Annotated in this window: 105 protein-coding genes, 1 tRNA gene and 2 pseudogenes (1 of these 108 only partly in view); 66 read left to right on the top strand and 42 right to left on the bottom strand. The window is 64.6% G+C overall.

Translation table 11 applies throughout. The features are described from left to right. A protein-coding gene (locus AADX97_RS07235; protein ID WP_374233132.1) for a hypothetical protein crosses the window boundary here: on the top strand, positions 1-226 show its final stretch. It extends 1007 nt beyond the left edge of the window; only the last 226 of its 1233 coding nucleotides appear in the window; its start codon lies beyond the left edge, outside the window; the stop codon is at positions 224-226. Between the two features lie 156 nt (positions 227-382). Continuing rightward, a complete protein-coding gene (locus tag AADX97_RS07230) occupies positions 383-1447 on the top strand; it encodes a DUF2333 family protein (protein WP_374233133.1) in 1065 nt (354 codons plus the stop codon). 227 nt (positions 1448-1674) lie between these two features. Here AADX97_RS07230 and cysC read toward each other — a convergent pair whose 3' ends face one another. From cysC to AADX97_RS07200, 6 genes are all read right to left on the bottom strand, one after another. Continuing rightward, the gene (cysC, locus tag AADX97_RS07225) at positions 1675-2334 is read right to left on the bottom strand and encodes an adenylyl-sulfate kinase (protein ID WP_374233134.1); all 660 of its coding nucleotides are present in this window, start codon (positions 2332-2334) and stop codon (positions 1675-1677) included. 227 nt (positions 2335-2561) lie between these two features. Continuing rightward, positions 2562-2957, bottom strand: a complete 396-nt coding sequence (locus tag AADX97_RS07220) for a hypothetical protein (protein WP_374233136.1) — start codon at positions 2955-2957, stop codon at positions 2562-2564. A gap of 17 nt (positions 2958-2974) precedes the next feature. Continuing rightward, on the bottom strand, positions 2975-3289 hold the full coding sequence (locus AADX97_RS07215) for a hypothetical protein (protein ID WP_374233137.1): 315 nt from the start codon (positions 3287-3289) through the stop codon (positions 2975-2977). A 293-nt stretch (positions 3290-3582) separates the two neighbouring features. Continuing rightward, the gene (locus tag AADX97_RS07210) at positions 3583-4689 is read right to left on the bottom strand and encodes an ABC transporter ATP-binding protein (RefSeq protein ID WP_374233138.1); all 1107 of its coding nucleotides are present in this window, start codon (positions 4687-4689) and stop codon (positions 3583-3585) included. Beyond that, positions 4673-6319 (bottom strand): ABC transporter permease, encoded by a 1647-nt coding sequence (locus tag AADX97_RS07205; protein WP_374233139.1) that lies wholly within the window; start codon positions 6317-6319, stop codon positions 4673-4675. Before AADX97_RS07205 ends, AADX97_RS07210 begins: the two co-directional genes overlap by 17 nt. Before the next feature lie 90 nt (positions 6320-6409). Beyond that, entirely contained in the window at positions 6410-7438 is a 1029-nt protein-coding gene (locus AADX97_RS07200; RefSeq protein WP_374233275.1) for a Fe(3+) ABC transporter substrate-binding protein, read from the bottom strand. A 345-nt stretch (positions 7439-7783) separates the two neighbouring features. Between AADX97_RS07200 and sufB the strand changes: the two genes are divergently transcribed. The 4 genes from sufB (at position 7784) to AADX97_RS07180 (ending at position 12141) form a co-directional block, all read left to right on the top strand. Continuing rightward, the gene (sufB, locus tag AADX97_RS07195) at positions 7784-9229 is read left to right on the top strand and encodes a Fe-S cluster assembly protein SufB (RefSeq protein ID WP_374233140.1); all 1446 of its coding nucleotides are present in this window, start codon (positions 7784-7786) and stop codon (positions 9227-9229) included. 214 nt (positions 9230-9443) lie between these two features. Next, the gene (gene sufC / locus AADX97_RS07190; protein ID WP_374233276.1) at positions 9444-10199 is read left to right on the top strand and encodes a Fe-S cluster assembly ATPase SufC; all 756 of its coding nucleotides are present in this window, start codon (positions 9444-9446) and stop codon (positions 10197-10199) included. Then, entirely contained in the window at positions 10196-11521 is a 1326-nt protein-coding gene (gene sufD, locus AADX97_RS07185) for a Fe-S cluster assembly protein SufD (RefSeq protein ID WP_374233142.1), read from the top strand. The genes sufC and sufD overlap by 4 nt, the downstream gene beginning before the upstream one ends. Before the next feature lie 215 nt (positions 11522-11736). After that, a complete protein-coding gene (locus tag AADX97_RS07180) occupies positions 11737-12141 on the top strand; it encodes an SUF system Fe-S cluster assembly protein (protein ID WP_374233143.1) in 405 nt (134 codons plus the stop codon). Between the two features lie 204 nt (positions 12142-12345). On the opposite strand, the gene AADX97_RS07175 is transcribed toward AADX97_RS07180, so the two are convergent. The 4 genes from AADX97_RS07175 to AADX97_RS07160 all read right to left on the bottom strand — a co-directional run bounded on the left by AADX97_RS07175 (position 12346) and on the right by AADX97_RS07160 (position 16131). Further along, entirely contained in the window at positions 12346-13548 is a 1203-nt protein-coding gene (locus AADX97_RS07175; RefSeq protein WP_374233145.1) for an alkaline phosphatase family protein, read from the bottom strand. 166 nt (positions 13549-13714) lie between these two features. Beyond that, the gene (locus tag AADX97_RS07170; RefSeq protein WP_374233146.1) at positions 13715-14347 is read right to left on the bottom strand and encodes a DedA family protein; all 633 of its coding nucleotides are present in this window, start codon (positions 14345-14347) and stop codon (positions 13715-13717) included. Positions 14348-14353: 6 nt separating this feature from the next. Further along, positions 14354-15166, bottom strand: coding sequence for an undecaprenyl-diphosphate phosphatase (locus tag AADX97_RS07165; RefSeq protein ID WP_374233147.1), 813 nt, complete (start codon positions 15164-15166; stop codon positions 14354-14356). A gap of 233 nt (positions 15167-15399) precedes the next feature. After that, positions 15400-16131: a 4'-phosphopantetheinyl transferase superfamily protein gene (locus AADX97_RS07160; RefSeq protein ID WP_374233149.1), complete on the bottom strand. Its 732-nt coding sequence runs from the start codon at positions 16129-16131 to the stop codon at positions 15400-15402. Between the two features lie 139 nt (positions 16132-16270). Between AADX97_RS07160 and AADX97_RS07155 the strand changes: the two genes are divergently transcribed. The 3 genes from AADX97_RS07155 to AADX97_RS07145 all read left to right on the top strand — a co-directional run bounded on the left by AADX97_RS07155 (position 16271) and on the right by AADX97_RS07145 (position 19340). Beyond that, the gene (locus AADX97_RS07155; protein WP_374233151.1) at positions 16271-16486 is read left to right on the top strand and encodes a hypothetical protein; all 216 of its coding nucleotides are present in this window, start codon (positions 16271-16273) and stop codon (positions 16484-16486) included. 78 nt (positions 16487-16564) lie between these two features. After that, positions 16565-18946: a Tex family protein gene (locus AADX97_RS07150; RefSeq protein WP_374233153.1), complete on the top strand. Its 2382-nt coding sequence runs from the start codon at positions 16565-16567 to the stop codon at positions 18944-18946. A 31-nt stretch (positions 18947-18977) separates the two neighbouring features. Then, positions 18978-19340 carry an SET domain-containing protein gene (locus tag AADX97_RS07145; protein ID WP_374233155.1) on the top strand — a complete coding sequence of 121 codons (363 nt, stop codon included), beginning with the start codon at positions 18978-18980 and terminating at the stop codon, positions 19338-19340. A gap of 33 nt (positions 19341-19373) precedes the next feature. Here the strand turns inward: AADX97_RS07145 and AADX97_RS07140 are convergent, their stop codons facing one another. After that, complete coding sequence (locus tag AADX97_RS07140) at positions 19374-24854, bottom strand: diguanylate cyclase (RefSeq protein WP_374233157.1); 5481 nt, start codon at positions 24852-24854, stop codon at positions 19374-19376. Positions 24855-25225: 371 nt separating this feature from the next. Here AADX97_RS07140 and AADX97_RS07135 point away from each other — a divergent pair, with 371 nt between their 5' ends. Both AADX97_RS07135 and AADX97_RS07130 read left to right on the top strand, forming a co-directional pair. Continuing rightward, positions 25226-26458: an efflux RND transporter periplasmic adaptor subunit gene (locus AADX97_RS07135; protein WP_374233159.1), complete on the top strand. Its 1233-nt coding sequence runs from the start codon at positions 25226-25228 to the stop codon at positions 26456-26458. Beyond that, complete coding sequence (locus tag AADX97_RS07130) at positions 26455-29604, top strand: efflux RND transporter permease subunit (RefSeq protein WP_374233161.1); 3150 nt, start codon at positions 26455-26457, stop codon at positions 29602-29604. The genes AADX97_RS07135 and AADX97_RS07130 overlap by 4 nt, the downstream gene beginning before the upstream one ends. A gap of 103 nt (positions 29605-29707) precedes the next feature. On the opposite strand, the gene AADX97_RS07125 is transcribed toward AADX97_RS07130, so the two are convergent. Beyond that, on the bottom strand, positions 29708-30553 hold the full coding sequence (locus tag AADX97_RS07125; RefSeq protein WP_374233163.1) for a PA4780 family RIO1-like protein kinase: 846 nt from the start codon (positions 30551-30553) through the stop codon (positions 29708-29710). Positions 30554-31399: 846 nt separating this feature from the next. On the opposite strand from AADX97_RS07125, the gene AADX97_RS07120 reads away from it, so the two are divergent. The 7 genes from AADX97_RS07120 (at position 31400) to AADX97_RS07090 (ending at position 36179) form a co-directional block, all read left to right on the top strand. Beyond that, positions 31400-33742: an esterase-like activity of phytase family protein gene (locus AADX97_RS07120; RefSeq protein WP_374233165.1), complete on the top strand. Its 2343-nt coding sequence runs from the start codon at positions 31400-31402 to the stop codon at positions 33740-33742. 181 nt (positions 33743-33923) lie between these two features. Beyond that, complete coding sequence (locus AADX97_RS07115) at positions 33924-34208, top strand: hypothetical protein (RefSeq protein ID WP_374233166.1); 285 nt, start codon at positions 33924-33926, stop codon at positions 34206-34208. A gap of 493 nt (positions 34209-34701) precedes the next feature. After that, a complete protein-coding gene (locus AADX97_RS07110) occupies positions 34702-34929 on the top strand; it encodes a hypothetical protein (protein ID WP_374233168.1) in 228 nt (75 codons plus the stop codon). Beyond that, positions 34926-35120: a hypothetical protein gene (locus AADX97_RS07105; RefSeq protein ID WP_374233170.1), complete on the top strand. Its 195-nt coding sequence runs from the start codon at positions 34926-34928 to the stop codon at positions 35118-35120. The genes AADX97_RS07110 and AADX97_RS07105 overlap by 4 nt, the downstream gene beginning before the upstream one ends. Positions 35121-35123: 3 nt before the next feature. Continuing rightward, on the top strand, positions 35124-35519 hold the full coding sequence (locus AADX97_RS07100) for a Rieske (2Fe-2S) protein (protein ID WP_374233172.1): 396 nt from the start codon (positions 35124-35126) through the stop codon (positions 35517-35519). 82 nt (positions 35520-35601) lie between these two features. Continuing rightward, positions 35602-35916, top strand: a complete 315-nt coding sequence (grxD, locus tag AADX97_RS07095) for a Grx4 family monothiol glutaredoxin (protein ID WP_374233174.1) — start codon at positions 35602-35604, stop codon at positions 35914-35916. A 20-nt stretch (positions 35917-35936) separates the two neighbouring features. Next, the gene (locus AADX97_RS07090; protein WP_374233176.1) at positions 35937-36179 is read left to right on the top strand and encodes a BolA/IbaG family iron-sulfur metabolism protein; all 243 of its coding nucleotides are present in this window, start codon (positions 35937-35939) and stop codon (positions 36177-36179) included. A gap of 43 nt (positions 36180-36222) precedes the next feature. On the opposite strand, the gene AADX97_RS07085 is transcribed toward AADX97_RS07090, so the two are convergent. Both AADX97_RS07085 and AADX97_RS07080 read right to left on the bottom strand, forming a co-directional pair. Beyond that, positions 36223-36759, bottom strand: a complete 537-nt coding sequence (locus tag AADX97_RS07085; RefSeq protein WP_374233178.1) for a GNAT family N-acetyltransferase — start codon at positions 36757-36759, stop codon at positions 36223-36225. Next, the gene (locus AADX97_RS07080) at positions 36756-37040 is read right to left on the bottom strand and encodes a DUF1778 domain-containing protein (protein ID WP_374233179.1); all 285 of its coding nucleotides are present in this window, start codon (positions 37038-37040) and stop codon (positions 36756-36758) included. Before AADX97_RS07080 ends, AADX97_RS07085 begins: the two co-directional genes overlap by 4 nt. 368 nt (positions 37041-37408) lie before the next feature. Between AADX97_RS07080 and AADX97_RS07075 the strand changes: the two genes are divergently transcribed. Together AADX97_RS07075 and AADX97_RS07070 are read left to right on the top strand one after the other, a co-directional pair. Continuing rightward, the gene (locus AADX97_RS07075; RefSeq protein ID WP_374233180.1) at positions 37409-37594 is read left to right on the top strand and encodes a hypothetical protein; all 186 of its coding nucleotides are present in this window, start codon (positions 37409-37411) and stop codon (positions 37592-37594) included. 152 nt (positions 37595-37746) lie between these two features. Then, the gene (locus tag AADX97_RS07070) at positions 37747-38166 is read left to right on the top strand and encodes an aminoacyl-tRNA deacylase (protein ID WP_374238594.1); all 420 of its coding nucleotides are present in this window, start codon (positions 37747-37749) and stop codon (positions 38164-38166) included. Positions 38167-38534: 368 nt separating this feature from the next. Here AADX97_RS07070 and AADX97_RS07065 read toward each other — a convergent pair whose 3' ends face one another. From AADX97_RS07065 to AADX97_RS07030, 8 genes are all read right to left on the bottom strand, one after another. Further along, a complete protein-coding gene (locus tag AADX97_RS07065; protein WP_374233181.1) occupies positions 38535-39890 on the bottom strand; it encodes an ATP-binding protein in 1356 nt (451 codons plus the stop codon). Further along, on the bottom strand, positions 39887-40603 hold the full coding sequence (locus AADX97_RS07060; protein WP_374233182.1) for a response regulator: 717 nt from the start codon (positions 40601-40603) through the stop codon (positions 39887-39889). The genes AADX97_RS07065 and AADX97_RS07060 overlap by 4 nt, the downstream gene beginning before the upstream one ends. 19 nt (positions 40604-40622) lie before the next feature. Continuing rightward, the gene (locus tag AADX97_RS07055) at positions 40623-40970 is read right to left on the bottom strand and encodes a sterol desaturase family protein (RefSeq protein WP_374233278.1); all 348 of its coding nucleotides are present in this window, start codon (positions 40968-40970) and stop codon (positions 40623-40625) included. Positions 40971-41217: 247 nt separating this feature from the next. After that, on the bottom strand, positions 41218-42036 hold the full coding sequence (locus AADX97_RS07050) for a hypothetical protein (protein ID WP_374233183.1): 819 nt from the start codon (positions 42034-42036) through the stop codon (positions 41218-41220). Positions 42037-42135: 99 nt separating this feature from the next. Then, the gene (locus tag AADX97_RS07045) at positions 42136-42876 is read right to left on the bottom strand and encodes an ATP-binding cassette domain-containing protein (RefSeq protein WP_374233185.1); all 741 of its coding nucleotides are present in this window, start codon (positions 42874-42876) and stop codon (positions 42136-42138) included. Between the two features lie 7 nt (positions 42877-42883). Continuing rightward, positions 42884-44059, bottom strand: coding sequence for an FtsX-like permease family protein (locus tag AADX97_RS07040; protein WP_374233186.1), 1176 nt, complete (start codon positions 44057-44059; stop codon positions 42884-42886). Further along, positions 44056-45312 carry an efflux RND transporter periplasmic adaptor subunit gene (locus AADX97_RS07035; protein WP_374233187.1) on the bottom strand — a complete coding sequence of 419 codons (1257 nt, stop codon included), beginning with the start codon at positions 45310-45312 and terminating at the stop codon, positions 44056-44058. The genes AADX97_RS07040 and AADX97_RS07035 overlap by 4 nt, the downstream gene beginning before the upstream one ends. 73 nt (positions 45313-45385) lie before the next feature. Then, on the bottom strand, positions 45386-45799 hold the full coding sequence (locus tag AADX97_RS07030) for a hypothetical protein (protein WP_374233189.1): 414 nt from the start codon (positions 45797-45799) through the stop codon (positions 45386-45388). A gap of 362 nt (positions 45800-46161) precedes the next feature. Here AADX97_RS07030 and AADX97_RS07025 point away from each other — a divergent pair, with 362 nt between their 5' ends. After that, complete coding sequence (locus tag AADX97_RS07025) at positions 46162-46443, top strand: hypothetical protein (protein ID WP_374233190.1); 282 nt, start codon at positions 46162-46164, stop codon at positions 46441-46443. Here the strand turns inward: AADX97_RS07025 and AADX97_RS07020 are convergent. Both AADX97_RS07020 and AADX97_RS07015 read right to left on the bottom strand, forming a co-directional pair. After that, on the bottom strand, positions 46404-48869 hold the full coding sequence (locus AADX97_RS07020) for a heavy metal translocating P-type ATPase (protein ID WP_374233191.1): 2466 nt from the start codon (positions 48867-48869) through the stop codon (positions 46404-46406). The two genes, AADX97_RS07025 and AADX97_RS07020, sit on opposite strands and share 40 nt — an antisense overlap. Next, positions 48866-49414 carry a hypothetical protein gene (locus tag AADX97_RS07015; protein WP_374233192.1) on the bottom strand — a complete coding sequence of 183 codons (549 nt, stop codon included), beginning with the start codon at positions 49412-49414 and terminating at the stop codon, positions 48866-48868. Before AADX97_RS07015 ends, AADX97_RS07020 begins: the two co-directional genes overlap by 4 nt. A gap of 294 nt (positions 49415-49708) precedes the next feature. Here AADX97_RS07015 and AADX97_RS07010 point away from each other — a divergent pair, with 294 nt between their 5' ends. Then, entirely contained in the window at positions 49709-55639 is a 5931-nt protein-coding gene (locus tag AADX97_RS07010) for a DUF3320 domain-containing protein (RefSeq protein ID WP_374233193.1), read from the top strand. Positions 55640-55708: 69 nt separating this feature from the next. Here the strand turns inward: AADX97_RS07010 and AADX97_RS07005 are convergent, their stop codons facing one another. Further along, complete coding sequence (locus tag AADX97_RS07005; protein WP_374233195.1) at positions 55709-57187, bottom strand: LTA synthase family protein; 1479 nt, start codon at positions 57185-57187, stop codon at positions 55709-55711. Positions 57188-57190: 3 nt separating this feature from the next. Next, positions 57191-57361, bottom strand: a complete 171-nt coding sequence (locus AADX97_RS07000) for a hypothetical protein (RefSeq protein ID WP_374233197.1) — start codon at positions 57359-57361, stop codon at positions 57191-57193. A gap of 333 nt (positions 57362-57694) precedes the next feature. Here AADX97_RS07000 and AADX97_RS06995 point away from each other — a divergent pair, with 333 nt between their 5' ends. The 14 genes from AADX97_RS06995 to AADX97_RS06930 all read left to right on the top strand — a co-directional run bounded on the left by AADX97_RS06995 (position 57695) and on the right by AADX97_RS06930 (position 69659). Continuing rightward, the gene (locus tag AADX97_RS06995; RefSeq protein ID WP_374233198.1) at positions 57695-58219 is read left to right on the top strand and encodes a Na+/H+ antiporter subunit E; all 525 of its coding nucleotides are present in this window, start codon (positions 57695-57697) and stop codon (positions 58217-58219) included. Continuing rightward, a complete protein-coding gene (locus AADX97_RS06990) occupies positions 58216-58482 on the top strand; it encodes a monovalent cation/H+ antiporter complex subunit F (RefSeq protein WP_374233201.1) in 267 nt (88 codons plus the stop codon). The genes AADX97_RS06995 and AADX97_RS06990 overlap by 4 nt, the downstream gene beginning before the upstream one ends. Next, complete coding sequence (gene mnhG / locus AADX97_RS06985) at positions 58479-58814, top strand: monovalent cation/H(+) antiporter subunit G (protein WP_374233203.1); 336 nt, start codon at positions 58479-58481, stop codon at positions 58812-58814. The genes AADX97_RS06990 and mnhG overlap by 4 nt, the downstream gene beginning before the upstream one ends. Next, positions 58811-59083 (top strand): hydrogenase subunit MbhD domain-containing protein, encoded by a 273-nt coding sequence (locus AADX97_RS06980; protein ID WP_374233204.1) that lies wholly within the window; start codon positions 58811-58813, stop codon positions 59081-59083. The genes mnhG and AADX97_RS06980 overlap by 4 nt, the downstream gene beginning before the upstream one ends. Further along, complete coding sequence (gene mbhE, locus AADX97_RS06975) at positions 59076-59765, top strand: hydrogen gas-evolving membrane-bound hydrogenase subunit E (RefSeq protein ID WP_374233205.1); 690 nt, start codon at positions 59076-59078, stop codon at positions 59763-59765. The genes AADX97_RS06980 and mbhE overlap by 8 nt, the downstream gene beginning before the upstream one ends. After that, positions 59762-60289, top strand: a complete 528-nt coding sequence (locus AADX97_RS06970) for a sodium:proton antiporter (RefSeq protein ID WP_374233207.1) — start codon at positions 59762-59764, stop codon at positions 60287-60289. Before mbhE ends, AADX97_RS06970 begins: the two co-directional genes overlap by 4 nt. A gap of 8 nt (positions 60290-60297) precedes the next feature. Continuing rightward, positions 60298-61818, top strand: coding sequence for a complex I subunit 5 family protein (locus AADX97_RS06965; RefSeq protein WP_374239281.1), 1521 nt, complete (start codon positions 60298-60300; stop codon positions 61816-61818). A gap of 2 nt (positions 61819-61820) precedes the next feature. Further along, positions 61821-63701: a proton-conducting transporter membrane subunit gene (locus tag AADX97_RS06960; protein WP_374233210.1), complete on the top strand. Its 1881-nt coding sequence runs from the start codon at positions 61821-61823 to the stop codon at positions 63699-63701. Next, entirely contained in the window at positions 63701-64600 is a 900-nt protein-coding gene (locus tag AADX97_RS06955) for a respiratory chain complex I subunit 1 family protein (RefSeq protein ID WP_374233212.1), read from the top strand. Before AADX97_RS06960 ends, AADX97_RS06955 begins: the two co-directional genes overlap by 1 nt. A gap of 169 nt (positions 64601-64769) precedes the next feature. Then, complete coding sequence (locus AADX97_RS06950; RefSeq protein WP_374233214.1) at positions 64770-65504, top strand: NADH-quinone oxidoreductase subunit B; 735 nt, start codon at positions 64770-64772, stop codon at positions 65502-65504. Positions 65505-65604: 100 nt separating this feature from the next. Beyond that, complete coding sequence (locus AADX97_RS06945; RefSeq protein WP_374233216.1) at positions 65605-66183, top strand: NADH-quinone oxidoreductase subunit C; 579 nt, start codon at positions 65605-65607, stop codon at positions 66181-66183. Next, positions 66173-67315 (top strand): NADH-quinone oxidoreductase subunit D, encoded by a 1143-nt coding sequence (locus AADX97_RS06940; protein WP_374233218.1) that lies wholly within the window; start codon positions 66173-66175, stop codon positions 67313-67315. Before AADX97_RS06945 ends, AADX97_RS06940 begins: the two co-directional genes overlap by 11 nt. Beyond that, a complete protein-coding gene (locus AADX97_RS06935; RefSeq protein ID WP_374233220.1) occupies positions 67315-69159 on the top strand; it encodes an FAD-dependent oxidoreductase in 1845 nt (614 codons plus the stop codon). The genes AADX97_RS06940 and AADX97_RS06935 overlap by 1 nt, the downstream gene beginning before the upstream one ends. Continuing rightward, complete coding sequence (locus AADX97_RS06930) at positions 69156-69659, top strand: ferritin family protein (RefSeq protein ID WP_374233223.1); 504 nt, start codon at positions 69156-69158, stop codon at positions 69657-69659. Before AADX97_RS06935 ends, AADX97_RS06930 begins: the two co-directional genes overlap by 4 nt. Before the next feature lie 133 nt (positions 69660-69792). Here AADX97_RS06930 and AADX97_RS06925 read toward each other — a convergent pair whose 3' ends face one another. The 4 genes from AADX97_RS06925 to AADX97_RS06910 all read right to left on the bottom strand — a co-directional run bounded on the left by AADX97_RS06925 (position 69793) and on the right by AADX97_RS06910 (position 74047). After that, the gene (locus tag AADX97_RS06925) at positions 69793-70383 is read right to left on the bottom strand and encodes a DUF2934 domain-containing protein (protein WP_374233224.1); all 591 of its coding nucleotides are present in this window, start codon (positions 70381-70383) and stop codon (positions 69793-69795) included. Between the two features lie 168 nt (positions 70384-70551). Then, positions 70552-73074 (bottom strand): FtsX-like permease family protein, encoded by a 2523-nt coding sequence (locus AADX97_RS06920; protein WP_374233227.1) that lies wholly within the window; start codon positions 73072-73074, stop codon positions 70552-70554. Then, the gene (locus AADX97_RS06915) at positions 73071-73805 is read right to left on the bottom strand and encodes an ABC transporter ATP-binding protein (RefSeq protein WP_374233228.1); all 735 of its coding nucleotides are present in this window, start codon (positions 73803-73805) and stop codon (positions 73071-73073) included. The genes AADX97_RS06920 and AADX97_RS06915 overlap by 4 nt, the downstream gene beginning before the upstream one ends. Next, positions 73802-74047: a hypothetical protein gene (locus AADX97_RS06910; RefSeq protein ID WP_374233230.1), complete on the bottom strand. Its 246-nt coding sequence runs from the start codon at positions 74045-74047 to the stop codon at positions 73802-73804. The genes AADX97_RS06915 and AADX97_RS06910 overlap by 4 nt, the downstream gene beginning before the upstream one ends. A gap of 400 nt (positions 74048-74447) precedes the next feature. Here AADX97_RS06910 and AADX97_RS06905 point away from each other — a divergent pair, with 400 nt between their 5' ends. The 4 genes from AADX97_RS06905 to AADX97_RS06890 all read left to right on the top strand — a co-directional run bounded on the left by AADX97_RS06905 (position 74448) and on the right by AADX97_RS06890 (position 78288). Beyond that, complete coding sequence (locus tag AADX97_RS06905) at positions 74448-75800, top strand: glycoside hydrolase family 57 (RefSeq protein ID WP_374233232.1); 1353 nt, start codon at positions 74448-74450, stop codon at positions 75798-75800. 45 nt (positions 75801-75845) lie between these two features. After that, the gene (locus AADX97_RS06900; protein WP_374233234.1) at positions 75846-77312 is read left to right on the top strand and encodes a glycosyl hydrolase family 57; all 1467 of its coding nucleotides are present in this window, start codon (positions 75846-75848) and stop codon (positions 77310-77312) included. Between the two features lie 29 nt (positions 77313-77341). After that, positions 77342-77737, top strand: coding sequence for a DUF2750 domain-containing protein (locus AADX97_RS06895; protein ID WP_374233236.1), 396 nt, complete (start codon positions 77342-77344; stop codon positions 77735-77737). Positions 77738-77841: 104 nt separating this feature from the next. Next, the gene (locus AADX97_RS06890; protein ID WP_374233237.1) at positions 77842-78288 is read left to right on the top strand and encodes a hypothetical protein; all 447 of its coding nucleotides are present in this window, start codon (positions 77842-77844) and stop codon (positions 78286-78288) included. Here the strand turns inward: AADX97_RS06890 and AADX97_RS06885 are convergent. Next, complete coding sequence (locus AADX97_RS06885; RefSeq protein ID WP_374233238.1) at positions 78285-79754, bottom strand: 2Fe-2S iron-sulfur cluster-binding protein; 1470 nt, start codon at positions 79752-79754, stop codon at positions 78285-78287. The two genes, AADX97_RS06890 and AADX97_RS06885, sit on opposite strands and share 4 nt — an antisense overlap. Positions 79755-79929: 175 nt before the next feature. On the opposite strand from AADX97_RS06885, the gene AADX97_RS06880 reads away from it, so the two are divergent. Next, a complete protein-coding gene (locus tag AADX97_RS06880; protein ID WP_374233239.1) occupies positions 79930-80256 on the top strand; it encodes a DUF1244 domain-containing protein in 327 nt (108 codons plus the stop codon). A gap of 355 nt (positions 80257-80611) precedes the next feature. Here AADX97_RS06880 and AADX97_RS06875 read toward each other — a convergent pair whose 3' ends face one another. Beyond that, complete coding sequence (locus tag AADX97_RS06875; RefSeq protein WP_374233240.1) at positions 80612-81106, bottom strand: DUF302 domain-containing protein; 495 nt, start codon at positions 81104-81106, stop codon at positions 80612-80614. A 121-nt stretch (positions 81107-81227) separates the two neighbouring features. Further along, positions 81228-81509 carry a cupin domain-containing protein gene (locus tag AADX97_RS06870; RefSeq protein WP_374233241.1) on the bottom strand — a complete coding sequence of 94 codons (282 nt, stop codon included), beginning with the start codon at positions 81507-81509 and terminating at the stop codon, positions 81228-81230. A 134-nt stretch (positions 81510-81643) separates the two neighbouring features. Here AADX97_RS06870 and AADX97_RS06865 point away from each other — a divergent pair, with 134 nt between their 5' ends. The 8 genes from AADX97_RS06865 to AADX97_RS06830 all read left to right on the top strand — a co-directional run bounded on the left by AADX97_RS06865 (position 81644) and on the right by AADX97_RS06830 (position 89133). Continuing rightward, positions 81644-82153, top strand: coding sequence for a CinA family protein (locus AADX97_RS06865; protein WP_374233242.1), 510 nt, complete (start codon positions 81644-81646; stop codon positions 82151-82153). Continuing rightward, the gene (thpR, locus tag AADX97_RS06860) at positions 82146-82658 is read left to right on the top strand and encodes an RNA 2',3'-cyclic phosphodiesterase (RefSeq protein WP_374233243.1); all 513 of its coding nucleotides are present in this window, start codon (positions 82146-82148) and stop codon (positions 82656-82658) included. The genes AADX97_RS06865 and thpR overlap by 8 nt, the downstream gene beginning before the upstream one ends. A gap of 252 nt (positions 82659-82910) precedes the next feature. After that, the gene (recA, locus tag AADX97_RS06855) at positions 82911-83975 is read left to right on the top strand and encodes a recombinase RecA (RefSeq protein WP_374233244.1); all 1065 of its coding nucleotides are present in this window, start codon (positions 82911-82913) and stop codon (positions 83973-83975) included. Positions 83976-83996: 21 nt separating this feature from the next. After that, positions 83997-84452, top strand: a complete 456-nt coding sequence (locus AADX97_RS06850) for a regulatory protein RecX (RefSeq protein ID WP_374233245.1) — start codon at positions 83997-83999, stop codon at positions 84450-84452. Positions 84453-84504: 52 nt separating this feature from the next. Further along, positions 84505-87141, top strand: a complete 2637-nt coding sequence (gene alaS / locus AADX97_RS06845; protein ID WP_374233279.1) for an alanine--tRNA ligase — start codon at positions 84505-84507, stop codon at positions 87139-87141. Between the two features lie 141 nt (positions 87142-87282). After that, positions 87283-88512, top strand: a complete 1230-nt coding sequence (locus AADX97_RS06840) for an aspartate kinase (protein WP_374233246.1) — start codon at positions 87283-87285, stop codon at positions 88510-88512. A gap of 266 nt (positions 88513-88778) precedes the next feature. Further along, positions 88779-88997 (top strand): carbon storage regulator CsrA, encoded by a 219-nt coding sequence (gene csrA / locus AADX97_RS06835; RefSeq protein WP_007192647.1) that lies wholly within the window; start codon positions 88779-88781, stop codon positions 88995-88997. A gap of 45 nt (positions 88998-89042) precedes the next feature. Further along, positions 89043-89133 (top strand) — tRNA-Ser (locus tag AADX97_RS06830). Positions 89134-90341: 1208 nt separating this feature from the next. Here AADX97_RS06830 and AADX97_RS06825 read toward each other — a convergent pair. The 3 genes from AADX97_RS06825 to AADX97_RS06815 all read right to left on the bottom strand — a co-directional run bounded on the left by AADX97_RS06825 (position 90342) and on the right by AADX97_RS06815 (position 91735). Then, a complete protein-coding gene (locus AADX97_RS06825; RefSeq protein WP_374233247.1) occupies positions 90342-90662 on the bottom strand; it encodes a helix-turn-helix transcriptional regulator in 321 nt (106 codons plus the stop codon). A 120-nt stretch (positions 90663-90782) separates the two neighbouring features. Further along, complete coding sequence (locus AADX97_RS06820) at positions 90783-91382, bottom strand: FlhC family transcriptional regulator (RefSeq protein ID WP_374233248.1); 600 nt, start codon at positions 91380-91382, stop codon at positions 90783-90785. Beyond that, on the bottom strand, positions 91379-91735 hold the full coding sequence (locus AADX97_RS06815) for a flagellar transcriptional regulator FlhD (RefSeq protein WP_374233249.1): 357 nt from the start codon (positions 91733-91735) through the stop codon (positions 91379-91381). The genes AADX97_RS06820 and AADX97_RS06815 overlap by 4 nt, the downstream gene beginning before the upstream one ends. 141 nt (positions 91736-91876) lie before the next feature. Between AADX97_RS06815 and AADX97_RS06810 the strand changes: the two genes are divergently transcribed. The 8 genes and pseudogenes from AADX97_RS06810 to AADX97_RS06775 all read left to right on the top strand — a co-directional run bounded on the left by AADX97_RS06810 (position 91877) and on the right by AADX97_RS06775 (position 96764). Next, positions 91877-92341: a helix-turn-helix domain-containing protein gene (locus tag AADX97_RS06810; RefSeq protein WP_374233250.1), complete on the top strand. Its 465-nt coding sequence runs from the start codon at positions 91877-91879 to the stop codon at positions 92339-92341. 151 nt (positions 92342-92492) lie between these two features. Continuing rightward, positions 92493-92894: a hypothetical protein gene (locus AADX97_RS06805; RefSeq protein ID WP_374233251.1), complete on the top strand. Its 402-nt coding sequence runs from the start codon at positions 92493-92495 to the stop codon at positions 92892-92894. 514 nt (positions 92895-93408) lie between these two features. Beyond that, entirely contained in the window at positions 93409-93633 is a 225-nt protein-coding gene (locus AADX97_RS06800) for a helix-turn-helix domain-containing protein (protein ID WP_374233252.1), read from the top strand. Continuing rightward, complete coding sequence (locus AADX97_RS06795; protein ID WP_374233253.1) at positions 93630-94367, top strand: DnaT-like ssDNA-binding domain-containing protein; 738 nt, start codon at positions 93630-93632, stop codon at positions 94365-94367. The genes AADX97_RS06800 and AADX97_RS06795 overlap by 4 nt, the downstream gene beginning before the upstream one ends. Beyond that, positions 94357-95031 carry an ATP-binding protein gene (locus tag AADX97_RS06790; RefSeq protein ID WP_374233254.1) on the top strand — a complete coding sequence of 225 codons (675 nt, stop codon included), beginning with the start codon at positions 94357-94359 and terminating at the stop codon, positions 95029-95031. The genes AADX97_RS06795 and AADX97_RS06790 overlap by 11 nt, the downstream gene beginning before the upstream one ends. Before the next feature lie 205 nt (positions 95032-95236). Continuing rightward, a pseudogene (locus AADX97_RS06785) lies at positions 95237-95383 on the top strand (DUF2274 domain-containing protein); the annotation flags it as partial. A 136-nt stretch (positions 95384-95519) separates the two neighbouring features. Beyond that, a complete protein-coding gene (locus tag AADX97_RS06780) occupies positions 95520-96257 on the top strand; it encodes a type IV toxin-antitoxin system AbiEi family antitoxin domain-containing protein (protein WP_374233255.1) in 738 nt (245 codons plus the stop codon). Between the two features lie 60 nt (positions 96258-96317). Continuing rightward, positions 96318-96764, top strand: coding sequence for a hypothetical protein (locus AADX97_RS06775; RefSeq protein WP_374233256.1), 447 nt, complete (start codon positions 96318-96320; stop codon positions 96762-96764). 353 nt (positions 96765-97117) lie between these two features. Here the strand turns inward: AADX97_RS06775 and AADX97_RS06770 are convergent, their stop codons facing one another. Further along, the gene (locus tag AADX97_RS06770; RefSeq protein WP_374233257.1) at positions 97118-97819 is read right to left on the bottom strand and encodes a LysR family transcriptional regulator; all 702 of its coding nucleotides are present in this window, start codon (positions 97817-97819) and stop codon (positions 97118-97120) included. A gap of 185 nt (positions 97820-98004) precedes the next feature. Between AADX97_RS06770 and AADX97_RS06765 the strand changes: the two genes are divergently transcribed. The 7 genes and pseudogenes from AADX97_RS06765 to eutC all read left to right on the top strand — a co-directional run bounded on the left by AADX97_RS06765 (position 98005) and on the right by eutC (position 105698). Next, positions 98005-98703 carry a pirin family protein gene (locus AADX97_RS06765; protein ID WP_374233259.1) on the top strand — a complete coding sequence of 233 codons (699 nt, stop codon included), beginning with the start codon at positions 98005-98007 and terminating at the stop codon, positions 98701-98703. 56 nt (positions 98704-98759) lie between these two features. Further along, a complete protein-coding gene (locus AADX97_RS06760) occupies positions 98760-100313 on the top strand; it encodes a glutamate synthase-related protein (protein ID WP_374233260.1) in 1554 nt (517 codons plus the stop codon). A 74-nt stretch (positions 100314-100387) separates the two neighbouring features. Further along, positions 100388-100552: pseudogene (locus tag AADX97_RS06755) on the top strand (CDGSH iron-sulfur domain-containing protein); the annotation flags it as partial. Continuing rightward, on the top strand, positions 100549-101202 hold the full coding sequence (locus AADX97_RS06750) for a thiamine pyrophosphate-binding protein (RefSeq protein ID WP_374233261.1): 654 nt from the start codon (positions 100549-100551) through the stop codon (positions 101200-101202). The pseudogene AADX97_RS06755 and the gene AADX97_RS06750, both read left to right, overlap by 4 nt. 802 nt (positions 101203-102004) lie before the next feature. Next, positions 102005-103459 carry an ethanolamine permease gene (eat, locus tag AADX97_RS06745; protein ID WP_374233263.1) on the top strand — a complete coding sequence of 485 codons (1455 nt, stop codon included), beginning with the start codon at positions 102005-102007 and terminating at the stop codon, positions 103457-103459. Between the two features lie 17 nt (positions 103460-103476). Beyond that, positions 103477-104880, top strand: coding sequence for an ethanolamine ammonia-lyase subunit EutB (locus AADX97_RS06740; protein ID WP_374233264.1), 1404 nt, complete (start codon positions 103477-103479; stop codon positions 104878-104880). Then, positions 104877-105698, top strand: coding sequence for an ethanolamine ammonia-lyase subunit EutC (gene eutC / locus AADX97_RS06735; RefSeq protein ID WP_374233265.1), 822 nt, complete (start codon positions 104877-104879; stop codon positions 105696-105698). The genes AADX97_RS06740 and eutC overlap by 4 nt, the downstream gene beginning before the upstream one ends. Before the next feature lie 318 nt (positions 105699-106016). Here the strand turns inward: eutC and AADX97_RS06730 are convergent, their stop codons facing one another. Both AADX97_RS06730 and AADX97_RS06725 read right to left on the bottom strand, forming a co-directional pair. Next, entirely contained in the window at positions 106017-106541 is a 525-nt protein-coding gene (locus AADX97_RS06730) for a nucleoside deaminase (RefSeq protein WP_374233266.1), read from the bottom strand. 1 nt (position 106542) lies between these two features. Next, positions 106543-106737, bottom strand: coding sequence for a hypothetical protein (locus tag AADX97_RS06725; RefSeq protein WP_374233267.1), 195 nt, complete (start codon positions 106735-106737; stop codon positions 106543-106545). Positions 106738-107337: 600 nt separating this feature from the next. Here AADX97_RS06725 and AADX97_RS06720 point away from each other — a divergent pair. After that, positions 107338-110319: a TrlF family AAA-like ATPase gene (locus AADX97_RS06720; RefSeq protein ID WP_374233268.1), complete on the top strand. Its 2982-nt coding sequence runs from the start codon at positions 107338-107340 to the stop codon at positions 110317-110319. Positions 110320-110971: 652 nt separating this feature from the next. After that, a complete protein-coding gene (locus AADX97_RS06715) occupies positions 110972-111433 on the top strand; it encodes a hypothetical protein (protein WP_374238592.1) in 462 nt (153 codons plus the stop codon). 90 nt (positions 111434-111523) lie between these two features. On the opposite strand, the gene AADX97_RS06710 is transcribed toward AADX97_RS06715, so the two are convergent. The 3 genes from AADX97_RS06710 to AADX97_RS06700 all read right to left on the bottom strand — a co-directional run. Continuing rightward, positions 111524-112207, bottom strand: coding sequence for a cytochrome P450 (locus tag AADX97_RS06710; protein WP_374233280.1), 684 nt, complete (start codon positions 112205-112207; stop codon positions 111524-111526). A 278-nt stretch (positions 112208-112485) separates the two neighbouring features. Further along, entirely contained in the window at positions 112486-112797 is a 312-nt protein-coding gene (locus AADX97_RS06705) for a hypothetical protein (protein WP_374233270.1), read from the bottom strand. Positions 112798-112809: 12 nt separating this feature from the next. Then, positions 112810-114477 (bottom strand): IS4 family transposase (locus tag AADX97_RS06700; RefSeq protein WP_374233271.1); only part of this gene is annotated, 1668 nt, incomplete at its 5' end.

The following is a 114477-nucleotide window of genomic DNA, read 5'->3' as shown; positions in this document are numbered from 1 at the left end:
GGAGGCACCTGCTCCGGTAGCGGCACCTGCTCCGGCAGAGGCACCTGCTCCGGCAGAGGCACCCGTCGCGGCAGAGGCACCCGTCGCGGCAGAGGCACCGGCTCCGACCCCGGCACCGGCCGCTATCGTGCCGGCTGTGCCTGCTCCGGTCACGGAGGTGGCTCCAACATCGCCTGTTGTCCAACCCATACCGCGTTGGATGAATCCCTTCACTCCCATGCGTTAGGTCGAGGTTTCCGCATCGGCCCAGCTCGATGGGCCGATGCGGGCCTTCGGCGACAGGCAAGCATCGGCGCGGCCCCAAGGCCGAAATCGATTCGCGGTTCCCGAGCGTCATCGCAGGCCCGCGAATGCATAAGCTCGAGACAACACGGAGAATGTAATGGAGAAGCCGCACCTGCCGAAGTCGGTGACCGAAGTCGTCAAGCTGTACGATCCGCGGACCTGGCGCGAGAAGGGACTCTGGTGGACAGCAGGGCTGTTCGTTGTCACCTACCTTTTGGTGATCACAATCCTCGCGATCTTCTGGTCTCGCTCGCCGGCGACCTTCGATATCCGGGAAAAGGCAGCGAGCTTGGCTGGCGGCAACGGGAGCGATTCGGCGCGACTCGTGACCGGCAGCTACACAACCGCCGCTGCCATCGGTATCGCGGAAACGCTCCTGGATAAACCCGGCGGCTATCTGAGCAACGATATGACCCCTCCGGGCGTCTTCCTCGACAATATTCCGAATTGGGAGTTCGGTGCCCTTACCGAGCTGCGGGACCTTTCGCGAGCGATGCGCAACGAGTTCTCCCGCTCCCAGACCCAATCGGTTGAGGACAAGGATCTTCAGGTGGCCGAGCCACAGTTCAGCTACGATTCCGAGTCATGGATCCTTCCGTCGACGGAGTCCGAATATCGCACCGGCATTGCTGCCATGTACCGATATTTCGAACGCCTTAGGGACGACAACGCCTCTGACGGGCAGTTTTTCGCGCGATCCGACAATCTGAGATCCTATCTTGCCGTGGCGGAAAAACGTCTGGGCAGCCTGGCGCAACGCCTCTCCTACGCCGTCGGGCAGGCCCATTTGGATACGTCACTTGCGGGTGACCCAAGCGCGCGGCAGGCAAACCCGGCCGTCGGCGAGCGCGAAAACAGGACGCCGTGGATGGAGATCGACGACGTTTTCTTCGAGGCGCGCGGCTACACCTGGGCCTTGCTTCACAGCCTTGAAGCCCTGTCGATCGACTTCGAGAAGGTGCTGGACGATAAGAATGCGCTGGTCTCTCTCCGGCAGATCATCCGAGAGCTTGAGAATACCCAAAATTCGATCTGGAGCCCGGTTATCCTGAACGGCACCGGATTCGGTCCAATGGGGAATCATTCCCTCGTGATGGCGTCCTATATCTCGCGTGCGAACGCGGCGATCATCGATCTCCGGAGCCTGCTGGAGAAGGGTTGATCACTGAGGCACCCTAAAAGGTAGGATGGGTAGAGCGCAGCGAAACCCATCCTCCAAGCTGCAACGCCTCCCTTGGCCAAGCGGCGCAGCGACATCCATGTCACGACATGACGTGCTTCCTGCGAGCGACATCGGCGCGGGGAGGATGGGTTTCGCTGCGCTCTACCCATCCTACGATTATGGCGTTGTTCGATGTCTCGAATCGGTTTGCATTGCGGCCCGCGGCGTTAGGATCTCGGCAGGATGATCCCGCTCGAGCGCAGGTAGGCGATCACCTCGTCGGCCAGGACATCAGGCGGGTTCTGGCCGGCATGAAGCTGCAGCTCCGCTGCGGTCGGTTCTTCATAGGGATCGTCGATCCCGGTGAAGCCTTTGATCTCCCCGGCACGTGCCTTTTTGTAAAGCCCCTTGGGGTCGCGTGTCTCGCAGATCTCGATGGGCGTGTCGACGAAGACCTCGATGAAGTCGCCTTCCGGCATGGCGCGCCGGACCCGTTCACGGTCCGCACGATAGGGGCTGATGAAGGCGGTCAGGGCGATGACCCCGGCTTGTGCAAAGAGGTGTGCGACCGCACCGATTCGGCGAATGTTCTCCTCACGATCCATTGCGGAGAATCCAAGGCCGAAACGCTGAGCGAAATCCTCGCCGTGAATCTCGCGGAGCATCCCGGGACCGGCGTTGAGGGCATGGCGAACATTATCGCCGTCCAACACAGCACTGTGGATGCCCTGCTGGTGGAGCCGATGGTCCAGCGTATTGGCGATCGTGCTCTTACCCGAGCCGCTGAGCCCGGTGAACCAGAGCACGCAGCCCTTGTGACCCTTCATCGCTTCGCGATCTTCGCGAGAGACCTGATGCTCATGCCAGGTCACATTGGTGTCGTTCATTGTCTATCCTCAAGGCTGATTTAGGGGTAACGAGAAAAAGAAAGCAAAAATCATGCTGTATACGCGATTCCCTCGAACGCGGTGGACTCGACAGGGATCGGTGCGAAACAGTGATCCGGGCGCCCGATGGGGTCGACCTGGAGGGGATCTCCAAGCAGACGGCTCGCTGACACACGCGGGCCGCAGCATCGCGTCCGCCGTCTCGAAGCGGATCCGATCGCCTGCGATCAGGTCCCCGGCGCGCGGGGCATCGAGAACCGTGTCTCGATGGTGCCGCCGCAACCGACGATGCATTCCTCGTATTGAATCGCGCAGATCGTCATCTCCGCAGCCGGGCAGGTGTCGGGCTTGATGCAGAGCGCCCCCGGGGTGGCGAGACAGGTCTCGTGATCCGCCGACAGTCGCTCGTAGTGCATCCGACACTCGTCTTCGCGCACCCGCTGGCGCTGCTCGCACTGGCTTCGGCTCAGGTCGCAGCTCGCCACGCAAGCCTGTGCTTGCGGATCGGTGGGCGGAATGACATTTCTTTCCTGCAGGTGATTGGTGCATGCGGCCGTGGCAACTATCGCCAAGACGCCGATCAAAAGGCGCGGAGCGCGCGCGAAAAAGATCCAGGGTGCCATCGATGGTCTCGAGTTGATCAGGAAGGGCATTGTCGTCTGCGCAAGCGGCGACCGAGTAGATAGAGTAGCGCACCGTTGATGCCGACGCCGATTGCAAGCAAGGCAAGGTTGAGTGCGGCGGAGTCGATTCCCAGCAGGCCGCTGACCTGGCTTACGAACAGGCTCCATGGTAGCGCAAAGAGGACGAGAAATATTCCGGACGATGGATCGCCGCCGAACAACAGCAGGGCGATCGCACCGACCGATACGGCCAGATAACCGGCGATGAGATTGCGCATCGCCGTCGGGATCTCGGTAAGCGGGGCACTGGCCTTACGGGGGGCTTGTGGCATGATAACCTCCTGCCGATTCGAGGATTGAACGCCGACGATCATCGGGCAGAGCCGGGCCGGTACAGGGCCCATCCGACCAAACCATTCGATCGACCCGACCGATCAACCGATCGATCGACGACGGGCCGTGGAGAGACACAGATGAGCAAAGGCGAAGACAAAAAGAAGGAAGCCAAGAAGCAGCCGCTGAAGAACATGAAGGAGAAGCGGGCCGAGAAGAAGGCCAAGAAGACCGGCCGAAGCGGCTGAGCACAAGGGTTCCCGCATCGCCGGGATCCGGCCCCATCTGCGGATTAGCTGCACGCCGGAAGCCCGCTGCCGATTGCAGCGTCTTCCGGCGCAACCGGCTCGGCGCAGGCGCAGGGAAAGACCACGAGATGATCCGCTTCGAGTCGGATCCCGATGTCATCCCCGACGGCATGTTGATGGTGGCTCGGGACCAAGCAGAGCACCACCGTTCCGCTCGCCAACCTGAGCTGATAGAGATACTCGGCACCGCGAAACGCGCGTTCGACCACGACCGCGCGTCTCGGGCTGGTCTCGTCGTAGAGCATGTCGTCGGGTCGGATCAGCACCTCCGCCGCCGTTCCAGGTTCCAGACCGTGCGGCTTGCTTCCGGCGACGCGCCCGAGCTCCGTCTTCACGCGTGTCTCGTCCACCACGACGGCCGGAAGCAACACGCCTTGGCCGATGAAATCGGCGACAAAGCGGTCCGCCGGCTCATGGTAGAGCCCGAATCCGGTTCCCCATTGTCGAATGCTCCCGTTCGCGATGACCCCGATTTGATCGGCCATGGCGAAGGCCTCGAGTTGGTCATGCGTGACCAGGATCGCCGTCACGCCCTCGCGTCTGAGTAGATCCCGCACCTCGCGTGCAAGCTGCTCGCGCAGCTCCGCGTCCATGCTGGAAAAGGGTTCGTCGAGCAAGAGGATGTCGGGGCGCGGCGCCATGGCGCGGGCGAGGGCGACCCGCTGCTGCATCCCTCCGGAGAGCTCGTGCGGATATTGGGATGCCGCTTGGCGCAGGTCCACCAGATCGAGAAGCTCGGCAACCCGATGCGCGCGCTCGGCACGTTTGAGTCCGCGCAGCCCGAACGCAACGTTGCGTGCAACCGTAAGGTGCGGGAACAGGGCGAAGTCCTGAAAGACCATGCCGACCCGCCGTTGCTCCGGGGGAAGGGTGTCGCCGGGCACCGAGACGCGACGCCCGTGCAACAGGACCTCGCCGCGGCTGACGGGCTCGAACCCGGCGATGGCACGCAGCAGGGTCGTCTTGCCGCAGCCGCTCGGCCCGAGCAGACACCCGATGATGCCTTGCTCGAGGACGAAGGATACATCGCGCACGATCGTGGTATCGCCATAGGCGACGCTGACGTCTCTGACCTCAAGCTGTGTCGGCATTGCGGGACTTGGTGATGGAACGGCTCAGCAGGATAACCGGAACCAAGCCTGCAAGCACGATGGTCAGTGCGGCAGGCGCGGTGTCAGCCAGGCGCTCGTCGGAGGCCAGCTCGTAGGCACGCACCGCGAGAGTGTTGAAATTGAAGGGTCGCAGGATCAGGGTCGCCGGTAGCTCTTTGAGCACATCGACGAAGACCAAGAGCACCGCGGTGAGCAGGCTGCCCCTGAGCATCGGGATGTGGATATGCCGCAACACCTGCCCCGGCCGATAGCCCATGGCGCGACCGGCCTCGTCCATCGACGGTCGGATGCGCCCGAGCCCGGCCTCGACCGTCTGCAGCGCGACGGCCAGAAAGCGTGTCAGGTAGGCGAAGACCAGGGCAGCCAGGGTCCCGCTCAACAACAGACCGGTCGAGACATCGAAGGTTTGGCGCATCCAGGCGTCCAGGGTGTTGTCGAACCAGGCGAAGGGGATGATCACGCCGATGGCGATGACGGTGCCGGGCACGGCATAACCCAGACCGGCGACCTTGACGGCTCCGGTCACCACACGCGTCGGATGCAGACGTTTGCCGTAGCCCAGCACCAGGGCCAGCAGCAAGGCGATCAGTGCGGCGATTGCCGCGAGCTCGAGGCTGTTGCGCACCAGCCGCCAGAAGGCTGCGTCGTAAGCGCCCTCGGCGATCGTCAGTGCCCAGGCGGCGAGCTGCCCGGCGGGGATCAGGAACCCGAGCATCAGCGGAATCAGGCAAAAGACGGCGGCCGCGACGGCGCGCCAGCCGGTCAGGTGGTAGCGGCGGATCGATTGATGCCGCCGGCTGGTGTCGTGATAACGGGCCTGGCTGCGCGAGATCCGCTCCAGCGTGATCAGGACCAGAACGAAGCCGAGCAGCATCGCCGAGAGTTGGGCGGCTGCCGCGGCGTTGTTCAGGCCGAACCAGGTGCGGAAGATCCCGGTCGTGAAGGTTTGGACGCCGAAATACTGGACCGTGCCGTAATCGGCCAGGGTCTCCATCAGGGCCAGGGTCAGTCCGGCGACGATGGCCGGCCGTGCCAGGGGCAAGGCGACCGCAAAGAAGGTGCGCCAAGGGCCGTTGCCGAGCGTGCGGCTGACGTCAAGCACGCACAGCGACTGGCTGAGAAAGGCGGCTCGGCTGAGCAAATAGACGTATGGATAAAGGACCAGCGCCAGCATCAAGGCGGCCCCTTCGAGCGAGCGGATCTCGGGAAACCAGTAGTCTCCGAAACCCCAACCGGTCCAGTCCCTGAGCGTGGTCTGAACCGGTCCGGCGAAATCCAGCATGCCGGTGTAGGTGTAGGCGATGATGTAGGCAGGCATCGCCATGGGCAGGATCAGCGCCCATTCAAACAGGCCGCGTCCCGGGAAGCGGCACATGCTGGTCAGCCAGGCCGTGCCGACGCCGCCGATCAGGGTTCCGACGGCGACTCCGAGCATCAACAGCAGCGTGTTGAGCACATAATCGGCGAGGACCGTGTCGACGAGATGCTGCCAGACATCGCCGGCGGGAACCAGGACAAAACCGACAATGACCAGCACCGGCAGGCCGGTCAAGAGTGCGATCGCGACGATGCTTGCCGACCACAACCCTCGGCGCTCATGCGTGCTCACGATCGTCTCATGAAAGGGACTGCCCCTGCGCGGAGGGCCGCCGAGAGGGCCCTTTCAGGCCCCATTATCGCTTCTCGAGTGGCCGCCCGTCTATTTCCAGCCTGCACGGTCCATCAGGCGCACCGCATCCGGCCCAAGCTCGCCGAGCTTCGAGAGCTGAAGGTCGTCGGCCTTGAACTCGCCCCAGGATTGCAGGAGCTCGCTGACTTCAGCGCTCGGTAGCACGGGGTACTCTCCGTTGACGTCCGCATACCAGGCTTGGGATTCGGGGCTGACGAGGAACTCGGCGAGCTTGGTAGCCGCCTCCTTGTTCTTCGCGGAATGGGTCATGGCGATCCCGCTCACGTTGACGTGGGCGCCGCGCCCGTCCTGGTTCGGCCAGAAGACCCGCATGACCTGCGCGGCGTCCACCTGACTTTGATCGCCAGAGGTCAGCATGCCGGCTAGGTAATAGGTGTTGGCGATGGCGAGGTCGCATTGCCCGGCCGCAGCCGCCGCGATCTGATCGCGATCGCCGCCTTTGGGGGGACGTGCCATGTTGGCGACGAGACCCGTCGCCCAGGTCTCAGTGGCTTCGACGCCGTCGGCCGCGATCATGGAGGCGACCATGGATTGGTTGTAGATATTGTCCGAGGAGCGGATGCAGATGCGACCCTTCCAGGCGGGGTCGGCCAGGGCCTCGTAGGTCGAGAGGTTGGTCGGATCGACCTTGCCCTCGACATAGAGGATCGGACGCGCACGCAAGGACAGACCGAACCAATGTCCTTCCGGATCACGGTAAACTTCCGGGATCGCCTCGATCAGCACCTGGCTCTCGATCGGCTGAGTGACCCCGGCCTCCTTGGCGCGATAGAGGTTGCCGGCATCGACCGTTACCAGCAGATCGGCGGGGGAGTTGATCCCCTCGCTCTCCAGGCGCTTGAGCAAGGTCTCGGCCTTGTCCGTAACCATGTTGACCTTGATGCCGGTCTGCTCCGTGAAACGGTCCAGCAAGGGTTTGATTAGCTCTTCCTTGCGCGCGGAGTAGAGGTTGACCTCCTCGTCGGCCGCGACAACGCTCGGCGGGACGGCGAAGAGGAGCGCCGCGGCGATCCCGCCGGTGATCCCGCGGGTAATCAAGGAGATGATGTAGCGCGATGGTTTCATGTGCTTGGGGCTCCTGATGGCCGAATGTGGGTTCTCGTCTTGGCGGTTTTCCGCCTGGCGCCAAGAATAATGGGAACGGTTCGCATTAACAAGCCGACGCTGAGTGCGTTGCGAAAATTCGAATATAATCGTGTCATTATCTGAGCGGCCGCGCAGAACCCCTTGAAACCGGGGTGCGGCGCTCGGACATGAGTCTCGTCAGGATCCGATCCCAACTGATCCGATGTCATCCGGACGTCCCGCGGGATGTTGAAACCCGCCGATAAGGGCGTATAGTAAATACCCAGTAAAACGCTCAAGAAAACGGAGCCAGGAGAGATGACCTCAACCCAAGCTGTCGACGATATCGTCCGATCCGAGTACGAGCATGGTTTCGTGACCGAGATCGAGTCCGACACCCTGCCGCCCGGTCTGGACGAAGGGGTGGTGCGCGCCATCTCCGCCCGTAAGGGCGAGCCCGAATTCATGACCGAGTTGCGGCTCAAGGCCTACCGGCACTGGCTGACCATGAAGACGCCGCACTGGGCCTCCGTGCACTACCCGCCGATTGATTTTCAGTCGATCTCCTACTTCTCGGCCCCGAAGCGCCCGGAAGACATGCCCAAGAGTCTCGACGAGATCGATCCGGCCTTGCTCGAAACCTACGAGAAGCTCGGCATTCCAATCGAGGAGCAAAAGGCGCTCGCCGGAATCGCCGTGGATGCCGTGTTCGACAGCGTCTCGGTCGCGACGACCTTTCGAGCTGTGTTGGCCGAAGCAGGCGTCATCTTCTGTTCCATCTCAGAGGCCGTCCACGAGCACCCCGACCTGATCAAACAGTACCTGGGTTCGGTGGTTCCGCACACCGACAACTACTACGCGGGACTCAACGCCGCGGTTTTCAGCGACGGCACCTTCGTCTATGTCCCCAAGGGCGTGCGTTGCCCGATGGAGCTGAGCACCTATTTCCGGATCAACGCGCGCAATACCGGCCAGTTCGAGCGAACCCTGATCATCGCCGAAGCGGGCAGCTACGTCAGCTATCTCGAGGGCTGCACAGCGCCCCAGCGCGACGAGAACCAGCTCCACGCCGCGGTCGTCGAGCTGATCGCCATGGACGACGCCGAGATCAAATACTCGACGGTGCAGAATTGGTACCCGGGCGACGCCCAAGGCCGTGGGGGTATCTACAACTTCGTGACCAAGCGCGGCGACTGCCGCGGTGCGCGCTCCAAGATCTCCTGGACCCAGGTCGAGACGGGTTCAGCGATCACCTGGAAATACCCCAGCTGCATCCTGCGCGGCGACGACTCGATCGGCGAGTTCTACTCCGTTGCCGTCACCAAGGGCCGTCAGCAGGCCGATACCGGCACCAAGATGATCCACCTCGGGCGCAATACGCGCTCGACCATTGTTTCCAAGGGGATTTCCGCCGGCGAGGGTCAACAAACCTATCGCGGCCTGGTGCGGATCAGTCAGCGGGCCGAGGGTGCGCGCAACCACACCCAGTGCGACTCCCTGCTGATCGGCGACCGTTGCAGCGCCAATACCTTTCCGTACATCGAGGTCAAGCACCCGAGTGCGAATCTCGAGCACGAGGCGACCACCTCGAAGATTAGCGACGACCAGTTGTTCTACTGCCGCTCGCGTGGACTCACCGAGGAAGATGCGGTCTCGATGATCGTCAACGGCTTCTGCAAAGAGGTCTTCAACGAGCTGCCGATGGAGTTCGCAGTGGAGGCCCAGAAGCTCTTGAGTATTAGTTTGGAAGGCGCGGTCGGTTGAACCGCATTGAACCGCGTTTGGAGGTTCATGCGAGATCGGCACATGGCCTCGGTGTCGCGACAATCAACGCCGTCCACGCGACGCGGTTCAAGTTTTTAAAACGAAATTAATCATACCGATCGCGTCAGCTCAGACGTTGATCGGCCGGCTTTCAGGTTGATCCAAACACAGGATCGAGCGGGTTACGCCGGACGCGATCGATCAGGAGAGAATGATGTTGTCTGTCAAGGGCCTGCGGGCCAAAGTGGGTGAAAACGAGATCCTGACGGGCCTGGATCTGGAGGTCGGTCCCGGTGAGATCCACGCCATCATGGGTCCGAACGGCTCGGGCAAGAGCACCTTCTCGCATGTCCTGTCCGGACGCGAGGGTTACGAGGTCACGTCCGGCTCCGTCACCTTCGAAGGGCAGGATCTGCTCGCGCTCGAGCCCGAGGAGCGCGCGCACCTGGGCGTCTTCCTGGCGTTCCAGTATCCGGTTGAGCTGCCGGGCGTCAACAACACCTATTTCCTGAAGGCGGCGCTGAACAGCATCCGCAAGGCCCGCGGCGAGAGCGAGTTGGACGCGGTCTCGTTTCTGCGCTTGATCAAGGAGAAGCTCAAGATCCTGCATCTGAACGACTCTCTCTTGAAGCGCGCGGTCAACGCGGGATTCTCGGGCGGCGAGAAGAAGCGCAACGAGATCTTCCAGATGGCGCTGCTCGAACCCAAGCTCGCGATCCTCGACGAGACCGATTCCGGGCTCGACATCGACGCCTTGCGCGTCGTCGCAGACGGCGTGAATGCGTTGCGCAGTTCGGAGCGTTCCATGATCGTGGTCACCCACTATCAGCGTCTGCTCGACTACATCGAGCCCGATCATGTCCATGTTCTGGCAAAAGGCCGGATCATCCGCTCGGGCGGTAAGGAGCTTGCGCTGGAGCTCGAAGAGAAGGGATACGGCTGGATCCTCGAGCAGGAGCAGGCGGCATGAACGGCGCTGCGCCCACCAGCTTCGACACCTGGCTCTCCGCGCGCGCGGACGGCGAGGCCGGCGCCGGGCTTGATTGGCTCGAGGCGCAGCGGCGCAGCGCCCTGGACCAAGTGCGTAAGCAAGGCGTGCCGGGCACCAAGCAGGAAGCGTGGCGCTACACCAGTCTGAAGCGACTGATCGAGCAGGGGTTCGCTCGGGTCGAGGACGAGGTCACCGCGCTGCAGCTGGACGACATCGAGGAGCTGTTGATCCCCGAGTTGGACAGCCATCGCGCGGTCATGGTGAACGGACGTTACACGCCTTCGCTGTCGGCTCTCGGCGATCTGCCGCGCGGCGTTCGCGTAACCGGTCTGCGGGCCCTGTTGGCCAGCGATCCCGATGCCCTGCGCGAGCGCCTCAACGGCGTAGCAGGCGAGAGCCAGCCCTTGTTCGCGGCTTTGAACACGGCGGGTTTGGACGACGGCCTGGTCGTCTTGCTCGACCGCGGTGCGATCCTCGAGCGGCCGATCGAGCTGATCCATCTCTCCGTCGGTATGGACGAGCCGGGCGTCGCACAACCCCGTCATCTGGTGTCGCTCGCGGACGGTGCACAGGCGACCCTGATCGAGCGGTATGTGAGTCTCGGCGAGTCGCTCTATTGCACCAACTCGGTGCTGGAGCTGTCGCTCGGTCGAGACGCCGTGCTGAAGCACGACCGCATTCAAGTCGAGAGTCCAAACGCCTTCCACATCACGGGCCTTTACCTGAGTCAGGACGCCAACAGCCGTTATGTCGGCGTCAACATCGGTCTGGGTGCGGCTTGGGCGCGTACCGATCTGGTGACCCGCTTCAGCGGCGAGCACGCCGAATGCGATCTGCAGGGGCTCTATCTCGCGGGCGATCGGCAGTTGATGGACTACCACATCGACGTGGATCACGCGGTCCCTGCGTGCTCGAGCCGCGAGACCTTCAAGGGCATCCTCTACGGCAAGGGTCGGGCGGTCTTCGACGGCCGGGTCGTGGTGGCAAAGGACGCACAGAAGACCGACGCGGCCATGTCCAACAAGAATCTCATGTTGTCCGAGAACGCGGAGATCGATACCAAGCCGCAGCTCGAGATCAACGCCGACGACGTGAAGTGTAGTCACGGCACGACGGTCGGCCAGATCGAGCCAGAGAAGCTCTTTTATCTGCGCTCGCGCGGCATCTCCGCACAGCTCGCGCGTCGCATGCTCTGCTTGGGATTCGCCGAGGAGATCATCGATGCCTTGCACTCGGTCGCGCTGCGCGAGGCGGTCTCGGAGGAGGTCGGGCGTCGACTCGAAACCGCTCCGCTGACCTAAGGGGCGTCAGGAGCGGTTGACGAGGGATGATCCGAAGAGTGCCCCATTGCGGACTCCGCGGGATGTCGAGTCGGCGCGGTTAAGAGGTTAAGGATTCACTTACTTGAACCGCGTCCACTCCGGGGACATTGGCTCGACAAGGGCCGAGCCGATCGGAGGGATCGCATGTCGCGACGGACGCGGTTCAACCGGAAATTGCAGTCGAGAGGTCGAGCATGAACAGACTGGCCCGCTTCGTCGGATTCGGGAAGCATGACGAGGAGAGTGGGGATACCGCCGTTCTTACGGAGGAGGTCGCGGTCGAGCAGATGGACGCCGAGGAGCTGCGCGAGCCGATTATCGAAGCGCTGCGCAGCGTGCAGGATCCCGAGATCCCCATCAACATCTATGATCTCGGTCTGATCTACCGGGTCGACATCACCCCGGTCGGCGACGTCTCGATCGACATGACGCTGACCGCGCCGGCCTGTCCGGTCGCGGGCATGATGCCGATCATGGTGAAGGATGCCGTCTCGAAGGTCGAGGGTGTCGGCCTGATCCAGGTCGACCTGGTGTGGGATCCGCCTTGGAGTCAGGCGAACATGAGCGACGAGGCACGTCTCCAGCTCGGTTTGATGTGACGGCACTCGGCATATTAAACCGCGTCCAGAGCGAATTGCTCGTTTCAGAGTGAGCTCGACGTTCGGTGCATCCACAATCCGTAGTGGGGACGCGGTTTAAAATTTTATATTTTTTAATAATTTAAACCGCACCAGCTCCAACGGTCGTCAAGTCTGCCGGGGCCGATCCCATCCACGATTATCGCATACCGCTCCGGGCGCGGTTTAAGTACGCAGCAGACACAAGGGGACGCGAAGCTCGGCGTCGCTGATTCCGCCGTGGACCCCGATCTGTCGGTGTGGTTGCTCGAAAGGCAGCCACTGTCGGACGACGCCGTTGCCCTTCGGGAGCAAACAGACGTCCCCGACACGCTCCATGAACCGCGGGTGCATCCTCCCCGCACCGAAGAACCCATCCTCCACGAGCTGCTCGCTCGGCACCAGGTCGACGCGGTCCGCCAAGACATCGCTGCAGTAGTCGCCGAATGCGGCCGCACGGCCGGACCTCAGATAGCAGAAGGCCGCTCGGGGCTCGCCGCACAGCGGAAGCAAGAGATGGTTTTCGAGCTCCGGATGAGCGGCAAGGTCGATCGTATCCGAGGGCTGCGTATCCACCTGGCCGTGATCCGCGCAGACCAGCAGCAGACTGTCCGTATCCGCGATCTCATGCATGAAGGATGCGATCTCCCGCTCGATCTCGCGAAGATGGGCTAGTGAGGCCGGGCTCTCCATTCCCTGCTCATGACCGATCGCGTCCAATCTCGGCCAGTAAAGATAAAGATACTTGGGTTCGCGTCGACGCCGCCCCCAGCCGTGGAGAACCCCGGCGGTTCGCACGAACATGTCGCGCAATCCCTTGAAGGTCACCAGCTCGCCGCGTCCCAGATGTGCGCGGTTGAAGTCCGATCGGGCGATGTTTTCCGGCGAGACCAGGATGCTGCGGGTGGCGATCCGGTTGGTGATCGGTGTGGTCCCGAAGAGCTTGACCGGATCGATCCCGGCCTTCCGATAGGGCACGCCGCCGAAGCGCGGTGTGCCCGGCAGCACCGTCATCACGCATCCAAGCTCGCCGAGATAGGTATGCCAACCGGTTAGCCCGTGTGCCAACGGCGCTTCCCCGGTGAGGAAGGTCGGGATCGCGGCCGCCGTCGTCGAGGGGAAGACCGAGGTGAGGGTTGCGCGCCGGGTTCGGCTCAGGATCCCGTCCGGCGATTGCCTGTCGAGCCAATCGGCGCCGAGGCCGTCGATGACCAGGAGGATCAGATTGGTGGCTTGCGCCAGCTCATCCGTCGGCAGATCGCGCAGTCTCGGGGCGTCGGATCGCCCGCCGCGGGCCTGGATGATGCTGCTCATCAGATTGAGGATGCCGCCGCCGTCGTAGTCCGGCCGTGTCATCGTATGCTCGGCCAGCGCCCGGGGTTTAACCATGATGACGCTCCCGTTGCTTAGGCGATTTCCGCAAAATTCCATGCCGTAGGTTGTGCTGACGGCAGGAAGCACAACATCCGCCGACGGTTGGTTGTGCCTCGCACGGCTCGGCACAACCCACACGCAGGCGCGCGCAGCACATGCGTAAGGCCCTTGCGAACGCGACTCAGGCGTGCTGGCCGGCCGATTTGCGGCGCAACAAGAACCAGATAAACGCCAGGATCAAGACCGCCGAGAAGGCAAGCACATAGGGTCTGAGCGGCTCGATGAAGTCTGTGATGCGTTGGAAATCCTCCTTCAAGGTGTAGGCCCCGAACCCGAAGGCCCCGACCCAAAGACTGGTTCCGAGGATGGTTCCCGTGAGGAAGCGCCACCAGGGCATCTGCAGTGCCCCGGCCGCGATATTGCTGGTCTGACGCAGCCCGTCGAGAAAGCGAGCGACGATGAGCAACCCGATCCCCCAACGCGCGAAGGCCGCCTCGGCTTTGTCCAGACGCTCGCGATGCTTGGATGTGCGTTTGAGCAGCCCCTTCAGCCCGTAGCGTCCGATCAGATAGCCGATGATGTCGCCGAGCTGGGTCGCCGTCCACGCCACGATCAGGACGGTTGCGATGTCCATCTTGCCGCTTGCGGCGAGCAGCGCGCAGGCGATCAAGAGGGTTTGGCCCGGCAGCGGGATCCCGAATCCTTCGGCCATGCAGGCGACAAACAGCGCCCAGAGTCCGTAACGGTCCAGGATCGGCTGCAGGCTGGCGATCCCGGAGGTCAAGGTCGTTGCGATTTCGGCTTCCAGACTCATCGAGTGTCACCACACCAGCATCAGAATCACGGCGCCCAGCAGGACTCGGTAGATCACGAAGGGGAGCATGCTGATACGCTCGATGAACTTCAGGAAGTAATGAATCGTCAAGTAGGCGAAGACGAACGAAAGGGCCGCTCCGAGCAACAGCGACATCCAGTCGACCGGCTCGCCGGCCTGCAGCAGATCGAGCGTTTCGAGACCGCCCGCCATGATGATGGTCGGGATCGCGAGCAGGAAGGAGAAGCGCGAAGCCGCCTTGCGGGTCAGTCCGAGCATGAGCGCTGCGGTCATGGTGATGCCCGAGCGTGAGGTCCCCGGAATGATCGCGATCGCCTGCATGACACCGACGAACACGGCCGCCTTCCAGCCGAGGCTGTATTCGTCGCGCGCGCGCTTTCCGCTGAAGTCCGCCCACCACAGCAGCAACCCGAAGCCGATGCTGGTGGCCGCAACCACCAGGGCAACCAGGGTCGGGTCTTCGCGCAGAACCTCAAGCACGGACTTCAGCGGCAGGCCCAGCACGATCACCGGCAGGGTGGCGAGGATGATCATCCAGCCGAGGCGGGCATCGGGTGCGTCGAATCGGCGTGTGCGCAACGACTGCAGCACAGCGATCGTCATGGTCACGATTTCGCGCCTGAAATAGAGCATCACCGCGGCAAGCGTGCCCAGATGCAACGCGACATCGAAGGCGAGGCTCTGCAGCTCGTAGCCGAACAGGAGCGGTGTCAGGATCAAATGTCCCGAGCTCGAGATCGGCAAGAACTCGGTAATGCCCTGAACGAACGCAAGTAAGACGATCTGAATAGTTTCCAACGAACGGCGCTCCTCGGGATTGAAGGCTCAGATTATACGCGGCGTACCGGCCGTGTTCGCGCGATCGATGCTTCCGGTGCCCTATCGAGTGATCGACGACGGTCTTAAGCAGGATGGCGACGCTCTTCATTCTCACGCGCTTTTCATGCCTAAACCGCGCCGGCTCCAACACTTGTCGGAGCCGGCGCGGCCAAGCCAATCCAACAAACGACGCCTATCGCTCCGGGCGCGGTTTAGAGCAGATCGAATGTCGACCAGTCCGACACCGGCGGCAGGGTCTCGCGCGCGACCGCGGCGATATAACCCTTCTCCGGAATGCAATGCAGAACGGCCGGCGGCCGTGCGCCGGCGGGTCGGGGCCGGAAGAGTCCTCGGCCGTCGGCCTTGGCATCCGCCTCGAGCGCGGTCCAGGCACGGTAGAAGCGGGCGAGGTGCTCGTCTTGCGGAGCCGATGCGAGTGTCCGAACCATCTCGGGTGCGAACATCCGTTCAGCAACGGCATCGATGTTGTGCCGCGGTCGGATCCACTCGCAGTCCACACCGACATCGGTGCTCGGCCCGAGCCCGGTGCCGACGGCCACCAAGGCCAGATCGCCGGTCGTCGTCAAATTAAAGGAGAGCGGCAACGCTGCGCCGGCAAGCGCGGGCTTGCCGGCCGGTCCATAATCGAAGCGGAGCGACCCCGGCGGTGCATCGAGATAGCGCGAGAGGATCTCGCGCAGTCCGGCATGGGCGCGCACGTAGCGCTCGCGATAGGGCTGATGACGCATCCCTAACGCGCGCGCGCGCTGGCGCTCCCTGAGCAGGCGCAGCCCGTGCGCGAGGTCGAGCCCGCTTTCATCGGTGCGGATTCGCCACAGATGCAGCGCACCCGATCGGATCCCGCAACGTATCGGCCCGGCGGTCCAGTGGAGTGTCGGGGTGGCCGGCATCGCGCCTGCTTCATTCCCTCTTTGCGTCGACATGCGTTGTGACCTCCGTCGTCATCTTCCTATAATCGACAAACTCCCGGCAAACAGGGTGCGTCGATCTCGTTCGGGAAGATGCCGATCGAGACGCAGCGCGCATGTCGGACCATCTCGCTCACCGCTGGAGGCCAGGGTCTTGCAGACTCTCGAACAATGTCGTGTGGATGCGCGCATCGAGGCGGTGTGCAGCAAGGGTTGTAGGCAGGTCAGGCAAGATATCGCCGCCTTGGAGGCCGGGGCACATCTGCCCGAGACACGTGATCTGAGCGCGGAGGAGCGCGGTACCCTGCTGCGCGAGCTCAAGCAGATCATGGCCGTCTACGGCGATGCCTGCCGGCTGCCGCCGCCCTGAGATCCTACGCCCTGCCCGTCGGGGGTGTATGCTGCCGACGCCATCCACCTTGATCCGCCGTATCGGAACCCATCGCGCATGACCGACATCACCCGGACCCTCAGCCAGGAGCTTGCCGCTCGACCCGAGCAGGTCGAGGCCGCCATCCGACTGCTCGACGAGGGCGCGACCGTGCCCTTCATCGCGCGCTATCGCAAAGAGGCCACCGGGGGGCTGGACGACATCCAGTTGCGCTTGCTCGAAGAGCGCCTCGTTTATCTGCGCGATCTGAACGAGCGTCGCGCCACCGTGCTCAAGAGCATTGAGGAGCAGGGCAAGCTGACCCCCGAGCTCCAAGCGGAGATCGTCGGCGCCGAGACCAAGCAGCGTCTCGAAGACCTCTATCTGCCCTTCAAACCCAAGCGACGCACCAAGGCCCAGATCGCGCGCGAGGCGGGGCTCGAACCCTTGGCCGATGCTCTGCTCGCGGATCCAAGCCCGTTGCCCGAATCGCACGCGGCATCCTATGTGGATTCGACCAAGGGTGTGGATGACATCGCGGCGGCCCTGGAAGGCGCGCGTCAGATCCTGATGGAGCGTTTCGCCGAGGATCCGGAGCTGACCGGGCGTCTGCGCGATCATCTCTGGGAGAAAGGCATTCTGGTCGCCAAGGTCATGCCGGGCAAGGAAGACGAGGGCAATAAGTTCTCGGATTATTTCGACTATCGCGAGCCGCTTGCGCGCATTCCGTCGCACCGTGCGTTGGCCTTGTTCCGCGGGCGCAACCAAGGCGTCCTGCACCTGGAGCTGCTGGCCGGGGAGGGCGATGACCCGGACGCCGTCTGTCGCGGTCTGATCGCGTCGCGCTTCGGGGTTCGGCAGGCCGGGCGCCCCGCAGACGACTGGCTGATCGAGACGGTGCGCAAGACCTGGCGGATCAAGCTGCTGACCCGGCTCGACTTGGAGCTCAAAGGTCGGATGCTGGAGGCGGCCGAGGAGGAGGCGATTCGCGTCTTCGGGCTCAACCTCAAGGCGCTCTTGTTGGCCGCCCCGGCGGGTCGGCTTGCGACACTCGGGCTGGACCCCGGACTGCGTACCGGGGTGAAGGTTGCCATCGTGGACGGCACCGGGCGTGTGGCGGCGACCGACACCATCTATCCCCATGTGCCGAAGAACCAATGGGATGCCTCGATTGCGCGTCTCGCCCTGTTGGCGAAGGAGCATGGGGTGAAGCTCGTGAGCATCGGCAACGGGACCGGCTCGCGCGAGACCGACCGGCTGGTGCGCGAGCTGATCCAGAAACATCCGGAGCTCGGTCTGCGCTCCCTCGTCGTGAGCGAGGCGGGCGCCTCGGTCTATTCGGCCTCCGAATTCGCCTCCAAGGAGCTGCCCGAGCTGGATGTCTCGCTGCGCGGTGCGGTCTCGATCGCACGTCGTTTGCAGGATCCGCTCGCCGAGCTGGTGAAGATCGAGCCCAAGGCGATCGGTGTGGGCCAGTACCAGCACGACGTGAATCAGCCCAGACTTGCGCGCGCACTGGACACCGTGGTGGAGGACTGCGTGAACGCCGTCGGGGTGGATCTGAACACCGCCTCCGTGCCGCTCTTGACCCAGGTCTCCGGGCTCAACCGCACCCTCGCCGAGAACATCGTGCAGTTTCGCGAGACCAACGGGGCCTTTTCCAACCGCAAGCGCCTGATGGCGGTCCCGCGCTTCGGCGAGAAGGCGTTCCAGCAGAGTGCGGGATTCCTGCGCGTGCGCGACGGCGACGAGCCTCTGGACGCCTCGGCCGTTCACCCGGAGGCCTATCCGCTGGTGCGCAACATCCTTGTGGAAACCGGCAAACCCATTACCGCCCTGATCGGCGACAGCGCGACCTTGCGCCGCCTGGATCCCGCCCGCTTCACCGACGACCGATTCGGTCTGCCGACCGTCAAGGACATCCTCGCCGAGCTGGAGAAGCCTGGCCGTGACCCGCGCCCCGAGTTCAAGACCGCGCAGCTCAAGGATGGGGTGGAGACACTCAAGGATCTCAAGCCCGACATGATCCTGGAGGGGACTGTCACCAACGTAACCAACTTCGGCGCCTTCGTGGACGTGGGGGTCCATCAGGACGGTCTGGTCCACATCTCCGCCTTGGCCGACCGCTTCGTCAAGGACCCGCATGGCGTGGTCAAGTCCGGGGATCTCGTGAAGGTCAAGGTGATGGAAGTGGATCTCGTGCGCAAGCGGATCGCGCTGAGCATGCGCCTGGGCGATGTCGCGCCCGAGCGCGCGGCCGGCGATGTATCCGACACCCGCTCGCAGGGTCGCGAACAGCGCCCGAGGGTACAGGCCTCGCCAGGTCGGCCCGGCCGCCCGGCCGACGCTCGCCCGGCGTCCGACGGGCGAGGTGCGACACGGTCCAAGGCCCCGGCTGCGGCCGAGGTCCCGGGCGGCGGCACCATGGCGGATGCCTTCGCCAAGGCCAAGCGCCGCTGAGTCAGCGCATTGCCACAAGGCGACGGCCGCGATGGGGCGCTCCTCCTCCTCCTCCTCCTCCTCCGCCGACCTGCTGCGCACGCGTGTCTACCGCGCGGCCTCCCCGATTCACGGCCAAGGTTGCTTTGCCAAGATCGCGTTTCGCAGCGGCGACTTCATCGGCACCTTCGAAGGCCCCGAGGTGGATCGCGACGGCACCTACGTGCTCTGGACCTACGACGCCGAGGGCAACGTCCTCACCGGTCGCCAAGGACGCAACCTCCTGCGTTGGCTGAACCACAGCGACGACCCGAACGCCGAGCTCGACGGCTTCGATCTCTACGCCCGCCGCGCGATTGCGGTCGACGAGGAGATCACCTTCAACTACGGCGGTGCCGGTGGGGACGCGATTTAATCGAGGATTCCACAGACCCTGTCGCCGGACAGCTTACGGCAATGGCGCGGACCCCGCGCCTCCCGGGGACGTCCGATTGCGGCCCCCGGCCTTGGCGCGGTAAAGCGCCTCGTCCGCCAGCCGCAACAGTGCCTCGGGCGAGGCGGCGTCTCCGGGTGCAAGCACCGCTACGCCGATGCTGACGGTGACGCGGCCGAGCGGCGAGGCATCATGGGGCAGGGCCAAAGCCTCGAGGGCGCTGTGGATCGACTCGACAAGGCGCAGCATGCCCGCCCCGTCGGTGTCGGGGGCGATGACCGTGAATTCCTCGCCGCCGAAGCGGGCGGCCAGGTCGCTGATCCGGTGCGCCTGGGCACTCAGGACCCCGGCGATGGCGCGCAGGCATTCATCGCCGGCCTGGTGGCCGTAGCGGTCGTTGTAATGCTTGAACCAGTCCACGTCGAGCATCGCCAGGCTTAGAGGCCGTCCGGCGCGGGTAGCGCGTTGGCACTCGGTCTGCAGGGTTTCATCGAAGCGGCGGCGATTGGCGAGACCGGTCAGGCTGTCGGTGGTGCTCAGGATCGCGAGCTCGCGGTTGGCGGTCTCGGCCGCTGCCCTGGCGCGCGCAAGGTCCTCGCGCACCTGCCGGCTCGCGGTGATGTCCTGGGCGCTGGTGCGAAAACCGAGTGAACGACCCGAGACGTCGAAAATCGGGCGCCAGGAGGCGGAGATCCAGAATCGCGAGCCATCTTTGCGCAGACATCGGAACTCGACATGGTCGCCGCTGCGGCCCTGGAGCGCCTTTTGAAAGCTTTCCAACATGATAGGCCGGTCTTCTTCGACCGTGGACATCACCACGAAATCGTCCGCGGCGAGATACTCCTCCGGGGTGAAGCCCGTGAGCTCCAGCGAAAAGGGATTCATCCAGAGCAGCTTGCCTTCCGGACTGAACCAGGCCTCCCAGCTGGCGGCGTAATTGGCGATGGCCTTGAACTTCTCCTCGCTCTCGCGTAATTCCGCTTCCACCTGCTGACGTTCGGCGATTTCCGCCCCGGCGCGCCCGATGGCGTCCGTGAGCAGCCGGTTGGCTTCGGACAGCTCGCCGGTGCGCTGCGCGACCTTGCCTTCGAGCGACCGGTAAAGCCCGGCGTTTTCGAGCGAAACCGCCAACTGTCCGCCCAGTATCGTCACTGCCTCGATGCGCGCGGCGGTAAAGGCGGCGCGAAACAGCCGGTTCTCCAGGACCAGAAAGGCGGTGAGCCGCCCATGGAGGAAAATCGGCAGGCCCAGCAGCGAACACAGGGGCAGACTGGCGAAGTGGGGATCCCCGGCAAAGCGACTGTCGATGACCGCATCGTCGGAGACCAAGGGGACGCGCGTCTTCAGCGCCAACCGCATCCCGGAGGCGCTGATGATTCCCCGCTCCGCGGCCTCCTCCGCCGGCATGCGCTCCAACGACTCCTCGCCGCGCACCCCGCCCTCCAGGTACCAGCGCCCGGCCTCGTCCAGGACCAGCAGCCGCACGTCGGTCGCGCCGGTCAGATGGCCGACCAGCTCCACCACTCGCGCCACCAGTCGCGGCAGTGAGCGTTCGGCGGCCAGGGCCTGGGAGGCGCGCAGCAGGGCCTCATGGTCCAAGGCATCGCACTGGCTATCCCGCACGCTGCCTGAAGGGCTGGTGTCCAGGAAAGGCCAGGCGTCGCGCATCGCCCGCGTCTTTCCCGCGGCCCCCCACTGCCGATAGAGGGCATAGGCGCGCGCCAGCAGGGCGCGGCCGGCGTCTTCCAGCCCGCGCCGCAGGTAGCAGCGTCCGGCCCGCTCGGCGATCAGTGCCTGGTGCCAGGGGCGCAACTCGGCCCCGGCGTGGCGCAACGCCCGCTCGAAGCGCTGGAGCGCGTCCCAGGGCTGCTCCAGCACGTCCAGCCGTTCGGCCTCCACCAGGTCGTGGAGATGGCCGAAGTTCATGGGCGCGTCGGCGGCGCGCGCGGCGAGCCAGGTCTGGCTCGCACCGAGGCGCTCCAGCAGGGCAGGCCGGTCCGCCTCAGCGGTCACCCGCAGTTGCTCGGTCAGCGCGAGTGAACTCAAAAAGACGGCCAGGGCGGTCGGGTAGAAACCGCTGATGTGGCGTGACAGGCCGACCGCGGCCTCGGCATGACCAGACAGCCCCGCCGTATCGTTGAACAGGCAGGCCCCCAGCGCCCGGTAGGTGTGATAAAAGGCGAGCGCCATGGCGTTGCCCCGGATGGCCGCGAGATGCGCTTGGTCGTCGAAATCGGCGTCCGCAAAGCCCCCGCGCTCGTGGGTCTTGCCCTCCAGTGCCCGCGTGAGCTGTCGGTAGGGCAAATACGCCTGCTCTGAATGCCGGCTCCCGGTCTTGCGCGTAAAGCCGATAGCCGCAGCAAGCTCGGTGTCCATCTCGGCGAGTTGCGTACAGGTCTCGAACAGGGCTGCCAGCGAGTTAAAAAAGGTAAAGTTGGCGAACTCCAGATCGCCGGCCCGCAAGAGCCCCGCGTAAGCCGCCCGGGCATGTCCCAGATCATCGGTCAGCGGCTGAAACCAATGACAGGCAAAGAGCCCGAAGGCGTGCTCGGCGCGGGCCACTTCCAGTCCCCCGTGGTCGCGCGCGAGGGCAGTTTCCAGGGCCGCGCGGGCCGCGCGATAACCCGTGGCATAGTCTTCCCGCAGGGCGATGGTCACCATCGTGATGCAGCACATCGGGTAGCACAGCAGCTCGCAGTAGCCGGCCTCGATCCACAGGCGGCTGCAGCGCGTCATCATCCAAAAGCCGAGCAGTGAACCGGAAAAGAGCGCGGCCGGGATCAAGCGATTGAGCAACTGGGCGACCATCAGCAGCCGCTCATCGTCCAGGTTGCATTGGGCGGGCAACCGCTCCAGCGCGCCCGCCGCCACATGGAGGTAGAACAGATCGAGCTCCTGTTCGAGATGGTCGCGGGTGTTTTCCAGCGGCAAGGCGATGCCAAGCGCTCCCAGCAGACCGGCCCCAAGACGCACGGCCTCGTCGTAGTGGGTGCGGTTGGACAGACTGGCAATCTGTATGCACAGCGGTGCGAGCAATTGACCCGGCGCTGTCGCTTGGGTTGCCAGCACGGCATAGACCGCATCGGCCTCATCGTGGCGGGATTGGCTATAGAGCACCAGGTGCAGTTCGGTATGGAGACTGAACGCCGCCGCCTGATCGCTCTGCCAGGCGTCCGCCGCCAACAGCCCGATGCCCAGCTTCAAGAGGCGTTCCGACGTGACATAGGCGCCGGCCTGGCGGGCCTGTACCGCGGCCGCGAGGAACAATGCGCGGGCGCGCGCGCGCTCGTCGCTCTCGACGATCAGCGAAGTGGACATCGCGTAGTGTTCGGCAGCGCGCAGGAACTGCTCCGGATTGGCCGCAACCCCGGCCAGGCGCCGGGCGATCATTAAATGCAGCCGCTCGCGCCAGGCGTCGTCGCGCAGTTGGTATACCGCCTGCTGCATCCGGTCGTGGCAAAACGCCAGCGCCGCCCCGCCCTTTGCCTGATGCACCGCCACCGCGTTGGGGGTGATCAGGATGCCCCGCTCCAATGCGGGTCCGAGCCGCTGCGCGAGTACGCCTGGGTCCTCCCCCGTGACGAGCGCCAATAACCCGAGCGTACAGGTGTTGCCCAGGCACGCGGCGGCGACCAGGGTGTCGGCGCTCTCCTGACCCAGGGTGCGCAACCCGTCGGCCAGGAAGTCCACGACATTGGTGCTCGCCGGGTGGGCGGCGATGGCGGCGAGGTCCCAGTGCCAGCATCCCCTCTGCGGGTCCGGCCGCAGCCCCCCTTCGCGGTAGAGCGCATTCAGGAACTCGATCGTGAAGAAGGGGTTGCCGCTGGTCTTGGCGTACAGGGCGGCGGCCAGCGGTTGTACGCGGTCCGGCGGACAGTGCAGCATGTCGGCGAGCAACCGGGTCATATCGCTCGCCGTCAGGCTGGCCAGGGACAGCACCGGGGCCGGTGCGCCAGTGGCTGTCGGTTGGCGCAATAGGCGCAAGAGCGGGTGGGCCGCGTCGACCTCGTTGTCGCGATAGGCGCCGATCAGTAAGAGACCACGCAGCGCCGTGTCTTCGAGCAGTGCCCCGATGAAGTCCAGCGACGGTTGGTCGGCCCATTGCAGGTCGTCGAGAAACAGCACCAGCGGATGCTCGGGCGCGGCGATCTGGCGCAGCAGGGCGACCAAGAGAGCGCGCAAGCGCACCTGCGCCTCGCGTGGCCCAAGTTCCGGCACGGGGGGCTGAGCACCGAGCAGGGCCTCCAATTCCGGTACGACCTCAAACAAGGCGGCGGCGTCCGGGCCGACGCCCTGAAGGATCTGCGTGCGCCACGCCTCGACCTTTGCCTCCGGTTCCGCCAGCAGCAACTGGCACAACTGGCGCAGACCCTGGGCCGGGGCCAGAAACGGGCGGTCGTGGCTGAACTGCTCGAACTTGCCGCTGAGGAAGAGCCCGTTGCCCAGCGTGACCGGCCGGTGGATCTCGTGGATCAGTACCGTCTTGCCGACCCCCGAATAGCCGGCCACGAACAGGCCCCGAGCACCGCCTGCGGTCGCGTCGGTGAAGGCCGCCATCAGCGTGGCCAATTCCTCCTCGCGCCCGTACAGGCGGCGCGGCGGTCGGGGGGCCAGGGGCAGGTCGAGCTCCTTCAACCGCACCGCCGCAAGTGGCTGATCGGCGGCCAGCGCGCTGCGCAACAGGTGCAGATCGTGGGCCAGCCCTGCCGCGCTCTGATAGCGGTCGTCCGGTTCCTTGGCGAGCAGGGTCAGGATCAGCTCCGCCACGGGGGGCGGTAACCAGGGCGCCCGCTCTTGCGGCGGTACCGGCGTGCGGGCCAGGTGGGCATGGATCAGGTTGAGGGTATCGGTGCCCGCGAAGGGCGGGGCACCGGTGGCCAGGGCATAGAGGGTGGCACCGAGCGAATAGAGGTCGGTGCGGTAGTCGACCGGCCGATTCATCCGTCCGGTCTGCTCAGGCGACAGATAGGTCGGCGTGCCCGGCAGGGCACTCGGGTGATCGAACCCCGGGTGCTCCTCGGCAAAGGTCGTGGCCAGATCGTAGTCGATGATCTGCACCTGCAGGTCGGACGGCCGCACCAGGATGTTGGCGGGGTTCAGATCCTTGTGGATGACACCGCGCCCGTGGATCTCGGCCATGGCATGCGCCAGCGCCTGCGCGATGGTCAGAAAGCGCTCCGGATCGAGGTTGCCCAAGAGCCCTGACGCCTGCAGGGTGACACCGCCGAAGTCCGCCATGGCCAGCTCCGGCATGGCCGGGTCGAAGCGCACCAGACGCGGACAACCGGGCAGGCCCTGCAACCGATCCAGGATGCGCTGCTCGTTGTGTAGCGCGGACCGGGCGGAGGCGAGGTCTCCGTCATCACGGCCCTGCTTGACGATCAAGGGGCCAGCCTTCGGGTCGAGCAGGCGAAGCACCCGCAGGTGACGCCCGCGGTGGATCTCGGTTGCACCCGGAGATGGTCCGATCGCTGATGGTCCGATTGCTTGAGTCAAGACGCTACTTCCTGCGTTGCGCGGACGAATCCATGGTTCAAGAGGCTCGGAGAGCGAGCGTGACGCTGGGCGTCGGATTGGCTCCCCTGACGGACGCCATCGGGAGGCGTGGACGATGCTTGTTGATGAAGAATAGCTGAACCCGACAGAGTGGTCCCGTGAATGCACGCGCGAGGTGGCTCGCGCGGACCGGGCGAGGCGGTCGCTTTTCAATGGTATGGGCAGCCCAAGACGCTATGCCTCCTCGGCGACGTGCGTCTATCGCACACCCGGGAGGCCGCCGTTGCCGTTTCGCCGGGCGCTCCGACGAGTTGCTTTGAGCAGGGTACGCCCCGACACTAACAACCCTAGCAGTTACCCCGCGAGTCACCGTGAAGCGCCTGACCAAGTTCTTGTTGCCCGTCCTGATCCTTGCCGTCGGTTTCGGAGTCTTTCAGTACCTCAAGCAGACCCGCCCGGAGAGTGCGCCGACGGAGATCGTCGAGCGTGTCTGGCGGATCGAGGCCGAAACGGTGGAGCCGCGTCGGCTCTCCCCCGGGCTTGAGCTCTACGGGAGTGTTCAAACGCCCAATCTCCTGCGCGCGGCCGCTTCGGCGCAGGCACGTGTTGCCAGGGTACTGGTGCGCGAGGGTGATCGGGTCGAGGCCGGACAACTGTTGGTGGAGCTTGACCCGCGCGATTTCAGTTTCCGTCTCGCTCAAGCCCGTGCCCGGATCGACGAGCTCGATGCTCAGGTCGAGAGCGAGCAAACCGGGCACGAGACCGATCTCGCCGCGCTTGAGCAGGAGCGCAAACTGCTCGCGATCGCCCAAGATGGTGTGGAGCGCGCCTCGCAGCTGACCAAGCAACGGGTCGGCTCCCAAACCGACCTGGATATCGCCGAGCAGGAACTGGCCCGCCAAGCACTGGCCGTGAGCAACCGCGAGATGAACATTGCGGACTTCCCGGCGCGCCGACGCGCGCTCGAGGCAAGACTCGCGAGCGCGCGGGCGGGCCTCGAGGAGATCGCACTCGAGCTCGAGCGCGCACCGGTGGTCGCGCCCTACGATGCCATCATCGCCAAGGTCTCGGTCACGGTGGGTGACCAGGTGCGCAAGGACGATATCCTCTTGACGCTCTACGCGATCGACAGCCTGGAGGTCCGCGCGCGGATCCCGGCGCCCTTCCAGGCGGAGCTGAGCGCCTCCCTGCAGGCCGAGGGTCGCCTGCCGGCGACGGCCATCGTCGGGGAGCGCACGCTCAAGCTCTCGTTGGAGCGGCTTGCCGGCGAGGCGAGCGCGAGCGGGATCGACGGACTCTTCGATATCGAGGACGCGGAGGGTCTCCTGCGCGCCGGTCAGATGATCGCGCTGCGACTGGACCGTCCGCCGCAGGAGAGCGTGGTGCCGGCCCCCTTCGGTGCCGTCTACGGCGGTGATCGGGTCTACAAGCTCGTCGACGGCCGCATGAAGGGCGTGCCCGTGCGCAGTCTGGGGAGTTGGTTTACCGAGACGGGAGAGGAGCGGCTGCTGGTGCAGGCGCCCGATCTCGTGGCCGGCGATCGCCTGATCGTGACCCACATGCCCAACGCCGTGGACGGGCTGCGGGTGGAGACGGTGCAGTGACCGATACCAGACCCGCCAAGGAGAAGGTCGTCAAGGGGCATCAGAACGACATCATCGGCCTGTTTGCCCACCACAAGGTCGCGGCCAACCTCCTGATGGCGATGATGATCCTGAGCGGGATCTTCGCTCTGGATCGTCTGAACGTGCAGTTCTTCCCGAGTTTCGACCTGGACTTGGTCACGGTGCGGGTGGTCTGGACAGGCGCGAGCGCCGAGGACATCGAGGACGGCATCACGAATCCCCTTGAGCAGCGTCTGCGCTCGGTCGATGAGCTGCGCAAGATGACGTCCACCTCCACGCAGGGTATCTCGGCGATCACGATCGAGTTCAACGAGGGGGTCGACCCCTTGCTGGCCCTGGACCAAGTGCGACGCCTCGTCGACGATTTCCGTAACCTCCCGCAGGACGCCGAGAAGCCCGAGGTGGCGCTGGTGACGCGCTACGAGTCCGTCGCCCGACTGGTCCTGACCGGTCTCGAACGCCCGGACGAGCTGCGACATCTCGCACGTCGCTTTGAGTCCGAGCTGCTCGAGAGCGGGATCGACAAGGTGGAGATCCGCGGGCTGCCGCTCGAAGAGATTAGCATCCAGGTCGACCAGGCGCAGCTCGAAGAGCTGGGTTTGGGGCTGCCGCAGATCGGCGAGCGGGTCGGTGCCTTCAGTCGCGATCTGCCGGCCGGGGCGATCGGTCGTGGCGAGGCGACGCGCGAGCTGCGCAGCCTGGATAAGCGCCGGGATACGCTCGAGTTCGCACAAATTCCGATCAAGACCGAGGAGACGCTGAATCTGCAGCTCGGCGATATCGCCGAGATCGAGCGGGTGCCGCGCGATGCAACCCTGCGGCTTTCCATGAACGGCAGCCCGGCGGTCGAGATGATCCTGCAGCGTGCCGAGACGGGCAACTCGCTCGCGGCGGCCAAGGCACTCGACGAGTGGCTGGCCGAGACACGTCCCCTGCTCCCGCCTGGGGTCGAGCTGGTCGTCTACGACGCCTCCTGGGAGCTGATTCGGGACCGCATCATGCTGCTGGTGACCAACGGGGCCGGCGGTCTGATCCTGGTCGTCGCGATCCTCTTTCTGTTCTTGAGCGGTCGGGTCGCCTTCTGGGTGGCCTGGGGTATCCCGGTGTCCTTCATGGCCACACTCTTCATCCTCTACCTGGCCGGCGGCAGCATCAATATGATGAGCCTCTTCGCGCTCATTATGGCGCTGGGCATCATCGTGGACGACGCCATCGTGGTCGGCGAGGACGCCATGGCCCATCATCAGATGGGCGAGGATCCGCTCCTCGCGGCCGAGGGCGGGGTTCGCCGGATGCTGGCGCCGGTGGTCGCGTCCTCGCTGACGACCATCGCCGCCTTCCTCCCGCTGATGTTGGTCGGCGGGGTCATCGGCAACATCCTGAACGTCATCCCGCTGGTCATCGTGGCCGTCATCCTCGCCTCGCTCTTGGAGAGCATGCTGGTGCTGCCCGGGCATCTGCGCAGCGCCTTCGTGCACTCGCACAAGGTCAAACCCGATTCTCTGCGCGGACACTTGGATCGAGCCTTCGAGTACTTTCGCGACCGGCTGTTCCGCCCACTGGTGACGCTCGCCGTTCACCATCGCTTCGCCACCATCGCCGGCGCGGTTGCGGCCTTGATGATCGCCATCGGCCTCCTGGCCGGCGGGCGCTTGGGTTTCGTCTTCTTCCCGACGCCGGAGGGCCAGATCATCACGGCAAATGCGACCTTCGTCGCAGGCACACCGCGCGCGCGGGTCGATGCGCTTCTGGAGCACCTCGACGAGACGCTTCGGGAGACCGAACGCGCCTTCGATCAAGGCAAGCTGGTCAATCTGGCAATCGCCCTGCACGGGGCGAAAGGCGAGGGCAGCGGCTCTTCGGCGGATCAGCTCGGCGCCCTGCAGGTGGAGTTGATCGCACCGGATGCGCGCGAGGTGCGCAACGAGGAGTTCATTCGGGCCTGGCAGGAGCGCATCGAGTTGCCGGCCGGACTCGAGGGCTTCACCATCGCCTCGCGGCGCGCCGGTCCGCCCGGTCGAGACCTGAGCGTACGGCTCTTCGGTGCGGATGCGGAGACGCTGAAGGCCGCGGCACTCGACATCTCCGAGGTTCTGAAAGGGATCTCGGGCGTGACGGCCGTCGAGGACGACATGGCCTTCGGGCGCGAGCAGGTCATCTACTCGCTCACCCCCGCCGGACAGGCGCTCGGACTCACGGTCACCGAGCTGGGGACCCAACTGCGGACTGCCTTCGAGGGGCAATTGGTCCAGATCTTCCAGGACGGTGCGGACGAGGTCGAGGTTCGCGTGAAGCTCCCCAAGGCCGAGCGCGAACGTCTGGGAACCCTCGAGCGCATCAACATCCGCCTTCCGGACGGTACCTCGGTGCCGCTCACGACGGTCGCGCAATGGCGCTCGCAACGCGGCTTCGAGATCCTGCGTCATGCCGAGGGCAAGTTGGCGGTCGAGGTCTCGGCGGATGTCGACTCCGACGTCAACAATGCCGGGGCCATCATCGAAGGGCTGGTCGCCTCGACCCTGCCCGAGCTCGAGGCCACCTACGGGATCAGCTACTCCTTCGAGGGTCGCTCCGCCGATCAACGCGAAACCCTGGCCGACATGCGCAAGGGCTTGGTGCTCGGGCTGATCCTGATCTACATCATCCTAACCTGGGTCTTTTCGTCCTATGGCTGGCCGTTGGTCGTGATGGCCGCGATCCCGTTCGGCTTGACCGGCGCACTCTTCGGCCATTGGCTGATCGGCATCGATGTTACCATCCTCTCGCTGTTCGGGATGTTCGGCCTGTCCGGGATCGTGATCAACGACTCCATTATCCTGGTCAAATTCTACCAAGAGCAGCTCGACCAAGGGGTTGCCAGCAGCGAGGCGTTGATCGAGGCCGCCTGCCAGCGCCTGCGTGCCGTGCTGCTGACATCCTTGACCACGATTGCCGGCCTGACGCCGCTCTTGTTCGAGAAATCCGTTCAGGCCCAGTTCCTGATCCCGATGGCGACCTCGATCGCCTTCGGACTCGGGTTTGCGACCCTGCTTGTCTTACTTGTCATCCCGGCATTGCTCTCGATCCACGACAGTGCGCATGGACGTCTGAGCCGGTTGTTCAGGGCGAATCCGGCACCGGCGTGATCCTGCTCGGGGTTGCGCTCGTGACACCGCTCCTGCGGTGTCACGTCTCTCCAGGCGCTCCGCGCTCGATCTCGCGCCGGTATCGATCGGTACACATCGACCGTCACGCCTCCTCGCGCCCCTGGCGACGCCTGATCGCATCCTCGCGCGCATCGTTGATTTCTCGCATGATGCCTTCGATGTCGGCCTGCTTGTTGGATCCTTTGAAGTGTCCGGTCAATTTGATCTCGGGTGTCAAGGCGCCGCTCTCGTAGATGTACCAGATCTCTTTCGCATAGCTCGTCGAGAGCAGCTCCGGGGCGAATTGACCGAAGTAGGCTGCCAGATTTCCGACATCGCGCTCCAGCATTCGCGCGGCATTGTTGTTGGCCGCCGCATCGACCGCTTGGGGAAGGTCGATAATCACGGGTCCATACTGATCGACCAGGATGTTGAATTCCGAGAGATCGCCGTGTATGAGACCGCTGCAGAGCATGCGCACCACATCTTTGATCAGGATCTCGTGGTACAGAAGCGCTTGCTCGCCCGTCAGGTCCAGATCATTGAGCCTCGGCGCCGCATTGCCCTCGTCGTCGGTGACCAGCTCCATCAATAAGACGCCTTCGACATAGAGGTGAGGCTTGGGAACACGCACCCCCGCAGCGGCCAAGCGGTATAGCGCATCGACCTCGGTGTTCTGCCAAACGTCTTCCTGCTGTTGCCGTCCGTAGCGCGAGCCTTTCGCCATCGCGCGCGCCTGTCGGCTGTTTCGCACCTTACGGCCTTCACTGTACAAGACCTGCTTATGAAAACCCCGTTGATTGGCTTCCTTGTAGACCTTGGCACAGCGCACCGCGCCATCGGCATGCACCACATAGACCGCGGCCTCTTTGCCGCTCTTGAGCGGGCGGATCACCTCGTCGATTAGGCCGTCTTGGACCAAGGGTTCGAGGCGTTTGGGAATCTTCATAGACATCCTGCTGCGAAGTGGCGGACCCGGATCCGAGGACGCGGCGTCGGGGCCCGGTCTGAACTGAGCTCTCGGGTGCTCGTCGCGGACGATCGGACAGCCAAGGCTGTTCGCCGAAGCGGGAACACGAGCGACCGACGGGACTGCCGGGGATACTGGCGAAAACGATTGCCGGGGTCGCGTGGCAAGCCGCCGGCCTGACCGCAGCCGAGAGCGAAGGGGCGCGAGCCGATGTGCACCATCGAAACCTCGGCTGGGCGCCGTGACGTGGCGTTCCGACTCAACAGGGTCCGGTACGCGATCACCGCCGCGGGTCGATACAGGGCGAGGGACTCTTCACTAGAGAGACTCGCACGAAGAGGGTAGACCGTATTCATGTCGATCGCCGTGTATGGTATACCAAGCGTCGCCCGGACGACAGACAGTGCGCAGGGCATCGGAGGTGATCTGCGAACCCGGGCGGCGCCACGCGCCCGATCCGCACCTCGGTGGCGCGCGAGCGATTGCCCGTGCGCGTCCAAACCTTACGACGACAATCGTCATGCCCGCGTAACAACTCGCCGAACCGATTCCGCTACCCTCCGCGGGCCTGGGTCGGTCTTAACCGGCCCCGGCGGGTCCGAGTTGCCTCGAGGCTGCGCCGCGTCTGCGGTCGGCCCTGGAGTCGGTTTCGGAAGCGGCCTCTTGGATTGCCGCCCCGCTTCATTGTCTCGGGTCAGGGCTCTTCGATGACTGCCGGCCGACTCCGCTGCGGAAGGGTCCGTCCGGAAAGAGTCGTCCGGGTCTCGTCTCGAGAGCGGCGGTATCGGTTCGGTAGGCGATCAACCCAGCGGAGAGACAAAGCAAATGCGTAGAACGAAGATTGGGCTGGCCTTGGCCAGTCTCCTGATGGTCGGTCTGGCCGGCACCAGCCAGGCGACCTTCGACCTGAACGACTCATGGGCAGCAGCGTACGATCTGCGCTGGCGCCCGCCCGTCCAGAGCTTTCAGCGGATCGCCACACTCGGAAACTATCTGAACCGGGGCGATATCGCCGAGGAGACGGTGTCCGAGATTATTGCTGCGACCCAAGACGGGACGATTCTGGTCTATACGGACAGCCCCGGTGAGCGTATCGGCTTCATCGACATCGCGGATCCGAGCAGTCCGCAGCCGATCGGGATGTTGGAGCTGCCGGGTGAGCCGACGTCCGTCGATATCCTGGACAATGCCCTCGCACTCGTTGCGGTGAATACCAGCGAGAGCTTCGTCGACGTGAGCGGCCAGTTGGTGGTGGTCGAGATCGCGACGCGGACGATCGTCGGTACGATCGAGCTGGGAGGCCAACCGGATTCGATCAAGATCAGCCCCGATCGTCGCTACGTCGCCATTGCGATCGAGAACGAGCGTGATGAAGATATCGAAGTCGGCGGTGTCGAGGGCGGTCTTCCGCAGCTGCCCGCAGGGTTCCTCGCGATCGTCGACATCGACGGCACGGATCCGGCTGACTGGGATCTGCGGAACGTCGACCTGACGGGTCTTGCGAGCTATGCGCCCGAGGATCCCGAGCCCGAGTTCGTGGACATCAACGCCGCGAACGAGGCCGTGGTCTCTCTCCAGGAGAACAATCATCTGGCGATCGTCGATCTGGTCCGCGGCAAGGTGACGCGTCACTTCGCGGCCGGTACGGTATCCTTGGACGGGATCGACGCCACCGAAGACGACATCATTGCACTGACGGAATCCCTGACCGACATCCCGCGCGAGCCCGACGCCGTGGCTTGGGTTCCGACCGGCCGCCTCGGTCGAACCTACGGCATCGCGACCGCCAACGAGGGTGACCTGTTCGGCGGCAGCCGCGGATTCTCGGTCTTCGACCGCACAGGTGGTGTGCTCTTCGATAGCGGGGCTTCGCTCGAACAGATCGCGGTCCAGCACGGTCATTACCCGGAGTCACGTTCCGAGAACAAGGGGAATGAGCCCGAGTCGATCGAGTACGGCCGCTTCGGTGCTCGGGATTACCTCTTCGTCGGCTCGGAACGCGGCAGCTTCGTGGCCGTTTACGCCTTGACGGGGAACGGCCCGGTCTTCAAGCAGCTCCTGCCGGCGCCCTTGGGCCCGGAAGGGCTGCTCGCGATCCCCTCCCGCAATCTCCTGATCGCCACCGGCGAAAACGACGATCCCGAGTTCGGCGTGCGCTCCGCGGTCATGATCTACCAGCTCAATCCTGGTCGGCCGACCTATCCCGAGATCTTGTCCGACACGGCCGGCGGCTCACCGATCCCCTGGTCCGCCTTGTCCGGGATGGTCGCTGTTCCGGGAGAGCCGAATCGCCTTCTTGCGGTTTGGGATTCCTATTACTCCGAAAGCCGCATCTTCGGCATCGATGTCTCTGCCAAGCCGGCCTTGATCACCGACGCTCTGACCATCCAAGGCGGCTCCGGCAACTTTGATCCGGAAGGCATCGCGGTGGCGCCGGACGGTACCCTCTGGATCGCCAGCGAAGGAAACGCGAGCGACTCGCGGCCGAATCGTCTGCTTCAGGTCGATCCGGCGACCGGTCAGGTCATGCAGGAGATCGGTCTGCCGCCGGAGGTTCTGGCGTGTCGCGCGGCGACGACGAACCGGGCGACCCTAGGCTCGGGCTTCGAGGGTGTTGCGGTCGAGCCGATGCGTGGCGGATATCGTTTGTTGGTCGCCCAGCAGCGCGGTTGGGACTACACGACGGATGAATGCGAGGCACTCGACGACGATGCAGGTGGTCTGAATGCGCTCGGTCAGCCGAACCTGACGCGGATTTGGATCTACGACCCGACGGCGATGTCCTGGGATCACGTGGCGTGGGAGTTGGCGCCCTTGCCCGCGAACGCGTCCTGGGTCGGACTCTCCGAGATCACACGCGCCCGAGACGGGTCCTACGTGCTGATCGAGCGCGACAATCTGACCGGAGATTTCGCCGCACTCAAGACGCTCGTCAGGGTGTCGAATCGCGACCTGCGCGACGGTGTGGTCGCCGAAGACGACAAGGCGGTCTTTGATCTGTTACCGCGGTTGAAGTCGACCCATGGTTGGATCACGGACAAACCTGAAGGGGTCGCGATTACCGCAGCCGGGCGTACCTTTGTGGTAACCGACAACGACGGAGTCGACGACTGGTCGGGCGAAACCTGGTTCATGGATCTCGGATTCTTCCGGCGGCTTTTCGACTGATCGCCCGTCCCTTCGATTGCAGGATGCCTTAGATCGATCAAGTCCGGAATGCGGGGCACGGATGCCCCGCGACTGACGATGTATGCGGTCCACGAGATCTCGTATGACGTCTCCCTTCACCCCGGGGACCTTATTATGGGATTCGCCCGAGAGAGGCAGGCTCCCGAACACCGAAAGCAGCATGAGACCCGATACCCGAACCGCGATGGGCCAGCTCATCGACCAGGTGCGCGCAGCGATCCCGTTCGACGCGGTACCGGCCCGCGTCTGCAGCGGCGACTGCTCGGGCTGCTCGCAGAAGCTGTTGGACTATCTGGATGGAGAGCTGGCGGCACGGGAGCAGCGGCTCGCCGAGGGAGACCGGCCGAGTCTTGCAGACCTGTCGCGTTTGGCCAAGACCGCTCGCAAGATCCATCGTGTGCTGGTGCGAAACGGCATCCTGTCCGAGGAGGCCGAGCCGAGATGAGACGCTGTTGCCTCCAAAAGGTCTTCGCGGTCATCCGGCACGCCGTCTCTTGGTCGGCAATGGCCAACGCCGCTTGACACGTCTGTCGCCGGCGTGCACCCGCTGGTGCCGCGGCACGGCATCACTGCATGCGGGCGGATCGGATGTGGCGGCATGTCGCCCGCCGTGGCTGACCTCGTGCCTGTCCTTGTCGCGAATGCGACAGGTCGCCCCCGCAACGGGCCGTACTTCCCGGCAGGTCATTGAAAAATAGTCCAGGATTATTGGCCCGTCGTTTGCTGTCAGTCGCCTAAGCACAACAGCAGCGCAGATCGATCGCATGGCACCAACCCAAACACCGAAAGCGAGAGCGCAGGCCAAAGCAGTCCCTGTCTCACGCAACTTGAGCGCGGATGTCTCCGATGCTCGAGGCGATGCCCTGCGGCACGCCCGGGCCCGTCGCTGCAGCGTAGGCCGGCAGGCCTTCGCCATCCGACTCGGAGCGAGCTGAGCCATGGGCCGCTTCGAGCCCTGTCATGGCAAGAACGCCTGCCGCGACAATCGCGAGCGCTGCCTGAGCTGTGGCCGAGAGTCGAGCGAGATCGCCCGGCTACGGGCATCCATCGACGCGCTGGCGAATCTGGCGATGGAACATGGCTACGACAACAGCGAAGAGTTCGCCACCTACGCCGCTCGCAAGCTGTTCAAGACCATCGCCCATCGCCGGGAGCAGTCGCAATGAGCGGGCTCCCGATCGATCCCGCCGACACCCGCTTCCGCCCGGGTATTCAGGAGATGGATCGCGTTCATAGCGAGCTCAACGCCATGGGCCGAGCATATGCGCGCGAACGTTTGCCGGCTCGGTTTGCAGCGCATGTCGTGACGATGGACAGCGTCCTGGCCGCTCATCTGAACGCGAACCCGGGATCCTGAGCGGTGAATACGACACCCACCCAGGGTACTTCCGCGCTCGACAAACGCAAGCTGCTGGTCTGTGCCAGCGCTGATTTGACTGAACGTCGGCATCGCATCATTCCCGTGCTGTTCAGGCATGAGCGGCAGAGCGCCATCGTGCTGCGGTATGGCGGCGAGGTCTACGCCTACTTGAATCAATGCGTGCACATGGTGCGGCGCCTGGACTGCATGCACGACACGGTCTTCGATGCAGAGCACGAGCACCTGCGCTGCTCCATGCACGGCATCGTCTATGACCCGACCACGGGCGAATCCTTGAGTGTGTTGTGCTCCGGCGAGCGACTTGAGCCGTTGCGGTCCATGGAGGTCGACGGTCAGGTCTACCTCGTCGACAAACGCGTGACGGGCCTAACCTGACCTCGGCGAGTGTTGATCTTGCCGTCTCCTGCATGCGCCGGACAGACAACCGACCACCGACCTCACTCAGCGGGCAATCCAGATGAAAACCACCGATAAGATCCGTCAACAACTCGCGGAGAACCCGATTGTCTTGTACATGAAGGGCACGCCGCGCGAGCCACGCTGCGGGTTCTCCGCCAAGGCCGCGGCTGCGCTGCAATCGACCGGGGTCGAGTTCGCCTATGTCGATGTCTTGGCTGCACCCTTGTTCATGCAGGCGCTGCCCGAGGTCTCGGACTTCCCCACCTTTCCGCAACTCTTCATCAATGGCGAGATCATCGGCGGCAGCGACATCATCGAGGCCATGCTCGCGAGCGGCGAGCTGCTGCCGATGCTGAAAAGCGCGGCCGGCTGACACGAGACCGAGGATCACAGATGCACCAAGACGACATCGTCAAGCGCGTGCGGGCCGAATACCCGGCGGCACTCATCGACATCGCCGGGGCCGACTGCAACTTCGAGCTGCACATCGTCAGCGAAACCTTCGCCGGCCAGGGTCTGCTGCAACGACAAAGGGGCGTGTTGGCCCTGTTCAAGGACGAGTTGAAGTCCGGCGCACTGCACGCCTTGACGATCAAGGCCAAAACACCGCACGAGAAGGCGGCGGAGTCCCCCTGATACGATGCCAGACCGCCGCAAAGGTCAGCCGAAGCCATCCGCTCTAGTCAGGCTGGTCCGACCGGGGAAAGAGTTTCCGCAATACCCTCTCCGGCAACAGGAGTCGGTCGGGCCGGCCCGGAAGGACCGTAAAGCGGAAGTGCCGATAAAATACCGCCGCCGATGGATCCTTGGCATCGACCAACAGCGCAGCAACCGCCAGAACACGGCTGGCCTGAATGACCTTCTTGCAGGCGTCGGACAGCATGATCGAACCGAGTCCTCGGCCCTTGACGGTCTCGTCGACGGCCAAGCGCCCGAGCAACGCCACGGGCACCGGATAGCGGGGAAGCTTGCGTGCCAAATCCAAGCGTAAGTCCTCCGCACTTACGCTCCCTGCGCTCAAGGAGTAGAATCCTGCCGGCCGGTATGGTTCATCCCGAGGCGTGGCGACATCTATCCTGACATAGGGGGCCCGCGCCACGCCCCGGCGCACATCCTGCGAGGCATAGCGCCGCAGATAGACGTCGAGATCCTGTTGACCGCAGTGAAAGGCGTCCTTCTCGACCGCGTCATCGAGCGGCCGGATGAGATAGCTCACGAACGCTCGACCTGCTCGGCATGACGTTCCACAGCGCGCTGCAAGGCGGTGTTGGGTGCGTCGGGGGCGTCGAGCGCGGCTAAGAACGCCTGGAAGTCCTCAACTCGCAGGGTGATCGATTCCTGCTCCTGCACGATCCGCTCGGCCGCCGCAACGGCCCGGGAGAGGACGAACTCGGACAGTTTGACGTGTGCGTAGCCGGCCGCCTTGTCGAGCAGCTGTCGGGTTCGCTCGTCGCAGCGAATATGCAGGCGGCTGTCTTTGTTGGCGGTCTGGCTCATCGTGGGCTCCGGAGTCCGAAGGCACTCAAGTGTGCGCCGTACGTACGCACATGGCAAACCGGCGGCGGTGCATCCGCATCGCGCTGATCGGGTTGGGGATGGCAAGAGGTTCTCCCGCGAAGATGCGAAGACACAAAGGAAGTGTCCTCTAGCCCGATCGGCGTTCACGGGGCTCAGGTATCGCGACGGCCCGGGAGCGACCTGAACCTGATGCCGAGCCGGCGCGCTCCTGCGGCAGCAAGACGCGCGTTGCGGTCACCTACGACCCTCAGCTTGGGCGCGTGCTTACGACCCAAGAAGCGACATTGGCCGTCGCAGCGGTAATGACCGGATTCTGAACGGTAGCGGACGCCAAGAGGAGCGCTGCGTTGATTATCGATGCGGCGCCCGTCGAGCGGATCCTCACCCACATCGGTGAGCCATCACGCCCGCCCCAAGTTGCCCCCGCCCGCGAACCGCCCGCCTGGAACGATGCTCCCGAGCCGATGCCGGGCTGGGACCTCCTCGGCCAGCCCGAGCCCGACTTCGCGTTCGACCAGCGCGTTGTCTGGTAGCCGCCGTCTCCCGGCTGCAGGAGACAGTGCAGCCGCCCTCGTCTACCGGCGGCCGCTCGCTGCCCCGCATATGCTCGCCCCAGCAACCACGAACGCGCGTGCTTGCACCGCTCGCGACGTCCGCCAGCCCCACCTCTGCGTGTTGACGGCCCATCCCGTCCGCGCTTGCGCCCCGTCTCGGGCCAATCTGGACGCTCACGGCGGGTTGGGTTTCCGATCCGTCCGTCATACCGGCGACCTACCGACTCGAACTTGGGCGCTTGAACCAAGTCATCGCACGACATCTGGAGATGATCGACGAGACCGAGATGGAGTCCACCTTCTCGGATTGTGAACGCGGTGCGATCCCGGCTATCGGCGCGGCTTACGGCATCGAGACGGTACTGGAAACGGACATGGCGAGGCAGCAGGAGATCTACTTCGAATCCGGCGACCACGAACACCTGATCAAGATGCGCGGCGAGGATTTTTGTTTCTTGCTGAACCAGGCGCCGCGCATCCACGTCAGCCACCACCTGCAACGACGGCAGCCCGGCGCCGCGGCAAGTCTGCTTCGTGCGCCGCTCTGTTAGAGGCTTTCCGGCCTCGCGCTGGGCGGGGCGTGTCTGCGCATCCAATCAAGGTCGACGGCAGCGGGGGCGAAGGCGTAAACGTGAGACAGCGATAGCCGAGTCGGGTGCGCCACCACGGAGGGTCGCTTGCGAACAGCCAAGCGCGAAGCAGTTGCCCGCACGATCGGAGTACTTTGCACTTCGCGATGGCGCGGCGAGATAGTCGCGAATCTGGATACGATTCCTGGGCCGTATCAGTTACCCCTGCCGTGAGTTGCCTTTTCGTTCGATTCCGCCATCGCCATCCGAACGATCACAGCCGGATAGATAACTTCCCCATTATCGTTGCCCCCCCCTCAGTTACGCTGAAACGTATATGTATTCAAGTATCAATGCAGCGCCGGTAAAACGATCTCGATGCGAAGCCCGCCGCTGTCGCGATTCCGGGCGGTCATCGATCCGCCGTGCAGCCGGATGCTGCGCTCGGCGATCGCCAAGCCGACGCCACCGCTGCCGGACTGCGTGCTCCTTGAATCGCCAACGCGATAAAACGGTTCGAAAATCTGCCCGATGGCGTTCGGCGGCACCCCGGGGCCCTGGTCGTCGACTGTGATACGTACGCTGTCTGATTCAGAGAGGATACGTACCTCAATCATCGTGCCTTCGCCGGTGTACTTCAGCGCGTTCCGGATGACGTTCTCCACGGCACGCTGAATCAGCCCGCTGTCTAGTTTCAGGAGGAGACTGGCCGGCGCGTCCAGCCGTATCTGCTTGTCCGCCTCCTGCCCCTCCAGCTCAGCGTCGTACACGACGTTCTGCACGAGGTCGACGATGTCCGTGGCATGGCGGGTAATGTGATCCTGCGTTTCGAGTCTGCTGTAAGTGAGGATTTCCCCGATGAGCTCGTCCAGCCGCTCGATCTCTGTCTCCATGCGATCGATCTGCGGTGCATCAGCGTCTCCCGCACGCTGCCGTGCGATCGACAGCAGCGCCCGCAGGCGCGCCAACGGAGATCGAAGCTCATGGGAGACATCGCGCATCAGCCGTTGCTGCGATTCCAGCAGCGCCTCAACCCGTTCCGTCATGACGTCGAAATCGTGCGCCAGCCTGGCGATGTCGTCAGTGCGGTTGCCGACCGTGTGGGCGACGCGGACGCTCAGGTCACCGGCGGCGACCTGCTGCCCGGCCAGCTGAAGGCGGCGTATGGGCAGAACGATGAAGCGGGTGAGCATCAGCGACACGACCGCGCTTGCTACCAACGCGAATGCCAGCAACAGCCACCGGATCCCGGGCCGCATCAGCTTGCGGCCCAACGGAAAGAGGCCCTCGTGTCCGACGACCAGGTATCCGTCAAGGCCGTTTCCCCGCACGTGAAGGTGCGAGAACTCCCGCACTATCGACCCTCCCGATTGCTTTCCGCGGGATTCGACGTAGCGGGCGACGGAACCCGGCAGCGCCCGGCCGAGGACGTCTTCGCCGCCCGGGTTCAGCACGTAGATTTCCAGCACGGGGGTGAAGTCGAGCACGTACTCCTCGACAAGATTATCAACCGCCGTCGCCGGATCTATCGCAAGTTCGCGACGAAGCTGCTGCGCAAGGAGCGTGACCATCTGCGCGGTGAAACGGGAACCGCCGACCCGTGAGTCGCCGTCCGGGAGCAGGTCGGCCACCCAGAATGTGAGCGCCGTTGCGATCAGCACGATGGCCCATGCGGAAAGAAAAATCCGCCAGAAAAACCGCGTCACGAGGCCGCCACGTAAAGGTAACCGCGACCCCGGACTGTCTTGATGCGTTGCCGGCCGTCGGCCAGCGGGCCGAGCTTCTTCCGCAGGTTGCTGACGTGCGCGTCCACGCTGCGGTCGTACGGCATGATGCGGCGGCCCAGTGCATGGCGGGCGATTGAGTCCTTGTCGACGACCTGCCCGGCGGATTGGATGAGCGCCTCCAGCACCAGGTATTCCGCGCCGGTGAGCGCAACCAGCTCACCCGCGCGAGATACCGATTGCGAGCCAGGCTCGATGCTCAGGTCGCCGAGCACGATGCGATCGGCCGCGGCGTCAGCCTCATCCGAGCGATTCAGGCGGCGCATGATGGCCCGGATCCGCGCGACCAGTTCCCGGAGATTGCAGGGCTTGGGAACGTAGTCATCCGCGCCGATCTCCAGTCCCAGGATGCGGTCGATATCGTCGCCCCGCGCGGTCAGCATCACCACCGGCGTGTCCACCTGCTGGCGGATCAGCTTCAGCGCTTCGAAGCCGTTCAGCTCCGGCAGGCCGACGTCCAGGATGATCACGTCGAAGCCATCGTTGACGGCGGCCTCGACGCCGGCGGCGCCATCGTGCCGTGCCGTCACCGAGAACCCGCCTTCCGCGCCGAGGAATTCGGCGACCATGCCGGCGAAGGCCTCGTCGTCATCGACGATAAGCACGCGAACGGCGGTGTAACTCGATGTGTTCAACGGTCGTTCCCCTTCATCGTCACGCGCGAGGCCCATCGCTTAAGGCGGCCCCACGCTGCGCGGCGGTGAGCTGCCTTTCGGCGCGCCATTCCCCGCGAATATACTTCCATAGGGGCAGAAACTGAATGACGAGCGGGTTGTGACCGGCGAAGCCGGAGGTCACTCCGTAGCAGACCGGCTCGTGCTCAGGTTCATAGGTGCCGAACAGCCGATCCCAGACGATCAGGGCGCCGGCAAAGTTTTTGTCGATGTACTGCGCGTTGCGGCCGTGATGGACGCGGTGCGCGGAAGGTGTGTTCAGCAGCTTGCCCTCCAGCCATCCCAGCCGGCCAATGGCCTCGGTATGCAGAAAGAACTGCCAGGCCAGGCATGGATGAGCAAGCTCCCGTCAGCGCGGCCGCGGCGTGGCCGGACCGGAAGCCCGGGCCCGGGGCCACGCGCCGGACTTCGCCGCGTTCTTGATTCGGAACATCTGCGCTGCTGCTGAAACGATCGTGTTATCGAATGCGGCCGCGGGTGGTGATGTCGGTGACGATAAGGAGGCCGCCGGACCCACAGATGGGGGAATCTGCAAGCAGAGGAGACAGGTCCGGCGGCCGTGAGACAAGGTTCAATCAGAAGCGCGAGGCGCTACGGCCGCGCTCGCGGGTTACCGCGCCGTTTTCGCCCACGCTGCGGCGGCCGCTCCGCTCCACGAGGCTGCTGCCGCGGTTCGAAAAGCGCTCGCGCGTGCCTTCGAAGCTGGCATTGCCGCTGCCGTCGCGCGTGGTGCGGGCCGAGGTCGTGCTGCCGGCGGAGCGGCCTTCGCTGGTGGCAGCGTTCCGGGAGGAATCGAAATCGCGGCCGCCCTCTTCGTTAGGCTGCCATCCGGCGCTGCGCTCGGCGTTCGCGGAGCGGGTTTCGCCGTCGGCATTCATGACGGAGGCGTTCGTCGTCCGGTTGAAGGAGCCCGACCCGTCCTCGTTGCGGGCAAGTTCGCCCTGCTGGTCGGCGGAGAAGCTGCGGCCGCCGCTGCCTTCGACGTCCTTCTGCCGGTCCGCAGTCACGTTGCCGTCGTCGTCGCGCGCGACATCGACGTTCGTGCTGCCGGTGATGCTCTCGCCGGCCTGGTTGGTGACCATGCGGTCGTTCTTGTAGCTCACAGAACCGTCGTCATTCTGTTCGACGGAGCCGGAGATTGAAGAATCGGCGCCGCGGCTCCCGCCGGAGATCGAATCCTCGCGGGTCCAGGAGGCACCGCTCTCGCTTCCGGTGACGGCCGTATCCCGGGTCCGGGAAACGGATTCGCCGGTGGTCGTGTTGGTGATGGAGGCGCCGTAATCCAGGGTCGCGGTTGCGGCCTCGTCGTTGGCGGAGGCGCTTGGCATACTCAGTGCTAGGACGGCGGCCAGGGTAGTCATGCCAGGGGTGCTCATGGTGCGGGGCTTGTTCATCGTTGATTCTCTCGGTGGCGGTGGCTTAGCAGTGATGTTCAGTCTAGAAGCCGGTATGTCGGGAACGTCATCGGGCGTGCAATGAAACGTAAGGAAACGTCAGTGCAGCCGCGGCGCTTCCTGTGCAGGCACCATAGGGGCATGGAGCGGCGGCTCTGAATCGGTTGCGACCAGGACACCGTCTTCCAGCGTGATGATGCGGTCCGCCAGATCGAGGATGCGGGAATCGTGGGTCACCATCACGGTGGTCGTGCCGCGCGTGCGCCCGAGCTGCTTCAGCAGCCGCACCACGGCCATGCCGGAAACCTTGTCCAGCGCCGCGGTCGGCTCGTCGGCGAAAACGATCTCCGGATTCGCGACCAGCGCCCTGGCGATGGCCACCCGCTGTTTCTGGCCGCCGGACAAGTTCCCGGGCAGGTAGTCGATGCGATCGGCAAGGCCGACGATATCCAGCATGTGTTTAACGGCTTCGCGTTGGCGCGAAGGGTTTCCGCGTCCATGCACCTGCAGGCCGGTCAAGACGTTCTGCCGGGCGGTCAGGCTGTCGTGCAGGTTGTGCGCCTGGAAGATGAAGCCCAGGCGCCGGCGCAACGCGATCTGCGTGGCCTCGCTGGAGCCGTTGAGCTCGGCTCCGAGCAGCCGCACGCTGCCGGCCTGTACGTCGCGCAGGCAGCCCATCAGCGTCAGCAGCGTGGTCTTGCCCGATCCGGAGGGGCCCATCAACACGGTCAGCGATCCCCGCGCGATACGCAGGTCGATGCCATAGAGCGCCTGCTTGCGTGCTTCGCCGTCGCCGAAATAATGGTCAAGGTCGCTGACGATGATCGGTGCGTCGTCCATCGGTCTCTCAGAACAGGTCGGCAGGGTCGGCGGCGGCCAGGCGGCGCATGGCGAGGACGCCGGACAGCGAGCAGGCGATCAGGGTACCGATGAACACGGCCACCGCCCGTTCCGGGGTCATGAAGATCGGAATGTTGGTCAGGTGCGCAAGGGTCGCGTAGAACGCCTGGGAGAACGCCAGCCCGGGCCAGAAACCGACGGCGGCGAGGATCAGCGCCTCTTCGAGCACGATGCCGGCGAAGAACCCTGTCGGGTAGCCCATAGCCTTCAATGTGGCGTACTCGCGGATGTGGTCGGCGACGTCAGTGGAGAGCACCTGGTAGGCAATCACGACGCCGACCACCAGCCCGATGCCGACGCCGAAGGCGAAGATCAGCCCGGTCGGGCGCTGGGTCATCTGGTAGCGCTGTTCCGCCGCCGTCGCATCCGCCAGCGAGCGGATCCGGACCGATTCCTCGGGAAACAGCTGGACGAGCTCTTCCGAAACGCGGCGAGGGTCGGCGCCGGCGCGAGTCGCCAGCAGGATATGGCTGGGGGTTCCGGAGCTGCGGCTCGGAAACAGGTGCAGAAAGGTCTGGTCCGACACGACGAACACGCCGTCGCCGCTGAAGCCGCCGCCGATGGCCACGGTGCCGATGGCGTTCAGCTGCCGGTTCTTGAATTCGAACGGTACCGGCGCGTCCGGGCGAGAGCCGTCGTACGCGCTCATGTCGATGAAGCGCGTCTCCAGGTCCACCAGCGCCGTGTCTTCCAGCGCGAGGCTCTGCAGCGGCGCCGCGAGGTCGTCGCGGACGAAGGCGCCGGTGTCCGGGTGCAGTCCGAGAAACATGATCGAGGAGCTGTTGGTCTCGGTCTGCCACTTGCCCTGGGCCAGGTAGGTCGGCGTGCCGCCGGTCACTTCCGGATGGGCCAGGGCCTGGTAGAGGCGCTGCCGCGGCACCGTTGCGCCATCGGCGAAGGTATCCGCCTCGAAGGCGGACAGCAGCAGCAGATCCGGCTGGAACAGGCGATATGGCGTTGTGACCGATTCGGTCATCGAGGCCGCCAGCCCGAGCTGAACGAGCACGAGCACGTTGGCGAAGGCGACGCCGGCAAGCGCTGCCAGAAAACGCCCGGGGTTGTGGGTCAGCTGCAGATAGCCGATCGGCAGTCTCCCGAGGATGAGGGTCAAAATGGCCGTCACGGCGCGCCCGCCGTCACATAACCCGACGTCTCGACGCCGATGCGGCCGACCACCTCAAGGCCGACGAAGCGCGCAGCGCGGGCGCTGGACGGGTCGTCCAGCTGCACGATGACCTCGACAATCCGCGCGTCGGTATTGGCGGCGGGGTCGTCGGCGGTCACGCTCTGGCGGCCGACCAGCGCGCCGATGCGGGTGACCTTGCCGCGCAGCGGCGTGTCGCCGAGAACCTTGGAGCTGATCTTCACGTCCTGGCCGACCTGGACCCGCGGCGCCATCGATTCGAACACCTCCAGCGCCGCTTCCATCCGCCCGACGTCGCCCAGCTGCAGCAGACCTTCGGGCGGTGCCTTCTCGCCCTCGCGGGCCGCGATCTCGAGCACCCGGCCGTCCCGCGGCGCGCGGATCCGCGCCAGCTCAAGGTCGCGCGTCGCCCGGGCGAACTCCGCCTCGGCGGCGGCGACGTCCGCTCGTGCGACCGCGACGTCGGCCTGTTCGCCGTCCGGGGCCGTATCGTAGCGGGACAGCGTCGCGGTCAAGCGCGCCACCTCGCCGCTGGCGGCGGCGGCGTCGGACTGCGCGGCATCCAGGGCCTCTTGCGACGTCAGCCCGCGTTCCGACAGGCTCCGGGCGCGCGCCAGGCTCGCCTGCGCCGCCGAGGCTGCGACCCGCGCGCTCTCGAGGCTGGCCCGGGTTTCCGCTTCCGCTGCGGCAACGTTGCTGATCGTCTGCGCCAGCTTCGCCTGCCGGGTCTCCAGCGTGCTCTGCGCTGTCGCGAGCGCCGCCTCGAACTGGACCATGCTGTCGAGCACCGCGAGCAGGTCGCCGGCGATGACATCATCGCCGTCGCTGACCAGCAGCTGCGCGATGCGCGCGTCGGCGGCGCCGAACGGCGTCGCGACAGTGACGATGTCATCCCGCGGCCGCAGCCGGCCTAGGGCCATGACGTCGCCGGAGGCGACCGCCGCGACGCGCTCCGGTGAAGGGGTGCGTTCGACGGGCAGCGCTATCGGAACCCGCGCCCCGGCACCCGGTTCGAGACCGCTGGCGCTGAAGAACGCCCGCAGGCCCGGGGGCTGGAAGTACAACCCGAGGACGCCGCCGGCGAAAATCAGTAGCAGCACGGCGGCGGCCCGCACGATGGCGCGGGGCCGCCGCGGAGGCGTTGCCGGTTCGGGGCTGCCCCTACCGTCGTCGAGCAACGGCAGGGGCGGGCTGGCGGAATCCGTATCGGCGGGTCCGTTAGACGGCTTCATCTTGCAGGTCCTGTTCGTGTTGCGCTTACCGGGTGCGGCGCGGTTACCGGCGCCGGCGACCCGCGCCTCCGACTCAGTGCGAACTGCGCATACGCTCGCGCATCTGCGCCTTGCGCTCTTCCTGCATGCGCTGGAACTCGGCCATCTGCGCGTCGCTGAGGATGGGCTCCAGCGCCGCGCGGGTGTCCGAGCGCACGACCGCCATCTCCTGCTTCATCGCGCGCATCTGGCGCAGACCGGGACGGCTGCCGGAACCATTGCGGTTCTCCGGGTCCATACCGTAGCGGGCCAGGATGTCCTTCTGCGCCTGCATTGCGCGTTCCATGATCGGCGCCATCTGGTCGATCTGCGCGTCGCTGAGGTTGAGCCGGGCCTGCGCCTCCTGCATGCGTCCCTTGAGCTCGGCGGCGCGGTCTTCGTTGGCGGTCGAAAGCGGGCTCGCGAGCACCAGGGTGATGAGCGAAACGATGGCAAGTAGCGATTTCATCGTGGTGTTTCCTCGTCTTTGGGTATGGTCGGGGCACAGCTTAGTAGCCGGTCCGTAAGGCACCGTCAGCCAATGAAAGGAAATGTAAAGTCGCACCCGAGTTCGCCCGGCCGATTCTGCGCGAACTGATCCGGCCGCCCTTTCGCATCGTCTACCGGCGTTGTCCGAAGCACGTCCGTATCGTCCGAGGCTAGCGCGGCGAGCGCCTGGTCGATATCTGTCGGGCTTACGATCTCTCAACGCACCCCACAGGCATTGTGGACCTATAATGCGCCCCCGATATGCTCGGACACCCCGGGTGAAGCACTCCGGGGGCCGTTCATCCGCCGGATCCAGACCCCAACAGGACAGAGAGACCCATCATGCCGACTCCAACGCAACTGGCCATCGACGAGGCGTTCGCCGCGCTCGTCTACGTTCGTGACGAGCGTAAGGCGCCGGATGCGCATCGCAGCAGCAAGTTCCGTGTCGGCTGGGCTGCGGCGCTGGAGGGCAAGGTGTACGAGGCCGAGAAGCTCGAGCGCTTGACCTGGCTGAACCTCGGCTATCGTCTGAGCCGGCACTTCGGCGCCCTGACGTCGGAGCAGATCGATGTTGTTTATGACTACTTGGCGGCGAGCTGGCGGGAGCCCTGCGCGGCTTGAGCGAAGCGCCGCAGCCGCAGGCTGTTGGTGACGACGAAGAGGCTCGACACGCTCATGGCCGCGGCGGCGAGCATGGGATTGAGCAGCCATCCGGTGAGCGGGAAGAAGACCCCGGCGGCCAGCGGGATGAGCGCGACGTTGTAGGCATAGGCCCAGAAGAAGTTGATGCGGATGGTGCGCAGCGTCTTGCGCGCCAGCGCGATCGCGGTCGCGGTGCCGCGCAGGTCGCCCTGCATCAGGATCACCTCGCCGGCCTCGACCGCGATATCGGTCCCCGTGCCGATGGCGATGCCGACATCCGCCTGCGCAAGGGCCGGGGCGTCGTTGATGCCGTCCCCGACAAAGGCGACGCGACGCCCCTCGGCTTGCAGACGCTTGACCTCGGCGGCCTTGTCCGCCGGTAGCACCTCGGCGAGGACGCGCGTGATGCCGACTTGGCGTGCGATCGCCTCGGCGGTCCGGCGGCCGTCACCGGTCAGCATCCCCACTTCGAGCCCGAGCGCACGCAGCTGCGCGATCGCCTCCCGGCTGCCGGCCTTGATGGGATCCGCGACCGCCAGAACGGCGATCAGGCGTTGATCCGCCGCGACATAGATCGGGGTTTGGCCCTCCGCACCGAGTCGCTTGGCGATCTCGCTCGCTGCGTCGATGGGCACCTCCAGACGCTCCATCCAGCGCCGTGCGCCGACGGCGATCCGTTGCTCGCCGACCTCGCCCTGAATGCCGAACCCGGGCTCTGCTTCGATCTGCGTGGCCTCCGGCAGGGTCAATCCCCGCGCCTTGGCCTCCGCGACGATGGCTGCGGCGATCGGATGCTCGCTGTGGTGCTCGACCGCCGCCGTCAGCGCCAGCGCCGCGGCCTCGTCCATGCCGTAGGCGTCGAGCGCGGTCAGCGCCGGATGGCCTTCGGTCAAGGTTCCCGTCTTGTCCAAGACGATTGTATCCACGCGGGCGAGCGTCTCGAGCGCGGCGCCGTTGCGGACCAGGATCCCCAACGCCGCGCCGCGCCCGGTGGCGACCATGATGGCGGTCGGGGTCGCGAGCCCCATGGCGCAGGGGCAGGCGATCAGCAGCACGCTGACCGCGGCGACGAAGGCATAGCTCAAGGGCGGCGCCGGACCCAACCACAGCCAGACCACGAAGGTCACGAGCGCGACGACCATGACCAGGGGCACGAAGACGGCCGCGATCCGGTCGGCGACGCGCTGGATCGGCGGCTTGCCGGATTGGGCATCCTCGACCAGCCGGATGATCTGCGCCAGCACCGTCTCCGCACCCACGCGGGTGGCGCGGTAGCGGAAGGATCCGGTCTGATTGAGTGTGCCGCCGATGACCTCGTCTCCGGGATCCTTGCGCACGGGCACCGGCTCGCCGCTGATCATGGATTCGTCGATGCGGCTGCCGCCCTCGGTGAGGGTGCCGTCGACCGGGATGCGCTCGCCGGGACGCACCTGGATGACGTCGCCCGGGACGACTGCGTCGGCGGGGATCTCGGTCTCGCCGTCCGGGCCGATGATGCGAGCGGTCTTGGGCTGGAGGTTCACCAGACGTCGAATGGCCTGCGAGGTTCGCCCCTTGGCGACGGCCTCGAGATAACGCCCGAGCAGGATTAGGTTGACGATGACCGCGGCGGCTTCGAAATAGAGATGGACCGTCCCGGCGGGAAACATCCCCGGCAGGGTGAGTGCCAGGAGCGAGTAGAGATAGGCCGCGCCGCTGCCGAGCATGACCAGACTGTCCATGCCGGGGCTCAGGTGCCGAAGCTCGGTCAGACCCCGTGTTAGGAAGCGCCGCCCGGACCAGAAGAGCACCGGCGTGGCCAGCACCAGCTCGAGCCAGGCCCACAGGCTCACCGGTGCCAGCCTGTCCATGAGGGTATGGAGCCCCGGCACGACCATAGGTCCCATGCTGATCAGCAATAGCGGCAGGGTCAGGGACGCGGCGACGCGCAGATCGCCCGCGAGCCGGCGCAGCTCCTGCCCCTTACGCATCGCGTCCGTCTCCGCCCGTTGCTCTGGCGCCGCCGGCTCGTAGCCGGCCGCGCGGATCGCTTGGGCGATGCGCTCCGGGCTCACCGTGGCGGGGAGATAGCCGACGGTCGCCGATTCGGTACCGAGATTGACCGTCGCCGCGATGACGCCCGGCACGGCTTGAATGGCCCGTTCCACGCGCGCGACACAGGACGCGCAGGTCATGCCGCCGACGCCCAGGGTGACCGACTCGACCACCGGCGCGTAACCGGCGCCGCGCACCGCATCGAGCAGGGCCGGCACGCTCGCCTGCTCGAAGCGCACGATCGCCGTGCCGGCCGCGAGGTTCACCGTCGCCGCGTCTACGCCCGGCGTGCGGGCGATGGCGCGCTCCACCCGCGCCACGCAGGATGCGCAGCTCATGCCGCCGACACCGATTCGCACCTCTTGCGTCATGGGTCGACCCGGTTCCAGACGCCCGGCAGGGCGAGCGGGTCGTCGACAAGATCGCCCAGCGCGCCGTCGATCACGGGCGCCAAGAGCCCGTAGCCCACCCGCCAGCGGACGGTACCGACCTGCACCGACGCGGTCTTGGTGTTCAGCTTCACCACCTCTCCGAACCGCTCATGTCCATCGCGGCCCTTGAAGGCGACCCGATCGCCGACGCTCAGACGATTGCGGTCGATCGGTTGGCGCTTCTGCGTGGCGATCGTCACGTCCGCGCCGTCCAGATCGATCTGATGGAAGAGAATGCTCCAGCGTTTCCCGTCACCGAGATTTTGGATCTCGGCGCGGCTTCGGTTGATCCGCAGCAGCGAGGCTTCGAGCATCCGGTTCTCGACGTGGTCGAACCAACGCACCGTCTGACCGACTCGCAGCGCTTGCTTCACCGCGGCGATGCGTTTGGGGTCGTCGAGCTGGTTGCTGATGGCCGCGTTCAAGCGATAAAGCTCGAACAAGCTGGCCCGACCCAGCGCGTCCATGACCTCGGTGTAGTTCATCGTCGACATCTCCGGTATTGCCAAAGGATGCCCACCTGCCTGCGGCGGCAGGATGAGATGTGGGATCGGCGAGGGTCATTCTAACGAGGATCACACGCCCCAGGGTGCAGGGATTTCCGAGTCATCGGTTAGACTTAGGACATAATGGCGCAACGACGTGTGGCAAGGCTTGCCGGCAATCGGTCGATCCAGGCCTCACGGATCGAGCGCATTGCCACCAATCAATCGCCTGTCCGAGCGCATTGCTCCGCGCGAAGGATCGGCAGCATAGGCCAAGGTGCGATGGAGATGGTGATGATGGACCAAACGAATGTCGATGTTGAGCTCACCGTGGTAGACGGCGATGTCCCGGCAGTGGAGTTGGTTCTCGAGGTTGCGTCCAAGATCTCGTTTGCGACCCATCAATGCGACGCACCGGTCGTGGTCGCGCTCTGCGTGCGTAGCGCCTGCGACCGAGATCTCGACGCGCTGCGGCTCCGACTCGTCGCGGAGCCGCCCGTTCTCGCCCCCCGCACCTGGAGTCTCGACCGGCTTGGCGCGAGACAAGAGATCCGTGTGCGCGACCGCCGCGTCCAGCTGGCGGGCGGTCTGCTCGATGGCCTCACGGAACGGATGCGCCTGGATCTGAGGCTTGAGCTGCTTCAGGGCGAGGCGATACTCGCGAGCTTGGATCGTCCGATCATCGCCTTGGCGCGCAATGAATGGGGCGGTGCCGCAACCATGCCCGAGCTGCTCGGCGCCTTTGTGATGCCGAACGATCCTGCCGTCGCGCGCCTGCTCAAGGATGCGGCACGGGCGCTCGAGGCGTCCGGGCGCAAGGCGACGCTGGAGGGCTATCAGGAGAAGTCGCGAAAGCGTGTCTGGGAGCTGCTCGCGGGCCTCTGGTCCGCGGTCGGCGCACGTCGGCTGACCTATGCGGAGCCTCCCGCGAGCTTCGAGACCGCGGGTCAGAAGGTGCGAACCCCGTCGGACATCGAGGTCCAGGGCCTTGCAACCTGTCTTGATCTCGCGCTCTTGTTCGCCGCCGCGATCGAGCAGATTGGACTCAATCCACTCATCGTCTTCACCAAAGGCCATGCCTTTTGCGGTGCCTGGCTCCAGCCGCAGACACTGCCGACCCTAACGGTGGACGACCCCGCCGAGCTTCGCAAGGCGATCGATCAGCAGGAGCTGGTGCTCTTCGAGACGACCCTCGCCGCGGTCGGCCATGCGCCGCCCTTCGCCAAGGCGGTGGCTCAGGGGCGGCGCCGGATCGACGAGGAGCATGACAACGACTTTGTCTATGCGCTCGACATCAAGCAGGCGCGGGGACGCCAGATTCAGCCCTTGACGTCGATCGTGAGCCGCGCCGAATCGAGTGATCCGGTATTGGGTGCCGAGATGACGCCCCCTGTCGATATCCCGCCCGACCTGCCCGGCTTCGATCTGGGTATCGGCGCAGACCCGATCCCGGAGACACCCGCCGAGCGGATCGATCTATGGAAACGCAAACTGCTTGATCTCACCAAGCGCAACCGCTTGCTGAACCTGCGCCCGTCCACTACGGCGATCCCGATCTTCTGTCCCGATCCGGCTGCACTCGAGGATCGGATCGCACGGGGACAACGCATCGGCATCGTTCCCCCGCCGCCGCGGCAGGCTGCGGACGGTGCGCCGGACGCGGAGCTGCATCTGCTGAAGACGGGCGACGATCTGTCCGAGACGATCGCGCGGGATGCCTTGGAGCGCAATCAGATCATTGCCAATACGGACTCGCGAGTTCTGGAAAAGGGCGTGCTGGAGCTCTTCCGCAAGGCGCGATCCGACCTCGAGGAGGGCGGTTCCAATACGCTGTTTCTTGCACTCGGCGCCTTGCGTTGGCGTCCGCCGGGCGAGACCGCGCGGCATTACCGTGCACCTTTGATCCTGCTGCCGGTGCGATTGGTGCGCAAGAGCGCCGCGTCCAAGCCTTTTTTGTTGGGGCATGACGACGAGACCGTCTTCAATCTCACGCTGATCGAGATGCTGCGTCAGGAGTTCGACGTGAACCTCTCGGATCTCGCCGGCGCGCTTCCGAGCGACGAGCATGGCGTGGATGTCAGACAGGTCTGGAACCTCGTGCGTGCACGCGTGCGCGAGGTGCCGGGCTTCGAGGTGGTGGAGGAGGTCACGCTCAGCACCTTCTCCTTCGCCAAATACCTCATGTGGAAAGACCTGGCGGATCGCACCGACGCGCTCAAGGGAAACGCCTTCGTGCGCCACCTCATCGAGACGCCGCGTGAAGCCTATCAGGGCGGTGCGCGCTTTATTGCACCGCGCGAGATCGACGAGCGGATCGATCCCGCCGCGCTCTTTGCGCCGCTCAATGCCGACAGCGTGCAGATCGTGGCGATCCATGCCTCGTCCGAGAACGGCGATTTTGTCCTCGAAGGCCCTCCGGGTACGGGTAAATCGGAGACGATCGGCAACATCATCGCCCATAACCTCGCCTGCGGGCGCCGCGTACTCTTCGTGTCCGAAAAAATGGCCGCGTTGGACGTGGTCTATCGGCGACTCAAAGGCCGCGGGCTCGGCGCCTTTTGTCTCGAGCTGCATTCCAACAAGGCCAACAAGCGCGAGGTGCTCCAGCAGCTCGGCAACGCCTGGGATAGTGCCGGCGAGAAGACCGCCGAGACCTGGCATCGCAAGGCCGAGACCCTGCGGCAGACGCGTGATCGCCTCAACGGGCTGGTCCATGCGTTGCATGAGCCCGGCCCGGCAGGGATCAGCCCGCGCGATGCGATCGGCCGGACTCTACGCTGGCGGGATCTACACCCGGTCGCGCTCGACTGGGGCACGGATCTGCGCCGGCCCGATCGGGCGCCGACGCCCGAGGCGCTGGCGGCGCAGATCGAGCGGGCACGGCGACTCGGGCAGGCGTTCAGTCGGATCACCCCCGCGGATCGCACGGCATTCTCGTGGATCGGCCGAGAGGACTGGTCGTTCGCTTGGCAGGAGGGTGCGATCGAGCGCGCACGCGCGACGCTCCGGGCACTGAACAGACTGCGCGAAGCACGTGGGCTTTTTGCCGCCCGCACCGGCCTGGCTGCGGGCGACACGCTGGCGGAGTGCGCTGCGCTTGTCGAGCTCGCCGCTCTTCTGCCGCGCTGTGTTCAGGTCGATGTCGGGTACGCGTTGGCGCCCGACGGCAAGGCGACGCTCGAGGCGCTGGACGAGGCACTGCGCTCCCTTGCCGACCATCGCGAGGAGATGGCGGGCCTGCCCGCCCCGACGCGAGACACGGCGATCGAGACGGCCCCGGCCGAGGAGTGGCGGATCGCCCGGGAGGCCGCGGCGCAGCGGTTCTGGCCGATGCGTGTCCTCGCGCGGCGCAGACTCCGCGGGGAGATCCGGGCCCATCTGGCATGGCCGAACAAGCTCCCCGCTCCGGAGAACGCGATCGAGACGATCCTGGGGCTGCAGGAGCGAATGACACGCATCGCCCGAGTGACGGCGGATCTTCCGGCGCGGACACCTTGGCGCGGTCTCGATACGGATCTCGCGCGCGCCTCGGCAGAGCGCGAAACCGGAGTTGCGGCACGCGCCGGTTTGTTGGGTCTCGCCGGCCACGGGGGAGACCTCGTCGCACTGCGGGGGCAGCTCCGGCGCCTGCTTGTCGAGGGGCGCGACCTGCTCGAGTCCGGTCTGGCGATTCCGGCGGCAGCGAGCGATCTGATCGCCGCGTTCAAGACCTTCACGAGGGTATTCGAGTCCTTCCGCGCCGAGGCGGTCGTCGCCGATGAGGTGGGTCGGATCGAGGAGATCGCCGCTGCAGCCGAGGCAGTCACGACACGGGCTGCGCGCCTGAATTACTGGTGCGGATGGATCGCGGCCCGGCGCGACGGCGAGGCATACGGACTCGGCCCTCTGATCGGCGCGCTCGAAGACGGATTGATAGCACACGAAATGACGACGGAGATCATCAAGACCGCTTACTGTCGCTGGGCGGCGCCCCTGATGATCGACGAGCGGCCCGAGCTACGCACCTTCTCGGCCGTGCAGCACGAGGGCCTCATTGCGACCTTCCGCGCGCTCGACCGTGAGCTGGCCGACATCACCGCCGACTACATCCGTGCATCGCTCTCGGAGGCGATCCCGCGCAAGGACGCGCCGCAGACACCGAAGGGCCTCGGTGTGCTGGCGCGGGAGCTGCAGAAGAAGACCCGGCACAAGCCGATTCGTCAACTCATCGGCGAGATGGGCGATGGCCTGTTGACACTCACACCCTGTTTGATGATGAGTCCGCTGTCGGTGGCGCAGTTCCTTCCGGCGGATCAAGCGTTGTTCGATCTGGTCGTGTTCGACGAGGCATCGCAGATCACGGTACCGGATGCCATCGGTGCGATCGCGCGCGGACGTCGTGTCATCGTCGTCGGTGATCCCAAACAGATGCCGCCGACCAGCTTTTTCGACAAAGCCGCCGACGACGACGATCAGGACGCCGGTGACCTCGAAAGCATCCTCGACGAGGCGCTCGCCGCCCGCGCACCTCATCACCGTCTGACCGGGCATTATCGCAGTCGTCACGAGAGCCTGATCGCATTCTCGAACCATGCCTATTACGACGCCTCGTTGGTCACCTATCCCGCGGCGGACACGCGCGACAGCGCGATCTCTCTGCGCCGTGTGAATGGCATCTATGCCAAGGGCAAGTCGCGCACCAACCCGATCGAGGCCCAAGAGCTGGTCGCCGAGATCCTGCGTCGACTTCGGGATCCGCGCCTGTCGCACCTGTCGATCGGGGTGGTGACCCTCAACAGCGAGCAACAGCGCCTCGTCGAGGATCTGCTCGACCAGGCACGTCGGGCCGATCCGGATCTGGAGCGCTTTTTCGGCGACGAGCTCCAAGCCCCGGTGTTCGTTAAGAATCTCGAAACCGTCCAGGGTGATCAGCGCGATGTGATCATGCTCAGCATCGCCTATGGCCCGACCGAGCCGGGTGCCCGGACCCTGTCCATGAACTTCGGACCGCTCAACCGACAGGGCGGCGAGCGACGGCTCAATGTCGCCATTACGCGCGCCACCACGGAGGTGATGGTTTTTGCCAGCTTCGGGCCGGAAATGATCGACCTGACCCGCACCAGCGCGCGTGCCGTTCAGGATTTGAAGCACTACCTCGAATTCGCCGAGCGCGGCCCGGCCGCCTTGGGTGCAGCGATCTCGCTCGTCGGGCGTCGCGAGTACGACAGTGATTTCGAGATGGCGGTCGCCGAAGGACTGCGGCGGTACGGTTGGGATATCCGCACCCAGATCGGCGTGTCGAAGTTTCGTGTCGATCTCGGCGTCGTCCATCCCGATGCACCGGGTCGGTTTCTCGCCGGGATCGAGTCCGACGGCGCGACCTATCACAGCTCTCCCTCGGCGCGCGACCGCGACCGGGTCCGTCACATTATCCTGGAGCAGCTCGGGTGGCGATTGCTGCGGCTGTGGTCGACCGATGTCTTTTTGGATCCGGCGGCCAGTCTGGAGGGTCTCGACACCAATCTCCGCGGGTTGCTCGAAGCGGATCGGGCCGTGCCGGAAACGGCCGAGGCCGAGTCGTCAACCGCTGCGCCCGTGCCGCCTGCGGCCCCGATGGCGCCGCCGAGCGAGGAGTTGGGCGGCGCACCTGCCGAGCAGGCGCTTGATGGGTTGCCGGCGTCGAGCGACGATCTCGCTTCCCCGTTCGAGGTTCAGCGCTTTGCTCGGGGGCTTGTCGGAGCGGGCGATACGGAACCCCGGTCGGTGCAGTCGGAGCTGCTCCTCGATGCTGCAGGATTCTATGATCCCGACTACGCGCCGACCTTGCGCGCGTTGGTGACGCAGATCATCGAGCGGGAGGCGCCCGTGACCCTGCGGCGCATCACGACGCTCGTCGCACGCGCGCATGGCTTCCAACGGACCGGTTCGGAGATTGTTCGGGTCTGTCGCGAGGCGGTGCTCGGGGTCGGCTCCTTGGCAACCGCGGCCGACGGACAGGAGGTCGTCTGGTCGCGGGAAGATGACGGCGTGGCGATCATGCCGTTCCGGGGTCTTTCGGTCGACGGCGTCGAACGCGATTGGTCGGATGTGCCCTATCCGGAAAAGCTCGGGCTCGCGCAGATGACGCTCGGGCAAGACGCCGAGGATCCTGTGCGTGCGATGGCGCACACCTTGGGCATCGGGCGCCTGGGCGCGGGGCTGCGAGCTGAGCTCCAAACGCTGCTCAGTGCTGCGGGATCGGATTGAGTCTCGCGCCGCCGCCTTTGTATTGGGCGGTGGGTGACGGATCGGATCGGTCACCGGGTGTGGGAGCCCTTAGAGCATGGGCGTTGGCTCGTCGAGCGGCGCAGCAGAGGCGGCTGCCCTGAATCCGGGCGCGGGCTCGAGGCGGCGCAGTGTGTGCTGGGCGCCGCCGAAGATGTCGCGGGCGATGATGCGGAGCCACGCGAGCCGGGCGGTGGATGCTTCGCAGGTGGCGGCTTGATCCGCGGGATCGCGGCATGTGGTCACCGTTCCGCCGTCGCCGACGAAGTGCATGCCGGGGAGCGGGCGGATCACCGGTGACCCGGACTCGGGTGCGGTAAGAGCCATCATCGACGGGCGCTGGTCGCCCAAGAGTCGGAGCAGCAGTCCGGGGAGTTGGTACAAGGGCAGATCGCCGGTCTGGATGACGCCGCGTCGGCCGTCGATCAGGATCAAGGGGGTTGCGACCAGGGTGCGGAACATGGCGTCGGTGAGCTCGGCGCGGCTCGATGCCAGGAGGCCGGATTCTCGGAAGCCCCCGAACTGGTTGCCGAGCGCGGGCAGATGGTCGCCGAAGAGGACGATCAGCCCGTCCGGATCGCGCTTGCGCAGCTCGCGCAGGAAATCCATCAGCTCGCGCGACTTGTAGTACAGGGTATTGGCGTACGCCTCTACTGTCTCGTGCCCCTCGGCGGCGCTGATGAGGTTCTGGCGCTGCGCGTTGAGCGGGTAGGGAAGATGTCCGAAATAGGTGAGGACATAGTTGAAGGCGGGTGTGGGTCCTTGCAGCTGGGGTCCGAGCCGTTCGAGCACCTGGCGATAGAGCGAGGCGTCGCTCAGGAAGACGTGATTCATGTCGTCGGGCGCGAAGTCGCCGTCGGACCAATAGGTCTCGAATGCGATGCGACGATAGGCGTTGATCCGATTCCAGAAGGACGCCGCGTTGGGGTGCGATGCGAACGACCGGTAGCCGGCACTCGCCAAATGGCTCGGCAGACAGGGTACGTCATTGCGCAGTCCGCCTTCGAAAAAGACGTTGTCGCGCTCGACCGGGAAGCCGCAGAGGATCTCGAGCTCGGTGTTGGCGGTGTAGCCGCCGAAGACGGGCGCGAGGGCATGCGCCTGGCCCGAGGCTGCCCAAAGCGCGCGGAAGGCCGGATCGAGCGGATCCGCCGAGAGCTCCGCTGCGCCGAGCAGCAGCGGATCCCAGAAGGACTCCAGCACGATCATATGGAGATTGCGGCTCGGGCCCGCCGGGCTTGCGACCCTCATCAGGTCGCTCGGGGCCGGGGCGCCGAGTCGTGCCAGGGCTGTTTCGACCTCGCCGGCCGTCGGGGCGGGCTCGCGCCGGGCGCGGCTGCGCACGCCTTCCTGCAGGAGCTGCAGCGGGAGCCCTCTAGACTCGAAATTGCCGCGCTGGTTCCAGACCGAGTTTCCGAACTGCTTATCCAAGGCCAAACTCGCCGGCTCCGGGAAGGCGACGAGCAGACCGACCGCGAGCCCGACGACGCCGACGTTGACCCATGACCACGCCCGACGCCAGTCGATCATCCACTAGAGCAGGATCGCCGGAACGGCGACCATGAGCGCGGCACCTGCGAGCTGCCATCCGTCGAGCAGCAAAAACATGTTCTTGGCGGCGACGAAGAGCATGGCGGCGAGCCAGAACAGCGCTCGGCGCAGCAGGGCGGGAGTCGGGATCGGATTCATCGGGATTCGAGGCATGGCTTGGGGCAGGATCCTCGCGCTGCGTGGTCGACGAAGTCCGAAAGCGGCAACGTTAACGTCATGAAAAGGACCTTAAAGTTTAATCTTTACCCTTGCTTTTGACCAGGTCAAGGGGTTGGCGGCTCCCGTAACGGGCGACGCCGACACGCTGTTCCCGGCTCGACATGTCTCTCGGAGGGGGTGTCCGGACGCGGTTTAGGGGTAGGCGCCGATCGACCATTCGGCGTAGACTAGGTATCGCACGCGTTTGCGGTTCGTCGGCACTGGGCCGACGCCAATCCCCGGCGGCGTGTTTCCACACCATCAGCCCCGTCGTCTTGAGGCATGCGAATGGATGACACCTCCGCCGATGCTCGGCCTTCGGCCGGTCATTACCTCTTCTCCGTCGTGGTCCTGACCACCCTGTGGCTGCTCTTGGCCGGCAGCCTGGAGACGTCCGAGCTGATCGCCGCCGGTGCGGTCGCGATCCTGGTCACCGCCATCGCCGGACCGCGCCTCGCTGTCCTGAGCGGCGTGCGGCTCTCGCACTCGGCCCCTTGGCATCTGCTGCGCTATCTGGTCGTCTTCTTCATCGCCCTGGTGCGGTCCAACCTGGACATGGCCCGACGCGTACTGTCGCCGTCCTTGCCCTTGCGACCGGCCTTGGTCGAGGTGCAGACCGGGTTGCGCTCTTCGCTCGGGCGGATGCTGTTGGCCAACAGCATCACGCTTACCCCAGGTACGCTCACGGTTGATCTGCGCGGGAACCGGCTCTTGGTGCACTGGGTCGATTGCCCGCCCGGCACCGATCTCGACCGCGCCACGGCGGCCGTTTCCGATGCATTCGAGCGCCATATCCGAGGGTTCCTGAAATGACGCCGAACGCCCTGGAAATCCTTGCCGGCGTGCTGCTCGGAGCGGCATTGCTGATCACCTTGCTGCGTCTGGTGCTGGGACCGACCGCGCCTGATCGCGTAGTCGCCGCGGATACCTTGACGGTGATCACGAGCATCGCGATCGTGGGTCTGGCCCTGCTGTTCGCCAATCCGCTGTATCTGGACGTCGCACTTGTCTTCGGGGTGCTGGCCTTCGTCGGCGTCGTCGCGATCGCGCGGGCCATCGAAGGAGGACGCTCATGAGGCTGCTTGCCGACATCTTTTTGCTGATCGGGGCCGCTTTTGCCTTTCTTGGAGCACTGGGGCTCGTGCGGATGCCGGATGTCTACACGCGCATCCAGGCGGGTACCAAGGCGGTGACCCTGGGGGCCTTGGCCTTTCTGATCGGTGCCGCTCTGCTCTTTCCGCAGTGGTGGGCCAAGCTGCTCTGCATCCTCGGATTCATTCTCTTCACGAGCCCGGTGTCGTCCTCGACGATCGCGCGGGCCATCCATGTCTCCGGCATCAAGCCCTGGCGGCCGGGGTCCGGCGGAGTGGGTACGCCGGCGTCCGGTTCCGCGGAGGTCCGCTCATGACGGCCTGGATCGCTCTGATCGTGGTGACCGTGATGCTGGTTTCGGCGGTCGCCGTGCTGCTGTTGCGCAACTTCGTGGCTGCCGTGGCCGCGACGTCGGTCGTCGGGCTCGGGCTGACCCTGCTGTTCGTGCTGCTGCGTGCGCCGGATGTCGCCATGACCGAGGCGGCGGTCGGGGCCGGTCTGAGCGGGGTCATCCTGGCACTTGCGCTGCGCCGTCTCGGGCTTTGGCACGTCGAGGGCGACGGCACGGGGCGCGGCGATGCGTAATGCGGCCTCGCTGGTGTTCGCGGGCGGCTTGGCCTTTTTGCTCTCGGTCCTGTTGTCTCAGCTCGCCTTCGGGACGCCGCCGATGCCGGTCGGGGCCGAGATCCTGGCGGTCGCGCCGCACGAGGTCGGTGCGGCAAACCTGGTGACGGCGGTGCTCCTGGGCTATCGCGGGTTCGACACGCTCGGCGAGCTGGCCGTCCTCTTCGCCGCCGCGACGGCGGCCGGGGTGGTGATGGGACGACGTCGGCCCGATGCCCGTCGCGATCCGCCGGGCGGCGAGGTGCTGCGCACCGGGGCGGATTTGCTCTTTCCCTTGCTGCTGGTCGTCGGACTCTACGTGGTGGTCCACGGTCACTTGACGCCCGGCGGCGGTTTTCAGGGCGGCGTCATCCTGGCTGCGGCCTTCTTCGTCGCCATCCTGGCGCAACCCTCGCGCGGTCTGCGTCATGGCGTGATCCTCTGGATCGAGGGGTTGGCGGGCGCCGTCTTCATCCTGATCGGGATCTGGGGCCTGGTCGCGAACGGCGACTTTCTCGCGCCGCTGTTGGGGCCGGGCGTGATGGGCGAGCTGGTCTCGGCCGGAACCTTGCCGCTACTGTCGATGGCGATCGGCCTCAAGGTCGGGGCCGAGCTGGCCGGGATCATGGCCCATATCGCCGACGCGGAGGCGCCCGACGCATGATGTCCTTCTCCTTGGAGACCGTCGTCTTGATCGGCGCGCTCGGTCTGGTCGTGATCGGCGCGCTCGGCATGGTGATCTCGAATCATCTGTTTCGGATGCTGTTGGCCTTGGTGATCGCCGAATCCGGTGCGAACCTGCTGATCGTGCTCTCGGGTTATCGGGTCGGCGCGGTTGCACCGATCCTGGGCATCGGCGATCCGGCAGCCCCGATGGTCGATCCGATCCCGCAGGTCTTGGTGCTGACCGCGATCGTCATCGGCGTGGGTGTGCAGGCGCTGGCGGTCGCACTGCTCCTGAGGATCCATCGTGCCTACGGCACGCTGGACGTGCGCGAGCTGCGCGACCGCATGGACGCGGATATCGCGCGGGCAGCCGACGTCGAGGCCGATGCGAGCCAAGAAGCTCCGGCCGGCGAACGTTCGCTGCAGCCCGCCGCGGCGACGGCTTCGGCCGGGCCGGGCGGGTTTGCAGGCCGTCGTCCCGTGCCGGCCGGCGCGCTCGGACAGGGTGAGCTGAACCCATGATGACGGAGATGAGCCTGTCGACCTGGTTTGCCGCGTCCCCCGGTCAGTTGATCCTGCCGGTGGTCTTACCGCTCTTGGCCGCCTTCCTGATGCAGCCGCTGGCGCGGGTGTCCGCTGCCTTGGCGCACGGACTTGGCCCCTTGGTTTTGATCCTGTCCGCGTGGATCATCGCGCAGCTCTGGATCCAGCTCGGGGATGCACCCTTCACGCTGGCGATCGGCGGCTTCGCCCCGCCGCTCGGGATTCTCTTCTATGCCGACGGCGTTGCGCTGCTCTTCGCGCTCGCCGTGCCCGTCTTCGCGCTCCTCTTTTGGCCGGGATTCGGATCGGCGACGGATCCCGGCTCAAGCGAGACCGACCGCGAGCAGGCGGCACGTCGCGATGCACTGGCGCTACTGCTGGTGGCGGCGACGACCGGGCTCGCCCTGTCCGGCGATCTCTTCAACATCTATGTGTTCTACGAGCTGGCGGCCGTGGCTTCATTCGGTCTGGTGGCATTGTCCGGCACCGGGCGTGCGCAGGTCGCGACCTTCCGCTATTTGATGATCAGTGCGTTCGGGTCGGTGCTCGCACTGGTGGGGATCGCGATCCTCTACATGCAGACGGGCACTCTGAACCTCGCCCAGATCGCACAGCTTGCGCCCGAGACATTGAACAACCCCATCGGATTGGCGTCGTTCGCACTCATGCTGATCGGTTTCGGCGTCAAGGCGGAGCTCTTCCCGGTCAACACCTGGGTGCCGGAGGTCTACGCGGGCGCACCCGCGCGGGTGTCGGCCTTGCTGGCCGGTCTGGTGTCGAAACTCGCGGTGCTGGTGATCATCCGTCTACTGGTGTTGATCTTCCCCCAGCCCGAGGCGGCTCAGATGCTGCTCGTGCTGGGTGTGCTGGGTGTGCTGACCGGCGAGTTTGCCGCCTGGCGCGCCAAGGACTTCCCGCGGATGCTCGCTTTCTCGTCGATCGGTCAGCTCGGGCTGGTCTTTATCGCCTTCTCGATCGGCGGGGAGATCGGACTCTTGGCCGGCCTCGCCGTCGCGCTGCATCATCTGATCGTCAAATCGGCCCTGTTCGGGCTGGCGGTGCGTTGGAACGGATCCCTGGAGGCGCTGGCCGGTGCCGCGCGCAGCTCGCCGCTGGCGGCCGGACTCTTCGTCTTGTTTGCCCTATCGCTGATCGGTGTCCCGCCGCTCCCGGGGTTCTGGGCCAAGCTGACGGTTTTGCTCGGTCTGGCCGAGGGAGGGACTCTGCTCGATCTGACGGCCCTGATGGCGATCCTTCTCGCCACGGCGGTCGAGGCGAGCTATCTCTTCCGGGTCGCGATCCGGCTCTACGGGGACAACCCGGATCCGGTCGCCCCGCCGGCACGGCGGGATCTCGGCGTGGCCGCTCTGCTCGGCGCCGTCCTGGTGGCCGCGACGCTGGGTCTGCAGCCGGTCGCGGATCGCCTGAGTGCAGGCGCCGCCCAACTCGGCGACCGCGCGACCTATATCGAGACCGTCTTCCCGTCGCACGTCGCCCGTAAGGATTGACCATGACGTCACTCGACCACCTCTTGCTGGTCTCGGCGCTGACACTGACCCTGATGCTGCTGTTCGGGCGCATGCGGATGGCCGGTCGGCTCGCGGTCGTCCTCTACGGTGTTCAGTTTCTGCTGCTCATGCAGACGGGTGCACTCGGTGGGGAGCCGGTCGTCTCCTCGCTGACGTTCTCGGTGCTCGATCTGCGGATGCAGTGGTGCTACGACGCGCTCTCCGGGTACTTCGCCATGATGACCATCGGGGCCGGATTCGTCTGTGCCTGGTATGCCGCCGGGGTCTGGCAGGAGCGCTATCGCGAGGACGGGCACAGTCCGCGACTCTTCCATGTCGCGCTCGCGGCGAACGTCTTCGGCATGCTGGTCTTTCTGGGCAGCGGGGATTTTCTGTCGCTCTTCATCGGCTGGGAGCTGGTGAGCTGGGCGAGCTTCCTGCTGATGGCGATCGGCGGCGGCGCGGCCGGGCGTGCCGCCCTGCGTTACCTGGTCTACGCCTTCTCCGGAGCGATGGCGATCCTGGCCGGTCTGATGCTGATCTATACCCAGACCGGCTCGTTGGATTACGCGCGCGTGCTGACCCTGTTCGGCGAGTTGTCCGACGGCCAGGTCTGGCTCCTGCTGTTGCTGATCGGCGGCGGCTTCGCGGTCAAGATGGGGCTCTTGCCGTTCCATCTGTGGCAGGCCGCGGCCTATGCAGAGACGCCCGGGCCTGGGTCGAGTTTTCTCGGGGCCATCTCGGCGCGGATGGGCCTCTATGCCATCATCCTGGTGTTCGTTGCCATGCTGGGCATCGGGCGACTCACGGCGATGGAGGTGCCTTTCACCTTCCTCAGCGCCCGTGACCTGATCGCCTGGATTGCCGCGCTGACGGTGATCATCCCGACCTATATCGCGCTGCAACAGCACGATGCACGCTATCTGCTGGCCTGGCACGGGATCGGTCAGGGCGGCTATATGCTGCTGGGTCTGATGGTCGGCAATGCCGTCGGGTCCGCGGGTGGCCTGCTGCACGTCTTCACCTACGGCATTACGCAGGCGGCCTTGCTGATGGCGGTGTTCGCCGTGGTCTATCGCACTGGTACGGCGGATCTGAATAAGCTCGGCGGGCTGGTCGTGCGCATGCCGCTGACCTTTCTGGTCCTGTTGTTCGGCATCATCAGTCTGGCCGGGTTGCCGCCGATGGCCGGCTTTGTCTCCAAGTGGATGGTCTACCGCTCGCTCATCACGGAGGGCATGCCGCTGCTCTTTGTCGCCGCGGTGGTCGGGACGCTCGGCACCATCCTCTCGGTTTACAAACTGATCCACAACATCTTCCTCGGCCAACTGCGCATCGAGCACGAGCAGATTCGCGAGGCGCCGCTCAGTATGCTGCTGCCGATGCTGGGTCTGTCGACCCTGATCTTTCTGGTCGGGCTTATGCCCGGCCCCGCGCTGAGCTGGGTCGCGGCCGTTCAGACCTCGCTCGGTCTTCCGCCGGTCCCCTACACCTTGGGCGGCATTGAAGACCCGCGCGGTGGTTTGGACATGCTCTGGCTGGTCGGCATTTTGATGGCGGGCTTTGCGGTCGGTGCGCTGATCTTTTTCGGACTCGGCGGCAAGTCCAGACGGATCCATCAGCTCGACAATTATGCGGGCGGCCATTTTCTGACCGCAGAGGTGCGCTATCAGTACAGCGACAACTTCTACGCCGGTCTCATGCATCTGATCGGCCCCTGGTATCGCGGCGCCTTCCTCTGGCTGGAGAAGGCCCTGACTGCGACGGTGGCCTTCATCTCGGCGGTCATGAACGGGTTTTATCGCTATGCACAACCGACGCTTTTCGTGCTGGCAACCGCAGTGACGCTGCTGGCGTTGGTCCTTAGCGAGGGTGCGACCTGATGAACCTGATCGGACTCATGCTCGAGCTGGCCCTAATGCCGCTGGCGGCCTTCGTCATCGGGCTCGCCATGGTGCTCATGATGCGCCGGATCGGTGCGCGCCTGCAGCGGCGTGTCGGACCGCCGTTGCTCCAGCCTCTGTGGGACATTATCAAGCTGCATGGCAAAGAGACCCAGACCTCGCACGGTCTGATCCACGAGATCGGGATCGTGATGGCCATCGGTGGCTTCGTCGCCGCGGTGACGCTCATGCCCTTGCCGGGGATGAACGGCTTGGCGGAGCAGGGCGGTCTGATCGCGCTACTCTACATGATGATGATCCCGTCGCTCGGGCTCGCACTCGGGGTCGGACAATGTGCCAATCCCAACGGCTCCATCGGGATCTCGCGCGCGCTGACCGCCATGCTGGCCTACGACATCCCGATGGTGATCGTCATCTTCGGGGTCGCCTTTTTCTACGGCTCCACCAACCTGGTGCAGATCATCGATGCGCAGCAGGCCGGTGGCTTCGCGACCTGGGGTATCGCCGAGATGCCGCTCCTGGCCATCGCCGGGCTCTTCGCGATGCAGGCGATGCTGGGCAAGCAGCCGTTCGAGATCTATATCGCCCCGGCCGAGATCGCCACCGGGCCGATGGTCGAGATGGGCGGGAAGTTTCTCGGCGGTCTCTTCATCATGCAGTGCTTCCAGCTCTACACGGCGGGCGCACTCTATACCCTTCTGTTTCTTGGGGGAGGGGAGAATTGGCTGACCTTCCTGATCAAAGTCTTCGCTGTGGTCGCCATCCCGATGAGTCTCGCCTTTCTCTTTCCGCGCTATCGGACCGAGGATGTCGTCAGGCTGGTTTGGAAGTGGCCGGCGATGATTGGACTGCTCGGTATTGCCTTCTTGATGTATTAAACCGCGTTCTATGCGATATGCACTGTTCTTTAGTGGATTGATTGTTGAGTGCATTTGTGCGCGTTGGAGCGGACGCGGTTTAAGATTTTGAGTAGAGGTGAGATAGGCTCGGCGTGTCGTTGCGCGACACGATTTCCAACAAGGCTCGACTGCCGATGGGGTATCCGACATGACTGAGCTGATCAAGACACCGCGGGCGGGCGAGACGCTGCCGGTCATGGCCGGGAAGCGGACCAATCCGCTTGCGAACGTCTTTGATGAGTTGGTGCGCTTTGCCCAATCGCGCTCGCTCTTCATGCTGCACTATTGTACCGGCTGCGGTGCGATCGAGCTGCCGCCAGCCATGACTTCGCGGTTCGACATGGAGCGGCTCGGGATTCAGCCGATGGTGTCGCCGCGCCAGGCCGATATCCTGTTGGTCACCGGCTATGTTTCGGTTAAGACGCTCAAGCGTGTCATCCTGACCTATGAGCAGATGAACTCGCCGAAGTACGTCATCGGGATCTGCTCCTGCACGGTCAATGGCGGCATGTATTGGCAGAGTTATGCGACCGCCAAGAAGCTCAACGACTACATGCCGGTGGATATCTATATCGCGGGCTGCATGCCGCGTCCCGAGGCGGTGATTGCGGGGCTCCGTGAGCTGATGGAGAACATCCGGCAGGGCAAGGCCGATTCCTGGAAGGACTACTACAAGCGGTACGACCATTACCTTGGCAACCAGCAGCGGTTGTTTGGCGAGACCTGGCAGACGCCGACCGACGTGATCGGCGAGGCCAGACATTACGGTCTTTTCGGTCCCGACACCCTCGGTGAACATACGGCACTGCTGGAGCAACACCAGAAGCCGCTTGAGGCGTTGGAGATGAAGCTGGATATTCCGGAGTTGATGGTGCGGCGGTAATTGGGCTCGCTTTGCTCTACCGGGTCATGGCTGCGACGTTTCAGTGAGAGGACGGGTTTCGCTTCGCTCTACCCATCTTACGATTTGATTGGGATTCCGAATGACTAAAGACCTCTCGACCTGGCTGGATACGCTGCTCAACGAGCTGCAGGGCATCGAGGTGCGGCGCAAGAGCAGTCGGCGTATTCGTGTCGATGTGCAGCCGGACGCCCTGCCGGCCTTGCTTGAGTTGCTGCGCGGTCGTGCCTCCTATGTTCATCTTTCCGCCATCAGCTGTGTGGACTGGATCGAGGAGAATGAATTCGAGCTGGTCTATCACGTCTGGTCCTACGAGATCGGATCCCTGGTCTCGGCACATACCCGGATTGCGCGGGATCCAGGCGTCTACATCTCGGTCTACGATATCTTCACCCCGGCGGCCTTCTTCGAGCGCGATATCCATGAGATGTTCGGTGTCTTTTTCGAAGGTAGCCCGGACATGAGTAAGTTCATTCTGACCGAATGGGATGGGCCGCCGCCGATGCGCAAGGACTTCGACTCGGAGGCATGGGTGAACGCCCACTTCGATTTTCAGGACTACCACCCGGATTGGCTCAAGGACATCGAGGCGAAGGGCGGCGGCGTGGCCGTGCGTCCGGAGGAGCAGCGGTTCAGTCGGAGAGACGTCGATGCGTCCTGAGAACTACGAGGCGCAGCGCCAGCCGCCAAGCCACGAATACGAGCTCAACATCGGTCCGAACCATCCGGGCATCGAGGGGAACTACGCGATCAAGCTGCGTCTGCACGGCGATACGGTGCTGGAGGGCAAAGCTGACGCTGGTTATCTGCATCGCGGATTCGAGAAGTTGATGGAAGGGCGCCTCTGGATCCAGAACCTGGCGATTACACCGCGCATCTGCGTCCCGGACCCGGTCCCCATGGAGGTCAGCTATTGCCTGGCGGTCGAGGAGCTGTGCGGGCTGGAGGTGCCGGAGCGCGCCCAGTGGCTGCGGGTGCTGCAGCTTGAGCTCTCACGGGTCGCCGCGCATCTCTTCACCTTTGGCGGACACGCGGCGACCACCGGCATGTATAGCCCCATGTTCTGGGGCATGGCCGATCGGGATCTGGTCCTGGATCTGTTCGAAGAGCTGACCGGTGGACGGGTCTACCACATCTACAACATCCCTGGCGGGGTGCGTCGGGACATCCCGGACGGTTTTCTGGATCGCGTCAGAAGCACGCTGGATTATCTGGATTCGCGTCTGCCGGATTACGACAACCTGCTCTTCACCAACCAGGTCTTCGTTCACCGGGCCAAAGGTGTCGGCTCCATGAGCCGCGAGCAGGCGCTCGAATGGGGCGTGACCGGCCCGAACCTGCGCGCGACCGGGCTTGCGTTCGACGTGCGTCGCGACGATCCCTATCTCGTCTATGACGACCTGGATTTCGATATTCCCACCGAGGAGGCCGGCGATGCCTGGGCGCGCACCCTGGTGCGACGCAAGGAACTGGTGCAGAGCATCCGAATCGCGCGTCAGGTCATCGCCGCATTGCCCTCGATCGCTGGTCCGATCCGTTGTCCGATCCCCAACCCGCTGGCCTGGAATGTCCCGGCCGGTTCGGTTTACACGCGTGTGGAGTCATCCAAGGGCGAGCTGGGCTGGTATGTGGTGTCGAACGGTGGCGAGCGGCCCTATCGCACCCATGTGCGCGGCCCTTCGCAGATGCACGCCGTTCAGGTCCTCGAAAAGCTCTCGGTCGGCTGCCGACTCGAAGACGTCGCCCAGACCATGTTCTCGCTCGACGCCTGTCCCCCGGAGGTGGATCGCTGATGCGCGACATCGACTACAAGGACAAGGGCGGGATCCTGAACCCGCTGAAGAGTCTTTCCTTCTTCGGTCGCAAGTCCGTGACCGTGCCGCTGGACCCGCGTACGGCGTCGGCCAACTACCGCGGCTTCCATCTCAACGACTGGGAGACCTGCATCGGCTGCAGCACCTGCCAGAAGGTCTGCGACAACGCCGCCATCACCATGGTGAGTATCCCGGATCTGCCGGAAGATCCGGTGAGAGGCATCCGCAATCTCCGCCCGGCCATCGACTATGGACGCTGCTGCTGGTGTGCGCTCTGTGTGGATCTCTGCCCGACCGGCTCGATTTCGCTGTCGCGGGAATATGTCCACACCTGTCTGGACAGTGAGCTGGACAGCTACTTCGTGCTGCCCGATTCCAAGGGCATTCACGGCACGCCCTATCCGAAAGGCTGGGCCAAGTCGGACGACGCCGACCTGGTGGCGCTTGAGCGCGAGCGAATGGAGGAGCTTCCGCCCAGCGAGCGGATCGGCAACTTCAAGGAGATCGTCGCCGGTTACGAGGCCAATCAGGCGATCATCGAGGCCTCGCGCTGCGTGCAGTGCGGCATGTGTTTCGATGCCTGTCCGACCCACATGAACGCGCCCGAGTACATCCGCGCCATCTGGATGGGTGACCCCGAGCAGGCGGTGCGCGAGATCTATCGGACCAATCCGTTCGCGCACACCTGCGGTCGGGTCTGCACCCATCGCTGCGAGGACGCCTGCTCGGTCGGACACCGCGGGACGCCGATCGCCATTCGCTGGCTCAAGCGCTACGCGATGGACGCCGTGGATCATGAGCGCGTCAAGGCGATCGCCGCAGAGGGCAAGGCGCGGTTCCTGTCCGGTAAGCGCATCGCCGTCGTGGGCGCCGGTCCGGCCGGTCTGACGGCTGCCTTTGACCTGATCAAGGAGGGTCACGGGGTGACCGTCTTCGAGGCCCAACCCAAGGCCGGCGGCATGGTGCGTTACGGCATCCCGGACTACCGCCTGCCGCAGGATCGCATCGACCGCGATGTCGACGTCATCGCCTCGCTGGGTGTGAAGATTCAGTACAACACCCGGGTCGGGACAGACATCTCGATGGCCGATCTGGAGCGGGATTATGACGCCGTCATCCTGACCATCGGTCTATGGATGGGCCGCTCGACCCGCATCCCGGGCGCGGATCGCCCGCGAGTCAAGCGGGCGGTCACCCTGCTGCGTGATGTCGCCGACAAGGTCAAGGTCTTGGTGCCGACCTCGGCGATCGTGATCGGCGGCGGGAACGTCGCGATGGACGTCGCCCGAACCATCGCACGGCTCCAGAAGCAGACCTACGGCGAGGTGAAGGTCACGGTCACCGCTTTGGAGGATCTGGAAAACTTGCTTGCCGACCCCGACGAGATCAAAGAGGCCAGAGAGGAAGGCGTCCAGATTCTGCCCTCTCGTGGTCCGCAGGAGATCCTCTTCAAGCCGCGTAAATACGAGGTGGACAAGATCCATGGCTTGCGGACCTGGCGCGTGCTCTCCATCTTCGACGCGCAGGGCCGGTTTGCGCCTCGGCACGATGAAGCCGACGAGCAGATCCACGAAGGCGAGATGGTGATCGAGGCCATCGGTCAAGCCGCCGAGGTCGAGTTCCTCGGCGAGGAGCTGACCGAGCGACTCGACTGGAACCGCGGTCGACTCGAGATCGACGATCGGGGCCGGACCAATCTGCCCTGGCTCTGGGCCGCCGGAGACATGGTGCGCGGTCCGGATGTGGTCTCCGCGGTCGCGGACGGACACCGGGTCGCCGCAAGTATCCACGGCTATTTGACGATTCGGGAGGACGCGGCATGATCGAAGGGGCAGAAAGTAGTTACGAGAAGATCAAATCCAAGACCTCGCTGCGCGAGATCCTGGAGGTCGCCTGCAGCTTCGAGGCGAGTGCGCGCGACTTCTACACCGCCCTGATTCCGAAGGTCGGCAAGAACGTGCGTTGGGTCGTCGAGGAATTGGCCGTCGAGGAGCAACAGCATCTCGATCTCTTGAGCGGCTTGGCGAGTCGCGAAGACATCGCCGATCAGATCAAGGCCGAGGTTCGAACGCCGGCGACCGATACCCGCTTCTCCGATGCAGTCCATCTCCCCGATCTGGGTGCCAAGCCGGACGATCAGGCGGTGTTGCAGTATGCAATGGGGCGCGAGCAGATCGCCATGGAGCACTATCGCGCGCTGGCCGAGGGCACCGATCCCGGCCCGATCCATGATCTCTTCGGCTATCTGGCCGACGAGGAGACCAAGCACAAGACCGAGCTTGAGAAGGTCTACTACGAGATCGTCCACTCGGGCGGGGTCTGACGCGACGCCGGAACGATTCAACCGGGGTTCGCACGCTCGCCCCGGCCGGCCGTTTCAGGTGGGTCTTTGACCCGTTTGCAGGGTGCCCGTCACGCCGATCCGCATCGGCACCTCTTCGGGCTGTCGCTCGCGATCAGCGACCGGAAATCCGTTTGGCGTTGGCAATCAACTCGTCGATCTCCCGCTCGGCCTCCGCCCAATCCTCACCCTCGTGCCCGGGTGCGAAACGACGCTTCTCGGCGCGAAAATAGGCGGCCTCGTGAATCATGTGTAGCCGCTCCTCGTCCGAGACGTTGGCGAGCGATTTGAGGCTGATCGATTTGCCTTCGAGTGCATTCGGGGCGGATCGTAGCGCCGAGGTCCCCGGCTTCGCGGGTGCCTTCGTGGCAGGTGTCTTTTTCGTGCCTGCGGTCGCCATGGACGTCTTGGCCGGCACGGGCACGACCTTCTTGGAAGGGGCCGGCTTCAATGGAACTGGTCTTTCCGGGGCTGGTTTCGCCGCGATGGCGGTCGGCTTGACGGGGGCTTTTTCGGGCGCCGCCTTGGCCGTTGCCGTTTTGGCCGGTGCAGCTTTAATCGGTGCAGCCTTGAGCCCGGCGCTCGGGGCGGCTGTTGGTTTCGTGACCGTCTTTTTCGCTGCGGTCTTCTTGATGTCTGTGATCTTGTTGTCGGCAGCCGCCTTTGGTGCCGTCTTCTTCGTTACGATCGTTTTGTCGTCGGCCATGTCGCTCGCTCGCCTCTTGGATTCCGGTGTGGTCTCTTCGGGGTTTTTACTGAGACCCCGTCGGTCATTCGGCCTCTTGATTCAAAACCGGCGGTTCTTCTCATCATCGGAGATAAGGATACACGGGATTCTCGTTCCCGTGGCAAGAACGGAGGTGCGGATTTCAACTTACTCCGACCTCAACGCCTGCGCCGGATCCGTGTTGGCCGAACGATAAGCGGGGTAGAGGCCCGCCATCAAGGCGGCGCTCCAAGCGAGCACCATCCCCTGAATCAGGGTCAGCGGCGGGATCCGCATCTCCATGGTCCAGCCAAAGGAGCGCAGATTGACGACATCGATGAGAAGGTCCGCCATCACGAGTCCAAGCGGGATCGCCAGCAGGCCGGCCGACAGACCCAGGATCGAGGTTTGGGTCAGGATCAACAGGGTCAGCTCGCCTCGGGTCATGCCGGTCGCGCGCATCACGGCGTAGTCGCGACGCCGCTCCAGCTCGAGCGCCATCAGGGCGCTGAGCACGCCGATGAAGGCCACGCCGATCGCCAGCAGACGCAGGACATGGGTGATGGCGAAGGTGCGGTCGAAGATGTCGAGCGATTGTTCGCGGATCTGCTCGTTCAGGCTGACGAGGACCGGGGCATCGAGCGTCTCGGTCAGGGCACGAACCTGTTCGAAGACCCCGGCGCGATCGGCGTTGCCGCGCACCATGATGCCGATCGAGGACACCGCGTCGTCATCCCAGAGCGCGGCGTAACGGGCACCTGCCATGACCAGCATCCCCGCATCCGAGCCGTAGTCGCGAACGACGCCGCCGATCTCGAAGGACTGCCAGCCCCGGTCGGTGAACAGCGCAACCCGGTCGCCGACCCCGACGTCGTGGTGATAGGCGTAAGGCTCCGAGGCGAGGATCAGCTCGCCGGTCTCGAAACGCGGCCACAGATCCGCCGCTTCTGCGCCTTCGAAGCTGAAACCGCTGGGGCTGACCGACGAGGAGGTCAGCCCGAGCAGGAGCACCGAGCCGGTGTCCGCTTCGACCCGCACGCTGCGCCCCATGCTGATCTCGGCGATGCCCGGAAGGCCGGCCAGCCGTTGCGCAAGCCCGGACGGCAGGACGCCGTCCGCGCGATTCCCCGTCTCCGAGGGTGCTGAGACATAGATGTCGCTTTGCAGCGTCGTATCGAGCCACACGATCAGACTGCTGCGAAAACTGTCGATCATGATGCCGACCCCGAGAGTCGAGGAGATGGCGACGGTCAGGGCCGCTGCGGCGATGCCGGTCCGGGTGATGGATGCGGCCACTCCGCGCGCTGCGAGCACGGCCGGGATCCCGCCGATCGGCCCGACGACCTGGGTCAAGCCGAGTGCAATCGCGCGCAGTAGTGCGGGAACACAGAGGCTGAAGCCGAGAATCAGGATCAGGATCGCCAGAAATCCGAGACCGAGCGAGCGACTCGGGATCTGGGCCGTACCCCATCCGATGAGCATCAGGGTCAGACCCGACGCGCCAAGCCAGAGCACCCAGCGCTGTCCGCGACGCTCCAGGCTGTTGGCACGCAGCACGTCGCGCGGCTGAGCCCGCGCGGCCTCGATGGCCGGGCCGAGTGCGGCGACCAGAGTGATCAGAAGTCCGGCGGCCATGCCCTTTACGACCGAGAGTGGCGTGATGAAGAGCTCGCGCACGGTCAGCGTGAAATAGATGTCGTTGATGGTGCGCGTGACCAGTTGCACCAATCCCCAGCCGGTCAGGATGCCCAAGGCCAGCCCGAGCAGAGCGCCGGCCAACGCGAACACCAATGCCTCGGACAGGACCAACGCAAAGAGTTGGGCACGCGTGCAGCCGAGTGTCCTCAAGGAGCCGAGCAAGCTGCGGCGCTGCAGCACGGCGAAGGTCATGGTGTTGTAGATGATGAATCCGCCGACCAGCATGGCGAGCAGGCTCATGGCGGTCAGATTGGTGCGGAAGGCCCGTGTCATTCGACGCAGGGTCTCGCTGCGTTGCTCGGACGCGACCAAGCGCAGACCGGGCGGGAGCCCTTCGGCCAGGACGGACGCGTCGTCGGGTGTGAGCACCAGATCGATCCGATCGATCGTGCCGATGCGCTCGGTGATCTCTTGTGCTGTTGCGATGTCCGCGATTGCCAGACCCTCGAAACCGCTCAACTGATCCGAGGCGAGGATGCCGACCAGCTCGGCCGAGATCTCGCGGGTCCCGATCCGCAGCGGCAAGGTGTCGCCCGGAACGACGCCGAGCCGCCGTGCGTCGCCTGCGCTCAGCAGTAGGGTATCGGGCTGTGTCAACATGCGGATCAGCGACGTGCCTTCGACCGAGAGGCCGGTGCCTCGCAGCGAGGAGAAGGCTAAAAGATCGAGTCCGATCAGGGTGAAGGTCGCCTCACCGATCCGGATCGGCGCCTCGATGACGGGCGAGGCATCGGCGGCTCCGAGTCCGCCGCGGCGGCGAAGATCGGCATAGACCGCATCCGGGATGCCGCCGGAGGCCGATTCGATGCGGTGGGTTGCCCGTCCGGCGACCCGCTCGATCGAGAGGTCGAAGGCCCTCCGCGCGCTCTCGTTGGCGATGTCCACGGCGATCACGACCGCCACACCGAGTGCGATGCCCAGGATCGAAAGACCGGACTGCCAGCGGTGGCGGGCCAGATAGCGCAGGCTGGCGCGGACGAGGACCGGAATCACCAGGCAAGATCCCGAGCCGAGTCGACCAGCTGGCCCTTATCGAGGGTGAGCACCCGGTCGGCGATGCGCGAGACCGCCAGGCTGTGCGTCACCAGGATCAGGGTTCGACGCCGATCCGCGAACAGCTCGGCGAGGAGCGCGAGGATCTGCTCGCCGGTCTCCACGTCCAGGTTGCCGGTCGGCTCGTCGGCCAGGACCAGGGCAGGGGAGTGGATCAGCGCACGGCCGATGGCGACGCGCTGCTGCTCCCCGCCCGAGAGCTGGTCCGGGAAGGCCCGGGCGCGACCGCCGAGTCCGAGACGTTCCAACATTTCGATGATCCGCGGCATCCCGCGGGCGAGCGAGGTGCCGTTCAGCTCGAGCGGTAAGGCAAGATTCTCGGCGACCGTCAGGGTCGGGATCAGATTAAAGAATTGATAGATGAAGCCGACGTGGCGCCGTCGCAGGAGCGTGAGACCGGGCTCGCCGAGCGTCGAGAGGCGATGTCCCATGACCTCGACGCGTCCTTGATCCGGCCGATCGATCCCGGCGAGCAGGTTGAGCAGGGTCGACTTTCCCGAGCCGCTTCGGCCGAGCAGCGCGACGCACTCGCCGCGGTCCACATCGAAGTTGATGCCTTCCAGGACGCGGTGCTCGGTTGTTCCCTCGCCCTCGCGATAAAACTTGTGCAGATCCCGGATGCGCAGCACCGGGACGTCTGCGGACGGCTGGTCGAAGGTCGGTGCACTCATGTGAGCCAACGCACCAGATAATAGAGCCGTTGGCCCTCCGAGGAGCTCGATGGTCCGTAGACGATCGCCGGATGGAGTCCTCGCTCCGCAGCCGCCCCCGCCCCCGAGATTGCCGCCGCTTCGTCCGCGACGACCGACACACACCCCTCCGGGTAGCGAGCACGGTCGGTGCGTTTCGTCTTGATGATCGCGAATCTGTGATCCAGCGACGTCGACTCGGGGTCGATGAGAATTTTGGGCATGCGATATCCGGTCTCGGTGGCTTGGATCGGCGGGGGCGCGCGTCAATGTCACATAGGAAGGGTACAAAAATAAGTATGACAACTTGACAAATATACCTTTGCCACGGTTGTTGTAGTCGTTCTCGATTACGACAACGACAACGACAACGACAACGACGACGACAACGATCAGATTCGGTGCTCCACTTAATTTCTGACACGTTACTTTATGAGGATGGAGCTCCCGGCTTCATCACGCAGGTGGTGCGTCTCCTGCGCGAGCGCAAGTGCGAATCGACACGATGCGTCGGGCTTTTGGGCGTTCGTCGCGGTTCTGTTATCCTCACGACCAACATGCTACTGCTCCTCCATGCCTTCCCCTCAATGCCATCCCCTCAATGCCATCTCGGAGTGTCGTACCGTGATCGCCCAGCATGCGCTCGTTCTAAACCTGCATCAGCCCGCCGGCAACCTCGAGGAGCTCCTCGACAACCAGAGCTGGGAGGCCAAAGAGATCCTCTTCGCCCTGGATCGCATCCCGCGCAGTCTCTGGGGTCATGAAGACCTGGCCCGCGTCCACCTCTCCCTGTCCGGTACTCTGCTCGAGACCCTGTCGAATCCCGAGTTCCAGAAGCGTGTCTACGGCACCGCGGACTGCGGGTCGCTCCTGTGGCACTTCCAGAACGAGAAGCTCTTCGAGGTCTTGGGGACGGGTTATTACCACCCGGTGCTGCCCCTGATCCCCGAGGCCGACCGCGAGGAACAGCTGCGTCGCTGGCTCGGCATTGCGCATCACCTGTTGTGGCGTCCGCGCTTCCAGGGCTTCTGGCCGCCCGAGATGGGCTTCTCGATGGAGCTGATCCCGCTGTTGCGTGCCTTCGGCTATCGGTATGTCATGGTCGATAGCGAGCACGTGGAGCCGATCTCGCCCATGAGCTGGCAGGAGCTTCGCTATCGGCCGCACATCGCGCGTTTCGGCGGCGAGGCGATCACGGTCATCGTGCGCGATCGCGATCTCTCCGATGCTCAGGAGTCCGGAATGGAGCTGGATTGGTTCCTCGCCGAGGTCGCCGAACGGACCAAGTGGTGCGACTTCACGCCTCTGGTGACCACCTGCACCGACGGTGAGAACGGCGGCTGGTTCCGCAACGTGACCGAAGGTGCCAACTTCTGGAGTGCCTTTTATCTTCCCTTGCTCCAGCGTGTCGCCGGCGGCGAGGCCGCGATCGCGCCGACCTTCATCAGCCGCTATCTGGATACCTACGGTGCCCACGGCGAGGTGCGCGTGCGCACCGGCGCATGGAACACCGGCTGGCACCACGGACGCGACTTCACGCAATGGACCGGCTCGGATCGCCAGAAGCAGACCATCGACGCCTTCGTCAAGGCCAGTCGTATGGTCCATGACGCGCGTTGGTATGCCACCGAGCGCGGCGTCTGCGAAGGTCCCGAGGCCGAGGCGATCGAGGATGCGATGTGGCGTCTGCTGCGCGCCGAGACCAGTTGTCATCTCTACTGGGGCGAGGCCTGGGTGCCGCGTGCCGAGGCAGATCTGGAGGCCAGTCGGGCCGCGCTCAAGCGGATCGGGATCCGCCCGGAGCCGGTGGAGGTCGATGCGCTAGCGCCTGGGTCCACGTCCGGACCGACGTCTGATTCGCTAGCCGAATCCGAAGCGGAGTCTACGGACATCCACACCGACACGACCGCGGCTCCGCTCGCAAATGCGCCCGATGGGCCGGCCGCATCCGAAACACCGCTACCGCAATCCTCTTGATCCACTCCGGCAACCCCGGAGCCACCCTATTTCAAGGAGCTCGCCGTGAAACCGCTACCCGAGTACGTCGATGACCTTCCGAATATCTGCGGCCATGAGTCGGACGTCGAGGCCGTTGTTTCCGATGCGCGGACGCGGGCGCTGTTTGCCGATCGCGGCGGCATCGATTTCGGCTCCATCCGCTCGGCGACTGCCATCGCCCTGCATCAACACCAGCCTCTGATCCCGGCCGGAGGCGGGGATCTGCGCAGCGCCGCTCTGATCAGCAATCTCCAGTACATGATGGAGAACCAGCATGTCGGGGACAATTACAATGCCCCGGCCTTCGTCTGGTGCTACAAGCGGATGGGCGAGTTCATCCCCCAGTTGATCGGCGAGGGCAAGTCGCCGCGCTGTATGCTCGAATACTCGGGCACACTGTTGCACGGTCTGCGCAAGATGGGCGAGCATCATGTGATCGATGCGCTCAAGGGTATCACCTGCAACCCGGACTACAACTGGGCCGTCGAGTGGCTCGGGATGCCTTGGGGCCATGCGGTTGCACCCTCCACGCCGGTGCAGGACTTTCGTCTGCACGTGAAGGCGTTCCAACATCACTTCGCCGCCATCTTCGGGTGGGAGGCGTTGGAGCGGGTGCGCGGCTTCTCGCCCTCCGAGATGGCCCTGCCCAATCATCCCGACGTCGCCTACGCCTTCGTCAAGACGCTGGTGGACTGCGGCTTTCAATGGGTTCTGGTTCAAGAGCACACGGTTCAACAGCTCGACACCGGTCGGCATCCGGAGCGCCCGCACATCCCGCATCGCTTGGTCGTCACCAACTCGCACGGCGAGACCGCGAGCATCATCGCGATCGTCAAGACCCAGGGGTCGGACACCAAGTTGGTCGCCCAGATGCAGCCCTGGTACGAGGCCCAAGGGCTGCAGCGCGTCGCGCTCGCCGGCAAGTCGATCCCGCCGCTGGTCACACAGATCGCCGACGGCGAGAACGGAGGCGTCATGATGAACGAGTTCCCGGGCAAGTTCATGGAGGTGGTCGCCGCCTCGAGCCACACCGACACGCCCATGATGAACGGCAGCGAATATCTGGAGCATCTGTTTGCGCTCGGGATCAAGGCATCCGATCTCCCCGAGGTCCAACCCCTGTTCCACGACCGCATCTGGGCGCGCATCCAGCCTGGCGACGGACCGGAGAAGCTGGAAAAGGCGATTGCCGAGCTCAAGCAGGAAGACGGCCGATTCCACATGGAAGGCGGCAGTTGGACATCCGATTTGTCCTGGGTGAAGGGCTACGACGACGTGCTGGGCCCGATGGAGGAGGCGAGTGCCCACTTCAACCAAAAGGTCCTGATCCCCGGCGTCGCCACCAACGACCCGCGCTATCGCAACGCACTCTTCCACCTGATGGCCTCCCAAACCAGCTGCTATCGCTACTGGGGACAGGGCCTCTGGACCGACTACGGGCGCGAGATCTGCCGACGGGTCAACGCGATCCTCGAGCAGGATTTCGGCTGACCGCCAACAATTTTGAAAACGAGTTTGCAATGAACGCATTACCGAACGCAGAGGATCTCTCGGGCAGTTTCGGCCTGCCGGGCGAAGAGCGCTATATCGCGTTTCTTGCAAGTGTCACGCAACAGGGCCAGGTCTGGACCTTAAGGGGAGATGATGGTTTTATTGCCTTCTCCGACGAGGAAGGGCGGGATTGTTTTCCCTTCTGGCCCGATGCGGCATGTGCCACGACCCTGGCGACCCATGACTGGGCCGATTGTCGGGCCGAACCGCTGGGGCTTGACGTCTTCATGTCCCGTTGGTTGCCCGGCATGGCGAAGGACGGCCGGATGGTCGCCGTCTTTCCCGCCCCGGATGGCTCGGGCGTAGTCATCGCGCCGGAGACCCTGTTGGATGATCTCAGGGAGGAGGCCGAGCAGGGCGGTTGACGGAGCTGTTTTGAAGGGAATGATCCGAGGCTGATCACTCGCGGGCTGCGGATGCTCGCGAGTACGACGAGGGCACGCGTTTTGGTCACGAAGGGATGAACGCCGTGAACGATACCTTAAGCAAGATCAAGGCTCAGGCAGAGCGTGTCCGAACCTCGCACGAGGAGGTCAAGGAGACGTCGCTGGAGAAGGCGCTGCGTCGGCACGAGGCGGCGCTCCCCTTGCTACAGGCGTTCGCCGACGTTCAGGACAACTTCGTCAAGATCGACGTGCTCAAACGCATCTGGCCGCGGGACTACGATCGGCGACCCGACCGTGTCCACGGATTGGTGGCGGCTGTGCTCGGCGGCGAAGCGCACCCCTGCGGTCTCATGTTGCACGTCCCCGGAGGTCTGTGCTCGTTCGAGGTGTGTGAAACCCGGGATGGCAAGATGGTCTATACGAGCTCGCGTGAGACCAACGGATCAAGACCTCTGCTGTGGCAGTTCGACCAACCAGAGCCTTGGCTCGACGGGTTTTATCGGACCATGGCGGGGCTGCTCGAGGTTTAAGTCTCGGTGATCTCGCAGGCGATCCGGTCATCGGTAATTCCTTCGTCGCGGAGTATCTCCGCCAGCCGTCCGATAGCCGCTTTCGGGCCGGCCAGATAGAAACGCAGTCCGCGCAGATCCGGGTGATCGGCGCGGACGACCGCGAAGACATCATCCGCTCGGCCGCTCATCAGCGGGGTCAGTTGGAAGTTGTCCAGCGCATCCGTGAGCGCGCGGCCCCAACGTCCCTGATAGTGCCCCTCCGAATACTGCGTGTCCCAGTAGAGATGGAAGGATTCGATCACGTCGATCGAAACGGCGTGCTCGATCAGGCTTTTCACGGGTGCGATACCGTCGCCGAAGGCGATAAAGACCGCCGGTTCCGGCGCGTCCTCGGTCAAGACGAAGCGCCCGTAGGGCCCCTCGACAGTGATCAGATGGCCGGGGCGAAGTGGTTTGAAGACGGCGTCCGAAAAGGCATCGGCGCCGCGTCGGATGTGGAACCAGAGGTTTCGGGCGTTGCAGGGACAGCTTGCGATCGACAGTTCTCGACTCGCACCGCCTTCGAGCGTGAGGCGCACGCGCTGGCCCGACATGAACCGCAGCGTCTGGGTCCGTGGGGTCTGTAGGTTCAGTGAGACGAGGTCCTCGGAGATGTGCTCGAGCTTACGGAGACTGGCTCGAATCTCCTGATGCGGCAGATCGGTCACCGTGAGCGCCTCGGCTGCCTCGATCACGACGTCGGTTACGGCCGTGTGCGAGCAGGTCAAGAGATAACCCATCGCCTTCTCGCGTTCGCTCAACACATAGTCGTGCTCCCGGATCCGCCGCGACTCGCCGCTGATCAGGCGCGCCTTGCAGGCCCCGCAGTTGCCGCTCGCGCAACCGTAATTGAGGTTGATCCCGGCGCGCACGGAGGCTTCGAGAATCGACTCGTTGCCCTCGACGAAGTAGTCGTGACCGCTCGGGATGAGTTTGACGTTGGCTGCCATGATGCGAAGAAAGGTGTCTTTGGCGAAGAGTTGTGCGCGCTCGTCGGTCACCGCACCGGTGTTGAGATCCGCGCGGGCGCCGAGGAACCAGTCGCGTGTGTCGCACGCCTGACTCCGGATGTGCGCAGGGGCTGAATCGGCGAGCGTCGTCAGGCGCTCGCCGACTTGATCCAAAAGTTCCTCGGCGGCGCTCAAGGCCGACATGCGCTCGACGAGCGTTTGGCTCATCGCCCGCAGCCGTGAGACCAGGACCTGCGGGCTGGGCAGTGCCGAGTCGTGCCCCTCGGTCTTGGGAAGCGCATCGTTCTTGATGCGTTCGACCCGCTCGAGCGCTGCGTCGTCCGTAAGACTGACAGCCGGAAAGGCGCGCAAGAGATCGCTGACGGCGACCGAGCCCTCGAAGGTGGCGATCTCGCCGCGTCTGATGCGACGCTGCAGCTCGGCACGGGTGACGCCCGCGAGGCGTGCGGCGCGGGACAGGCTCAGATAGTCCATGGACGTGAGTGCTCCGATGTGGCCAGCTGGTCGGGTTGGCGTACGCAAGGCGTTTGCTTAGGTCGAACGCGCAGAACCGCCCCGTCACCCCGAATACTATCGGTTCCCGAGTATCCGCGCCTCCCGGTGCGACTTCAATCCATCGGCTTTACCACTCACACGAAGGAGAAATGACGTGGACGACAACACCAAGACTCAGATCGAGGCCGCCGCATTCCGTGGCCTGGTCGAGCACCTGCAACGGCGCACCGATGTGCAGAACATCGACCTCATGAACCTGGCCGGCTTCTGCCGAAACTGCTTGTCAAAGTGGTACATGAACGCCGCTGCCGAGCGCGGTGTCGAGATGTCCTACGACCAGGCACGCGAGGCGATCTACGGCATGCCCTACGCGGACTGGAAGACCCGTTATCAGCAGGAGGCGACCGCGGAGCAGTCGCGCCTGTTCGAGGAGACTCAGCCGTTGCATGCCTTCGTCAGCGGCCATGGCGGAAAGGCCTAGGCGCTCGTGACACCCGCTCTGCGTTGTCACGCATGCCCCATGGCGCTCTACGCCACGGGCCGTTTGTGCGTTCGGCTTTGGCGATGTCCTCGATTTCGGTGAGACGCGGTTAAAAATTTTATATTCTTTAATACTTTAAAACGCGCCAGCTCCGACAGCCGTCGGAGCTGGCGCGGCCAAGCGACCCCTACACGCGACGCATACTGCACCGAGCGCGGTTTAAGGCGAATACCGGAAACCCTCATACCAACAGCGTAGGTTGTGCCGAGCCGCGCGAGGCACAACCAACCGTCGGCGCGAGTTGTGCTTCCTATCGTCAGCACAACCTACGGGTATGGAAGTTTGCGGAAATCACCTAAAGGTCGCCGGTGGCGCCCGCTGTCATGATCTCCTCGATGGTGTCGCGCACCTTCACGGCATGCTCCATCAGGTTCGGCGGCAGGTCGGCCATCTCGATGACCTTGTTGAGATCGAGTGTCGTCAGCCATGCCTGTCCTTCCTGATCCTCGATCAGAGTGATTCGGCAGGGCAGATATGCGGAGAAGTCGATGTTCTCCTTGATCATCTCGTTGGCGATCCGGGCATCGCAGAACTGGAAGATTTCGATCCGCTTGGTCTCCACACCCATCGACTCCAGCTCCTTGTAGAGCGGCAGGTGAGCGACCATTTTAAAGTTCAGTGCATTGGCGCGGAGCATCATCGAATCGACGGCCTCGTCCATCGAGACGTCCTCGGCGAGCGGCATCTTGAGCACGGTATCGGAGATGGTCATGGCTTCGGCACGCACCTGCGTGGCGAGAAATGTCAGCGGCAGCAAGGCAATCAGCAGGGACAGCAGGATCTTTCGCATTGTCGTTTCTCTCCGGTTGGTTATTGGTATTTCTGGAACTAAACCGCGCCCAGCGCGGTAGGTCATGTTTTTAGTTGGGATCGGCCCCGGCAGACATGACGACCGTTGGAGCCGGCGCGGTTTAGTCGAATCGGTAATGCTTCTCGACCGGCTCGACCACCTCCCAGGTGCATTCCATGCCGGCGGGGAAGCTGATGAGGTCGCCGCGGCTGAAGGTGTGGGTCTCGCCGCCGGCCGGGGTGACATGAAAACGCCCGCGCACCACGTAACAGGTCTCGGAGCGATCGTAACGCCATGGAAAGGTCGATGGCTCCTTTTTCCAGACCGCCCAGTGCTCGACGCCGAGGACATCCAGCTTGGCGGGGGAAGGTTTGTGCTCGCAATAAATCTGAAGGTCGGTCATCCATCGGCTCCGGGGTCGGCCGCCGCGATCGGCGGGTCTGACTTCGATGGGTCGGCATTCTGGAGCGAATCCATTGGATTTTCCACCCGAGAGGTCGATTTGCGTCCTCGACGCCTTTGCGGTTTGATTCCGTCATGAATGACCCTCAATCCCCCTGCGCGCAAGAACCGAGCGCCGTCCCGCTTGCCGAGCTGATGCTGCGCTCGGGCCTGCGGCTTGCGGTTGCGGAGTCCTGCACCGGCGGCTGGTTGGCGAAGGTCGTTACGGATCTTGCCGGTAGCAGCGCCTGGCTCGATCGCGGCTTCGTCACCTACAGCAACGCGGCCAAGCAGGAGATGCTCGGCGTAAGGTCCGAGACGCTTGCCGCGCACGGTGCCGTGAGCGAGGCGGTGGTGGCGGAGATGGCCTTGGGCGTCCTGAGTCGCAGCCACGCCCACGTCGCCGTCGCCATCAGCGGCGTGGCTGGACCCGGCGGCGGTAGCCCCGAGAAGCCGGTCGGGACCGTCTGTCTCGCGTGGGCTTGGCCCGATGGGCGGGTCGAGACCCGGCGCTTCCAGTTCGAAGGCGATCGCAATGCCGTGCGCCGCTGCTCGGTGCAGGCGGCGATCGACGGCTTGGTCGAGCGGCTCGGCGGCCTTGTCTGAGCGCTGGTTTTTCGCACTTTGGCCCGATGACGGGGTCCGCGACGTCTTGGCTGCACGCGTCCCCGGCTTCCTATCCGTCGGTGCACGGGCAACCCACCCGAGCGACTTTCATCTGACGCTTGCCTTCCTCGGCCCGCTCGGACCCGATGTGCTCGGTTGTGCGGAGCGGGCTGCGGATCGGATTCGATCCCCCGGATTCGATCTCGAGCTCGATCGGGTCGGACATTTCGCGCGGGCGCGCGTGCTGTGGTGCGCGCCCGCGTCGCCGCCCGAGCCCTTGACCGCGCTCGTGTCGGAACTTCAGGCGCAGCTCTCGACCTGCGGTCTTCCGGCCGATCCGCGTCCGTATCGCCCGCACATCACACTCGCACGCAAAGCCGCGGCGGCGTCGGTGTCCGAGTGGCCGGCGCCGATTCGTTGGTCGGTCCGCGAGATCGTGTTGGCCGCTGGTAACGGCGGTCCCGGTCAGCGTTATCGGGTGCGCCGTCGGTGGGCTTTGATCTAGCGTCGCACCGGCGGTGTTGCGTGCAGGGTCTGCGCGTGTGCGACGTGGGCAGTTTGAATGCTTTGCGCACCCGTACGGGGGTGGTATGCCTTGTGCCGTTTTCCGATTCGCTATGCGATAATCCACGCCGTGACGTGTGGGGCGACGGGTGTCTTGGCGGATGCTCCGGTGCTCGCCGATCGCGTCGGATCCGGACATCGCCGAACAAGCCCCCTTAAGAAGATCGAGCCGATCAGGTTCAACGGAGACCCAATGGACGACAACCGCAAGAAGGCACTGGCCGCCGCGCTGACCCAGATCGAAAAACAGTTCGGCAAGGGCTCGGTGATGCGTATGGGCGACACGGGTGTCATTCGGGAGGTCGAAGCCATCTCGACCGGCTCGCTCGGCCTGGATCTCGCGCTCGGGATCGGCGGTGTGCCCAAGGGCCGCGTGGTCGAGATCTACGGCCCGGAATCCTCCGGCAAGACCACCCTAACCCTGCACATCATCGCCGAGGCGCAGAAGGCCGGCGGTACGGCTGCCTTCGTCGATGCCGAGCATGCCCTGGATCCCGGCTATGCCGAGAAGCTCGGCGTGAACATGAACGATCTGCTGGTTTCCCAGCCCGACACAGGCGAGCAGGCGCTCGAGATCACCGACATGCTGGTGCGCTCAGGCGCGGTCGATGTCGTGGTCGTCGACTCGGTCGCAGCCCTGACCCCGAAGGCCGAGATCGAGGGCGAGATGGGCGATTCGCACGTCGGTCTGCAGGCGCGACTCATGTCCCAGGCGCTACGCAAGCTCACCGGCAACATCAAGCGCTCCAACTGCCTGGTTATCTTCATCAATCAGATCCGGATGAAGATCGGCGTCATGTTTGGCTCTCCGGAAACCACGACCGGCGGCAACGCGCTCAAGTTCTACGCCTCGGTCCGGCTCGATATCCGCCGTATCGGCAGCATCAAGAAGGGCGACGAGGTCATCGGCAACGAGACCAAGGTCAAGGTCGTGAAGAACAAGGTCGCGCCGCCCTTCAGGCAGGCCGAGTTCGACATCCTCTACGGCCAAGGCATCTCGCGCGAAGGCGAGATCGTTAGCCTGGGGGTGAACGAGGGCTTCATCGAGAAATCCGGCGCCTGGTACAGCTACGAGGGCAATCGCATCGGGCAGGGCAAGGACAACGCGCGGGTCTTCCTGTGCGAAAACCCCGAGATTGCCAAGGCGATCGAGGCGAAGATTCGCGAAAAGCTTCTGCCCAAGATCGGCGACCCCTTGCCCGGCGCCGCTGTCGCACCGATCGCCGAGGCCCCTGAAGAGATCAAGGTGGAGATCTAGACCTTAGCCCCTTGTCGAGCGATGGACGAACCCGACCCCGCGGCGGAGATCGCCGATCGAGCCCGTCGACTGCTTGCCACCCGCGAGCACTCGCGCGCGGAGCTCGAGCGTAAGCTCCGAGCGCGCGGCTTCGATGACCCGGGGATTGCGCAGGCGCTTGACCGGTTGGTCGCCGAGGGCGCGCTCGATGAGAACCGGATGGTCGAACACTATGTTGCCGAGCGCGCAGCCAAAGGGTTCGGACCCCTGCGAATCCGCTCAGAGTTGTATGAAAAGGGCCTTCCCGATACCCTTGTAGACCATCATCTCGACGCCGCGCGGGATGATTGGTCCGCCTATATGGCAGAAATCTACGATCGCCGATTCGGCAGCGAGCCGCCGCCCGACCGCGCCGAGTACGCCCGGCGCGGGCGTTTCCTCGAGCAACGTGGATTTCCCCCCGAGATGATCCGCCGCTTCCTGCGCTGGCCCGATTGACCGGCCGGCGTCCGCAGTCCAACCGAGCATACCCATGACCACCAGCACCAGTATCCGCACCAGCGCAGAGCTTCGAGCGAGTTTTCTCGACTATTTCGCGCAACGCGATCACGAATGCGTGCCGTCCAGCCCCCTGGTGCCGGGCAACGATCCGACCCTTCTCTTCACCAATGCCGGGATGGTGCAGTTCAAGGAGGTCTTTCTCGGGCGCGAGCGGCGCACCTACAACCGCGCGGTCAGCGCGCAGCGGTGCGTGCGTGCCGGCGGTAAGCACAACGATCTGGAGAACGTCGGCTACACGGCCCGGCATCACACCTTTTTCGAGATGCTCGGCAACTTCAGTTTCGGCGATTATTTCAAGCGCGACGCGATCGAGTTCGCCTGGGACTATCTGACCCGCGTCCTGGCCCTGCCGCCGGCGCGGCTCTGGATCACCGTCTACACCGAAGACGACGAGGCCGCCGACATTTGGTTGAAGGAGATCGGTGCCGACGCCTCGCGCTTCTCGCGCTGCGGGGCAAAGGACAATTTCTGGTCGATGGGCGAGACCGGTCCCTGCGGTCCCTGTTCCGAAATCTTCTACGACCACGGCCCCGAGATCCCAGGCGGCCCGCCCGGCTCGCCGGACGAGGACGGCGATCGCTACGTGGAGATCTGGAACCTGGTCTTCATGCAGTACAACCGCGACGCCGAGGGCAATCTGACCCCGCTGCCGCGCCCGTCGGTCGACACCGGGATGGGTCTGGAGCGCCTTGCCGCCGTCATGCAGGGCGTGCACAGCAACTACGAGATCGATCTCTTCGTGCGTCTCATCGACGCGGCGGCACGTTTTACCGGCTGCTCGGATCACCTGAACAAATCTCTGCGCGTCATCGCGGACCATATCCGTTCCGCGGCCTTCTTGATCACCGACGGGGTGACGCCGGGCAACGAGGGCAGGGGCTATGTCCTGCGTCGCATCATGCGTCGGGCCATCCGACACGGCTACCAGCTCGGTTGCACCACGCCCTTCTTCCACCGCCTAATCCCGGCGCTCGTCGCCGAGATGGGAGCGGCTTACCCCGAGCTGGTCGCGGCGCGCGAGCATGTGGAGCGCATGATCCTGCTCGAGGAAGAGCGTTTTGCCGAGACCCTCGAGCACGGCATGCGCCTGCTCGACGAGGCGATCGGAACCCTGAGCGATGCGCGGATTCCGGGTGAGACCGTCTTCAAACTCTACGATACCTATGGCTTTCCGACCGACCTGACGGCCGATATCGCCCGCGAGCGCGGCCTGACCCTTGACACGGACGGTTTCGAGCAGGCGATGGCGCAGCAGCGCGAGCGCGCACGCGCCGCCAGCCAGTTCGGCGGCGCGGCTGGTCTCGAGATCGATGTCCAGGGCGAGACCGAGTTTTGCGGCTACGAGCGGCTGCAAGAGGAGGCGACGGTGTTCGCCATCTACTCCGCGGACGGCTCCCGCGATCAGCTCACCGCAGGCGAGGAAGGTCTGGTCATCCTGGATCTCACGCCCTTCTACGGGGAGTCCGGCGGCCAGGTCGGGGATCGGGGCTGGCTGGTCGGTGAGACCGGCCGGTTCGAGGTGCTGGATGCGCAGAAGAAGGGCGAGGGCGCTGTCTGTCATCTGGGACGTGTCGACGAGGGTGTCCTCGCGGTCGGTGATCGGGTCGACGCGCGCGTCGACGGCGCGCGACGGCGCGCGACGGCTTTAAACCACTCGGCCACCCACTTGCTCCATGCAGCCTTACGTCATGTCTTGGGCGAGCATGTGCAGCAGAAGGGCTCCCTCGTGGGTCCGGAGCGACTGCGCTTTGACTTCTCGCACTACGAGGCGGTCTCGCGCGAGCAGCTGCTGGAGATCGAGCGGATGGTCAACCGCGAGGTCCGCGAGAATCATCTCGTCGAGACTCGTATCATGAGCCTCGACGATGCCAAGGCGTCCGGGGCCATGGCGCTCTTCGGCGAGAAATATTCCGACCAGGTTCGCGTGCTGCGTATGGGCGACTTCTCCACCGAGCTGTGCGGTGGAACCCACGTCAAAGCGGTCGGCGATATCGGTCTGGTCAAGATCATCGGTGAGAGCGGCATCGCCTCCGGCGTGCGGAGGATCGAGGCCGTGACCGGTGCGACCGCGCTCGACTGGATCGAGGCCGACGAGGATCGACTTATTCGCCTTGCCGGGCTCCTCAAGGGCGGGCGCGAGGACGTCGACCAGCGGGTCGTTGCGCTGCTCGAGCGCAGCCGTCGGCTCGAAAAGGAGCTTGAGCAGCTCAAGGCCAAGCTCGCCAGCTCCGCTGGTCAGGATCTGGCGTCGCAGGCGGTGGTGATCGACGGCGTCAAGGTGCTCGCCGCGCGGCTCGAGGGTGCCGACGCCAAAGTCCTGCGCGTGACGCTCGATCAGCTCAAGGACAAGCTCGGCTCTGCCGTCGTCGTCCTCGCCACGGAGGGCGACGGCAAGGTCAGCTTGATCGCCGGTGTGACCAAGGATCTCACCGACCGCCTGAAGGCCGGCGATCTGATCCGCGAGGTCGCCGAGAAGGTCGGTGGCAAGGGCGGCGGACGTCCCGACATGGCCCAAGCCGGCGGCAACGATCCGGCGGGTCTCCCGGCGGCCTTGGCGCTGGTGGACGGTTGGGTGCGGCAGGGTCTAGGCTTCGATTCGGCTGACGGCGCTGCCGACCAAACCTGACCGACCGCGACCCGCGGAGCTGCGTGCAGCAAACCGTCCGGATTGTCGATAGATCATTATTCTTCGCGTCCTTTGCACCTTCGCGGTTCATCGGACCGAATACTTCGGGAGAGCGCGAGACGTGTGTGCCGGGAGAATTCGATGGGGCTGATCGTTCAGAAGTACGGCGGCACATCCGTGGCCAATGCCGAGCGGATTAAGGCGGTGGCCGAGCGCGTCAAGCGCTGGCGCGATGAGGGGCATCGGGTCGTGGTCGTGGTCTCGGCCATGTCCGGGGAGACCGATCGACTGATCGGGCTCGCCAAGCAGATCCAGGATCGTCCGGTCCCGCGTGAGCTCGACGTGCTCCTGTCTACCGGCGAGCAGGTGGCGATTGCGCTCTTGAGCATGGCGCTCGACGCCATGGGTTGTGCCGCGCGCTCCTACACGGGCGGTCAGGTGCACATCCTCACCGACAGCGCCCACAACAAGGCGCGCATCCACGACATCGACGGTGCCCGTGTCGGTGCCGATCTCGAGGCCGGTCGGGTCGTGGTCATCGCCGGTTTCCAGGGTGTCGACGCCGAAGGCAATATCACCACACTCGGGCGTGGCGGCTCCGACACCTCCGCCGTGGCGATCGCGGCCGCCCTGAAGGCCGACGAATGCCAGATCTACACCGATGTGGACGGGGTCTACACCACAGACCCGCGCGTCGAGCCCAAGGCCCGCAAGCTTGATCGCATCACCTTCGAGGAGATGCTCGAGATGGCGAGCCTCGGTTCCAAGGTGCTGCAGATCCGTTCGGTCGAGTTTGCCGGCAAGTACAAGGTGCCCCTGCGTGTGCTTTCCAGCTTCGAGGAGGGGGAGGGTACGCTCATTACGTTCGAGGAAGACATCGTGGAAGACGCCAAGATCTCCGGAATCGCCTTCAGCCGCGACGAGGCCAAGTTGACCGTGCTCGGCGTGCCGGACCAGCCGGGTGTGGCCTACCGGATCCTCGGGCCGATCGCGGAGGCCAACATCGAAGTCGACATGATCATCCAGAACGTCGCTGCCAAAGAGGCGACGACCGACTTCACCTTTACCGTGCACCGCAACGATTTCCCGCGCGCGACGGAGATCCTGGATCGCACGGCGAAGGAGTTGGGTGCACGCCAAGTGCTCGGAGACAGCCGGATCGTGAAGATCTCGCTGGTCGGGGTCGGGATGCGCAGCCACGCGGGGATCGCGAGTCTCATGTTCTCGACACTGGCCAAAGAAGGGATCAATATCCGCATGATCTCGACCTCCGAGATCAAGATCTCGGTCGTGGTCGACGAGAAATATCTTGAGCTCGGGGTGCGAGCCTTGCACGATGCCTTCGGGCTCGGCGTACACGCGTCATCCTGATCTTGGTCGAGATGTACGTCGACCGTCGGTCGGCTCGAACCCGCCCAGGTCTCTTGGAATTTCGTTTTCGATGACAATTTTATCTGCGGAGAGCTTGAGATTTCTCGGTCTTGCGTCTGGATGCTAAAATCCTGCAATGAGACTTGGTTTCTCATACCCGACTTGCAATCAGCTTTGCCTTCACAAGTAACAATCCGCGACACGTCTGGCTGACGGTTCGGGTACTATCATTCAATCGGAAAAGGGAACGTAAGGGAGATTAAGCGATGTTGATTCTGACTCGCCGGGTTGGCGAAACTCTCATGATTGGTGACGAGGTCACAGTGACTGTCCTCGGTGTCAAAGGAAACCAGGTACGGATCGGGGTCAATGCACCTCGCGACGTGGCGGTGCATCGTGAAGAGATTTACGAGCGCATCAAACGCGAGCAAGCTGAAGGGGGTCCGATTGCCGGAGCCGTTCCTCCGGGAACTCGCCTAGACTAAGTCTGTAGCCAAGGACGCGTTGTCAGGATAAACTACGCGTTCGTCGGAGAGATGGCCGAGTGGCTGAAGGCGCTCCCCTGCTAAGGGAGTATAGGCTAATCCCCTATCGAGGGTTCGAATCCCTCTCTCTCCGCCACTAGCATTGAAAAATATAAATAAAAACAATAACATAGAATTCAGTAAGCTCTGCGGTAAGTATTCTGCCCCCAAAATTGCCCCCAACCAAACTTTCTATCTGTGGAGTTGTGCAGGGGGCATCTCGGATACCGAACCCGGCTGATCCTCGCCTGATGCCTGCCTAACGGCCATGCTTGCCCCCAACACTCGGCGATGCTGCCGCAGCGCGTCTCGCGTCCCCCACGTCGCGGCGACCCGGCATCGACCCCGATGTTTGGGGCGGCACCGAGACGACCTTTCCCTTAACGCGTCAGTCTGACCGCGCGGCCATCCGTGTACGATCCCGAGCACATCATGCGTCGCGCGCCCTGCGCGACCGGATACGGCGGCCGCGACCCGTTCCGGAGCTCAGGTGTCGGGAGATGCCGTTCCGACGTCAGGGGTGCCGCCTTGGGACGCTCGGGGTCCGCAACGGTTGAGTTGTGCGCCTCTCGCAGTTGGATGCCCGAAGTCAACCGGCGCCGCAGTTCGCCGACAGGATTCGTCGGCACTTGCCTCGGTCGATCCGATCGTTCGAACGCCCGGGTGCGTTCGTTTTAAGTGCCCCCCGTTGCGATTCGGAAACGGCGTCGATCTATTACGTCGCCTCCAGGGCATGCTCTCGGGCTGCCGTGGATGCTTGCTGCTAGGCGAGGAGAGCAGAGCGAAGCCGAGCGGCCCCTGTAGGCGTGTGTGCGATCGGGTTGACGACCTGACGAAGGGGCGCAATCCCGGAGTCGGAGTCGGTGAAGTGGAGGCAATCTGCTGAGCGCATCCGACACGCCGTCAAGCCATTCGAGGGTCCTGTCGAATCCAGCGCATCAACAACGGAGTGTCGTTTTAGGCGGGACCCGCTGGGCGGCCTGGGGCAAAATCAGGCTGTCGCCGAGGGGCGAGCTCCTCCCGCAGCACGATGCACCCGGACCCAATCGCGAGCGGTACGCGACACTCCGGATGAAGCGCGCCATTCTCATCCCCGGCCTGCGTACCGATCTCGGCGGATCCTTCAGCGAAGGCCGCCGGTTTCGCTGCCGTAAGGCCGGGCAAGAGCCGAGAGCGGCGCCGAGCCTGATGTATCCCTGGTCCTCTCGTCTGCGAAACATCTCTTGGTTCTGCCGGATCATTCCAAAGGCATTCATCGCGCAGCCCCGGTGCGGCTCCGCTCCGCGATCGCCCCGTCTGCCCGGGTCAGCCTGCTCGGCGTGACGCCTGCGCTTGCGTCTCGGCGCAGGCTTGGGTGACGGCGAGCGCGCGTTCATCCGCACGGAGACCGAAGGTCGATCGTCGCGCATGGATGCCCGAGACCAGGGTGCGCAGCTCGTCGTCGGTGACGGCGCGGATCAGCGCGGCGAGTACCGCTTCGATGTCATGCTCGGGCCAGGCGGCCGCGCGTGCACCGAGCGCGATCGGACGTGGAAACAGTCCGGCGGCGATGCGGGCATACACTACGGAACGGCTGTAGCCGGTGCGCTCGAGCACGGTTCGCAAGCGCAGCACAGAGGTCGGCATGTAACGTCTCCAAATGAAGTAAGCGGTTCGATTGGCGCTTCGGCGCGCCGGGATTGGACTGGGCGCCAAGATGGATTCAAAGGCGATCGCTCGGGTTGCAGGGTGAACGGGGGGCCGACGTCAGGGATCTGTTGTCGTGATGTGATCCTTGTGATTCCCGGCCGGAGGTGAATGCACGGCTTCGTCGGGTGGCCGGCGATCAGCCCCATCGCGCGACGGCCGAGAAATCTTCAACGCACAGATTGGACAGTCGACTGCCCGGCGCGAGAACGCCCCTGCAACGTAGGGGATCGCGCAGCGCTCGCAGGTGCGGAAGAGCACGAGCCCCGTGGTCAGGTCGCGGGCAATCACCCAGCCTTGATTGATGTCGAGGGGTGGGCCCAGCGTGTCGGATGCCGCCAGCCGCACCATCTGCTCCAGATAGAGGTGGTGCCCCGTGAGCAGCGCCTCGATGTCGATGCATCGCTGAACCGCCGCCCCGCCGAAGGCGCGATACAGGCCCGTAAACACTGATGCGTTGGCCTGGCGACGCGCCGTGCCGAGGAGAGTGGCGGTGCTCGGCAGCTGACCGAGCAAAGGCTTGCAGCCGTGGATCTCGTGGTGCAGTTCGCGCAGCACGGCCGGCCGCAGACCGCTGATCCGCGCCACAAGCGAGGTGCGCATGCCGCGCCGGATCAAGGCGATCGCCAGCTGCGTCCTGGCGTGATGCCGAAGTCTCATGGCTGCGCGACCTCCTCGGCGGCGAGCAGAATCACCTGCAGCCCCAACCCGAGTGCGGACGGCCCGGTCGTGCGAAGACGTTCCTGCAGCCAGCACACGCGAAAGCGCGGTCGAAACAACAGCACGCCCGAAGCGGCCAGCTCGCGCAGCATCGCGAGCGAGGCGTGCCGCAGGATCTCCAGCACCTCCCGGTCGAGACCATAGATCAAGACGGCCTTTTCGGCGTCCGAACGCGCCAGCTCGCGGGCACCGAGCAGCCACATCAGATTCAGGGTATCGACCTCGCAATCGAGGTAGGGCGCAGGGTCGGGGCGGCCCGGTCCCGCGCCGTTGGTCGAGGGTATGTCCGTCATCTTCGTTCTCACGGCAGAAAAACAGGTTGACGGTGCTATAATCGGGCGTATAAAACGAAAATGTCAAATAAAAAAGCGCAATAAGCGACGTTAAGATCACTATAACGCGATTTCTCGGCGCTCGATTCGGGTGGTATGGCCATGGCGATAAACAAGCAAGATTCTGATTTCAAGCGCGAAATCTTCTGGGATGCCGCCGGATTCGCGACGCGCCTGGCGCGGGCCAAGGGCGTGCTGTCCACGAATGCTTTCGCGCAAAAGTGCGGGATTTCCGAGAGCATCTTCCGCAAGTACCTCGCGGGCGCGAGCGTTCCCGGGGCGGACAAGCTGGTCGATATCGCCCGCGTGGCGGGTGTGTCCCTGCTCTGGCTGGCGACCGGGCAGGGGCGCGCCGAGGACGGCACGGACGCGATGGTTCGGGGTCCGGTCGACGTGGATCTGCTGGAAACCCTGCTCGAGTCGGTCGAAGGCGGACTCGAGGAGATCGGCGCGACCTTGACGCCGGCGAAGAAGGCCAAGCTGGTCGCGGCACTCTACAGCCTCTATCGCAGCAGCGAAGACGTCCGCAGGGCACCGGTGTTGGAGCTCGTCAGGCTGGCGAGCTGAACGTGACCGAGTGCACGGATCAGCGCATCCGCCCCGGAGTAACGGTCGCTCGACGCGTTTCTGCGTTGACGCGGTCGATGCGTCGGGCGACGATCCGATGTGCTTGATATCAGCTGCATACTTCGGATCACGGAACAGCGGAGGTTGTTCGATGCTCGACAAAAGTGATGAAATCCGTTCGACAATTCGCGGGATCATGGGCGACAGCGTGCCCAAGCCGAGGCCGTCGTACGTGGCGATGCCGTCGTTGAGCATCGATATCGGCGGCATCAATCTCAAGAACCACAACGCGTTCGAACACGCGCATCCCGATCATCGAATCGATCTTCCCGCAATGGCCGTTGCGCCGCCGGCGGTCCCGCGCTGCCACCGCCAGCAACGTAGCCTGTTGCGGGTGCTCGGCTCGGTGCTGATGTTTGCCGCCATTGCCCCGCTCTACCTGGTGGAGTTCTTGTCGGACATGCCCGACAACATCATTTTGACCATCGGATTCATTATGCTCATCTTGAGTCTGATCAGTTATACGATCGCGACGATGCTCGAATCGTCCTGATTCGAGGACGGCGGCTCGTCCGCGAGCGGCCGCGTCTCTGTCGGGCGACGATTGCCGATGCGACCCGGTCGCGACGGTACCGCACAACTTCGCGCAACATAGGCAGAGCACACCTTCCGGCGATTGCGCAGGCGATCGAGCCGTCCGTCCATCCACCACATGAACCGGCGGAAAGCGCCAAGCCCGCGCTAGCCGTCATCCCTCGATTCGTCTACGTCTGTGCGGGTGCTGGGCCGCCCCGGCCCGACGCGCTGCGCCACATTGCTCCCGTTGGCCGATAAAAAACCCAAAACACGCGAAAGACGTCGAAAAGCGTCATCTTGAGCGGCTTCGCCGCGCAGGCAATCGGCCTATCATCTGTCCAGCGTTCGAGGACGCTTTCCGCACCGGCCAAGGCTTCGGCCACGCGGCCGGCGTGACGATCTCGGGCGCGTGTTCCCTGTCGGCAGCGGCAATGCACAGGTCGGTCCGATCCGCCGGCCGGGATATGACAGACAGTGATTCGGAGCCCGGAATGAACAGCACCATCGGAGGAAACCTCCGTCACCTGCGCAGGCGATCCGGTCGGACCCAAGCCGAGGTGGCCAAGCGCGCCGGCACCTCGCAAGCCTGGATCTGCCGCATCGAGACCGGCGACGCCAACCCGACCCTCGCCAGTCTGCGCCGCATCGCCCGCTCTCTGGATGTCCAGGTCGTGGATCTGCTGCAACGCCGCCCTGAGCAGGCGCGCCCGACATGAGCCGAGCGGCACGCGATTGGGCCTGGGACTGCCGCGGACTGACGTCGGCACAGCGCTTGGTCCTGCTGGCGTTGGCCGAACATGCCGACGAGGCGGGTGGCTGCTGGCCATCGTTGTCGCGCCTGGCCGCGCGCGCCGAGGTCGACCGGCGCACCGTCACGCGCGCTCTGGCGGCACTCAAGGCGCGCGGTCTGATCCAGCGCACGCGCAGCCGGCCGCAGCGCACCCTCTATAGCCTTGCGGTTGGCGCATCCCCCGCGCAGGCGCCGATCCGCGACGAGGAAACAGCGTGGGGGACCGAACCCATTCCCCTCGACGACGGACGTGCGATCGTCGTGGATCCGCTCGACCCGACGGGGCCGAATCCCCGAACCGGGGGCGACACGCCCCTGGACCGGGGGCGACAGACCCCGAAACGCAGACCCGATCCGGCGCGCCCGATTCCGCCCGACTGGGGTCCCGGTGCGCGGGTCCTGAGTTGGGCCGCCAAGCAGGGCATCGCACGCGACTGGGTCCAGGAACAGGTCGAGGAGTTCGTCGCCTACTGGTCCGACACCGGATCGCACCGCACGAGTTGGGACGCCACCTTCATCCAGCGCCTACAGACCCTGCAGGCCCGCACGACGCAGAGGCCACCGCATGAGCCGACCGGACGACTCGCCGACAAAGACTACGCCCGCGGAGCGACACCGCTCGATCGCATCCCCTGGCTGCTGCCGGCTGATGTCGCTTGAGGAGCTGGCGGAGCACGGACGCCGCGAGATCCGACACCTCCTGGCCGCACGCCGGGACGAGGCGCAACGCCGGCTCGAATCGGCCGTCGGACGCTGCGGAATCCCCCCGCGCTTTCGCGCGAAGACCTTCGAGAGCTATCGGGCCACGACGCCGGAGCAGCAGCAGGCCTTGAGGATCTGTCGCAGCTACGCGGCGCGCTTTGCCGCCGGCGTCTGTCACGGCGACAGCCTGCTCCTGCTCGGCGGTCCCGGCACCGGCAAGACCCATCTCGCCTGTGCCATCCTCGCGAGCGTGATCCGGGCCGGCCACACGGGGCTGTTCATGTCCGTCCCGGCCGCGCTGCGCACGGTGCGCGACACCTACGCGACGCGGGCGGCGTGCTCGGAAAGCGAGGCGCTGGCCATGCTGACCGACCCCGACCTGCTGGTGCTCGACGAGGTCGGACTGACGATCGGCAGCGACGATAAACGCCGCGCGATGCTGTTCGACGTGCTCGATACCCGCTATGCGAACCTGCGTGCCACGCTCCTGATCGGCAACCTGACCGACGAGGAGATGGAGTGTTACCTCGGCGAGCGGATCATGGACCGGCTCTGCAAAGGCGACTCCGCCCTGGTGTCTTTCACCTGGCCGAGATATCGGCGCAGCGAGGGTGGCGCTTGATGCGGTCCGGAATCGGGTGCGTGCGGAGCTTTTCCGGGGAGGTGATTCAAGCTGTCGCACGGAGCTCACTTCGGGAGAAACCGGCCATGCAATGCTCTATACGGGCGCATGATGCACGTCACCCGCGTGCTCCGACCGCCTGTCGTGGCGGATCGCGTGGCCTCGATCGCTGCCGCGGCGATGACGCCCGTTAGATCGCTTGGCCCCGGTCAGCCTGAAAGCTGACCTCGACCGCTACGCCGCGCTGCGGGTGCGGACATATGGCGAGCCGGTCAATGCAATGACGCTGATCCCTCGAATGCCGGAAGCGTTCATCGCACGGGAGGATTCCGAGAGGCAAGGGGGAGGTTAGCCGGAGGCATCTCGCGCTGGATGACCCAACGGTTGATTGGGGTTGCTTAGACAAATTGTCGTTGTCGTAGTCTGGCTACGACTGGGAGAATCAAATCAAATTGACGTTCCTTTGAAAAAGTTATATCAGTCGTAGTATGACTACGACTGGTGCAAGTAAGTTAAATAAACTCTACACCCGGCTGGCGCCGGGGACGCCGCTGACCTCGGAGGACCTGGCGGCGCTGGGCATCTCAGCAGACCTGGCCGTTCACTACGTCCGGGCGGGCTGGCTCACGCGCCTGGCGCGCGGCGTCTACTGCCGCCCGAACGACACCCTGGCCCTGAATCCCAGCCTGCTGCTGCTGCAACGCAGATTCGACGGTTTACATGTCGGCGGCAGGTCGGCACTCGACTGGTATGGCCTGCGCCAGTACGTGTCGCAGCAACCTATTCTGCACCTGTACGGATGGATGGCAGCGCGCCTGCCGGAGTGGTTCACCGAGCATTTTCCGGCCGAGTATCACCGCAAGCGCCTCTTCGACGAGCAGCCGAACGCCTTGCTGCACGTCGACCCTTTCGAGAAGCGCAGCGGGGCGCCGCAGGTTTCGGCGCCGGAACGCGCGCTGCTGGAGCTGTTGAGCGAAGTCGGCGTGCGCCAATCGTTGCAGGAAGCCCGCGAACTTGTCGAAAGCGCCTACAGCCTCCGCGCCGACGTGCTGCGAGAGCTTTTGCAGCACTGTACGAGCGTCAAGACCGTCCGGCTCTGTCTTCAGCTCGGCCGCGAAGGCTCACTGCCATGGGCCGTCAAGCTCGATCCCGCCAAGCTGCCGACGGGCAGTGACCGGCCCTGGGTGTCCCGATCGGCCGACGGCATCTTGGTGCTCAAATCATGAATCCGGTCTATCTTGATACCGCGCGCCTGCTGACGCAGGTTGCGCCGTTGGTGTTCGTGGATGATGCAGCTTTTCGCGCATGAGGGCATCACGCCTGGTATCCGGCGCGCCTTCGTCGTCTACCTGGCGAGCCACAACCGTCCGGTGCATGAAGTGCTGTTTCCACCGTTGCGCGACATCCGACAAGACTACGCGCACAACTTCGCGGGCATGACCGCCGAGCTGGTGCCGCTCGATGCATTGCTCGCCGCGCAAGAGCGCATGGTCCGCGAACTCCAGCAGGGGCTGGATGACAACGAGCGACGCTTCCTGCTGTCGCTGGTCGCCGGCACGCCCGACTGGTCGCTGCTGGGCATCGCGCATCTCGAACATCTACCGGGCATCCGTTGGAAGCTTCACAACTTGGCGCAGTTGCAGAAGACCAATGCGAAGAAATTAGCCGAGCAGGCTGATGTGCTGGCCGCCAATCTGGCGGGCAGTAAGTCGCTATCGTCTCGGGAGCATTGAAAGCGGAGAGCGGGGTGTTGTTTCCAAAACTATTTCGTCACGAACTTCTAGAATTCGCCCACCTCACGATCGGCCATCTATCCCACGATGCGACACCGCCTAACGGGTGTTCGCAAGGTCTGAGCGAACCAGACCGGCCACCGAGCCGAGCCAGCCGACCGATCGCTGTGCCCCATCAGCGGTTAGTCGAGCCCGCTCGGTCTTGCGGTCCCGAAGGGACGTTGTCGGCCAGTTCCAGGCACTAGCCCGCCGCACTCGTGCGACCGGTTTGCGCGGGTGACCGGGCACGGGCGAGCACGACAGGCTCGGTGTCAACCAACATGACGTTGCCGTGACCGAGCGTGCCGAGACCCTCAAGGCCAAGGTACGCGCCCGCGTCGAACATCCAATACCTCGCCGTTGTTGCAGCAAAAGGCGGCTTTGATCACGAGCGTTTCGTCACCTTGTGGACCGCCGAAGGTCCACTCCTCACGTTCGGAAATGACGTTGTAGTGAAGACAATCATGCTGCAGCAGGTCTCGTGGCGTTTGCGGCGTACCGCGCCTCGCCAGATACTCCGGCGACGCGCAGAGGTATCGAGGTATTCGCCCTATGCTCCGGGCCACGAGGGATGAATCGCTGGGATAGGCGATCCGTATGGCCAGGTCAAATCCTTCGCTGACAATGTCCGTTTCCCGATCCTCGAGCTTCAAAGTCACGCGAAGCTTGGGATGGCCCAAAGCGAAACGCGTCACGACCGGAGCGAGTCGACGCTGTCCGAACGACATCGGCCCAACGATCCGCAATTCGCCTGTCGGCTCTGCCGTCACCGTTTCGAGCTGATGTTCAACCGCCCTCAGGTCGCCCAAGAGCCTGCTGATTTCACGGAAATACAGCTCACCCGCTTCCGTGAGCTGAAGCTTGCGGGTGGTCCGTTGCAGTAGCCTGACACCCAAGCGTTCCTCGAGCGCCTTGATGCGTCGGCTCACGGCAGCCGGCGTGGTTTCCAGCCGCTTTGCGGCGGCGCTAAACCCTTGACTTTGGACCACGTTCACAAAAACTTCGAGCTCATCCATCGAGATTGCCGGCAAAGTTAGAGCGGGTGCCCGCTATCATTCAGCGCTTGGTGTCCGACCGGCCGCGGTGTTTCCGCCATTTTTTCAATCTGCGTAAAGGTCCATTACGCAAAGTCCTGTTTATTCTATCCGAGCGCGATACTAGGTGTTAGCTGGATGCGAAACCCGAAACTCAGGAGCTGGACATGTTTGCGATCCGACACGCTTCCGAACGCGGCCACGCCGATCACGGCTGGCTCGACAGTTACCACACCTTCTCTTTTGCAAGCTACTACGACCCCAAGCATATGGGGTTCTCCAACCTGCGGGTGATCAATGATGACACCGTGGCCCCCGGCGGAGGCTTCGCGACACATGGCCACACCGACATGGAGATCATCAGCTACGTGCTCGAGGGCGCGCTCGAGCACAAGGACAGCATGGGGAACGGGTCGGTGATCCGACCGGGCGATGTGCAGCGAATGAGCGCGGGCACAGGGGTCAGGCATAGCGAATACAACCATTCCCAGGTCGAGCCGGTCCATTTCCTGCAGATCTGGCTGGAACCCAATAAGCTCGGTGTCGAGCCCGAGTATGACCAGCAACATTTTCCGGCCGCTCAACGCCGCGGCCGCCTTGTCCTGTTCGTGTCGCCAGACGGCCGTTTCGGTTCCATCGCCACGCACCAGGATGCGCTCCTCTACGGCACCCTTCTGGAAGCCGGCGACGTGCTGGAACACTCGCTGGAAACCGGGCGACGCGCCTACATCCATGTTGCGCGCGGACAGATCAGCGTGAACGGCCAGACCTTAAATCAAGGCGACGGACTGGCGATCGAGGACCCGCCGGTACTGCGCTTCGAAGGGGTCGAGGCTGCAGAGGTACTGCTTTTCGACTTGCCTTGACTGATGACCGATTTAGACCGAACACCGAAGCGCAACAACTGCATGGATCGTCGAACATGGCAAAACCAGTCATTGCAGACAACAAGCCCGTCCAGGTCCGGCTCGCAAAGGGTCAGGAATACCATTTCTGCACCTGTGGGCGGTCGCTGAGCCAGCCCTTTTGCGACGGCTCGCACGTAGGAACCCCGTTCACCCCACGCGTCATCGTCGTCGACGAAGACCAGGAGGCGTTCCTGTGCGCGTGCAAGCACACCGCCAATGCGCCTTTCTGCGACGGCACACATACCAGCTTTTCCAACAGTCAGGTCGGCAAGGAGGGACCGGGGACGGTGACCAGGTCAGAAGGCCAGCCCCCGGCCCGCAACACCGAAGAAGAGCCGACCCTTGAGTTCATCCACCAATTGGCGAGCGAGGGGCTCAGCTCAATGGGCCATCACGGACCAATGGCCGCAATGGGTGTGCCGCGGGATCGACTGCCGCACTGGGACGATATCCAGATCATGGTGGCGCAGCTGGACCGCAAGCCGCTCCCCGAAGACACGGCGGTGGGTACCGAAATGGTCATCGGCCCGGAAGCCGAAAAGCCGTTGGTATTGCACATCCCGCTGCTCGTCTCCGACATGAGCTTCGGCGCCCTCTCGGAAGAAGCCAAGATCGCGCTGGCCAAGGGCGCTGAGCTGGCCGGTACCGGCATCTGCTCCGGCGAAGGCGGAATGCTCCCGGAGGAGCAGGAAGCCAACAGCCGATATCTGTATGAACTGGCCAGTGCGAAATTCGGCTACAGCGAGGATCTCCTTCCGAAAGTCCAGGCGTTTCATTTCAAAGGGGGACAGGGAGCGAAGACGGGAACCGGTGGTCACCTGCCCGGAGTCAAGAACCGGGGAAAGATCTCGGAGGTCAGGGGCATCCCGGAGGGAACGCCGGCGATTTCGCCGCCCACCTTCACCGACCTGGTCACTCCGGCGGACTTCAAACGCTTCGCCGATCGCGTGCGCGAGATCACCGGGGGCATACCGATCGGGTTCAAGCTGAGCGCCAACCACATCGAGCGGGACATCGCGTTTGCGCTCCGCGCGAGTGCCGACTACATCATTCTCGACGGGCGCGGTGGCGGCACAGGGGCCGCGCCGCTGATGTTCCGCGACCATATCAGCGTGCCCACAATCCCGGCGCTGGCCCGTGCGAGACGGTATCTCGATCAGGAAGGTGTCGGGCGGCGGGTCACCTTGATCATCACCGGTGGTCTCAGAGTGCCGACGGACTTCGTCAAGGCAATGGCGCTGGGTGCCGATGGCGTTGCCATCGCCAACAGTGCCATGCAGGCCATCGGCTGCGTCGGTGCGAGAATCTGCAATACGAACAACTGTCCCGCCGGCGTTGCCACCCAGAAGCCCGAGTTGAGACGGCGACTCGATATCGAGCAATCCGCGGTGCGACTGCAACGCTTCTTGTCCAGCTCGGTGGAACTGATGAAGGTGATGGCGCGGGCGTGTGGGCATGCGCATCTGCGGCAGTTTTCCGGAGATGAGCTCGCGACCTTGAGTGGCGAGATGGCAAAGATCTCCGGTGTTCCGTTTTCCGGATTACAGCTGGACGGAAAAGATCGATGAGCAAACCCGATATCGCCGACACCAAGCCTATGGCGGTGGAGCTGAAGGCGGGCGAGACCGTTTGGTAGCGCAGCTGCGGGCGGTCCAAGAATCAACCGTTCTGTGACGGCTCACACCAGGGTACGGACTTCCCTTCGAGCCGGTCGGGTTTACTGCTGAGAAAGCCGGAAAGTATTTTTTCTGCCTCGGCAAACGCAGCGCCAACCCACCGCTGTGCGACGGCTCGCACAGTCGAATGACTGAAGAAGACCTCGAAGCGCAGGAGGGCACGAAGGAGGTTTGGTACAAGGTTGCAGAAGCGGACGCGTTGCAGGACGGCGAAGTTCGTGCGGTGCAGGCCGGGACACAAATCATCGCCCTGACCTGTCATCGCGGCGAGATCGGGGCACTCGACAACGCCTGTCCACACCACTCGAATCTCGGCTTGGCCGATGCGCTGAGGCTGCAGGAGGAGCAGGGGAACCTGAAGTCCATCGGCATACGGCACGAGGGTGCCGCCGCGTTCGCCGCGTCCGGCGATGCCAAGCTGTGCGGCAAGCCGGCTGCGTCTATGAGCATTGCCGGGCCGGACGCCACGAATATGCTCACCGGGCTATGGGACGCCAAGGTCGACCGCGCACCGATTCTCGCGCTGACTGGGCAGGTCAATACCCAGGTGCTCGGTCCCGGCGCGTTCCAGGAGATCGACCTGGCCAGCGCATTCGGCCCGGTGGCACGCTTCAGCCAGACTGTCCTGCGCGACTCCAACCATGTCGAATTGATGAACCTTGCCTGCAAGACCGCAAGAGTGGAGCGCGACGTCGCCCACCTGATATTCCCCGACGAGGTGCAAACTCGATGGGCGGGACCAATACAGCTTCACGACCGAGAAGAAAACCTATCGGATTGATGTCGGCCAACTCATGCGCTCCATCAGCGATGAGCCATTCGCGTTGACGGTTTCCGTGCGCTGAGCGCGGAGCGGCACCGCGTCGATGCGCGTGTGGTCGTCATCCGCACCCGTTTCGGCGGGGTTTCGCGAGAGCATTCCCGATGCTCTTGCCGGCGGACATGAGCGAGAGCCCGGATCGCGACGCCTGCGTCCCTCCCGACATCCCGGAGCTCGGCGAATCCGACGAATGCTTTCGGGCCGTGCGTGCGCAATGTGAACGCCGCGCCGTGCCCCAGCTGCATCGCCTCGACTCGGGATCCAACATAGCGCTCGGCGTCTTGCGTCGAGAACGGATGCGCAATGGAGATCATGGTGTTGACCGCCGTGTTGAAGGTCTTCTGAACCGGGGTAGAGATCCCCGAGGTCCAGAGCTTGGGCTCGGCCTCCAGATCAAAATACCTGCCGACTCCACCGAGAAGCGCACCACGCGCTTGGAGGGGATCGACAGATACTCGACCTTCTTGCTTTGCCCGTCCGGCCGATTCTTGGCCTCGATCCTGCTGAGCGTTGCCTGCGGACTCGGCAAACCGAGCGGAGATGGCCGCGGTCGTGCCGGAAGCGCTTGTGCCGACCCAGGATATCGGCACCGATTTGGAGCGGATTGCCCTGGATCAATCTTCCGCTGCATTGTCAGGTTGCAGCTGTCGATACTTTGGGGAACGCGCATGTCGAGACACCGCGCCTCGGCCCGTCTCCGTTCAACCCCGAGACCGTAACGATCATTTCCTCTACGCTGTCGTCGCTCTGCGGGGTATTGCACGTGTCTGAAGAAGCCGCTATTCATGTCCATGGGGCCGACTACGAGAAGGTCGATTCGTCATACTTCGAGCATCGGCAGTTGAGACAGGGCGCGGCGGGTTGGATCCTGCTCGCAGGGCTGGGTGTGGCCTACGTCATCTCGGGTGATTTCGCCGGTTGGAATTTCGGACTGGGGCAGGGCGGCTGGGGCGGCCTGCTGATTGCGACCATTCTGATGGCGACCATGTATACCGCGATGGTCTTCTCGCTTGCCGAGCTGTCGTCGATGATTCCGACCGCCGGCGGCGGCTACGGCTTCGCGCGCCGTGCCTTTGGGCCGGTCGGCGGATTCCTCACCGGCACGGCGATCCTGCTGGAGTATGCGGTCGCGCCCGCGGCCATCGCGGTCTTCATCGGGGCCTACACCCAGTCCCTGATCGGGTTCGGAGGCTGGCCGGTGTATCTGGCCTTCTATGTCGTCTTCGTCGGCATCCACCTGTACGGGGTGGGCGAGGCGCTCAAGCTCATGTTCGTGATTACGGCCGTGGCCGCCACTGCGCTGCTGGTCTTCGTGATCGCAATGATCCCGCACTTCAGCGTGGCCAATCTGTTCGATATTCCGCCGACCGATGCCGTCGGCGCGAGCGCCTTCCTGCCGTTCGGCTATCTGGGCATCTGGGCGGCGATCCCCTTTGCGATCTGGTTCTTCCTCGCCATCGAAGGGGTGCCGTTGGCGGCGGAAGAGGCGCAGGATCCGAAGAAAAATCTCCCCAAGGGGCTGATTGTCGGCATGCTGATCCTGCTCCTGTTTGCCGCCCTCATCCTGGTCGTCGGTCCGGGAGGTGCGGGCTCGGCAACCATCATGGCGTCTGGGGATCCCTTGGTCGCGGCGCTGGAGTCCGAGGCTGCGTACGGCGGACGGACCTGGGTCAGCGGATTCGTCAACCTGGTCGGTCTCGCCGGGCTGGTCGCGAGCTTCTTCTCCATCATCTTCGCCTACTCGCGACAGGTGTTCGCCTTGTCCCGCGCCGGCTACCTCCCGCGTTTTCTGTCCCTCACCGGCTCGCGCAAGACCCCATGGATTGCGCTTGTCGTGCCCGGCACGCTGGGTTTCGCGCTGTCTCTCACCGGTGAAGGCGACCTGCTGATCCTGATGGCCGTGTTCGGCGCCACCATCTCCTACATCCTCATGACGGCCTCGCATATCGTCCTGCGTCGGCGCGAGCCCGATCTGGAGCGGCCGTATCGTACGCCCGGCGGTGTGGTGACCTCCGGGATCGCCCTGGTTCTCGCCTGTGTCGCCTTCGTCGCCGGCTTCCTGGTCGATCCGATGGTGGTGCTCTATGCGGCCATCTTCTATGCCCTGATGGCGGCCTACTTCTTCTTCTACAGTCGCCACCATTTGGTGGCACAGGCGCCGGAGGAGGAGTTCGAGGTGATCAAGCGGGCCGAAGCCGAGTTGGGCGGCATGGCCTGACGCGCCGCCGACATCCGATGTCCACCTATCGTTACAGCATCGGCGGTACGACCTACCGCTTCGAGGATCTGCGTGACCTGATGGCCAAGGCATCCCCGGCACGCTCGGGCGATGCCTTGGCCGGGGTCATCGCGGCCACCGACGCGGAACGCGTTGCGGCGCAATCGGCCTTGGCGGATCTACCCTTGCGGGTCTTCTTGACCGAGGCCGTGGTCCCTTACGAGGACGACGAGGTCACGCGGCTCATCATCGACGATCATGATGCCGCCGCCTTCGCCAGGGTCGCGCATCTGACCGTCGGCGATTTTCGCAATTGGCTCCTGTCCGAGCAGGCCGACACGGCGGTCTTATCCGCCTTGGCACCGGGTCTGACCCCGGAGATGGTCGCGGCGGTCTGCAAGATCATGCGGGTTCAGGATCTGGTCCTGGTCGCCCGCAAGTGTCGGGTGGTGACGGCCTTTCGCAGTACGCTCGGCCTTCCGGGACGGATGGCGACGCGCCTGCAGCCGAATCACCCCACCGACGATCCGACCGGGATTGCGGCGGCGATCCTCGACGGGCTGCTTTACGGGAACGGGGATGCGGTCATCGGGATCAATCCGGCGAGCGACAATCCGGGTGCCGTGACGACCCTTTTGCGCATGCTCGACGACATCATCGGTCACTATCGGATTCCCACTCAGTCCTGTGTTCTGACCCACGTCACGACTCAGATTCAGGTGATCGAGCAAGGCGCCCCGCTGGATCTGGTGTTCCAGTCCATCGCGGGCACGCAGGGGGCGAACGCGAGCTTTGGCGTCACGCTGGATCTTTTGATCGAGGCGCGCGAGGCGGCCCTGTCGCTCAAGCGCGGTACGGTCGGCGAGCATGTGATGTATTTCGAGACGGGGCAGGGCAGCGCCCTGTCCGCCAATGCGCACCACGGGGTCGATCAACAGACACTGGAGGCCCGTGCCTATGGGCTGGCGCGAAAGCTCGACCCACTGTTGGTTAACACGGTCGTCGGTTTCATCGGTCCCGAGTATCTTTTCAACGGCAAGCAGATCATTCGCGCCGGTTTGGAGGATCATTTCTGCGGCAAACTGCTGGGGGTGCCGATGGGCTGCGACGTCTGCTATACCAACCATGCCGAGGCCGACCAAGACGATATGGACGTCTTGCTGACCTTGCTGGGTGTGGCCGGCTGCAACTACATCATGGGTATCCCGGGCTCGGACGACATCATGCTCAACTACCAGACCACATCGTTTCACGATGCGCTCTATGTCCGGGAGGTGCTTGGGTTGCGGCCTGCGCCCGAGTTCGAGTCGTGGCTCGGCGAGATGGGGATCTTCGACGCTACGAATCGGTTGATCGTTTCCGACCGGCTACCCGACCCCTTCCATCGGGCCCTGTCTCGGTTGCAGCAGGCAGCTCCATGAGCGATCGCACCAATCCCGTCGTTGCGAATCCCTGGTCGTCGCTGCGCCGGTTCACCGATGCACGGATCGCGCTAGGCCGCGCCGGGTGCAGCCTGCCCACGGAGGCGCACCTCGCCTTCCAGTTGGCGCATGCGCAGGCTCGGGATGCCGTTCACCTGCCGTTGGACGCCGATGCGATCGCGGCGCAACTCGACGCGCGTGGGCTGGAAAGCGTACGTCTTCACAGTGCGGCCCCGGATCGCCTCATCTATCTGAAGCGCCCGGACCTTGGACGACGGCTGAACGACAGCTCGCAGGCGTTGTTGGCGGATCGTGCGGGCGCGCTCGAGGCAGGAGTGGATATCGTCTTCGTGATCGCCGATGGCCTCTCGGCGCGCGCGATTCACGAGAATGCCATTCCTTTGCTGGATTGTATCCTTCCCGAGCTCTCGAGCGCGGGCTGGCGGGTTGGCCCCGTTCCGATCGTCGCGCAGGGCCGGGTGGCGATCGGCGACGAGATCGGCGAGAAACTGAAGGCCGAGATCCTGGTCATGCTGATCGGGGAGCGGCCCGGGCTCAGCTCACCGGATAGCCTGGGGGTTTATCTGACCCATGGACCGCGGGTCGGCAAGACGGATGCGGATCGCAACTGTCTGTCTAATGTCCGTGTGGCCGGGCTGAGTCATGCGACGGCGGCTCACAAGCTGCGCTATCTGTTGGAGGAATCGCGTCGTCGTGGGCTCTCGGGTGTCTCGCTGAAGGAGGGTGCCGATGAGGTGCCGCGTGTGGTCGGCGCCGATGAGGCGGTCAACTTTCTCCTGCCGACGGGTGCTGCATGAGGATCGGCGGGGAGGGTTAGCAACCGATCCGCCCGCATCGGGATCTCGATGTGATCCGGACCCAAGCGGAACAGCCAGCATTGGGTGTTGTGACTGGAGGGCGCCAGGATGGCGTGACTGACCAGCTCGAGCTGCCGCGCATCGGGGTGGTCGGTCATGGTCGAGTTCTCGTATCGAGCCGAAAGGTGCCAAGTTCGGGCGCAGTCGTCACCGTACGGGATCGTCCGGCGCGTCGCTCGCTGCCCCGTGCACGCAGGATAGCCCCTGCGAGCATCTCCGACCGCCCGGTCAACCGGCGGTGCGCGCAGAACGCCAAGTTCAGTAACGCACCCGCCCCTGGACGGCGGCGAAGGCTTCGAGTAAATCGAGTGCATCTGCCCTCAACAGCGGAATCTCGGGGATCGCGCGCTCATCCGCCGGCCTTGACAACTGCTCGTAGATGAACGGGTCATCGAAGCCGATGCCGGCCGCATCCTGGATGCTGAACCCATAGAACACCCGCTCGATCCGCGCCCGGTAGTTCGCGCCGAGGCACATCGGACAGGGCTGGTCGCTGGTGTAGAGCACGCACTCCTGCAGGCTGATGTTCCCGATCCGCCGGCACGCGTCGCGGATCGCGACCATCTCGCCATGCGCCGTTGGGTCCCGGGTGGCGATGACCCGATTCCAGCCTTCCCCGATGATGTCCCCGCCCAGCACGATGACGGCACCGAAAGGCCCGCCGTCGCCCGCTGTCGCGCCGCGACGGGCCAATGCGATGTCGCGCCGTATGGAGCGCTCGTGATCGGATGACCCTGCTCTCTCCCCGAGGGTTCCACCCACAAGCTCCGACTGTTCGCCCACATCAACCCCCAACGGCTTGCGGTTGACCGAGTCGCGCCGCCGCGATCTCCCGGCACCGCGCCATGAAAGCCTCGTTGCCCTTTGCGTGGATCGGGTCGTCCATGCGCATCGAGAGCGCCGCATCCTGGTCCTCGTCCGACAGCCCGCAGACCTGCACCGTCTCCACTGTCCACGCACGCCCGTTGTCGATGTTCAAGGGCAGATCCTGCAGCGCACGTGCGCCGCCGTGATGGCCCTCGCGCAGCCGATCGTCCCTTGAGTGCTGTCAGTCGAGTCGCCGCTGTGGGCGACGGCAAGGCCCCATGACCGGTCACTCGACTACGACGGCTAACCGGACGGGCTCGGCCGGGAGCGGTGACCCGCACCCTATCGGCGCTGGCTGCTCAGCGTTGGGTTCGCGACCCTCAAGGAGCGCGTTTGCCCTCGAGATTCTTCCGCCTCCTGCGCCACCCTATACGCTCCATCTTTCGTCGAAGATGAGATCGCGCTATCGTCATTGCTGCACACGGAACGCCAATCAGCACACTGAAGTGTCCGCAAACGTCGACACCCGTCCGAGACAAATATACGGTCGCGAGGCGTCGCGGGACTCAGCATAAGAAATGCGGCAAGGCCACGCGTCGATCGCTTAGCTCGGCCGCCTAGTTCCAAAACGGGCGATTTGGGTTCATTAAGGCCGTGCGTACACAAGGCTGTGCGCAGTCAAGCGCATGAGGGTCCTCACATAATCTCGAACATGTTAGGGCTGCAGGAAGATAAGAAGAGCGGTGGACAACAGCAAACCGAGAGCCGATGCATGCGTATGATCAGTCGCGGGTCGGAATGGCACCGATGGGAGCCGCATATCCATGCGCCCGGCACCATCCTCAACAATCAGTTCGGTAGCGCAGATCCCTGGGAGTGCTACCTTGCGACGCTGGAAGGTTTGACGCCCCAAATCGAGGCGATCGCCGTCACCGACTATTACGTGACCGATACCTACGAGGAATTCCTCAAGCATAAAGCCGCCGGCCGGTTGCCCGGCGTGATGCTGCTCTTCCCGAACATCGAGCTGCGCCTCGCAGTGGCCGCGAAGTCTGGCTTCGTGAACGTCCACCTGCTGGTCAGCCCCGAAGATCCCGATCACCTGTCCGAGGTGAAGCGCATCCTGAAACGCCTGCAGTTTCGGGCATTCAACGACTGCTTCGACTGCGCGCGTGAGGAGCTGATCAAGCTGGGCAAGCGTGCCGCCCCGACAATCACCGATGAAAGTGCTGCGCTCCGACACGGTGCGACGCAGTTCAAAGTCGACTTCGACCAACTGCGCAAGGTCATACACGAAAATGAATGGGCGAAGAAGAACATCCTGATCGCCGTCGCCGGCGCCGCCGGAGATGGCACGTCAGGCGTCCGCCAGGCCGCCGACGCCACGGTCCGCCAGGAGATCGAGAAGTTCGCCCACATCATTTTCTCGAGCAGTCCGGCGCAGCGCGAATTCTGGATCGGCCAGCGCGACCTGACGATCGATGGCCTGCGCGCGCGATATGACGGGTGCAAGCCCTGTCTCCACGGCAGCGACTCCCATGACCTGAAGTCCGTGGGCCAGCCTGTCGACAATCGCTTCTCGTGGATCAAGGGCGCACTAGAGTTCGATGCCCTCCGCCAAGCATGCATCGACCCAGAGGGTCGCGCTTTTGTTGGCGAGGAGCCGCCACGCTCGGCGATGCCGTCGCAGGTCATCTCGCACGTCCGGATCGACGATGCTGATTGGGTCACCACGCCCGACATCCCTCTCAACCCCGGCCTTGTCGCCATCATCGGCGCGCGGGGATCGGGAAAGACGGCTCTGGCCGACGTGATCGCCGCCGGCTGCGACGCGATCACGCCCGTCGGCTGGGAAGCGGACGAGAACATCAGCCCATCCTTCCTGGCTCGGGCGCGCGGGCTTATCGGCGATGCGACAACGACACTGACCTGGGGCGGCGGTGCCACGGTCGCGCGCGCCCTTGATGGCAGGGACGCCAACGGGCATATGTCGTTTCCGCGCGCCCGGTATCTTTCTCAGCAGTTCGTCGAGGAGCTTTGCTCGGCGAAAGGCGTCTCCGATGGCCTAGTTGACGAGATAGAGCGCGTGATCTTCGAGTCCCATTCTCAGGATGATCGCGAATGGGCGCTCGATTTCGCCGAGCTGCGTGAACAGCAGACCTCACGGTTCCGGCAGGCGCGCGAGCGCGAAGCTGAGGCGATCTCCGAAATCTCGGACCGCATCGCCATCGAGTTCGAAAAAGAAAGCCTTGTCGCCAGCCTCGCCCCCCAGGTTGCGCAAAAGAAGAAGCTGATCACGGGTTACACCGCCGACCGCGCGAAGCTCGTCGTCAAGGGTACCGAGGCACAGGTGGCCCGACATACCCAACTCAGCGAGGCGGCGCAGAAGCTTCGCGGCAGAATTCAGGCCTTCGGGAATCGGCGCCGCACCTTCGTTGCACTGCAGGACGAGGTTCGCAGCATGCGCGCTACGGGCGCCCCGGAGCTGCTCCGACAGACCCAGGCGCGACATGGCAATAGCGGTTTGAGTCCCCAGCAGTGGGACGAATTCCTGCTTGTATACAAAGGCGAAGTCGACAAAAACCTGGCGGGCTACATCGCGTGGGCGGATGGTGAGGTCTGCAAGCTGAGCGGCGTTTCGCCGCCGCCCGGCGATCCGAACGTCGCACTGATCCCCGACGACTCTGATGTCTCGACACTTCAGCTCGCGCCTATCGCCGCTGAAATGACTCGCCTCGAAGCGCTGTTCAGCGCCGACAAACTCGTCCGCGACCAATATGTAGCACTGACCGGCCGAATCGCGCAGGAGAACTCCGCGCTCCAGACCCTTGAAACTCGGCTCACCGATGCGCAAGGCGCTGCGGCGCGCCGGAAGGATCTTCAAACAGAGCGCGATGACACCTATAGGCGCCTCTTCGACGCAATCATCAACGAGCAGGACGCGCTGGCCGGTCTCTACGCGCCGCTGATGGCGCGACTTGCAGCGTCATCGGGCACGCTGAAGAAGCTCAGCTTCTCGGTTCGCAGGATCGCCGACGTCCAAACGTGGGGTTCGTTTGCCGAGGAGGAACTTCTCGACCGGCGCAAGACCGGACCTTTCCACGGCCGCGGCTCGTTGATTGCCACCGCGATCAAGGCGCTCAAACCTGCGTGGGAAAAAGGCTCGGCGACCGAGGTTCAAGCCGCCATGACAGCCTTCATAGCCAAATATCTGGCGGATCTGCTGTCCCATGCGCCGTATGCACCGACGCAGCAAGCCGAATTCCGGGCGTGGTCGAAGCAGTTCGCACACTGGCTTTTCGGCACCGACTACATCACCGTTCGGTATGAGATCTCTTACGAAGGCAACGACATCCGCAAGCTGTCGCCCGGCACGCGAGGCATCGTCCTGCTGCTGCTCTATCTTGCACTCGACGATTCAGATGATCGGCCTCTGATCATCGACCAGCCCGAGGAAAACCTCGATCCGAAGTCTGTCTTTGACGAGTTGGTCGAGCTCTTCATCGCCGCAAAGGCGAAACGGCAAGTGATCATGGTGACGCACAACGCCAACCTCGTCATCAACACCGACGGAGATCAAATTATCGTGGCGGTAGCCGGCCCGTCCCCGTCAGGAGGCCTGCCGCCGATCAGCTACATGGCGGGTGGATTGGAAAACTCCTCGATCCGCAAGGCCGTCTGCGAAATCCTGGAGGGTGGCGAAGCAGCCTTCCGCGAGCGCGCGCGGCGGCTTCGTGTACGGCTCGATCGATAAGCTGTGCCCGAAATCGGTGTCAACGAGCCAGTTGACAAGCGCCCTGCACGAATACGGAACGAATACCGGGGCAGAGGATGGTGTTCTGCAATGACAAGTAAAAGAGATTTTCAATCTAACTCACGCCTAGTCATCCTATTCGCAATCCTGTAACCCCCTCTAGAAGGGCAAGCTGGGGGGCATTCGGATATGTCTGGTATGCGTCGCGACCAGTCCGTGGGTTGCTGGACTGCGGGTGACCGGTATCAGGATCCAAGAGTCACTCGCTTCCGGATGATTGGAGACGGCTCCTGGCCGACTGCCGGCGGTCGGCGGGGGGAGGCGGCGGGGCTTCTACTTGGCTTGCCTCTGCGGACGTGGGGTTGCGAGCCGCACCGGCGGTTGCGCGAGATCCCAAGCGAAAACCCGTCGAGGTCGTACCACCACAGCCGCTGAAGGGCGTCAGGTGAACGGGTGCTCCAGCGGTGGCAGCAGCTCTGGATTGATCGTCAGCACGATGCCCCTTTCCTGGTCAGGTGTGGGACGATCCTCGCTGTTCCAGCCGGACCAGCATCCAGTGCTCCGAGGGTGGTAACACGCCTGTAGTGAGGTCTACCCATGCGACGGCGCACGGATGCCTTGGCGACCGGTGCGGTACGCTAAGGACGGACCCTTGGGCCTGATAAAGAATGTCACCGTGAGCTACTCGACCCGCATCTACATCCTCGGACCGGACGACACCCTGTACCGACTGGCCAGCGCGAAGTTCTCCCGCATGGTCGATGACCCCGAGAGCCACCGACTGGAGCGCTTCGCGGGCCAGCGCGTGCGGATGGCCGAGGTGATCGTGGAGGTGCGTGATCGGGCACCCTACGCCGTCGTCCGGCTCGTCTACGAAATGCTCGGGTTCGATGCCGAAGGGCGGTTGGACCGCGACGCGTTCATACGCCGGAACGCGGCGTTGGCGGAACTGGCCATAGATCCCGTGGTGCCTCGAATGGTGGACTCGGAGAAAGGCGTTGTTGACGCCGGCAGCCGTTTCGTCGCGCGCGGGGGATTCTGGCATCCTTCCGCGGCCCTGGAGCGGGAGATTCTGCGCGCAACGCTCGACGAGACGCCGTGCAAGCGGCTCTAGCGCGATCGGGCTCAGGCGTCGGAGAAAGCACTGACTTGGAGGACTACAGGCGCTGCCTTCCGGGTTGCGCGCGCCGGGGAGTGGCGCATATCAGGCCGCCTCGCGGGCCGGCGCGCGCCGGTGCAGGCGAAGCGGCATACCGCCTTTGGGACCGAGCGTGATCCGAGGCTCCAGCTCCAGTGGCTGCCCCGGATGCAGGAGCTCGAACCGGTAGCGCTGCCCGATGGTCGCCAGGATGAGCGGGCCTTCGACGAGCGCGAACTGGTTGCCGATACAGATGTGTGGGCCGCCGCCGAAGGGGAAATACTTGAACGTGTGCCAGCAGCGCTCGGTGTTCTCGGCAAAGCGCTCGGGATCGAAGCATTCCGGATCCTCCCGGAGCTCGGGGTGACGATGCATGGCGTAGGGGCTCGTCATCAGGACGCTGTTCGCCGCAATGCGGTGCCCGCCGATGACGAGTGGCTCGGCGGCGGCTCGCATCAACAGATAGGCAGCCGGGTAGAGCCGGAGTGCCTCCTTGAAGACCATCCGGGTGTACGGCAGAGCGTCCAGGTTATCGAACCCGGGAGGTCGCCCGCCCAAGACCGCATCGATCTCCGCGTGGAAACGCGCCGCGATCTCCGGCTGGCGCGCCATGTGATACCACACGTAAGTGAGCGTCAGGGCCGTGGTGTCGTCACCGGCGAGATAGAGTGTGAGCACCTCCGCGCGGATCTCCTCGTCGGATAGGCGCGCGCCGGTTTCGGCGTCGGTCATGTGCACCATTATGGTCAGGAGGTCGTCGCCATTCGCACCGCTCGTCGGCGAGGAAGCCGAGCCGGTCCTCGCGAAAGTCCCTCAGACAGCCGGTGAGCCAATGGCCCTTGCGCTCGACCAATGTATACGTCGCGGTGCTCATGACGGCTTTTCCTACCGTGTCCAAGCGGTCTGGGTCTTCGGTGCCGAGGTGGACAGTGGCGAGGGTGTTGGCGAGAAGCGCCTTTACAAGCGGTCGGCATCCGCGTCGAACCAATCGGGAGAAGCCTCTTGTCAACGACGGGGTCGCTGCATCGCTACGGCCGCCGAGAAAGCCCACGCTGAATGCAGTGCCTGCCGAACCGACGTCGGATTGCATCGAGCGTCGCGTCGAGGCGATCATCCGCAGGATCCTGCTCGCGGCTCTCCATGTCCGCGAACAGATCCGGCTGCACGTGCACCGGAGTCCAGCCGGAGAGACCCAGACCGATCAGCCGCACCGCGCGACCTGAATGCGTGTCGGCTCGGTACAGGTCCCACGCCGTGTCGAAGATGACCCGATCGTCCGCGGTCGGTGCCGCCAGGGTGCGGGAGCGGGTATGGGTCTCGAAGCTATCTTTTACCCACACTGGACACAGTCCTCAGGGTCCAGCCGGGATCGAGGGGTAGAAGATGGCGAAGGTCTCGGTGATATCGGTGAGGCGGTTCAGACCACGCCACAGGACGGTGGCGCCGGGGTCGCCGTCGCCTCGGCGCCCGAGAAAGCCGCCGAGCTGGGCGACCATGCGCATCGCCTCGCCAAGGGTCGGCGGGGTCTGCGGTGGGATGGGTGAGCGCTGGTGATAACAGGCCAGGGCCTGCCACTCGGCCTCCTCGAAGAACACCGTGCAGGGGATGTCCGGGGTTTCGCGCCCGCGCTTGGCCAGATCCATCACCCGCCAGGCGACGACCAGATCGATCGCTAGGCACGCCTGCAGGCTGTCGGCATCGCCGAGGCGACGGTCCTCGATGCGGCAGCCGCTTTTGAGGGTGCGGTGAAACACCTCGATGTTCCAGCGCGCGGCATACCAGCCCAGGCGCTCGAGCGCCTCCTCCAGGGTCGTGGTCGGCACCGTGGTGAGCAACAGCCACTCGATCGGCTCCTGGTCATCCGGCGGGTTGATCTCTCGGGCATCAACGGCCCACAGCCTCAGTGGCGCTGCGCCCTTGAGCCGCTTGGGTGGTTGCAGGTCAATCGCGGTGGCACGCAGTTCCAGCGTCGCGGTGCGCGCCGGTCGGCCGCCGCGCCCGGGGATGTGCAGGGTGCAGCCGCCGAGCACCGGTTGGCGGGGCATGACCTCCCACAGCGGCTGGATCTCGTCCTCGTCCTCGGCGTCGACCTGGCGTTGGGTGGTGCGACTGGCACGCACCAGCAGATGCGTCCCGGCCGGGTCCGTGCTGGCGGCCTGAAACAGCTCAAAGATGTCCGCCTCGCGATCGGCGAGGTTGACCAGACGGGTCTGCGGACACAGCGCCTGGACCGCGGCGGTGCGCGCGAAGCTGGTGAGCCAGCGCTGGCTTTCCTTCTCGGCGATGGGTCGCGCCTTGCGCGCCTTGGCGGTGGTGCGCGCGTGCGCCTCGCGCGCCCAGACCTGGATGTCGACCAATCCCAGCGGGATGCCTTCGGGGGTGAGCGCCAGGCTGTCGTGTAGCTTCAGCCCTTGGGCACCGTCGCGGCGGGTGTTGATCGGCCCCAGGCCGGTCGTGGCGGCATGGGCATCATAATTCAGACTGGTGGTGTCCTGGGCGACCAGCACCAGCGGCTGCGCGGCGATGCGCGCCGCGGTGGCTTCATAATGGGGATGCAGGAGGGTCTGGAGGTCCACTTGAGGATGGTGCAGAAATCGATACGCCGCTTTGACCTGATGGGGGGCGCCATCCAACGCCGTGGCGAGGGTGGCGGTGGGATGGGCGCCGAACGCCTCGGCCAAGCCGATCAGGCGCGGGCGCAACCGTGCATCGGGGAAGTCCGCCCGGCCGAATTCCTGCTCCGCCCAAGAGGCCGTCGGCGCCGCCGGTGGCGCCAGGCGCAGCACCGGCGCCGGGCGCCGACACAGCGGCACGCGCCAGTCGCGCGTGAGCGCCAGCACATAGACCGCCTTGGTCCCACAGGCTGCGGTATTGGCCCGATCCTGGCGACCGCGTCCGCTCGTCTCCCCCAGGCGCTGCCAATTGGCCGCCTTGTAGACCGTGCCGGCATACTGCGCCTCGTCGACGAACGTCTCCAGCACCAGCGGGGTGATGCCGTAGCGCACCGGCCAGTCGGCCTG

This window comes from Thiocapsa sp. C2-2m, from assembly GCF_041903745.1.
Classification (GTDB): Bacteria; Pseudomonadota; Gammaproteobacteria; order Chromatiales; family Chromatiaceae; genus Thiocapsa; species Thiocapsa roseilacustris.
Note: the sequence above shows the minus strand (reverse complement) of the source record. Positions and strands in the feature narration are given on the sequence as shown.

Coding starts and splice junctions, on each gene's coding strand:
- AADX97_RS07230 (WP_374233133.1), top strand. CDS start 383: ATGGAGAAGCCGCACCTGCCGAAGTCGGTGACCGAAGTCGTCAAGCTG.
- cysC (WP_374233134.1), bottom strand. CDS start 2,334: ATGAACGACACCAATGTGACCTGGCATGAGCATCAGGTCTCTCGCGAA.
- AADX97_RS07220 (WP_374233136.1), bottom strand. CDS start 2,957: ATGGCACCCTGGATCTTTTTCGCGCGCGCTCCGCGCCTTTTGATCGGC.
- AADX97_RS07215 (WP_374233137.1), bottom strand. CDS start 3,289: ATGCCACAAGCCCCCCGTAAGGCCAGTGCCCCGCTTACCGAGATCCCG.
- AADX97_RS07210 (WP_374233138.1), bottom strand. CDS start 4,689: ATGCCGACACAGCTTGAGGTCAGAGACGTCAGCGTCGCCTATGGCGAT.
- sufB (WP_374233140.1), top strand. CDS start 7,784: ATGACCTCAACCCAAGCTGTCGACGATATCGTCCGATCCGAGTACGAG.
- sufC (WP_374233276.1), top strand. CDS start 9,444: ATGTTGTCTGTCAAGGGCCTGCGGGCCAAAGTGGGTGAAAACGAGATC.
- sufD (WP_374233142.1), top strand. CDS start 10,196: ATGAACGGCGCTGCGCCCACCAGCTTCGACACCTGGCTCTCCGCGCGC.
- AADX97_RS07180 (WP_374233143.1), top strand. CDS start 11,737: ATGAACAGACTGGCCCGCTTCGTCGGATTCGGGAAGCATGACGAGGAG.
- AADX97_RS07175 (WP_374233145.1), bottom strand. CDS start 13,548: ATGGTTAAACCCCGGGCGCTGGCCGAGCATACGATGACACGGCCGGAC.
- AADX97_RS07170 (WP_374233146.1), bottom strand. CDS start 14,347: ATGAGTCTGGAAGCCGAAATCGCAACGACCTTGACCTCCGGGATCGCC.
- AADX97_RS07160 (WP_374233149.1), bottom strand. CDS start 16,131: ATGTCGACGCAAAGAGGGAATGAAGCAGGCGCGATGCCGGCCACCCCG.
- AADX97_RS07150 (WP_374233153.1), top strand. CDS start 16,565: ATGACCGACATCACCCGGACCCTCAGCCAGGAGCTTGCCGCTCGACCC.
- AADX97_RS07145 (WP_374233155.1), top strand. CDS start 18,978: ATGGGGCGCTCCTCCTCCTCCTCCTCCTCCTCCGCCGACCTGCTGCGC.
- AADX97_RS07125 (WP_374233163.1), bottom strand. CDS start 30,553: ATGAAGATTCCCAAACGCCTCGAACCCTTGGTCCAAGACGGCCTAATC.
- AADX97_RS07120 (WP_374233165.1), top strand. CDS start 31,400: ATGCGTAGAACGAAGATTGGGCTGGCCTTGGCCAGTCTCCTGATGGTC.
- AADX97_RS07115 (WP_374233166.1), top strand. CDS start 33,924: ATGAGACCCGATACCCGAACCGCGATGGGCCAGCTCATCGACCAGGTG.
- AADX97_RS07110 (WP_374233168.1), top strand. CDS start 34,702: ATGGGCCGCTTCGAGCCCTGTCATGGCAAGAACGCCTGCCGCGACAAT.
- AADX97_RS07105 (WP_374233170.1), top strand. CDS start 34,926: ATGAGCGGGCTCCCGATCGATCCCGCCGACACCCGCTTCCGCCCGGGT.
- grxD (WP_374233174.1), top strand. CDS start 35,602: ATGAAAACCACCGATAAGATCCGTCAACAACTCGCGGAGAACCCGATT.
- AADX97_RS07090 (WP_374233176.1), top strand. CDS start 35,937: ATGCACCAAGACGACATCGTCAAGCGCGTGCGGGCCGAATACCCGGCG.
- AADX97_RS07080 (WP_374233179.1), bottom strand. CDS start 37,040: ATGAGCCAGACCGCCAACAAAGACAGCCGCCTGCATATTCGCTGCGAC.
- AADX97_RS07050 (WP_374233183.1), bottom strand. CDS start 42,036: ATGAACAAGCCCCGCACCATGAGCACCCCTGGCATGACTACCCTGGCC.
- AADX97_RS07045 (WP_374233185.1), bottom strand. CDS start 42,876: ATGGACGACGCACCGATCATCGTCAGCGACCTTGACCATTATTTCGGC.
- AADX97_RS07035 (WP_374233187.1), bottom strand. CDS start 45,312: ATGAAGCCGTCTAACGGACCCGCCGATACGGATTCCGCCAGCCCGCCC.
- AADX97_RS07030 (WP_374233189.1), bottom strand. CDS start 45,799: ATGAAATCGCTACTTGCCATCGTTTCGCTCATCACCCTGGTGCTCGCG.
- AADX97_RS07025 (WP_374233190.1), top strand. CDS start 46,162: ATGCCGACTCCAACGCAACTGGCCATCGACGAGGCGTTCGCCGCGCTC.
- AADX97_RS07020 (WP_374233191.1), bottom strand. CDS start 48,869: ATGACGCAAGAGGTGCGAATCGGTGTCGGCGGCATGAGCTGCGCATCC.
- AADX97_RS07015 (WP_374233192.1), bottom strand. CDS start 49,414: ATGAACTACACCGAGGTCATGGACGCGCTGGGTCGGGCCAGCTTGTTC.
- AADX97_RS07010 (WP_374233193.1), top strand. CDS start 49,709: ATGATGGACCAAACGAATGTCGATGTTGAGCTCACCGTGGTAGACGGC.
- AADX97_RS07005 (WP_374233195.1), bottom strand. CDS start 57,187: ATGATCGACTGGCGTCGGGCGTGGTCATGGGTCAACGTCGGCGTCGTC.
- AADX97_RS07000 (WP_374233197.1), bottom strand. CDS start 57,361: ATGCCTCGAATCCCGATGAATCCGATCCCGACTCCCGCCCTGCTGCGC.
- AADX97_RS06995 (WP_374233198.1), top strand. CDS start 57,695: ATGGATGACACCTCCGCCGATGCTCGGCCTTCGGCCGGTCATTACCTC.
- AADX97_RS06990 (WP_374233201.1), top strand. CDS start 58,216: ATGACGCCGAACGCCCTGGAAATCCTTGCCGGCGTGCTGCTCGGAGCG.
- mnhG (WP_374233203.1), top strand. CDS start 58,479: ATGAGGCTGCTTGCCGACATCTTTTTGCTGATCGGGGCCGCTTTTGCC.
- AADX97_RS06980 (WP_374233204.1), top strand. CDS start 58,811: ATGACGGCCTGGATCGCTCTGATCGTGGTGACCGTGATGCTGGTTTCG.
- mbhE (WP_374233205.1), top strand. CDS start 59,076: ATGCGTAATGCGGCCTCGCTGGTGTTCGCGGGCGGCTTGGCCTTTTTG.
- AADX97_RS06970 (WP_374233207.1), top strand. CDS start 59,762: ATGATGTCCTTCTCCTTGGAGACCGTCGTCTTGATCGGCGCGCTCGGT.
- AADX97_RS06965 (WP_374239281.1), top strand. CDS start 60,298: ATGAGCCTGTCGACCTGGTTTGCCGCGTCCCCCGGTCAGTTGATCCTG.
- AADX97_RS06960 (WP_374233210.1), top strand. CDS start 61,821: ATGACGTCACTCGACCACCTCTTGCTGGTCTCGGCGCTGACACTGACC.
- AADX97_RS06955 (WP_374233212.1), top strand. CDS start 63,701: ATGAACCTGATCGGACTCATGCTCGAGCTGGCCCTAATGCCGCTGGCG.
- AADX97_RS06950 (WP_374233214.1), top strand. CDS start 64,770: ATGACTGAGCTGATCAAGACACCGCGGGCGGGCGAGACGCTGCCGGTC.
- AADX97_RS06945 (WP_374233216.1), top strand. CDS start 65,605: ATGACTAAAGACCTCTCGACCTGGCTGGATACGCTGCTCAACGAGCTG.
- AADX97_RS06940 (WP_374233218.1), top strand. CDS start 66,173: ATGCGTCCTGAGAACTACGAGGCGCAGCGCCAGCCGCCAAGCCACGAA.
- AADX97_RS06935 (WP_374233220.1), top strand. CDS start 67,315: ATGCGCGACATCGACTACAAGGACAAGGGCGGGATCCTGAACCCGCTG.
- AADX97_RS06930 (WP_374233223.1), top strand. CDS start 69,156: ATGATCGAAGGGGCAGAAAGTAGTTACGAGAAGATCAAATCCAAGACC.
- AADX97_RS06925 (WP_374233224.1), bottom strand. CDS start 70,383: ATGGCCGACGACAAAACGATCGTAACGAAGAAGACGGCACCAAAGGCG.
- AADX97_RS06915 (WP_374233228.1), bottom strand. CDS start 73,805: ATGAGTGCACCGACCTTCGACCAGCCGTCCGCAGACGTCCCGGTGCTG.
- AADX97_RS06910 (WP_374233230.1), bottom strand. CDS start 74,047: ATGCCCAAAATTCTCATCGACCCCGAGTCGACGTCGCTGGATCACAGA.
- AADX97_RS06895 (WP_374233236.1), top strand. CDS start 77,342: ATGAACGCATTACCGAACGCAGAGGATCTCTCGGGCAGTTTCGGCCTG.
- AADX97_RS06885 (WP_374233238.1), bottom strand. CDS start 79,754: ATGGACTATCTGAGCCTGTCCCGCGCCGCACGCCTCGCGGGCGTCACC.
- AADX97_RS06875 (WP_374233240.1), bottom strand. CDS start 81,106: ATGCGAAAGATCCTGCTGTCCCTGCTGATTGCCTTGCTGCCGCTGACA.
- AADX97_RS06870 (WP_374233241.1), bottom strand. CDS start 81,509: ATGACCGACCTTCAGATTTATTGCGAGCACAAACCTTCCCCCGCCAAG.
- AADX97_RS06865 (WP_374233242.1), top strand. CDS start 81,644: ATGAATGACCCTCAATCCCCCTGCGCGCAAGAACCGAGCGCCGTCCCG.
- recA (WP_374233244.1), top strand. CDS start 82,911: ATGGACGACAACCGCAAGAAGGCACTGGCCGCCGCGCTGACCCAGATC.
- AADX97_RS06850 (WP_374233245.1), top strand. CDS start 83,997: ATGGACGAACCCGACCCCGCGGCGGAGATCGCCGATCGAGCCCGTCGA.
- AADX97_RS06840 (WP_374233246.1), top strand. CDS start 87,283: ATGGGGCTGATCGTTCAGAAGTACGGCGGCACATCCGTGGCCAATGCC.
- csrA (WP_007192647.1), top strand. CDS start 88,779: ATGTTGATTCTGACTCGCCGGGTTGGCGAAACTCTCATGATTGGTGAC.
- AADX97_RS06825 (WP_374233247.1), bottom strand. CDS start 90,662: ATGCCGACCTCTGTGCTGCGCTTGCGAACCGTGCTCGAGCGCACCGGC.
- AADX97_RS06820 (WP_374233248.1), bottom strand. CDS start 91,382: ATGAGACTTCGGCATCACGCCAGGACGCAGCTGGCGATCGCCTTGATC.
- AADX97_RS06815 (WP_374233249.1), bottom strand. CDS start 91,735: ATGACGGACATACCCTCGACCAACGGCGCGGGACCGGGCCGCCCCGAC.
- AADX97_RS06810 (WP_374233250.1), top strand. CDS start 91,877: ATGGCGATAAACAAGCAAGATTCTGATTTCAAGCGCGAAATCTTCTGG.
- AADX97_RS06805 (WP_374233251.1), top strand. CDS start 92,493: ATGCTCGACAAAAGTGATGAAATCCGTTCGACAATTCGCGGGATCATG.
- AADX97_RS06800 (WP_374233252.1), top strand. CDS start 93,409: ATGAACAGCACCATCGGAGGAAACCTCCGTCACCTGCGCAGGCGATCC.
- AADX97_RS06795 (WP_374233253.1), top strand. CDS start 93,630: ATGAGCCGAGCGGCACGCGATTGGGCCTGGGACTGCCGCGGACTGACG.
- AADX97_RS06790 (WP_374233254.1), top strand. CDS start 94,357: ATGTCGCTTGAGGAGCTGGCGGAGCACGGACGCCGCGAGATCCGACAC.
- AADX97_RS06780 (WP_374233255.1), top strand. CDS start 95,520: ATGACTACGACTGGTGCAAGTAAGTTAAATAAACTCTACACCCGGCTG.
- AADX97_RS06775 (WP_374233256.1), top strand. CDS start 96,318: ATGATGCAGCTTTTCGCGCATGAGGGCATCACGCCTGGTATCCGGCGC.
- AADX97_RS06770 (WP_374233257.1), bottom strand. CDS start 97,819: ATGGATGAGCTCGAAGTTTTTGTGAACGTGGTCCAAAGTCAAGGGTTT.
- AADX97_RS06765 (WP_374233259.1), top strand. CDS start 98,005: ATGTTTGCGATCCGACACGCTTCCGAACGCGGCCACGCCGATCACGGC.
- AADX97_RS06760 (WP_374233260.1), top strand. CDS start 98,760: ATGGCAAAACCAGTCATTGCAGACAACAAGCCCGTCCAGGTCCGGCTC.
- AADX97_RS06750 (WP_374233261.1), top strand. CDS start 100,549: ATGACTGAAGAAGACCTCGAAGCGCAGGAGGGCACGAAGGAGGTTTGG.
- AADX97_RS06740 (WP_374233264.1), top strand. CDS start 103,477: ATGTCCACCTATCGTTACAGCATCGGCGGTACGACCTACCGCTTCGAG.
- eutC (WP_374233265.1), top strand. CDS start 104,877: ATGAGCGATCGCACCAATCCCGTCGTTGCGAATCCCTGGTCGTCGCTG.
- AADX97_RS06720 (WP_374233268.1), top strand. CDS start 107,338: ATGCGTATGATCAGTCGCGGGTCGGAATGGCACCGATGGGAGCCGCAT.